Genomic DNA, 113,434 nt, shown 5'->3' with positions numbered 1-113,434 from the left:
TCATGCGCACCAACAACACAGCCATCGCGGCGATCATGGTGCATCGCGGAGAAGCTGACAGCATGATCTGCGGCACATTCGGCGAGTATCGTTGGCATCTGAATTATGTCCAACAGGTCCTGGATGAAGGGGACCTGCGCCCACACGGGGCGCTGTCGCTGATGATCCTCGAAGACGGTCCTCTGTTCATCGCGGATACGCATGTTCGGCAACTACCAACTCCTGAAGAATTGGCCGAAACAACATTGGGCGCAGCGCGTCACGTCCGACGTTTTGGATTGGAACCAAAGATCGCGTTCTGTTCGCAATCGCAATTCGGCAATCAGGCCGAAGGCTCGGGCAAGCGACTGCGGGCGGCACTGGAAATCCTCGATTCCGAACCGCGTGATTTCACCTATGAAGGCGAAATGAACCTGGATGTGGCGTTGGACCCCGAATTGCGTTCGCGGATATTCCCCAGTTCGCGATTGGAAGGACCTGCAAACGTTTTGATCTTTGCCCACGCGGATGCGGCGAGCGGCGTGCGCAATATCCTGAAGATGAAAGCGGACGGGCTTGAGGTTGGGCCGATCCTGATGGGGATGGGGAATAAAGCGCATATCGTGACCCCATCAATCACCGCTCGCGGATTGCTGAACATGGCTGCGATTGCGGGAACGCCAGTGGCCCATTATGGGTAGAGCAGCATCGGCATAACTCTAAGATAACCCCGGGCGCCCATACAGGCGCTCGGCGCGATTCTGTAGGCGCGATGGTTTTTTGCACTCAAAGATTTGCAGCTTTGCAAAATCCCGCATCAGATGCTGCAAACAACCCTTCCGCCAGTGTATTTGCAAAAGTTTGCAGCCAAAACAGAAAGATTCTGCAAATATTTTGCGATAAACTGACGCGCCGTTGTTTGCATCGCTTGTCGCCTTTGCATCGAACCCCTTACACAAAGCGCAAGGAGATTTGGAGGAGGCCATCATGGCGTACAAAGACGTTTACGAGAGTTGGAAATCCGACCCCGACGCTTTCTGGATGGAAGCCGCAAAAGGGATCGACTGGGTTCAGGCCCCCAGCAAGGCCCTGTTTGACGACAATGCGCCTTTGTACGAATGGTTCAGCGACGCCAAGGTGAACACCTGTTGGAACGCGGTAGACCGGCATGTCGAGAATGGCCGGGGCGAACAGACAGCCATCATCTATGACAGTCCGATCACCCACACCAAACGCGAAATCTCATATGTCGAGCTGCGTAACCGTGTCGCCAACCTCGCCGGTGCATTGCGGGCCAAGGGTGTTGAGAAAGGTGACCGGGTCATCATCTATATGCCGATGATCCCCGAAGCGCTGGAGGCGATGTTGGCCTGCGCCCGTCTGGGTGCGGTGCATTCGGTTGTGTTTGGCGGTTTTGCCAGCAACGAACTGGCGGTGCGCATCGACGACGCGAAACCCAAAGCGATCATCGCAGCCTCCTGCGGGATGGAGCCGGGTCGCGTTGTGCACTATAAACCCCTGCTGGACGGCGCCATCGATCTTGCCAGCCACAAGCCCGACTTCTGCGTGATCTTCCAGCGCGAACAGGAGGTTGCGCAGCTGATCGAGGGGCGCGATGTGAACTGGCACGGGTTCCAATACGGAACCGAGCCTGCAGAATGTGTACCCGTCAGCGGCAACGATCCGGCCTATATCCTCTATACCTCTGGCACGACCGGAGCCCCCAAAGGCGTGGTGCGTCCAACAGCGGGCCACCTGGTTGCGCTGAACTGGACGATGAAGAACATCTATAATGTCGACCCCGGTGATGTTTTCTGGGCGGCCTCGGATGTGGGTTGGGTCGTTGGGCATTCCTATATCTGCTACGCCCCGCTGATCCACGGAAACACCACCATCGTGTTCGAAGGCAAACCCGTCGGCACACCCGACGCCGGCACGTTCTGGCGCGTGATTTCCGAACATAAGGTCAAAAGCTTCTTCACCGCACCCACCGCGATCCGCGCCGTCAAGCGCGAGGATCCCAAGGCCGAGATGATGGCGCAATACGATCTGTCGTGTCTGAAAGCCCTATATCTTGCGGGCGAACGTGCCGATCCCGACACGATCATCTGGGCACAGGATGCATTGAAGGTTCCGGTTATCGATCACTGGTGGCAGACCGAGACCGGTTGGGCCATTGCCGGAAACCCGCTGGGGATCGAGGAATTGCCGGTCAAGCTCGGCTCGCCCGCGAAACCGATGCCGGGCTATGACGTCCAAATTCTGGACGAAGGCGGCCATCCGATGAAACCCGGTGAGTTGGGCGCAATCGCTGTCAAACTGCCCTTGCCTCCGGGTACGTTGCCGACGCTTTGGAACGCGGAGGCGCGGTTCAAGAAATCCTATCTGGAGCATTTCCCAGGTTATTATGAAACCGGCGATGCAGGGATGATTGATGAGGATGGATACCTCTACATCATGGCCCGGACCGATGACGTGATCAACGTCGCGGGCCATCGTCTGTCGACGGGCGGGATGGAAGAGGTTCTGGCTGCCCATCCCGATGTTGCTGAATGCGCCGTGATCGGGGTTTCAGACCAGTTGAAAGGGCAAATGCCGGTTGGGTTCCTGTGCCTCAACGCAGGTTCGGACCGGAACCACGATGACGTGGTGGCCGATGTGGTCAAGATGGTCCGTGACAAGATTGGCCCCGTCGCAGCGTTCAAGAAAGCGGTGGTGGTGGATCGTCTGCCCAAGACACGTTCCGGCAAGATCTTGCGTGGGACGATGGTGTCGATCGCGGATGGCAAGGACTACAAGATGCCGGCCACGATCGATGATCCGGCTATCCTGGACGAAATCACCTCGGCCCTGCGGACCATTGGCTACGCGCCGTAAATAATCAGCAAACCAAAGGTGCGCCTTACGGCGCGCCCTGTTTGCGCTGACGCGCCAGTGCGAGGCTCCGCCTCGCGCTCCGAGATATTTTGGGCCAGATGAAGGGCGGAGCCATTTTGTGGGAGCGGGTCTTGTCATTGGCTGTTCGTCGCCTCAGGTTGAGGCGAGGAGGACGAGCATGGCAAATGGCAACATCTGGCGTCTTGGTGCAACCGAACTGACTGCGCTAACGCGAACAGGCGATCTAAGCGCGGAAGAGGTTATTCAGGACGCCTTGGCGCGGATGCATCAGGTAAATCCCGCGCTGAATGCGGTAGTGGAGGACCTTGGTACGGAAGCCTTGGAGCGCGCCCGCGCGCTTGATCAGGCGCGAGATGGCGGCGCTCCGGTTGGGCCTTTGCATGGTGTTCCGGTTACCATCAAGGTCAATGTCGATCAGAAGGGACACTCCACCAACAACGGGGTAACTGCCCTGAAGGATGTAGTCGCCCCCGATGACGCGCCTGTGGTTTCGAACCTTCAAAACGCCGGAGCCGTCGTGATTGGGCGGACCAATACACCCGAGTTTTCCTTTCGCGCCGACACGGACAACCCTCTTTATGGGCGGACGCATAATCCCTGGGGAAGCCATATCTCGCCGGGCGGCTCATCAGGCGGCGCCGGGGCTGCTGTTATGGCCGGGATAGGGGCGCTGGGACATGGCAATGACATCGGTGGCAGCCTGCGATTCCCTGCCGCGGCCAATGGTGCCGTCACCGTCAAACCCGGCCTCGGACGTGTGCCTGCGTGGAACCCGAGCCAGAAAGTGGAACGTGGATTGCTTGCTCAGTCCATGTCGGTGCAGGGGGTGATCACGCGATCGGCGGCAGATCTGCATTTGTCGATGCCTTCTCTGATCGCAGCGGATCCTCGCGATCCCTTCCATGTGCCGATGCCCTGGCACGGGGCGCGGCTCGAAGAGCCAATAAAGGTTGCCTATACCAAGAACACATTTGGCTACGACTTGCATCCCGAGGTGGCAAAGGCGCTGGACACCGCACGGGAGGCCCTGAGCGATGCGGGCTATGCAGTGACCGAGATTGATCCGCCCGATGTGTTTGAATGCGGGCGTTTGGGTTATCGCGCCCTGATGGGCGAAGTGCTGACCCTGATGAAGGGTGACATAGAGGCTGCGGGCTCAGAGACCATTCGTGAGATTTTTGAGGTCTATTTTCAGGAATTTCCGCCGATTGTCGGAACCGAGCTGATACATGCGCTGGCGCAACGCACCCACTACGCGCGCGAATGGTCGCTGTTCATGCAGGATTATCCGCTGATACTGTCCCCGTTCCTGCCGCAGCCCTTCTTCAAACCCGACCGGGACACCGAAGGAGCAGAAGGAGTGCATGAGGTGTTGGGCTGCGCGGTTTATTCCTATGCGATGAACTTCCTCGGCCTGCCTGCCGCGAGCGTGCCTGCGCGACTGGCAGAGCTACCAAACGGACCACAGCCGATCAACGTACAAGTCACCGCGCAACGTTGGCGCGAGGATATGGCCGTCGACGCCGCTGCTGCCATCGAAGAGCGTGTTGGGCAAATGGCTCCGATTCTGTGGGACAGGATGGCAGCGCATGTCTGAGGGAGTTCTCGAAGTAAATAGACCCCGGGGTTTTGTGCCCGGGGTCCGCATACTAAAATATGCCCGGAGATCTGATGACGAGCGTAGCACCACCCACCCTCGCCAGCGCATAAAACACGCAATCATTCGAAAACACCGTTAGGTGGCCACTCACTTCCACCTTGGCGTGATCTCCGAGTAAATTAAAATTAACAAAGGATAAGCCCCTCGCATGTGAACTGGTTCACACAACAGAGAGGAAATCGAGAATATCGATCACGATTACGTGAACTGCTCTGAGATCAATCGCTCTTCCAGACCGTGCCCCGGGTCGAACAGGATACGGTGCTGGACGCTGGGTTCGGAGCTGATCTCGACCCAGTCAATATCGGGGAAGGCTATCGAATCAGCCGCGACAATGACCGGGCGCTTGTCAGCCTCGATCACTTCGAATCTGACCCGTGCCATTTTTGGCAGAAGTGCCCCGCGCCAGCGACGAGGACGAAATGCAGCGATCGGCGTCAGCGCCAATACATCCGCGCCAATCGGAACAATTGGTCCATGGGCCGAGTAGTTATAGGCTGTGGACCCGGCAGGTGTGGACAAAAGCGCCCCGTCGCAAACAAGCTCGGCCATGCGCACCCGTCCATCGACACTGATCTTCAGGCGGGCCGCCTGCGGGCCGGCGCGCAGCAGAGAGACCTCGTTAATGGCGAGCGCCTCATGTTGCTTACCGGACTGATCCATCGCGGTCATGCTGAGTGGATTGATCACCTCTTCTTCGGCCTCGGCGAGGCGCGCCATCAGGTCGGTTTCGGCATATTCATTCATCAAGAATCCGATGGTGCCGCGGTTCATTCCGTAAACCGGTGTGTCGAGGTGCTGAATCCCATTCAGTGTATGCAGCATGAACCCGTCGCCGCCCAGCGCCACGACCACATCTGCGTCTCTTGGCGCCGCGTTGCCATACCGAGCCACCAAAGCGTCGCGGGCGGTTTGCGCCACTTTGGCGTCGCTGGCCAGGAAGGCGATTCTTTTGGTCATGGTTTGCGGTTTCCAGTGCTGCACATTTGGTTCCGAAACAAACATACCTTTCCGCGTTACGCCAGAGTTGACGCCATAGCGGGCCAATTCGTCGCTTTACAACCTTTCTCGACCGTTCGGTTTCCGATAGGAAATCCGCCAGATAAACCCCAGCCCTGTGGAGCCATTATGAACGCCAACCTTCGTGATACCGGTTTCTTTACCCAGTCCCTTGCGGATCGTGACCCCGAGCTGTTTGGCTCGATCACATCCGAACTGGGCCGTCAGCGCGACGAGATCGAGCTGATCGCGTCCGAGAACATCGTCTCTGCCGCCGTGATGGAGGCGCAGGGCTCGGTGATGACCAACAAATATGCCGAAGGGTATCCGGGCCGCCGCTACTATGGCGGCTGCCAGTTCGTCGATATCGCCGAGAACCTGGCCATCGACCGCGCCAAGCAGCTGTTTGGTTGTGAGTTCGCCAATGTCCAGCCAAACTCGGGTTCGCAAGCGAACCAGGGCGTGTTTCAGGCGCTGATCAAACCCGGCGACACCATTCTGGGCATGTCGCTGGACGCAGGCGGTCACCTGACCCACGGTGCACGTCCGAACCAGTCGGGCAAGTGGTTCAACGCCGTACAATATGGCGTGCGCCAGCAAGACAACATGCTGGATTACGATCAGGTCGAGGCGCTGGCGAAAGAGCATCAGCCCAAACTGATCATCGCCGGTGGTTCGGCCATCCCGCGCCAGATCGACTTTGCCCGCATGCGTGAGATTGCGGATATGGTCGGCGCGTATCTGCATGTGGACATGGCGCATTTCGCCGGTCTGGTTGCAGCAGGCGAGCACCCCTCGCCCTTCCCGCACGCACATGTGGCAACCACCACAACGCACAAGACCCTGCGCGGCCCGCGCGGCGGCATGATCCTGACCAACGATGAGGATATCGCCAAGAAAGTGAACTCGGCGATCTTCCCCGGCATTCAGGGTGGCCCGCTGATGCACGTGATCGCGGCCAAGGCCGTGGCCTTTGGCGAGGCGCTGCAGCCTGCCTTCAAGGACTACATCAAGCAGGTTGTCGTCAACTCGCAGGCATTGTCGGATCAGTTGATCAAAGGCGGCTTGGATACGGTGACCCACGGCACCGACACTCATGTCGTTCTGGTCGACCTGCGCCCCAAAGGCGTCAAGGGCAACGCAACCGAGAAAGCCCTGGGTCGTGCCCATATCACCTGCAACAAGAACGGCGTGCCGTTTGACCCCGAAAAGCCGACCATCACCAGCGGCATCCGTCTGGGTTCGCCCGCCGGAACCACGCGCGGCTTTGGTGAGACGGAATTCCGCCAGATCGCGGACTGGATCATCGAGGTTGTGGACGGTCTGGCCGCCAACGGTGAAGACGGCAACGCCGCCGTCGAAGCCAAGGTGAAGGCAGAAGTCGCCGAACTGTGCGCGCGCTTCCCGATTTATCCAAACCTCTGATCCCACGCAGGTTCTGAAACAGAAAACGGCGCCTCAATGGGCGCCGTTTTTCTTTGGGTTGGAACCGGTTCAGATGAATCCGCGCCAGCGCAATACGACAATCGTCAGCGCCGCCAGCGCGATCAGGCCCAGTGCCAGCGAGCCCAGAAAACTCAGAAACCAGCCCCAGCGCCGATCCGCCAGATTGATCGCGTTCAGATGGGTCTGCACGTCATCCGACGCTTTCTCGAGCTTTGGCATATCCAAAACCATCCTAAGCTTCGGGTGTTCAGCCATCTGTTCGGCGCGGGCCAGCACCATCGCCTGCTTGTAGACCTTGCGCGGCAAACGACGCTTCGCCCGCCGAACCGAGGCAATCAGGGTCTTGTCCTTCACCCCAAGCTTTCTGCGCAGCAAACGAATGGTCTGCGCGATCTGGGTCTGGATATCGGTTTCCTGCGTCATCTGCGCCTCCTGACGGGGCAATTTAACCTTGTGCCACGCGGGCGACAATGGGGCTGGTTGTTCTGCCCGGCGACGCGTATCACAGGGGCATGCTGAATACGATCATCCATGGCGACCCGACCGATCACCCGCCCCTGCTGATTGCGCATGGCCTATATGGCTCGGCGCGCAACTGGGGGGTAATTGCGCGGCGACTCTCGGACGAACGGCAGGTGATTGCGGTGGACATGCGCAATCATGCCTACAGCTTTTGGGACGCCCAACATGGCTATCCTCAACTGGCACAGGATCTGGCCGAGGTGATCGACAGCGTCGGAGGCACCGCCGACATTGTCGGGCATTCCATGGGCGGGAAGGCCTCGATGATGCTCGCCTTGGAACATGGTGAACTGGTGCGTAAACTGGTCGTTGCGGACATAGCGCCCGTCACATACGGCCACAGTCAGATCCAGTTCATTGAGGCAATGCGAGCGGTCGACATGTCCCGCGTTCAACGCCGCTCGGACGCCGAAGCACAGCTGGCCGATCTCGGCGTGGAAAAGTCCCTGCAGAGCTTCTTTACGCAATCTTTGGATGTCGAAGGCGGACGCTGGCGGCTGAACCTGGACGTTCTCGCCGGCGAAATGCCCAAGATCATGAGCTTTCCTGAGATTTCAAGCAGCTGGAATGGCCCTGCCCTGTTCCTGTCCGGCGCAGCCTCGGATTATGTGTTGCCCGAACACCGTGACCGGATTCGCGCCCTGTTCCCTGCTGCCCGGTTCGCAAAAGTTCCCGGCGCAGGTCACTGGCTGCACGCCGAGAAACCCCGCGAATTCGAAGCCGCCGTCAGAACCTTCCTGAACGCCTGATCAACCGCCCGTGTAAAGACGCTTGGCCACCAGCCACGACACGGGCGCAGCCACAACCGCCCCCGCTACTGCGGCAGAGATAATGGCCATCGCCGTCACCATTCCAGCCGCCAATACGGCGATGACGGCGCTGCCTGCAAGGGCAGTGGCAATCAGAGAATAGAGCATGGTTGCAAGGCGTAGCATGGCCTGTCGTCCTGTTTGTGAATATCTGCGTTTCACATTATAGCGACAGAATGTGTTCTACTTTGACCTGTATCAGATCAGGGTGCTACATCCCCGGATCAATCGGCTCGACAATATCGCCGCCGCCATTCACCCAGTCCGTGAACCCGCCCAGATTATAGACCTGCTCGTACCCCATGTCCTTCAGCAACTTCCCAGCCAGCGACGCTCGACCGCCCGAGGCGCAATGTAGGATAATGGTGCGGTCCTTGCGCAGTTCAGGGTCATAGGATGGCAGTTCTAGGTCAGCGCGAAATTCCAGCATTCCACGCGGAATGTGATGAGAGCCAGCGGCGCGACCCACCTTCTCCAATTCGGGCGCATCGCGGATGTCCAACAACAGCGCACCTTGTGCCAGAAGCTCTTGCGCCCTGCCCGCATCAATGCGTTCGACCACGGCATTCGCGGCCTCTACCATCTCTTTGACTGTCAAAGGCATCGCTACATCTCCTGCGAATTGAGTTCGCAGGAAACTAACATGCGAAATCTGGAAGATGTAGCCGTTATGCAGCGATAGTGATCATGTTAGTGTTCCCGGAAGGCACGTGACATGCTGTCGACCACCGGCTTGGCAATATAGGCGGCAAAGGTACGTTCTTCGGTCTGGATCATGATCTCGGCGGGCATTCCCGGTGTGGGTATGAAACCACGCACGCGGCTCATCTCGTCGGTACTCAACGTGATACGGGCCAGATAAACCTCTTGCGGCATTCCGGCGGAGTCCTCGACCACAGAGTCGGCCGAGACATAATACACCTCGCCCTCAAGAACAGGTGTGGTGCGCTGATTGAGCGCCACCAGACGCACAGTTGCGATTTGGCCGGTTACAACACTGTCGATCTCGGTGCGCGGGATTTGCGCCTCGATGATAAGCGGGGCATCGGCGGGCAGGATTTCCGCGATCTGCTCGCCGGTTTCGATCACACCGCCGGGCGTGTGATGATGCAGACGTACGACAGTCCCAGTCACCGGCGCCCGCACGACGGCGCGATCCAGAACACTGCGGGCCTGCCGCGCCTTTTCACGTACACTTTCAAGATCAGCTTCAATTACGCCAAGCTCGTCCAATGCCGCTTCGCGGTAGGCCGAGCGGGTGCGTAGAATCTGCTCTTCGTATTTTAGCAACATCTGGTTGACCTCAGCCGTTTCGGCCTGCAGGCGGGCCAACTGCCCCTCTGCTTCAGCCTGCACACGGCGAATTGTGTTCAGGTCGCCTTTGCGCACCAATCCCTTTTCGAACAGCGCATATTTCGTGTCGTATTCTTCCTGAAGAATATCAGAGCGCCGTTGCATGCTGGTCAATTGCGCCTCGAACCCGGTGGCGCGAATCCTGAGCGCCTCCATGTTCCGCTGCAGCAACGCGATATCGTTCAGCAACGTCTTGCGCGAGACATTGAAACTGAGTTTTTGGTTGTCGAGGATGGTCATGACCTCGACATCATCCGATGCTTTGACCAGATCGGGGGAGAAAATCAGGTTTTCCTGCTCGCTATGCTCGGCCAGCAGACGTTCTGTCATGGCCTGCAGGCGGATTTTGCGGATGAACAGCTCGCGCTCATTGGCCGCCGCCGAGGTCTGGTCCAGCGTCATCATGATCTGACCGGCCTCGACCGCCTCGCCTTCGGTGACAAGGATGTTATCAATAATCCCGCCCTCAAGATGCTGCACGATCTTGTTGCGTCCCGTGGCGACAAAGCTGCCCTGCGCGATGACCGCCGCCGCAAGTGGGGCCCGGAAGGACCACACGCCAAAGCCGCCAAAGCAGACAACCAACATGATCAGGCCAATCACGATGAACTTGGTGATCGATCGCGGAACCTCAGAATACCAGAGGCTTGGGTCTTCCTTGCGGACTACCAGCTCGTTCATAACTTATCCCCCATTGCCCTGAATTTCAGGCGGCTGCTGTCGCGAGCTGTTCAGCTGCTGCAGAACCTGTTCGCGCTGACCAAACAGCGCCACACGGCCGTCTGTCAGCAGCATGATCTTGTCGACCACACTCAACAACGTCGGCTTTTGCGTAATAACGACAACAGTGATCTTGCTTTCCTTGGCTTGCTCGATTGCACGCGCCAGGGCCTTGTCGCCCGCGACGTCCAGGTTCGAGTTCGGCTCGTCCAGCACCACCAGTCGCGGATTGCCAAAGAACGCGCGCGCCAGCGCGATGCGCTGTTTCTGACCGCCCGACAACGGCGAACCATCGGCGGCAACGACCGTCTCATACCCCTGCGGCAGCGTCGCGATCATGTTGTGTACATCCGCCAGAACCGCGGCGTCATGGATCTGCTCATCCGTGGCATCATCACGCATGCGACCGATATTGTCCTTGATCGTGCCGGGGAACAGTTGAACGTCCTGCGGCAGATACCCGATGCTTTCACCGAACTGGCGTGGGTCCCAGTTGCGGATGTCCATCAGGTCCAGCCTCACACTTCCCGAGGTCGGTAGAATCGACCCCACCAGCGTCTTGCCAAGCGTGGTTTTACCCGCGCCGGAATTGCCGATGATCGCCAGAGTCTCTCCGGGGTTCAGCGCAAAGGTGATCCCATTCAAAACCACCCGCTTGGTGCCGCCGGGTACGTAAAGCAGACGTTCTACATCCAGTCGGCCTTCGGGACGCGGCAGGCGCAGTTTTTCGTATTGCAGGGCAGAACTGGACAGCAACGCCTTGATCCGGCCAAAGGCACCACGGGTCAGCAGGAAAGTGTTCCAGCCTTCAATCGAGCCCTCGATCGGAGCAAAGGCACGGCCTGCAATGATCGAGGCTGCGATGACCATGCCACCGGTGATCTCGCCTTGCAGGGCCAGAAACGCCCCCCACCCCAGGATGCCGATCTGCGTCAGCAGACGCACAGCCCGCGATATGGCAGCGAAGATCACATTGCGATCCTGCGCCTTGACCTGCCAGGTCAGCGATTGCGCCGTGTCACGGCCCCAGATGCGCACCGCCTCGGGGATCATCGCCAATGCATTGATGATCTGGCTGTTGCGCGACATCGAATCCAGATGCTGGTTGGCTAGCGACTGCGCCTGATTTGCCTTGGCAAAAGGTTTCGCCGTCATTTTCTGGTTGATCAGCGCAATAACCATCAGGATCAGAGCAGTGGTCACAACAATCATGCCAAGCTGCGGATGCACCAGAAAGATCATCAGGATGAACAGCGGTGCAAAAGGCACATCGAGGAATGAGATCAGTGTGCCTGAAACCAGAAATCCGCGCACTTGCTGCAGGTCACCCAACGTCTGATACTCGCGCCCGTTGCCATGCAGCGAGGCATGCGCCGCCGCGCTCAGCACCGGGGCGCCGAGCCGTGCCGCCACCTCGACCGCAGTGCGCATAAGCATGAACCGACGCACCGCATCGAAGGCAGCCTGAAAAATCACCGCCCCTGCGACGATCGCGGTCAACATGATCAACGTGTCCAACGAGCGGCTGGTCAGCACCCGGTCGCTGATCTGGAACAGATAGATCGGGATCGCCAGGATCAGGACGTTGGTGGCGCAGGTCAGCACCAGCACAAAGGCCAGATTGCGCCAGATCGCCTTCAATGAGGTGCGCAGGGTTTTCTGGAAATCCTCAGGCGGGGTTCGCTTGTGGAAGGTTTGGGGTGGCCCCTTGCCGTCTCCTCCGCCCTTGCTGGTGCGCATCAACGGTTCGTTCGCCTTCGCCTCGATCGTGGTGCCCATGCGGTCTTTGCCGTCCGATGGCGCAGAGGGGGTCATGCGCGCAGTCGAGTGATCGGCTTTCTCACGATCCGGGGCCTCCGGCTTGGCCACCCCAGTATCGCCGCCCACCGGATCCTGATCTTGCGCGGGCCGCGACGACGCACGCCGAAGGGGAGAGCCGACGCGCGATTGTGACATTGAATCTGACTGCTGCGCATGCCTCTGGCCGGTTTCATCCGGTTTCGAACTATTGTTGGGCGCCTCATCCTGAGGCACCTGATCTGAGGGCGGATCTGGTTCGTCCACATCACCAGTCATGGCTGCAGAACTGGGTCGGAAATCGGACAAACGCATCTCCTTGGTCAGACGCAACTTGGCCTCTGCCGCAGGCGCATCGGCCTTCAAGGGCTTTGTCACCCGCTCACAGTTTTCAGGAGCAAATGGGCGGCCGCCTCCGTGTCGGTCCAGCGGGCTGGCATAACGGGTTCGTCGCGACGAAAAAACGATCGACATATATAATAAACCTTTGGGTCACTCGTAATGTACAGAAAACTCAGGCCAACATGGTTTGCAGGCCATCCGAAGCATTCGCCATCTCGCTTGGCGTCAGATCATTGCCATTTGGCCCGATCTCAGCACCATGGCCCGGCATCCCCATCTCATCCATCAGGGCGGCAATCGCCTCATTGGTCATTTCAGAGATTTCCTCGTTTGTGGGCATGTCCATCAGGCTGGCCTGATGCAAGAGCAGATCCGAATATGATCCGTCCTGAGCCATCACCACCGAGTCGACCCCGGCCTTGGTTATGTTCGCCGCGTTCAGCAGAGCATTGCTGCCCGCGATCACCTCAGTCTCATCGGCGTTCGGGCCGCTCAGATGTACGTCATCCTGATCCGCGAGCATGGTCGACTGTTCCACAACGTTCAGCTGAACCAGTGAACCGTCCACCTTCAGGACACGCATCTGTTCCATCCCCGCAAACATCGGATCGTTCATCAGCGCATCTTCCAACGCTTCCATGTCCGATTCCTTCAGCGCCATGGCCTCAGCCATCGGCGCCTGCATCAGTTCATGGGTGTCTTCCCCTTCCGTGAGCAGTGAGACTTCGTTCATCACGAGGTTTTCATCCGAACCGCCCAGCGGTTCAGGCAGGCCGCCGGTCACAATGTCATCGTCCATCAGCACCAGCGTTTGAACGAATGCATCGACCGAGATCATGTCTCCGTCGATCATGACCAGATCATAGTAGCTGCCCAATTGCAGGATGTTGGTCACGTCGACCAATTCATTGTCGCCCATCGCGTATAGCGTGGTCGAGGCAGAGATCTCAGTTTCAATATGGTCGATATCTGTGGCATCGATCGTCTGTTTGACGAAATTCGCCACGATCAGATCACCGTGAATCCAATCGACGTGCACAAGACCCGGTGCACCCTCGCCGCCTTCCGAAACCCAATAGGCGGCGTTTCCTTCGACCTCAATCGATGAGGATTGCACGACTTTTGTACCGGATTCGCCCTTGGTACCTTCATCCATGTCAGAAACGACGGCGACCTGGCTGACCATGGTCAGTTCAATCGACTTACCGCCAACCGCAATGTAGGGCGCATCGACCCAGGCGACTGTGGCGGAAACTGCATTGATGGCCAGATTGCCACCTACAATCACTTCATGACCGTCGGAAAATTCCGGATTTGCATCCTGATCCCACTCTACCGGGTACGGATCGGGGGATGCGTCTTCTTCCTCGTCCTCTGGCTGATGATGTGCAGGCAGAAGATCCTCCCAAACCGGCGCTTCATTCACGTATTCGCCGTTGACGATCACGCCCATCGCGTCTTCGCCGTGGAATTGATAGACAACTGCGCCTTCGACATCAGCATAGACCGGAGCCAACATCTGTTCGGCCATGTCTTCGACATATTCGACCGAAAGGTAATCCGAGATTGCAAAGGAGAGGCTTGAGAAGGCGTGCAACGACATCGCGATCTCCATTGCCGCTTCGGCCAAAGCCGTCAGCTGCTCGGGATCGCGGAAGTCGCCTTCACCGACGACGTCGTTGTCGCGTAAAAAGATCGACTGGAACGTATAGGTCACAGCCGATCCGATCAGCTCGGTCACAAGCTGGGGTTCAAGAATGATAACGGCCTGAGCAGCCTCGGCCATTGCGGCATCAGGCAACGGTGAGCCGGGCGCAGGCGGTGGTGGCAGAGCGACCACTGTCTGAAGCGCCGGGCCCTCGACGTCAGGTGGCAACTCAGGATTAGGAGGAGGCGTGTTGATCAGATAGGACAGTGGGCCATACTTACCCGGATCCAGATCCAATTCCGCTTTGACTCTGATTTTGATGGGGTCTTCCAGTTCTTCCAGCTCGGCCTTGCGGCGCATCGCGGTGAACTCTTCGTACTGATCCCTCAGGCGGGCTTGCTCAATCGTAAGATCAAAAGTTCCAATAAAGTGTGCAATCTTTTCGGTAACACTATCGAATGACATTTCGATGACCCCTAACTCCGTCACCGGCAGGAAATTTCCGGCTCTGGATTTGCTGGGCCGAGGCCGCATCATGCGGCCCCGGCGTTTTCATTTGTGCGGGGGCCAGTAATGCGGCCCCCGAGACTTGCGCCTTACACGTCGGTGTCGTCGCTCGAGTAGCTCGAGGTCATCGAACCACCAACCATGGTCGTATCGACCGAGTTACCAAGCACGTTGGCACCCTGAACGATCGACTGGTTGAAGGCCGATGTGTCGACGACGGCCGCTGCAGAAGCATAGGACTCACCGTTGACGATACCGTCACCGCCGTTATCCGAACCCCAGCTGCCGGCGTTACCGCCTGCACCGCCAGCGCCGGAATAGGCACCCGAAGCTTCGCCACCGGTGTTTGTCGCACCTGTGGTTGCACCACCGGTCGAGGTACCCATGACGTCACCGCTGGTTCCGCCAGTTGCAGCGGCAGCACCACCTGCGCCACCTGCGCCAGATGTCGCGGTACCTGTTCCGCTACCGGTACCGGTCGATGTCGCGTCATTGTCGGACATGGCATCGCCACCGTATCCGGCAATCGCTTCGGCCAGGCTTTCTGCATAGCCGTCATTGGCTGCATCTGCCCAGGAGTCGGCCGCGCCACCGTTTCCGGCTTCGTTGGTCGCATCCGCAGATCCCGCACCGCTACCGGCCGAGCTTGCGTCCGGGTTGGCCGTTCCGCCGTCACCACCAGTACCTTCAGCGGTTGACGTACCGGTACCATCGGCATCAGCCGAACCGTTGGAATTGTTGGTGCCACCAGCACCACCAGATCCGTCCGGAGCTTGCCAGTTCGAGGTCATACCGTCGATATCGCCAGGTGTCTGCGCGATCACTGGTCCGGCTGCAGTCTGGTCACCAACGCCACTTGCGTCGGCATCCGCGTCGGCCTGACCGCCACCTTGGCCACCGTCACCGGAACCACCGGAACCGTTGCCACCGTCGCCGTCGCCGCCAGGACCGTTACCGCCGTCACCGGCACCACCAGATCCGTCACCGCCGGGTCCGTTTCCACCAGTACCGTTGGCATCACCTGTCGAAACACCAGCTGCGGCAGATTCTTCTTCGCCCTCTTCTTCTTCATCGCCGGGCTCTTCGACCAACGGCGCAACACGCAGGAATGGCAGGGTTTCTTCAATTACACCCGTGTTCCCACCGGTACCCGGACCACCTGATCCGTCACCACCAGGCCCATTTCCACCGTCGCCAGAACCACCGTTTCCGTTACCGCCGTCGCCCTGGCCGCCATCACCCTGGCCACCATTGCCGTTGCCACCGGACCCGTCATTGGCACCCAGCGCGCCTGCGCCTGCCAGTCCAAGACCGATATTGCCGCCAGCCGATGAATCATTGGCTTCGTTGGTACCTTCACTGGTGTTGTCGGCGTTACCGCTGGTTTGCGCGTCGCCATCTCCACCATCAGCATTACCGTTCGAAGCGTCGGTTCCCGCCAGTCCCAGACCAGCTGCAAGCGAACCAGAGGCGTTGTCGCCACCGCCCGCATCGCCTTCGGCATTAGATCCGGCAAGTCCCAGACCCAGACCCAGACCAATCGATCCGGCGTTACCACCTTCACCACCGGTGGATTCTGCATTGGAACCCGCTACTCCAAGATTGACTGCACCGGAATCGTTATCGGCGTTTCCACCGTTTCCGCCCGCGCTGTTGCCATCGGCATGCGCGCCCGACAATCCAAGACCAACGCTGGTATTATTGGCGTTACCAGAAGCGGCACCATTACCGCCGGATGCCGTACCATCGGCATGTCCGGAATGACCACCAAGGGCCAGTGAATGGCTGCCATTGGTGTCGCCATATGCGTCACCGCCATAGCTCATGCCGCCATCACCCGAGTCACCGCCGTCGGTATTTACGTCGATACCGTCTTCGGCATAGGCCTCACCGCCATTTGCGTCGCCGCTCTGGGTGAAGTCACCCGAGTTTTCTACGCTTGCAGTGCCCAGAGTGTCATTGTCGTTCAGACTCGCATACTGGCTGTTGATTGACGCGAAGTCGTTTCCGGGGCCGCTCAGATCGATATCGATGTTGATATCGTCGCCCGGATCATAATTCACATCGTCACCCGCGGTGATCACGTCACCAACATCGCCTTCTACATCTTTGATGTCGACGTCAACTTTGTCGTCATCACGCGGGATCCACTCACCGCCCGAGAAATCAATGTCGACCGATGCGTTGTTGTTGTTGGTGTTACTGTCGTCACCACCATTTGACTGCGAGTTGCTGTCGTTACCACCGTTGGTGTTACTGTCGTTGCCACCGTTGGTGTTGCTGTCGTTACCACCGTTGGTGTTGCTATCGTCGCCACCGTTGGTGTTGCTGTCATCACCTTGTTGCTGCTGCTGCTGTTGCTGCTGAGCGTTAATGTCTTCAACCGACAGTTCTACTTCTTCTTCTGACGATGGTTCATCTACAACAGGGTCCTGATCATCGATAATCTCTTGGACGTCCGCTACAGGAGCTAGTCTGCGTTCCATAATAAATTCCACTTTTACTGAAGCACCGGACCGCCATTCATCTACAAAGCGGCTACAGGCGCGGTTGAAACAGATTTCACGCACAGAGCGTCACAACGGACGCTTATGCGGCAGTTCTGGTCTTCTGTCTGGTCAGTCCCCCTTTCTCGGCCCAGCCGATTCCATGTCCACGGGGATGTCGTTGAAATAAACGGGCCGCAGGCATGCCAGGTTCAATGAAACTTCGCCAATTGAAGCAGGGTCATGTTTGCAGCGATGCGAGGGTGTGCATAGCTGGCCGAAAGCATTAAATGTGGCAACTCTTTGTTAAAAAAGTGGTTTTTTAAGAAACTGCCTTTAGAAAGGGCAAACCTTGTGGGGAATGAAGAACATTTTTGCACTTTGAAGAATTCACTGTTTTATTTCAGAAAGTTACAGACAAATTTCGAAACTCCGACCTGATCAAAAGTTCTATAACAGCGCCTCAATTTCCCGCGTTCCCTTGCTGAAATTCGTACTTTCAGCTATGATCAAATGATAATTTGACTATTTACGTTACCGTTTCGCGCCGGCTGAACCTGCACCCAATTTCAATTCCAGCGGCTGGCGCTTTTATTAGTGGGGGAAGGACAGTGAATATCTCATTGCAAGATGACTCACGTGGTCAGATTGAATACCCTGAAGAACTTTCGATCGCATTTATTGGCAAGGAACTGTTTTATTCCAACCAAACCCTGAGAAGTGTTCAGAACGAATTTGGCGTGCGCGCAGCACGCTACGAGAACCTGGATTCGCTCCTGGCGGAAAACGAAGCGAACTCGCCCGCCGAACGTATCATCGTCGTGGACCAGATGATGATAGAGGATCTCTTATCCCGCCCCGCCGAATATACAAAACTGGCCGAGGCCGGGTGTCTGGCTTTCGCCTATCGCAAGAAAAGCCCGGCCCGCTTTCTGTTCGAGCACTGGGACCGCGCGCGGTTTGGCAATATCGGATATCTACCGATGAATGTCGCCCCAGACGTATGGCGCGCAATTTTACGTCTGCTGATGCATGAAGAGTTACACCTGCCCTGTTTCCTGGCCGACAGCATGGCCGCCTTGCAAGACGCGGCAAATGCGCCGATCGAAAAGCAGCCTGCTACCCGGACCCGATCACCCGAGAAACTGCTGCTCTATGCCAAACTCACCCGCCGGGAAAAACAGGTGCTGAGACAGGTCGCTCAGGGCAAAAGCAACAAGGCCATCGCTGCCAAACTGGGTATAACCGAGCATACTGTGAAGCTGCATATGCATAACGTCTCGGGCAAGATCGACGTCAGCAACCGAACAGCTGCGGCGCATTTTTATTTCGAGGTCGCGCCCAATGAGGCGCGCAATGCCCCTGTTGGATGAAGCCTTCGAAACCCGGTTTGACCGGCTTATCCTTCTGGTGGGCCGGTTGAACTATATGTGGACGAACACGGAAAGCCTGCTGATCCATCTGATCGCGGGGTTGACCGGATCCAACAAGGACGTGGCCGTCATCATCTTTCTGACCCTGAACACGACTCGCGCCCGCATCGATCTTGTCGAGCGCCTAGCGAAGATGGAGGGCCGCCCCGCTGAAATACGCGATCCGATCCTCAAACATACCCAGCGCCTGTCGCGCCTGTCGTCGGTCCGGAACAAATACAATCACTGCATCTATTCGTTCGACCAGGAAAGCGGCAACCCCAAGACCATCCTGATGCGCATCGCCGACCGCAAGACCGATATCAAGCTGGGGCGCGAAGATACGGTGGATGACGAGGCCATGAAAGAGATCGAGGACGTGGTCGCACAACTCTCTACAGCGAACAATGACATCTGGAACCTGATCAAGCGACTCGGGTTCCCTGTCTGAGCATTACCGGCCATCAGATCCCCCATGGGCGTCACGAAAAAGAAGGGCGCGCTTTTGTACAGCGCGCCCAATAAAAAGGGAGGATTATGAAAAACATAACGTCCGAAACAAAAGAGACGTTCACTCGTTAACATCTCGTTTATGAAAGATTTTATTGAACCGATCAGTGATGCAGTTCACATCCACGGCATATTTTCTCACAAAAATGAAAATCGCACTCTAGGATGACGCCAGATGCAAAGCCGCTAGGATAACCTGACGCTTACTCGCACAAGGACATAATCAACTGCCAAAGATAAGGCAGGCTGGGCAATTCCAGAGTCCGATAAGCCAGCATGCTCACGGCCAACCCGATCAGACTAAAAGAGGTAACGAATACGGCCTGCAGGACGACGACCCAGGGATCGTAGGTTCGGAAGCATCGCTCCAGTTTGGAGCCAGCGATGATGTGGTCTGACAGCATTTTATCTGACTGCTCAATCTTGGTGCATGGTTCACTTTTGTTGATTGTATCCATCGAACTTTGACCCGGCTGCGACAGGAATAAGGCGATTTCACCCTAAGTCCGACCTCTGGCGCACCAAAGCCCGCCATGCAGTTCTGGGGCCATGTAAGCAAGAAACTGCACCATACGCGAAGCAGCGGCGGCTATCTGCCAACCTCGACCAGAGACTGCCATAAGGACAACCTCAATTTCAGTATTCAATCGTAGTTGCTAATGGGCCTTAAACGGGCAGCTATCACCATTCCGCTTCCCCAAAGAGAGAGGGGCTGGCCAAGACCCCCTCATCCAGCCCCTCACACCACCTCCACTCTCTACCATTTGTGAGACGGTGGGTTTCTCCCCTTAGGGCACCCATTTCGGGCACGTGGTGATTATATCACATCTTGATCCATTTGTCTGTCCACTGAATCTGGGGATATAAATCCAAGCGGCTTAAACCGCAGATCAGACCCGGGTTGTGATGTAGTGTTCACTATGAGTTATCGATGTGCTTGATCTTAATATGGAGAGCCATTCGCGCCTTACTGATGTGCGTGTCTACGCGTGTCTTGTCCAATACGTAAAGCGCATCAAACCAAGGAATAAGGGCAGAAGGGAGGACTTGGCTAGAAGTGGTGCCCCCACACGCCCCCGAACGCGCACCTACTGTGAAAAACTATCATTAAAAACAACAGGTTACGCGGTAAGTTTGCGTGTATGCTGATAAAATGTGTGTCGTGGCGGCAACGTTTTGTGTGTCGCGACTAGCAACAGAAATCCTACTGTATTGCGCTTCCAATCAATAATTCTCTGTGGATATACCCTTACAATCTTCAATCGACCCCATCAGGCGAAAGGTTTTCGTTTGTTCCGTCTGGGTTCGGCGATTGGTAATGATCTCGCAGATGGACCGCAGTCTGGTCGATGCTCGGATAAACCGTTGTCGCGTTTATGTTTATTTGATCAAGCTGCTTGAGGATGTGTTCCTTCTCCCTAACAGTGATGCGAGTTACTACGAAGTCATCCAAACCCGCATCTGGTAGCACAGCCTCGTGACCAAACAACAAGAAGGCTCCAGATTGCGACTTGATACGTGAGTTAGTGCGCTTCGCTTTTACACAGACAATAGAGCCGAGATCGTCCGGGACTATGCGCCCTTCGAAATAACCCTTCTCCGATTTGATATGATGAAGCAACTTGCCAACAACCTCGGTGTCGTTGAAGGCGATCTGATCAAGACTAAGATCGATTTTGTCTTTTTGCTCGTAGGTCAGGTTTGAGAGGTTCGAAAGGCAACTGACGGTGTCGGAATCATAATATTTTAGGCGTTCTGACGCGACTTGGAACACAATGACTTCGCCATCAATGGCAGGGTTCATTGAGCAGGCAAAATACAGAGCTACCAGCGGATTACTGGAGATGTCGAGAAGCCGTGTAGGCAGTCCGTAATGCTGCATCCGAACTAAGCGGTCAAAGCAATACTGGTCGGATTGGAAGTCTTCGTAATGCGCAATCAGAAGTTCCTTGCAGATACGGTCTTCGCTTCGCATGAACTTCCAGTCACCGTTATTCCATTTGCGCAGCAAAGATGGTGTGAGTTCGTAGTTGGCGTCTTCGTGACCACGAAAGAAGGTTTCGGAAGACCCATTGGCTGGATTGCTGTAGAGCAACTGAAGAAATTCCTCGACGCTTTTTGCTGTGCCAATGACTTTTTTGTCTCGTGGCGGCGGCTGGGCTGCTGAGCTTTCCTCAATCGGTTGTTCTTGTTCGGAGATGAGATGAGCTAGTTCTGGATTAGCGTCGACCAGCCGGTCCAATACGCCACGCGCGGAATCTTCGCGGACCGCCCAGTGCGTGCGATACAACTGAAAGTTCTCAAGATCGAATACTTCTCTAGCGGTCTCAATGTCGCGGAACGAAACCTCCTCGAAATTGATCTCGGTTACGAATTTGAAGAGTATCTGCTTGCGATTGGGGTTGATACCTGTGACGCGCCCATACTTGATCAGCATGGAAACCTCACCTCCTTCGGTTGCACGCACTTCGCTGCATAGGAACGTCGGCAACGTCTCTAGAAATGCCACTGAACGGGCATCTAGGCTTTCAAGTCGCTTAGCTATATCGACCGGAGTGTATTCAAACATACGACCCCGCAGCAGGGTGACATCATCGGCCTCACCCTGGACTTTGTCCCAGTCGCCAAACGATATGTAGTTGAAGTTGTCTGCCAACTGTCACTTTCCCCACTGCGGAAGTCTGATTCAACACTAAGACCCTACAGGCAATATTTGTAAAACTGACCCGCGTCTAGCTGCATGCCCACGACCGCTGTAGACAAAACATTTTCTCGCCAGTGGGTGAACCAAATCGGTCAACCTCTTGCGCAGATGTCGTGTCCATCGGGTTCGGTTTCGCTCGCCTAGTGAGGTTGCATCCGAACCGGCTGGACGGGTGTAATTCTTGTTCATGCTTTTCCTTTCGGGCATGCAGAAAGACCCCGTTGCCCTCGGTAGAAGCGTCGGGGTGCGTCCGATATTGTGTGGGGATGTTTTGGACGGCTGCCTAGCAAGCGGGCACGGTCCTGATGCGCTCGTGTGTTACTATCTCAGTTGTCACTTCGAAGATGTCTTCAGCGTCGATTACGCCGTATTCATCACCAGCGATTGCGATCTGTTCATGGGTCCACGTCCGAATACCACCCTTTCGGCGACACCAGCACTTTCCGAGACCATTCCTCGTGTCCTGACAAAGGCAAAACTCGACTTCATCAGGCTGTAGGCGAGGCTTGTTGACCATGGGCAAGTAAGGACCAACTGGCCTCAGAGGGTCCAACTCAGGATGGTCTTCGGGTTGCTCTTTGATGACCGCGTGAAAGGTTGGGCTGAGAGATGACTTTTCATGCTTCGCAGGAGACCAAGTCTTGGGTGGCTGACCCATTAGAATTTCATCCTGCATCCAGTCACGAAACCGAAGGGCCTTAAAAGGGTTGTAGTTCTTGGTCTTCTTTTCAGCCAAAACTGCGATTGCCCTAGGGCTGAGAAACGAACCACGATTACGACGCCCATCGGGGAACCTGAAAGGTGTGTCTTTGATTTTGATGATGTCAGGGTGATCAATTCGCTTGAGTGTTCGAGCCGTGTTCTTTGCATCGTCTGTGCTCATGCCCATCAACTCGACTGCCGATGATGCGTGAAACCAGATGTTTCCCCCGGTCTTGATGACATCAACTTCTTCGTCACCGCCTAAGTCATTGTAGATGAACACCCTATGCTCATGGTCTTCCACAAACAGCGCGGCTCCATCGTCGTCACGTTCCATGCGTGGTCCTTTCTTAAACTATAAGGGCGATGAGGGGTATTTTCTGAGGGGTATTTGCGGCGCCGCCAGAGGCCAGCGGGTCTTCAATCATCAGAAAGAGAGACGTTGGAGTTTTGATCCAAACTGCGAAAAGTATAGATTGCACCCCCGGTCAGGCACGCGCTCTCACAAGCCCGATGCGGCAACCACAGGGCAACCGAGGCAGGTCCGCGAGAGCGATGCCGGACTGAACGTCAGCAAATGCCCTAGGAGATGCCGACACGTCTCAGCTTGGCCTCAACCTGAACGGCCATCTCAAAATGCACTCTGCTGGACCGCTCCGGGTCAGCCTCTCTTAGGACTAGTATGTGGGTTGTGACATTTCGCGTTAGGCGGCGTCCTCCGGCCGCTCCCACATGTCCCACTTGATGAGCATGGATTTTGCTTTTTCGGGGTCTGTGGCAATGCGAATGACTGCGTTCCGGTTGAGACCGGTTGCCTTTGCAATCGCTGAGTGGCCCTGACCAGCTTCCGCTAAACTTATGACTTCTTCTAACTGGTCTCGGGTGAACGCGGGCTTTCGTCCCCGGAATTTCTCCGGCTCTGTGGCTTTACGATGAGCTATGCCTGCCACCTGCGCCTCTTTCGTTGCCTGTGCCTGCGCCTCTGCCATCGCGGCCATGAATCCAATTAGCGCGTCCCGTATAGCTTTCTGAGTGGGGTCCGTTGCCGTTCCGTCGAAGACCATACGGTTTATCACCGTCTTAATCGTCACGCCCCGATTGATGAGTGTGCGTATAGTGTCGGTCACGTCCTGATAGTTGCGCCCTAAACGGTCCACCCAACGGACCACCAAGGTATCCCCTGAACGCAGTGTGTGACGGTCGAGAAGCCTCTTTCCGCCTTCCCGGTCCGCCATCTTGACGGTAACACCAGAGGTGCCATGATCTGTAATGACATCTTCATCTGCTATATCGAAGCCAGCGGCGCGGGCTTGCTCTAGCTGGTGGTCACTGGTTTGCCCGTTCGTGGAAACGCGGACATAGAGGATTGTTTTGGTCATGGGATACCTGTTCACTGCCTTCTGTTCACACAGATGAGATGTTCACAAATGAAAGTCAACCCTTATGAACATCCCTAGAGGCAGCTTGTGACCTGTTCGTTAGGGCATACCCTTATGCACAATTGGGCTATGAACCTCAGAAATCAAAATCCACCTGTGCTAGCATTCTGAATCTATCAAGAAGGGCGGCATTTGCGTTAGGCACTCTCAAGGATAACACACACATCCTGAACGCAACGCGCTATGCCTTGGGTTCAAACGCAGCCCGTAGCTTTGATGAACGAGGCTGTTAAGAATAGCCCTGTTTGGACCAGAGCTGCTCTTAATTCCTGACGATAGAAACCAGAACATCGCAGATATGGAGACTCGGAAAAGTAAGTTGACAAAACTATGTTTTAGTCCCGCAGCATACCCCATGGGGGGATACATCCAATCGCTAACTTATATCTTTCCCAGCCGAATTTTTGCGCTGAAACGGTTTTACTCTTTTGAAGCGTCACAAGTTGCTAGCTATTGCGATCAGGCGACCAGCTAACCAGAAAAATCTAACCCGACTCGTGTAAAGTTTGAACTAAGCTTGTCTATGAGGTTCAGTGAATATTCGTATCTAAGGTGGGCAGATATTTTGCATTCATAACTCTTTGTCATCAGCTCACCGGCTTCCGTTTGTTCGACACGTGAAACAATAAGGTCCTTTTCCTCACCAAGTTTTCCGCGCTTTTCTGCGTAAAGGCTTGTCCAAATAGGCGCAGAGTTGTCGTGTTCTGTGAAAGAAAAAGTCTCGATCTGTCCCTTTAGGTTCAGGAACAGATATCTGCCACTAGAAATATCTTTCGGGACACTATTGCCTTTACGGTGGAGTTGCACAGCATTGAACCTCAGGCGCTCACCGATGATTGCTACTTGATTATCCGAAATTTGGCTCGGAACTGTGTCACAGGCAGGTGACAAGCAAACCCAGTATTCGTTACCCAGCTCGAAAATGTGCCCTGTTTGCAGGTGCCATCCTCTGACAGGTTGACTATTCACGGTCGCATTGTGCTCAAAGATAGCAAGGTTATGGCTTTCTTCTTTGGCAAGGTCGACGCTCGGGTAGCGACTTTGCACTGCCTCGCAGAACTTCTTATCGTTCTCTGCTTGTCTCTTCTCTCGTTCTTCTTTGGTCTCGTTCGCTGCTTCTGCGGTAAGCTCAAGTTTATCGCGATCGGCTTGAACTAATTGTTTTGCAAAATCAGTGATTTCAGAAGAAACGATTTGGATCAGTTCTTCACTGTGCAGACGAACCGTCTCGCCAATTATGGTCTTTAGCTCCTCGTCGTTGGCTTCGAGCTGCTTCTTATACCAAAGAGCCAGAGCGTTCTTGTGCTTAAGAGCAGTATCTTGAACTCGAACTCCATTTTCGTCCAACGTGGACAAGAGCTTGGATAGAAAAATCCTCGACGGGCTTGGATACCAATCTAAAAGAGCTTCCTCTAAGGTTTCCAATAGTTTTACGTCTGGGCTTTTTTTTACAAATGTAACAAATGCGCGATCGGTTCGTATCCATTTCGTTTTCCCCGACGACAGGACAAGTGTCCCACAGCTAATATCGCTCATTAAATCCGAGGCTTTTGCCTGTGATTCAAATTTGGCGAGACAATCCTTGACGATCACTCGCCAATATTTCTTATTAATTTTGAACTTTTCCAATACGATAGCTGCGTCCGTAAACGGTTGTTCCGAAGTGGCAACCTTATTTATTGCTTTCGCGCTCCTAACGAAATCTATGTATTGAGAAAGCCCAACTACTGCAGCGAGCTCGGCTTCAAGGTCTAGCTCTGCGACCTCGTCTGAGTCGCGGTCCGCTGACTCCAAACCTTCGTCCAAAAAGTTCTTTTCTTGCTCAGAAAGGCTAGGAATGCTGGGTTGGCATAGGCCGAGGACGAACTTAGGAAACAAATCCTCGGGTCTCTCGTTTGAGTGAACCACTACAAGATTGTAGTGGGGATTTGTCATTAGCCTTCTCGCTATCGATAGTGACAATGAACCGTCACCGGATTTTGATTTGTCTAACTCATGATCCAATATCAGTAGATCGGAATGATGCAGCCGCTTCGCACCTTCCAGCTCATCGGGGCGAGACAGATTTTGAGCATCGTGAATATCGAGTAAATAGGGTTTGTCGTGCCCGCGAAACTGCCTGACCACTGCTTCAACTGCATCTGGTGTATCAAACCAAGTCTTACCTTGCGGAGCGCTCTCCCCGGAAATCTCCAATTTTCGACCTGCTAAGATTTCGTCCACCGTTGGATAGTCGTCATCGACAATTAGCACGCTTCGAATTGGTTCAATAAAAGCTTCGCGAACAAATTGAGAATAATTTTCAGCGGTCACTGAATTCTGCTCCCCTAAAACTTATAGCGAAGTTCGCGCCGCCCAAAGGAAGATCGTTCCCTTTTGCATATTCAATGTCATGGCCCCCAGACTTGAGGTTTGCGCGGCTCAGATAAAGGCCCACTCCCCGTCCTCCTTGAACACGTTTCGTAAAAAATAACTTGAAGAGGGAGCCGATGTCTTCGTCACTTATCCCAGGACCATTGTCGGATACAAAGACCTTACCCTCACGTGCATCCAGCAGAATTCGTCTTTCGTCTTCGAGTTTTTTACTGGTTGAAACCCAATAGATGCTGTTGTTAATCAAATTGATAAATACTGGATAAAGCCTTGAAGGCTGATCGAACACACGAAAACGTTCAAACTCCTCGGTGGCTTCTAGTGAAATACTCTCTCTCGCCAAAACTGGCGCAAAGAAGCTTCGCACGTAATCCGCAATCTCGGTTCCATCTATCCACCTTTCAACTTTTGTTCCCGCCATTCGTAAGGGGGACAAGAACCGCAACTGATCTGTCAGTCCTTCATATCCAAGCCTGATATCGCGAACAGCTTTGGAATCAGCCACATCATTTGGAAGCCGCTTTAGTCCAGACGAAATTATGTCGTCAAAGTCTTGCAGATCGTGGCCTGTTATCTCGACAGCTATCCCAAGTTGCGCAAGACCATTGAGACGATCAAGTTCGGACCTGAGGTCAGCTGCGTCATCCATGCCGGCAGTTGCAAGTGTTTCAAGATCAATGCTTTCTTTTAGTGCTTCCAAGCTTCTAACGTAGGGTTCAAAGATCTCGTCGTTCTCAGCAAGAAGTCTGTCTCGAGCGTCGCCAACAAGTTTTGACGCATCGGCAAAGGTCTTACGGCCGATTTCGAATAGCTGGATTGCAGACTGAACTTCGTCGTCAAATGCACCTCTCCTAGAATCGGCCAACTCTCTCACTCGGCTAAATTCTTGCTTTTGTAGGTCTTCAATCTGTGCGGTCCTTTTTCGTAAGTCAGCTTGAAATCGCCTCTTGGCCTTGTCAGCCTGATCGTTGAGCAAGCTCAAAGGGTCTGAAGGGCTGTAAGCCTCTATCTTGTCGTCAATCTCTGCACTCAGCTCATCAAACAGCGCACGGGCCTCGGAAGCTTCTCGCTGGTAAGTAACGTAGTTGTTTTTCTGCCTTTCTGGCATGCTTCGAGGCGCACCCGGAATCTTCCGCGTCGGCAACCTCATCCGGAAATCTGCAAGTAGCTCTTGGGCGTCTACAACATCTTGATCTGATTGGATATTAATATGATCAACTTTTGATCGGAGGTCGTCAATAAGTGTTGGTAAGAAGCTGAGCTGATCTTTTAGCAGAGTGCCAAAGCTCCTTCGGTTTTTTTCTCGTAGCTTTTTTCTGTTCTCCGCAGCACGAAGTTTGTCCTTGGAATCCTGAACTTCTGGCAAGCGTTCCTTACGAAACTCTGAATCAGTTCCAAAATACTGTCGAGCAGATGACATCAAGATGTGGTCAACTATGTCTCTCAGTGCCTTCGCTGCTCGATTATCGATCAATCCTTCGCGACCGGCTTTGTCAACCAAGTTTGGGTTCTGATCTCTGGATATAGCAACTCTGCCAAACATTTGACGGTGGTTCCAGAATTCCCGACCAGCATGGCGAGTTCGACGTGATTCAATTTCGAAGAAGTCATTGTCGGCTCGACCATAGGGTAAGACACGCAGCCCGTCCCGGAATACCATAAAGCCTGCGTATTGCTTTGCTAGGTCAATGAATCTTTCGTGGTCTGCTTTGTCATGCGTGGAGTTGCGAAAGTTGAATTCCAGCGAAGCAATGAAGATCTTGAATGGGCCGACTCGTGTGTCCTTTCTGGTAGGAATGGGAAGGTCGGTTGGTGGCTTAATAACGCTCTGCTGATTAAGCCACTGTCCAAAGACTTTCACCCTACCATTGAACACACCTGCATCGTCTACTTCTCCGTCGATACAATGCTCCATTCCTTCAAGCTGATTTAAACTGAATGCTTTCTCGCTGCCCAGCAATAGAGTCGGCAGTAAGTCGCGCTGCACCTTAACACCGTAATTAAACTCGTTGTCGACGCTGGAGGTATCAGTTGCGTAGGGGTCTACGAAGCTGTGAAGGGTCTCTCTAAAAGCGTCGATCGTGCGCGAGATCGCCGGGTTATGTGGTGGCGATTGTAGAAGTGCTCTCAGGTCGTAGTTGATATCGGAGACCATCAACACTGTTCCGTGACCGCCATTGGATTGACCAGCGGACCAATTCGCAAGTTGATCAACGTCGAAACTAGCGTCTTCAATGGATTTCTTTATGTTGGCGGATCGAATTTTCGACAACAAATCTAGTTCATCATCATGTTTTGCCCAAGCTTTACGCAGTCGCTGCCTACCATCCTTCGAACCCACTTCATCGCCAGTTATGCAAGCAATTAGGCGTGCCTTTAGCCTAGGCAACTCGCCAAAAAGCTCATTCAAATCCTCAGTTTCTACGACTGGAATTTCAATGTCCGAAAGGTTTAAGTATGGGTTCTGGAACATTCTCCAGTCCACCAAACAACCAACGAACGAGCTTTCGCGCCGTTTTGAGATAACCAGCACCAACGGACCTAAATTTGCACAGGAAAGTCGGCCTATGCCCTTCCGTCCTTGTTTGACGCGGGGTGGCAAACCACACCTATCATGCTTAGGCACGATGTTCGCGGATGCTTTCGACTCTGTGCCAATTACCAGCCAGCGATCCAAAACATCGTCGATATCCATACCGTGACCGTCGTCGGACATCACAGCGGTCGCTGGCTCTGTGTTGAACACTTCTAAAGAGACATTACGAGCGTATGCGTCGTAGGCGTTTTTCCAAAGCTCGGAAACTGCCGTAGGACAGTCCGCTATTTGTTCGCGACCAAGGTGGTCAACTGTTCTTGCCCTCGTCTTGAACGACGCGCTCTTCATGCGGAAACTTTCCACTCATAGATATTGCTATCGTTATTTTTCAATTGGGACATGATTGAATTGATTAACGCCGCACCAAGTGACTTCGGAACGGCATTACCAATTTGCTTTCCCGCCGCCATGAGACCTCCGCAAAATCGAAAACTATCTGGAAAGTCTTGAATTCTGGCTGCCTGCCTTACGGTTATCCCATGATTTTCTGTGGGATGAACAAACCTCCCTTTTGACGGGTTAATGCAAGCCGTTGTCATCGTGGGAGCTGGTAAGGAAGGATCTATACGCCCATAAACATCTTTGTGACCGTTGTGGTGTTCATGACACGGCAGCACCCTGCCGGAGTCTCTTCTGGAGCCACCATTGACCGGAGTGTTTTCAAACACTTTCACCAATTCGTCTCCATGCCTCATGTGGACGTTGTTTGGGTCACCTAAAGGAGCTGGCTCAAATACTTGAGCGCAGTCTTCCCAAGTGGGCAAGTTATCGTCGTTCCCAGCAGGTCCACGAGTTGGAGCCGGGGGCCAACCAGCTTGAGGCACGTCGATGTCCCTGAAGCCAACTATGAAGACTCGCTTCCTTCTTTGCGGCACTCCAAAATTCCGAGCGTCGACGACTGTCGGTGCCGCGACAGAATAACCTAGACTAGTTGCCATTCGATAGAACTCATCTAGAAACCCCTTGTGTCTTGGCCACAGTATTCCCGGAACGTTCTCCATCAGAAATGACTTCGGTCTCAGCGCGGAAATGAAGTCGAAATAGCGATAAATTAAATGGTTTCTTGGGTCACCTACACCGGCATCTTTGATACGATGCGTTGAGAAGCCTTGGCACGGAGGTCCACCCAGTAAAATGTCACACTCACTATCTTTTCCGAAATGCTCAAGTGCAAGACTCTTCGCATCAAGGTCGAGGATGCTCTGGTCGTAGAGCCTCGGAGCTCTTTGGTCTGCTGGGTCGCAAAAGTTCAAGCGGTATGTGGCCGCCGCATGCTTGTCGTTTTCGACCGCAAACTCCACGTCTAGGTCACAGGCTTGTGCTGCGAGGGTAAGCCCTCCCGCTCCTGCGAACAAATCTACCGCTTTGTAGCGCCTTTCTTGCCCCATGAATCCACGAATCTCGCCTGTTATTTCTTCAGCGCTTAATATGCGCTTTGGTGGCTACACTGCTTGAATCTCACAAAAAACTCAATGCCGCAGCTTAACTCCGAGACAAATTGAATCGAGCTATCACCCAAAAAATTGCAGTTAAACCAGAAATTTCTCTACGACGATAAGCTCGATATGATGTGCAGCACCCCGTCAGACGCAGTCTACAACGAATTCTCTGAGGTGTTCTGTCAGGGGGCAGCTAGGATATTCCAACAAGACAGCGAAGTGCGCAGGGGTGTAGTAACCGACCAAGACGCTCGAGAACATGCAACCCAGCACTCTTTCAAGCTCGCGCAAAGTCAAGCTCAAGGGAACCGAATAGCCAACCTAACTTTCTGTCTCATGCGTCCATTTTTTTCGCCAAGCCTCATACATTCTGACGCCCTCAGAGATTTCTTCGTCGCCCTTACTTCTGAATGTATTTTGGCCCAGTATTTCGGAAGCAGCGAGCTGTAGTGCACCCTGAACAATCGTGGCTTGTGCTCTGTGCCTTTCGGCTGCATCTGCGTCATCAGACCGGGCTTCCGGGTCAAGCAACAGTGCTTTTTGATAGATATGCGGCGAAACTCCGTGTGAGGTAAGCTCGCGATGCTTAGCTAGCTCATTTGCCAGTTCCATTACCTGCGCTTCGACTTCGTATAGCTTCCCCCGCCCCCTAGCAATTCTCATGAGATTGGCGGTCAGATCTCGCATGCGGCTTTCCACCATCTTCTCGTTCCAATCAATGTCTTTCTGGCGATCCGTGTCGCTGCTATTCATAGACAACTCTTGCCTCAAATTGGTCTGTTTCACTCTGGGCCATCTCATGCAACGGCCCAGTCCATTTTGTATACCGCCAACATAACTACCCTTGTAGCCCGATTGAATGGTTCCTTGACGTTATTCTAAGAAACTCGAGAGTTCTGTATGAAACGGTAGCTCGCGCAAGATGGTGCATACAGATGCGAGCTTCATCAAACGTCCTTCCTAGAAATAACACGGCTCAACGACCAACTCCCACGACACACGAATTGCGGCCCTCACGACAACATTTTCACTACGCAGAAAGTCGAGGCGCATCCCATTAAGATATTGTATTTGCTATATTAAAATTAAGAATCCACCCTTGCGGCTTCCTGCTATCGGAAACAAGCTACTATGACGAAATGGCCTATAGTCCCGCCCTCTCAGCCCACTTTGCGAACTCAATCAATCGGGCCTGAGGAGACCCGTAGGTGCTCTCAGCGATAGCCGTAGATGAGTGCCCTAGGAAACCATGACGAACCTCAACAGGTGCCCCTGCATCTCTCAGTTTGTCGGATACTCGGTGTCTCAGCCCGTGCACAGTTAGTCGCTTGTCTTTGGTTTCCGCCCTAACGGCCTTCATCAAAGCAGCAGAAGCAGCATCAGCGCCCCTTTCACGCGTATATCGAGTGAAAATAGGTTCACCTGACCCGACACCCTCAAGGGCTTCCTCAGCAGCTGTCAGCGCATCTCCTGAGAGCGGAACAGAGCGGTTGCTTGACGCGGTTTTGAGGTCACGTATTGCATTTGGGCGAACTAGGATGTGAGGAGTTTCTGCTTTGAGGGCGATGTCTTCTTGTGAAAGACCCGCGACTTCACCGAGACGCATGCCTGTGCCTTTCAGCAGCCGCCATATCGTTGTTAGCTCCTTGGTTCGCCCGTCCTTGAGTCGCTCTTCGATCCTCTCGATCAAGTCATCCGGCAGGGGCAGCTTCTTGTTCACCTTAGGGCCAGTGTCTTTGGGCCAAGGGAGACCGATGAACGGGTTTTTGGCGTCGATATCACCTTCGCGAACTGCATGGTTGACCATAGCAGCGATGATCTTGCACTCCTTGGCGCATGTAGCGACAGATAAGGGCTGACCGTTTAACTTGGTCGTATTGAGCATCAGGTCCATGTAACGCCTGCCATGATCTCTACGAAGACCTTCGAGGTTCACCTTATCGAGGGGTCCTATGGCTTCCTCAAGGCGGCGTGTAATCCGGTCCAGACGGACAACCTCATTTTCGCGCATGCGCTTGTCCCGTGCATACATGCTCTTGGCATCTTGCAATGACAGTTTAGGTGCGTCGGCATCGGGGTTCACCAACGCTTTCAATAAAAGGGGGTCTATATTGCTCTTTTCGGAGAGACCTTTAGCAATCTCCCTAGCGGCAAACTCTGGGTCTTCTTCGAGGCCTATGGTCTCAGAAACCAACTCTTCACGCTTGAGGAGCGCCTCATGCCATCTTTCTATTGGTGATCTCGTGTCATTGCCGGTGATACGGCTGCGAACCTCGGACACCATCCGGTCGAATTCCTGCATAATGGCCTGATACTCTCGGTGAAAGGCGAGACCTTCGCGATTTTTGATGTGACCCTGCAAGGCTGGCTCGCCAAGCACTTCAGCAACATCTTTCGGGAACCGTCTTCTAAATCTCAGAACCCCGTTTGGCCGCTTGTCCACATGTTTGATTTTGGTGCTTAGGGCCATCTTTGTGTCCTCGATGTGTGTCGCAGTGTGTGTCGTGATAGACATCCGAACGCGCTATTATCAAGGAAATAAAGGGTTTCTTGAAGAGAAGTGGTGCCCCCACACGGACTCGAACCGCGGACCTACTGATTACAAATCAGTTGCTCTACCAGCTGAGCTATAGGGGCACTGGGAGCCGATTAATGCCTTGGGCCAGCGACTGCAAGTGCGAATTTTTGCGTGATCTTAATACGCGACTGCTTTTCTGCCGGTTCATCAGAAAATCAACCTTCAGAATAGCAATTTGACTGCGTCGAAGGCAGGCTGTAACCCAACTGGCACGACCGGACGGATGGAGGGAACAAATCGATGCAAGTGGCCATCCACGCCGGAGCGCACTTTACTGACCAGGGCACTCTGCTCAAGCTGCTCCAGACAAATGCAAAGGCCATAGGACAGCATGGCGCGGCGTATTGGGGTGGCCGAGCTTACAAAAACACGTTCAAACCGGCTTTGGGACCGGTTGGCGACAGGCCGCCTGCCGAAATAACGCTCGGAAGATTTCGGAAAATCGTCCCGAAAGCGCGTGAGATTAACCGCGCCGTGCTGTCCAGTACAGAATATATCGGCGAACGAACAACCGCCTTAATGGACGGGCAGTTCTATTCGCAGGCCGGGAAACGGTTGGCGCTGCTCGATCAGCTTTTTGCGGAAGATACGGTCGAGCTATTTGTCGGATTGCGCAATCCCGGCAGCTATATTCCGAAGGTTTTGATGTCACTCTCCCCAGCTGAACGGGAAGGCATCCTACGATCAACCGACCTGAGCTGCCTGAGCTGGCTCACTATGATCGAAGATGTGCGCGACTTGGCGCCTGATGTGAAGATAACGCTTTGGAGCAATGAAGATTCCCCGTTGATCTGGGGTGATCTCGCTCGGATGCTGGCGGGATTGCCCGAAGATACGCCACTGGAATCGGAGTATGAGTTTTTGTCGTCTCTCTTGTCCGCTGCTGGAAAACAGGAACTTCAGCAATTGACAGGACAGGGCCTACTGCCCAACGACGCCGGTCTGAAAGCCGAACTGGCGAAGATCTTTCAGGAACACGCACAAATCGAAGCGATCGAGGAAGAAGTTGAGCTGACCGGCTGGGATCAGGGTATCGTCAGCGCCTTTACAGAGCTCTATGAACAGGATCTGGCACGATTGCAAAGCATGCCAGATATCCGGTTCATTAAACCCTGAAGGCGCGCGCTACATGCCAAGCGCTTCTTTATACATTTCAAGCACCGCTTCCTCTTCAGCGATGTCGTCCTTGTCACGCTTGCGTAGTGCGATGACCTTGCGCATCACTTTAGTGTCGTAGCCGCGCGCCTTGGCTTCGGCCATGACCTCTTTCTGCTGATCCGCTATGTCTTTCTTTTCAGCCTCCAGACGTTCGAACCGTTCGACGAACTGGCGCAGCTCACCTGCTGTCACGCGGTAGTTGGCTGCGGCCTGATCTTCGGTGATATCTTCCATCTGTGTGTCTCCCAAGGGCTGAAAATGATACCGGATCACCGGGCAGTTTGCCGGATACATCGCCGTCCGCCCGACCGCAAGCTTGCTTTCTATATGGCAGGCTTGTCTGGCGTTCTTTGATCCGCTAAGCGCGGTCTCAGTTCAGAAGGGTGGTTAAGATACCATGTTCGACATGATCGTCTGGGGCGGAGCCGCCCTATCGCTGGCCGGGTTGCTCGGCCTTGTCTGGTGTATCCTGCGTGTGATGAAGGCGCGCAAATCCGGCCTTACGGATGACGAGTTGCGCGCAGCGGTTCAGGCAGTTCTGCCCTGGAACCTTGCGTCATTATTCCTGTCCGTTATCGGTTTGATGCTGGTCATCCTCGGGATTTCCTTTGGGTGACCACTCCGGTCAGACCGGCATATTGTCAAACCGCGCTTCCAGCGCATCCTCGACCAGCGCCGCGTCAAGCCGCCGCAGCCGCGACGGTATCTGAACGCCCCGCGCGCGCATCTTGTCCAACACTTCGCTGACACAAGGTTGCAGTTCCAGCCGCGTGTCCAGACATGCACCGTGAAGCTTTTGTTCAAGACGTTCCGCTTCGGTGTAGAGATCCTGAGCAGTCATTTGCGTCCTCCCACTAAATGCCAGTCTGCCTCATTTACGTAACAGAAATAAGATCAGCATGAGACTCGATCAACGTATCGCAAATTCTTGCCAAGACCCTGCAAAAAATTGGCGATACGCCGCAGGTCGCTTAAAGGATATACAAACAACAGACGGTTTGCCTTGACAGACATCAAATCGTGATTTGGAACTTGCATCATATTCCACTATTACTATATGTACTGAAACCCTCGGAGGAACTCATGACGCCTATTGTGAAAGCCTTTTTCGATCCTCAGACCTTCACCGTGTCATACGTCGTGCAAGAACCCGAAGGTCAAGCCTGCGCCATTATCGACAGCGTGTTGGATTTTGATCATGCTTCCGGGCGCACCGATACAGCCTCGGCGGATCAAATCGTGGAGTATGTCCGAGAGAACGGGCTGAAGGTCGAGTGGATCTTGGAGAGCCATGTTCACGCCGACCATCTCTCGGCCGCACCTTATCTTCAGGAGAGATTGGGCGGGAAAATCGGGATTGGCGAGAATATCGTCGTCGTGCAAGACACGTTCGGCAAAGTGTTCAACGAAGGGACCGAATTCCAGCGGGATGGCAGCCAGTTCGACGCGCTGTTTTCCGAAGGCGACAGCTTTCACATCGGGCAGATGCGAGGGGACGTTCTGCACACGCCCGGGCATACGCCCGCTTGCATGACCTACGTCATCGGCGATGCCGCCTTCGTGGGGGACACGCTGTTCATGCCTGATTTCGGAACCGCACGCTGCGATTTTCCGGGCGGATCGTCAGCAGACCTTTATGCCTCGATCCAGAAGATCCTGTCTTTACCTGATGAGACACGCATCTATGTCGGGCATGACTACAAGGCTCCAGGCCGGGATGAATATGCGTGGGAGACCACGGTGGGCGAGCAGAAGGCACTGAACATCCATATTGGTCAGGGCCGCAGCGTCGAGGAATTCGTCGAGATGCGCGACGCCCGTGACGCAACACTTGCGATGCCACGCCTTATCCTGCCGTCATTGCAGGTGAATATGCGGGCCGGGCAGATGCCGCCAGCGGATGAAAAGGGCGACGTCTTCATGAAGATCCCGGTCAACAAACTTTGACGCATGAAAGTAAGAGGAACCGACCATGATGATTGAATGGGTCTGGGGTCTGGTCGGAGGGCTTCTGATCGGATTGGGCGCTGCCGTTTATCTTCTTTGCAACGGTCGCATCATGGGCGCGAGCGGCATCCTTGGCGGGTTGCTCGAACGCAATGACCGCAGCGTGATCACCGAGCGGCTGGCGTTCTTGGCCGGACTGATCCTGATGCCGTTTCTGCTGCGCCCGCTGATCGCGCCGCAGTCGCAGACCCATCTGACGGGAGACATGGCCATCGTAATTATGGCTGGCTTGTTGGTAGGTATTGGCACCCGCATCGCCAATGGCTGCACGTCGGGACACGGGGTTTGCGGCATTTCTCGGTTTTCGCTTCGGGGTATCGTGGCAACCGTTTTCTACATTCTGGCGGGCGGGCTGACCGTTGTTCTGTTTCGCCATACTTTGGGGGTTATCTGATGCGCGGACTGTTTGCTTTCCTCGCAGGGTCACTGTTTGGTACAGGGCTTTTGATTTCAGGCATGACCGACACCACCAAGGTGCAGGGCTGGCTGGATGTGTTCGGCAATTGGGACCCGACGCTTGCCTTTGTCATGGGCGGAGCGATCCTGCCAATGCTGGTCGCGTGGCGGCTGACACGAAGCGGGGGCCCGGTGGTCGGCGGCACCTTCCCTGCCCCGCTGCGGGTGGAGCTTGATCGTCGTCTCGTTGTCGGTTCGGTACTGTTCGGTGTTGGCTGGGGGCTGGCGGGTTTGTGCCCGGGTCCAGCCATGGCGTCGCTGAGTTATGGCGGTGCTGGCGGAATTGTGTTCCTGATAGCGATGATCGCAGGCATGTTTGCGGCCCCGAAGGTGGGGGCACAACTGGACAGGATCGCAAACGCGGCCTAAGCAATTACCATGGAGATTCGACCGATTACCCCCCGCTACGCCGTCTCGCCTCAGATCACGGTCGAGGACGTGCCAGCCATCGCCGCTGCAGGATTTGCCAAGGTGATCTGCAACCGACCCAATTCCGAAGTTCCACCGGATCAGCAATCCGATGCAATCGGTCAGGCCGTGCGCGACGCCGGGCTGGAGTACGAGGTGTTGGAATTGACACACCAAACAATGACGCCCGAAAATGTCGCCCGTCAGCGCGATATGGCTGAGAATTGCAGCGGGCCTGTCCTGGCGTATTGCGCCTCGGGAACGCGGTGTTCGGTGGTCTGGGCGTTTGGGCAATGCGATCGATTGAGCACGGATGACATTCTCGATGCCACCAGCAAGGCAGGCTACGCACTGGATAACCTGCGTCCCGCGCTGAACCAGATGAGAAACCAGAGCTGACGCTTCAGCCTGTTTCATCAGACCTCGGAAGACCTGCGAGCTGCGAAATCTCTGAGATCATCTGCTTGGAATCGGTGGGCAGCAAATCACTGGCATCGTCATCAACACCGATCGACGTGAGATCACTCAAACCCTCGGTCAGTCCGATTTCAGATGCCGTCGAGATATCTTGCCCACCCGCGTTGTCAGTTCGAGGCCGGCTGGGTAGAAACGGTTGCGGCTCTGAATAGGTCAAAGCCGTAGAGGCGTGGTGTTCGTTGATCCGAACTGCCCGCATTCCGCCGCACTGCCCCAACCGTCCTATCGCCATCCGCCCCCGCTCGATCGTCGTAATCTGAACTTTATCCAGCTTTGCCACGCTCAGCGGAAGAACATCCCCCACGTCCAGTTCGGACAGGCTGGTCAGCGGCAGGGACATGCGACAGAGCACGGCATTCAACTCGGCCCGCATCACGCCTGAGGCCTGCTGTAGCCTCAGGCCCGGAGTGTTTTCCTGCTCAGCCTGTTCCTTTTCTGACAGCGGAGGGTCAGGCAGTAAGATGCAAATCTCACCCTGCCGTGCACCACCGGCAAGCTCGACCGTCAGTTCTACAACACGGTAACTGTCATACGTCATCGCAAGCAGCAGCGCCTGCACATTCTCGGACCGCGATGCATATTCATACCCCGAAAGACTTATAAGATCCACTGGCCCGTCAACAAGACCGCGCGCACGGCCCAACATATCCTCGACCAATGGCGCGGTCATTGCCGCATCCGTATCGGTAAAGACGCGTTCAGACGGTGGGTCGGATGTGACCATCCCGATTGTTTGCTGCTGGACAATGGCCGAAACACATCCCGGATTCAGGCACACCGCTGCCGCACCTGCCTGCTCGGATAGAAATAGCAACAACAGCCAGCTGTCTTGCAGCCTTTCGGCCAACTCGGGCAGCGCGCGCTTGGCATACTTTGCCCCGATCACCGACAAGCCCAGCCCCAGCCCATCGCCTGCAGCGCGCGCCAACCCGAGCCGCAAGGCGCGCAGGATCGAACGAGGCGGTTCAGCCACGCTGTCCTGTCCTGCCGAAAGCTTGCGCGCCAATGCTGGCTTGGCCTGAACTGTCATCGCCCGAATCCACCGTTTGTCGATATTGCGACTCTTGGTGTAGCCCGGCGGGCGTTACGAATGTCTTTATATCATCGTCATTGTGCCGCCTGCCGATAAGCCAGCGGTAGGCTGACCCGGAATGCTGCACCGCCCTGCCCGGGCAGATAAGCCACTTCGCCTCCAAGGCGCTGCATGATCTCGCGACAAATCGCGAGGCCCAGCCCGGCCCCGCCTGCCTTGTCGGAACCGACGCGGGCGAATTTCTCGAACACCATCGATTGCGCCTCGAACGGGATACCACTCCCATTGTCGATGAAATCGATCACCACTTGGCCGCCCACATCATGAGCGGAAATGGTCAGCACCGGCTCGGCCGCGTTGCAATACTTCTGCGCGTTCGAGATCAGGTTGATAAACACTTGCCCCAGACGGTCCAGATCCGTGTGGAGCTGAATCCGCTCGGACGGGCGCACACGTTTCACCGCCAGTTTCCGCTCGCCACCCGTAAGCGCGCTCGAAACAGCGCGGTCCAGCACCTGGCTCAGCGTCGCCTCACCTATGTTCAGACTGACTTGACCACTTTCCAATACGCTCAAGTCCAGCAGATCATCCAAAAGGCGCGTCAGACGCAGCGCTTCATCATGAATGATCGCCGCGTAACGGGTCTGCTCGGCATCACTCAATCCATCAGTGTCGCGCATGATCTCAGAGAACGCCCGGATCGAGGTCATCGGGGTCCGCAATTCGTGACTGACCTGGCTGAGAAACGCATCTTTCTGCATCGATACCTGAGTCAGCTTTGCGTTCGCCTCGCGCAGCTGCCGCGCAGTACGGCTCAGCTCGGCCGACTTCACTTCGAGCTGGCCGGAATACTCAAGCAGCTGCGCAGATTCGTCGGCCACGGCCAGCAGGTCCTCGACCGAGACCGACGCGCCGCCGACAATCTGCCCGATCATGGCATGCGCGGTTGCGGCACCGACCGAGCCGCTCAATTCGCGCTCAAGACGCTCCAGAAATTGCGGCGTAGGTTCGGGCAAACGACCGGGGCGGCCCTTTTGCCGCGCAACCTCGGCCTGAAAAAACTCCTGCGCAGGCAACGTTCCCAGAATACGCTGGGTCATGATCATCAAATCTTCGCTCTGCGCCACTGATCCGGTCCATCCGCGCGGTGCGGCGGAATGATCGAAGACGTTGACGAACTGTGCCCCCTGAAGGCGTTCGAGCGGACTGGGAAAACTCAGCATCGAGGCAACGCAGAAGGCGATCGTATTCAGCGACAGGGACCACATCACAGTATGCACCATCGGATCGATCCCCTCGATCCCGAACAAGGCTTGCGGGCGCAGCCAACCCCAGCCGAAGGGGCCGTTCTCAATTACCGAAGGTGCGATGATTCCTCCGCCCATGCCCGGCAACAGCAACGTGTAAATCCAAAGGAAGAAGCCGACGCTCAGTCCGACCAGAGCCCCTGTTCGCGTCGCCCCGCGCCAAAACAATCCCCCCACAAGGGCCGGCAAAATCTGCGAAATCCCGGCAAAAGCCACCAACCCGATGGAGGCCAGCGCCGCACCGCCTCCGGACAGGCGATAGTAAAAATAACCCAGCGCCATAATCGCTGCGATTGATACCCGCCGGGCCATCAGCACGATCGTGCGCACATCGCCTGAAACCGAACCCGCCCCCTCATGCGTATTCAGCCAGATCGGCATGACCACATGGTTCGAAACCATCGTCGACAACGCCATGGCGGTCACGATCACCATCGAAGTGGCAGATGAGAAGCCGCCGATAAAGGAGAGCATCGCCAGCCAGTCATTGCCTTGTGACAGGGGCACCGTCAGTACGAACAGGTCCGGGTTCGACCCCTCCGGCAGCAAGTCCAGACCGACCACGGCAATCGGCACCACAAAGAGGCTCATCAACAGCAGATACAGCGGAAAGGCCCAGGCCGCGGTGCGCAGATGGCTTTCGTCATCGTTTTCGACAACCATCACCTGGAACATCCGCGGCAGACAGACAAAGGCCGCAGCCGACAGGAAGATGAAGGTGGTCCACCGCCCGGCATCCACTCTCCACTGACCGATTTCCGATGCATCAATTCGATCCATCATCGGGCCGATTCCACCGGCGATACCCCACACGACGAAGATACCAACCGCCAGCAAGGCAAACAGTTTGACCACCGACTCCAATGCGATGGCCGTGACAACGCCGTGGTGCCGCTCGTTGGCGTCCAGGTTTCGCGTGCCGAACAGGATCGCAAACACTGCAAGCCCAGTGGCCACCCAGAACACGCTGGAGCCTTCGCGATAGAGGCCGGTCGGATCTGCCTCGGCAAAGATCGAAAACGACAGCGTGATCGACTGCAGCTGCAACGCGATATACGGAGTGCCCCCCAGAACCGCCAGAATGGTCACGCAAACCGCCAGCGTGTTCGACTTGCCATAGCGCGACGAGATCAAGTCAGCGATCGAGGTCACCCGCTGGCTGCGTCCGATCCGCACCAGCTTGCGCAGACCCCACCACCAACTCACCATCACCAGCGTCGGACCCAGATAGATGGTGACGAACTCAAGCCCCGACCGCGCGGCATTGCCGACGGCTCCATAGAACGTCCAGGCCGTGCAGTAGATCGACAGCGATAACGTGTAGATCAGTGGTGAACGCAACCACTTCCCGCCTCCGCGCGCAGCAAGCCGGTCGGCGGCAAAGGCCACGCCGAACAACAACACGACATAGCCCAGACAGACCAGTATCAGGACGTTCAGCGTTGCCATAGCTCGGCCCCGGATTCGGCTTTCTCACGCGCGGCCATACGCCGGGCTGCAAAACCGAAAATCAGGCTGATCAGGATCAGAACACCCCAGCACGCAAAGATGTAGAACATCGCTGACGACAGCGACAGCGCATCGGTTTCACCATTGCTGTCAGGCCAGAGCAACGGAAGGGCCAGCAATGCCGCCCCCAGAAACGGCAACAGGCGCGCCGCGTCAGCCAGTCTGCGGCGGCGATAGCTTTGACGCTCCAGAAAAAGCGACGGTCGAACCGGACCGCCAGAGTCCTCACCCTCGTCCGAGGGGCTCATGATCGCGAGGCCTGCGCGTGCAGATCACGCACAGCTGTCAGAACCTCGGTATTCGAGAACGGCTTGGTCATGAAACGGCTGACCCCGGCCTGCTCTGCCATCTCGCGGTCGCGGGATTGCCCGCGCGCGGTCAGCATCAGAACCGGCAGGCCCTGCATCTCATCGTGCTCGCGCAGATCACGCAATATCTCCATGCCGTTTTTGCCCGGCAGCATCACATCCAGAATGACCAGATCGGGCCGGGCCGCCAGCACGACCTGCACTGCATTCGTGCCCTCGGCATGGGTCTCGACCTGCCAACCCTCGCGCGTCAGCAGAAACCGGATCGCTTCGGTGATGTTGGGCTCATCCTCGATCAGCAGAACCTTACGGCTCATATTTGCAATTCCTCCCCATGACCGGTCGCACGTCCGGCCACCTGTCTAAAACAGCTTAAGCGTTCTGCCCGGAAACTGTCAAAACCCTTCGCGCAGGATCGAAGGCTCACGCCGTGCATGGCAATCACGTTTCGGGCAAATTCGGCAACTTGCCCCCACTTGCGCCGCACCTTCAGCGGGTTGCGCAGAACCTTCTACCGGCAGAACCAGCATGATTGACCGATATACGGGCTCATCCCCGAACGCTGCGACAGGTTGGGGCCAGGCGATTGCGATGCACTCAAACTCAGCTGCCGTTCGACCCAGTTGCACTACACGTCTGCGAATCGGGACCAGAGGGCGATTCAACGCGCTAAACAAGGGCCAGAGCGGGCACGCTTCGCCGTGACGCGGCAGCCCGAACCCCTGGGTGGGCTTGTAAAACAAAACACTGCCCGAAGTATCGCAGATGACCAGCCCGGCAGGGCGTGCCAGCACGCCTTCGGGCAAGGACGCCAGCCGTCGTAGCGCCGTAGGCAAATCAACAGAAAAGGCCGCCGCAAGGGCCAGCGGATCAGGGTTTGTCGGATCCAACGCGGCCTCAACCTGATCAAGCGGCATGGCACGCGCGTCTGCGGCATAAAGGTCCAGAAGCTCGGTCGCCACCGTTCTGGCGGCGGACGACTCCAGCTTGTCCAACGCCACATCAACGCCTTTCCCTCCTGTCTCAATCTCAGGAAAGTTAAAGCCCCGCTCAGCAAAGAAAGCCTCGACCGCGTCTAGCGGAATACCCCTTAAGTCGCCCTGCTCCTGACTGTCATCCAGATAGGCCACCAGTGCCTTGGAGCTTTCGGCCAATCGTTCCGCATCCTGATGGAGATTGCTGTGAAAGCGGTCCTGCCACTCGGCCTCGATGTCGCCGGGTTCGGCCAGAATGGCGGCGGTGGATCGGATCGCGGCAGCGGTCGACAGCACCTCATGCATCGAAGCGGCCAGATGCGGGTCATGGGTCAGCCGGTCCGAGAGTGTTTCCACCGTCCGCTCCAGCGAAACCACGCGGCGGTGCATCTGCGCCAAAACCCCGGACCAGCCGGGAAAACGTCCGGCAAATTCCTCAAGCGCATCCAATTCCGCCTGCTGGCCCAGCGCGTCCGCCGCAGCCTCGCGCAGCGCCGCGATCAGCGTAGCCTCAATCCCCTGTGTCAGCAGCGACGGTTCAACCGACAGAGCCGAGGCAATATCGACCAGCAGCTTGCCCCCGATCCGGCGGCGATTGTGTTCAATCAGGTTCAGATAAGAGGCCGAAATTCCAACCTGCCGCGCCAGTTCGGCCTGCCGCAATCCCGAAATCTGCCGCCTTTCGCGTATCCGGCTGCCTGTCAGAGTGTCTCGCATCGCTGCTGGACCTTTGGGATCGTCGCTATGGTTTTCAGAATTAGTCTATAATTTTTAACAGTTGCCCAAGTGTTTTCAAAGCAAATTTACAAGCTTAACAAATCCAGATGTCTGGAATCGGGGAAACCTGTTGCCTCCCCTTCTCTTTCAGCACAATACGCGTCACCATAGGTATATGAGCGATCCCGCCTTCGAATACGCCCCCATCGGCCTTGTCGAGCTTGAAAACCGGATCATCCGACGTTGCAATCTACAGTTCGCGCGGACCTTCGGCGGGGATGAGGCCGAGTATCGCAATATGCCTCTGCTGCACCTTTACCCATCGGTTGCTGATTGGGAACGTATCGGCGCACGCAGCCTTCAGGTAATGCGCGACACCGGATATTACACCGATGAACGGGTTATGCGCCGCCGTGATGGCGACCTGTTCTGGTGCCGCGCACGGGGGCGATCCCTCACGCCAGATGATCCTTTCCGGCATGGCATCTGGAGCTTTTCCGACATCTCTGAGGAACGTCCGCTGGTTGAACTGACCACGCGCGAGCGTGAAGTGGCGATCCTGTCGTGCCGGGGTCTCTCGGCCAAGGAAATCGGCGTCGAACTTGGGTTGAGCTATCGCACCATCGAAGCCTATCGCGCCCGGCTGCTGGAAAAATTCGGAGCCCGAAAGCTGCCAGAGCTGGTGGCCAAACTGTCAGGGATGCCCTTATGAGCGGCGCCACGTCCGAAATACGACGCAAAACCCCATAATCGAAGGCCCAAACGGCGCTTTTCATGACCGCCCGCATAGCATATAACCCAGCGTAATCAGACCAAGCCCGCAGGAAACAGACGGGCCATAGGGGAACCTTCGAGGACACTCATGACAGATACCAAACACGAAGCGGATGTGGCGTTCATCAAGGCACTGGCCGAATTGCTGCGCGAAAATGATCTGACCGAACTGCAGGTCAAACGTGAATATGGCGAAGAAGACAGCCTGAATGTCCGTGTGAGCCGTATGTCGCAGACTGTTGCCGCTCCGGTTCAGGTCGCCGTTCCAGCAGCCGCCCCCGCAGCGCCCGCTCCGGTCGCCGCCCCTGCCGCTGCCGAAGCTCCTGCCGCTGTGGATGATCCTGCCAGCCACCCCGGCGCCGTGACCTCGCCCATGGTCGGCACGGTCTATATGCAGCCCGAACCGGGCGCGCCTTCGTTTATCTCGGTTGGCGCTTCAGTGTCCGAAGGCGACACGCTGCTGATCGTCGAAGCAATGAAGACCATGAACCACATCCACGCGCCCAAATCCGGCACCATCAAACGTATCCTGGTGGGCGATGGCGACGCTGTGGAATTCGGCACGCCTCTGGTCATCGTTGAGTAAGGCGGGCCCATGTTCGACAAAATCCTGATTGCCAACCGAGGCGAGATCGCCCTGCGCGTGATCCGCGCCGCGCGCGAGATGGGGATCAAGACGGTTGCCGTGCATTCGACCGCCGACAGCGACGCGATGCATGTGCGCATGGCGGACGAATCGGTCTGCATTGGCCCTCCGCCCAGCCCGCAAAGCTATCTGTCCGTGCCCGCGATCATCTCGGCCTGTGAAATCACCGGCGCGCAGGCGATCCACCCGGGCTATGGCTTCCTGTCCGAAAATGCCGAGTTCGTGCAGATCGTCGAAGATCACGGCATCACCTTCATTGGCCCCACCGCAGAACATATTCGCGTCATGGGTGACAAGATCACCGCCAAGGACACCATGAAGGAACTGGGTGTGCCCTGCGTTCCCGGCTCCGATGGCGGCGTTCCGACTCTGGAAGACGCCAAGCGCATCGGTGAGGAATTCGGCTATCCCGTTATCATCAAAGCCACCGCCGGTGGCGGCGGCCGTGGCATGAAAGTCGCGATGAGCGCCGACGAGATGGAAAGCGCTTTCATGACCGCGCGCGCCGAGGGCAAGGCTGCCTTTGGCAATGACGAGGTCTATATCGAGAAATACCTCACCACGCCGCGCCATATCGAGATTCAGGTCTTTGGCGATGGCAAAGGCAAGGCGGTTCACTTGGGTGAACGCGACTGTTCGCTGCAGCGCCGCCACCAGAAGGTGTTCGAAGAGGCCCCTGGCCCCTGCATCACCCCGGAAGAACGCGCCAAGATCGGTAAGGTCTGTGCGGATGCGGTTGCCAAAATCAACTATATCGGCGCGGGCACCATCGAGTTCCTGTACGAAAATGGCGAGTTCTATTTCATCGAAATGAACACCCGCCTACAGGTGGAACACCCCGTGACCGAAGGCATCTTTGGCGTCGATCTGGTGCGCGAACAAATCCTTGTCGCCGCTGGTGAGGATATGTCGTTTGGTCAGGACGATCTTGAGATCAATGGCCACGCCATCGAAGTACGGATCAACGCTGAGAAGCTGCCAAATTTCTCGCCCTGCCCCGGCAAGATCACTGCGTATCACGCTCCGGGCGGTCTGGGGGTTCGGATGGATTCAGCACTCTATGACGGCTATTCGATCCCGCCCTACTACGACTCGCTGATTGCCAAGCTGATCGTGCAGGGCCGTGACCGGGCCGAGGCGCTGGCACGTTTGGAACGCGCATTGGGCGAACTGATCGTCGACGGCATCGACACCACTGTTCCCCTGTTCCACGCGCTGCTGCAGGAACCCGATCTACACAGCGGTGACTACAACATCCACTGGCTGGAGCACTGGCTTGCGGAGAATATGGCCCAATAAGAACACGGGATCGGAAGGTTACGGCCTTCCGGTCCCAGGGCATCCAGCATGAGCCTTTCCCCCGAACTTCTGCTGCACGGCTATTCCATCGGTATCTTTCCGATGGCCGAACACCGTGATGACCCCGAACTTTTCTGGGTCGACCCGAAGTTCCGAGGCGTTTTTCCTTTGGACGGTTTCCACATCTCGCGCAGTCTGGCCCGCCGTCTGCGAACCTGCGGATTCACCATCAGCATCAATCGCGACTTTGCTGGCGTGGTAGAGGGTTGCGCTGACCGGGCGGACACTTGGATCAACCCGGAACTGCGTCGGCTTTACGACGAATTGCATAAGACCGGCCACGCCCACTCTCTCGAAGTCTGGGACGCAGATCGCCTGGTTGGCGGTGTCTATGGCGTGGTTTTAGGCGCGGCCTTCTTTGGTGAAAGCATGTTTTCGCGTCGCACCGATGCGTCCAAGATCGCATTGGCCTATCTGGTGGACCGCTTGCGGCAAACTGGATTTGTCCTGTTCGACACGCAGTTTCTGACCGCACATCTCGCCTCGCTGGGCGCCATCGAAATACCGCGCGCAGCCTATCATAGCGAATTAAAGCAAGCGCTTGAGGTCAGCGCGGATTTCACTGCTGATCTAAAGCAGCGACCTCAGGGGGTCATACAGCGGATCACCCAGACATCGTAACGCGCATGATCCAGCGCATTCAGCGCCGGTGAAGTTGCGATCATCCAGCCATCAAACAATTGCTGCGCCTTGCCCTGCTCCCAAATCGTGAGATAGGCAAACGCGTCCCCGGTCGGGTTCTCGGCCGGATAACGGCAATCGCCCAAAGCGACGTCCAACCCGAACACACTCTCTGTCTGCCCGTTCCGCACCTCGACATCCACGGTCTGACCGCTGACCTTATCAAGCCCGCGCAACATCGCGCCCGGTCCGGACTCAACCTTTTGCTGGGCCGAGGCGACACTGGTCGACAGCAGAACAGCCATCAGAGCCATACGCATCATTCGCTACCGTCCCCGGCCACGAATTTCACCAGCAACGAGATCAGGCTGACCGCACCCTGCGTATCCGTAATCTCATCACCCGCCTCGAAATAAAACGGGGACCCACCGGGCATCACTTCAACAAAGTTCCCGCCCAGCAAACCCTCGGAGGAAATCACAATCGCGCTGTCATCGGGGATGAGAATTCCATCCGCCACAGAGAAACGTGTATCGGCCCGGTAGGTATCAGAGTTCAGGGTCACGTCGGTTACTGTCCCGATCTTCACGCCCGCAAGCCGCACGTCTGTACCGACACCCACGCCCTCGAGCGAGCGGAACGACGCGCCCAACTCATAACCAACGCGGGTTTGAGACAGGCCTGTGGACTGGCTTGCGTAGACGCCAAACGCGATGGCACAGGCGAGCACGACCCCGCCGACAATAACTTCGGTCTTGGTATGAGTAGACATCTGGCCTCGCCTATTCCGGGCTCCACGCCTCGTAATCGCTGCGTTCAACCGGGTCAGGACGACGCAAAGACCCCGCAGGGGTGTAAGCCAGCGCGGTTCCGGTCAGATTCTCCTGATGCGGTTTTTCCCAGGACTTATGCGCCAGCGGCTTGTCCGTTGGTGGCTCATCCCAGGTACGGTGCAGCCAGCCATGCCAGTCGGGATCAATCCGGCTTGCCTCAGCCTCGCCATTGAAAATCACCCAGCGCTTGCTGTCATCAGCGGTGCGATAGAACACGTTGCCTTCGTTGTCTTCACCGACTTTGACACCTTTCCGCGAGGTATAGATCTGCGTGTTCAGAGTGGCCCCGTTCCACCAGGTCACGGCCCGCAAAAGACTGTTCAGGATTCCCATCGGCTGCCTCCGGCATTTCTGTCTCCGCAGATATGGACCAAAGGCTCGCCAAGGTCCAGTGCAACGGAGCTTGTCTGCGTCAATCCGGCAAAATCGCGGTCACTTCGATTTCGATCCGGTACTTCGGGTCGATCAAACCGCATTCAATCATCGTCGCTGCAGGCGGATTTGCACCGAACGTCTCGGCCAACACAGGCCAACAAGGCGCAAATTCGGTGCGATCTGGCAGCATATAGGTCACACGCACCACGTTCGAGAATGAAGTGCCCGCCTCCTCTAAGGCGTTCCCGATGATATCAAGGGCGGACCGGCATTGTTCGACAACAGTGTCACCCTGCCCGACTGTGCCTGCGACATGTACCCAACCACCGGCGACAACTGCCCGGCAATAGCCTGCCTTAACCTCGAACTCACCACCTGAAGATATGCGCCTGATTGTCATTCGAGCCCTCTCAGAAACCAATTGCCGTTTGGCATAATCGTCGAAAATGCGAGGCTCTGCCTCGCGCTCCGGGATATATTCGGCCAGATGAAGGACGGATCCCCTGCTTCATCTGGCATCAAATACTTCGGGGGTGTCGCGGCTTGCCGCGGCGGGGGCAGTGCCCCTTACTCACGTCTCCGAATATGATCCAAGTGAATTGAGGAACGTGCTTAGCCAGCGGACGCCGACTCTGCCGTGTCTGCATAGATGATCAAAGGCTGAGACTCGGATGTAACCGCCTCTTCATTGACCACTACTTCGGTCACATTCTTCATACCCGGCAATTCGAACATCGTATCCAGCAGGATGTCTTCGAGGATCGACCGCAGACCTCGCGCACCGGTTTTGCGCTCAATAGCTTTTTTCGCAATGGCTTTCAGCGCATCATCCGTGAAAGCCAGCTCTGCGTCTTCCAACTCGAACAACCGTTGGTATTGCTTGACCAGAGCGTTTTTCGGGCTTGTCAGAATGGTGACCAGCGCATCTTCGTCCAGATCTTCCAGCGTCGCCAGAACCGGCAGGCGGCCAACAAATTCCGGGATCAGGCCGAATTTCAGCAAATCTTCGGGCTCGAGATCCTTAAAGATCTCGCCAACGCCACGCTCATCATTGTCGCGGACATCCGCGCCGAAGCCCATAGCAGAGCCTTTGCCGCGCTGTGCGATGATCTTATCCAGACCAGCAAACGCGCCGCCACAGATGAACAGGATGTTCGTGGTATCCACTTGCAGGAATTCCTGCTGCGGATGCTTGCGCCCGCCTTGCGGCGGTACCGAGGCCACTGTACCTTCCATCAGTTTCAGCAGAGCCTGCTGCACGCCCTCACCCGATACGTCGCGCGTGATCGAGGGGTTTTCGGACTTGCGCGTGATCTTGTCGACCTCGTCGATATAGACAATGCCGCGCTGCGCGCGTTCGACATTGTATTCGCTCGCCTGCAACAGCTTGAGAATGATGTTCTCAACATCCTCGCCCACGTATCCGGCTTCGGTCAGCGTGGTTGCATCCGCCATGGTGAACGGCACATCCAGAATCCGCGCCAGTGTCTGCGCCAGCAGCGTCTTACCGCAGCCGGTCGGGCCGATCAGCAGGATGTTGGACTTGGCCAGCTCAATATCGTTGCCCGCCTTCTGGGCGTGATTCAGGCGCTTGTAGTGGTTGTGCACCGCAACCGACAGAACACGCTTGGCGGTGGCCTGTCCGATCACATAATCGTCCAGCACCTCACAGATATCCTTGGGAGTCGGCACGCCGTCCGAGGATTTCAGGCCGCTGGCCTTGGTCTCTTCACGGATGATATCCATGCAGAGCTCGACACACTCATCACAGATGAACACGGTCGGGCCCGCGATCAGCTTGCGCACCTCATGCTGGCTTTTGCCGCAGAAGCTGCAGTAGAGCGTGTTTTTGCCGTCACCACCAGAATTGGTCGCCATGATTTACCCCTCGGGCTCCGTCTCGGCGACCCCACCCAAGGGGCCGCGTTTGCCGTCAATGCCTGCAGCTTAGGCCAGCGTTCTGGCGGCTACAATCTCAAAATCATCCCTCACGCCGGAAGCGCGCGGTTTTGAACTTAGTCCTCGTCACCGTCCATCTTGGCGCGGTTTTCGACGATCTCGTCGATGTGACCCCAGTCCTTGGCCTCTTCCGGGCTCATGAAATTGTCACGATCCAGCGCCTTTTCAACCGCCTTCTTGGTCTGTCCGGTATGACGCACATAGATATCATACAAGCGATCTTTCAGCTTTTGCGTCTCAGCCGCGTGGATCATGATATCACTGGCCTGCCCTTGATAGCCGCCGCTGGGCTGGTGCACCATGATGCGGCTGTTAGGCAGCGAAAACCGCATCCCCTTCTCGCCACCGGCCAGCAGAACTGAACCCATCGAGGCCGCCTGACCGATCACCAAAGTGGAACATTTCGGCTTGATATACTGCATTGTGTCGTAAATCGACAAACCACTGGTCACCACGCCACCGGGCGAGTTGATGTAGATTGAGATCTCTTTGCTCGGGTTTTCCGCTTCAAGATGCAGCAGTTGCGCGACCACAAGATGGCTCATCCCATCATGGATCGGGCCATTGATGAAAATGATCCGCTCTTTAAGGAGGCGCGAGAAGATGTCGTATGCGCGCTCACCCCGGCTGGTCTGTTCGACGACCATGGGGACGAGTGTGTTCATGTATGTGTCAACTGGATCGAACATGGGAACCTGCCTGCTTTGATGTTGATCGGGACATTACCCGGAGAAGAGTTACCTGAGTCTTAGTGCCGCCACAGAGGGGCTGCAAGGGGGGCCGCGCGTTCATCGGCGCGTGTGGCTTTGCGAGCAAGCATTCAGAATGACCCCGCGCATTCGTGTTCGACACATCACGCCATTTTGATCCGTGCATATAGAAAAACACGCCTGATATCTGTACCAAGATACACCACCGCGTCGGCTGCTGCGCGCTGCCTCAATTACACTGCGGGACTTGTAAGGAACACAAAAATGGCTCTTTCTCAGCTGACCAAGGATATGTCGCCCAACGATCTGGACCAGATGGTTGAAAACGCGACGCGAGCGTCAAATTTCCTAAAGGCAATCAGCCATGAAGGGCGCTTGATGATCCTGTGCCATCTCGTCTCTGGCGAGAAATCGGTGACCGAGTTGGAGCGGCTTTTGTCCGCCCGGCAGGCAGCCGTTTCGCAACAGCTATCGCGGCTCAGGCTCGAAGGTCTGGTTGTGCCCCGGCGCGAGGGTAAAGCCATCTACTACCGGCTCGCAGACGATCGACCCGTCCGCATGCTGGAAGTGGTCTATGAGCTTTTTTGCAGTTCCAAAGCGTCCTGATCACTCCTGTCATTTCATCATTGTGGTTTGCTTTGACATTCGGATGAGTCTGCTAATCGAGCGCTTTTTCCGAAGGCTGGCATCGTGGTTCGCTCCTCGCTAAAACCGGTAGCTGTTTGTTCTCAAAGCTGCTAACCAAAAGCAAACAAACACTGATGGAGTTCCCGATGATCCGTGCATTCATGATTGGCCTGGCCTTGTTCACATTGACCGCATGTGAAACTGCAAAAGGCGCGGGCAAAGACATCGAAAAGGCGGGTGACGCCATTCAGAACGCTGCCGAGGATGTTCAGGAGAACATCTAAACCTCTCCAGCATATTGCGGCAACGATGCAACAGGCCGCAATATGTTGTTGCCTTGGTTCCTGCAGGCGGCTAATCTGATGGGACAGGTGCATAGACGCGGCATTGCATTTCTGACGAACCAACGGGGTTCTTTCGTTCATGCGAAAGAACCCCGTTTTCATCTGAAGGGTGGTGGTGCGTGGTAGCCTGTATGAACCGATGGTTCTGAAAAAGGAAAAGGCGTCAGGTGCTCAGACGCGGTCTTTGCATGCATCCTTGCGGACACTCCTGACGCCTTGCTGGTCCGATCCGCCCGAGGGGCATCTCGATCCAGTTGCCGCCGCCCCCGGAGGGACCTTGGCGACTGCCGCACGCGCTATGTCGCGCCGCAGCCCGCATCGACCTTCTGAGAGGCTAACCACCTGACCCGAACACGAAGCCCTGATCACCTGATCCACCACCGGTAAGTCATTGCAACCAAGAACAAATCCTAGAACTTGCCTTCGCCGCCGCGACCCCCTTGGCCTTTGCGTCCCGCCCCTGTTGCGAAGAACTGAAGCAGTGATCAGACTGTTGCATCAGCACCCTGAACCGGCAAGAAAATAGCACTGCAGCATGAAAATTAGACGGGGATAAACTGTTGATATCCAGCGGGAGAGGCATGTGGACAACTCTGAAATCGACACAACTCGGCGGGGTTGTGTGGGGATAAGTCCAGACTTAAGAAACCACCCCGATTTTCACCAGTTTCTGCACCTGCAAAGCCTCCGTGCGCTGCGTTAGGGGCGAATTGTCCGAGTTGTACAACACTCAGACCCCCAATCTTTCGAATCGTACAACCGGAGATTCGCCCATGCGCCTGACCATCTCAGAAGCCCGTGCCCGGCTGGGAGAGCTGACCACCCTCTCACAAGACCCCCGACAGGTGATCGTGCTGACCCGCTATGGCAAACCGCTCGCTGCTCTGGTCTCGATGGCCGAGGCCGAGCGGATCTGGCAGTTGCAGGATGATGGCCGGATCGGACGCAAACACCCGCTCAGCGGGCTGCGCGGGTGGTGGTCGAAAGGGCGTGGTATTCCGGGGATGGAACCTGGGCCGGACGGTTCTTACCTCACCGCGCGCGACGCCGCGCTGAAGGTCCGCGAGATCCAGATGACCCGAGCCGAGGAACGCCGCATCCTCAAACGCGGGGGGCTGGATCCTGTCGCGGGCGGCGAGATCGCCGCCCGGCCCTGCTCCTCCCTGTGGAGGCGCATGTTCCTGAGAAGCGCTCCAACCTGACCGGGGTACCTACTACTCCTGCCGCACTCACAATACGCAGCGGCATATACCCCCTTTAACATCCGGTCAGGCCGAAGACGCTTCAGTTCACCTGACGTTCCAGAACGGTGCTGTAGGTCGTTCCTCGACGCAGGCTACGGAAATCCGCATAAATCTTGCCATCCTGATACCGGGCATCGATCAGGGCGTTGACGCCGATCTCGGGATTGGCCGAACTTTCGACGATGCTGACCCGGGTCGGATCATCCAGCGAGATGGTCCCGGTGGCATCCATGACGCGCCAGTCTTGCGCGGCGTTCGGACGCCACTTGCTGGGCCCCCAGAACACGTTGTCCTGTTGTTTCTGGATGTCCAGCACCCATTCGGCGTTGTTGAACCGCGGCGCATCGCCGGTTGTGGTCCGGTTCGGACCGACGGTGGTATAGCTGCCCACCCATGTGCCGCGCAGATCCGGCGTATCGGCCATGGCAGAGGTGGCAAGGGTGAGGCTCGTGGCCAGAGCGGCTGCTCCGGCAGTCATATATCTGGTCATGGGGATCTCCTCCTGAAAGCGACCCTTTGGAGTTCAAAAACGAACGTCCTTGCTGTGGGATACAGATTGGGCGGAGGTGTGCCGGTTACAACTTACCTAAGGGAAACTTCATAATCGGTTAATGTTTGCGTCAGGCCCAGGCCAGCGCGGTGCCGACGATGACAAGGCCGATGCCCGCGACTTCGCGATACGAGAAGTTCTCGCCAAACAGGAAGAATGAGGCGATGGCGATCAGAACAACCTCGGCCCCCAGAATGCCGGTATAGATGATGCCCAGCCGTTCCTCGCGCAGCGCGGCGAGTTCGAGCGTTGCCCCGGCCAGCAGGGTCGCAACGATCAGCAGGCCAAGACCCACACCGGGGAGTTTCCACCAGAACTTCATCGCGATCATGGCCACGGAATAGAGACCCGCCGACCCGAGGGCGATGATGGGGATCATGGATGTAGACATTTGGACCTCCTGCAGAGGGTTCCGTTGGGTCAAGTGTAGCAGGAGGATGGGGTTGGGGCTGTGAGGTGGGTCACAGTGGGGGTGATCAACTGGGCCGAGGTCCGCGACCGGTCTGAGGGTGCGACACCCGACTCGGGAACGGTCCAGCGGATCGTTTCAGTGTCAACCCGTAGCGCGGGAAGCGATTTGATGTCACAAGCAAGAAAGCGAGAACACACTGAAAAATGTGTATCTGTTCTTATTAAGCTGTCAAACAGCTCAATCATCCAAACGAAACAAGGTACTCGTAAAGCGCTGCAGCAACAATACCTCCAACTATGGATAAAGCAAAACTCATCAGTGCTTTTCGCTTTCTACGCTCTCTAATTTCAGCAATCCGTTGATGGTACTTCAAATCACTCTCGTACAGCTCAAAAATCAATGAACTAGGAGTATCGGGGCGCCAACTTATCTCCGCTGCCATTGCAGAAAAGATTGCGACAATAATCCCAAGTGCAATAAACATGAGCCCCCTCAAAACGGTCAAGTGTGGCTGATACTTTGCAGATAATGATTCCAGATGAGAAATTACTTGATCTAACTTTGGTGTACCGTCATCAAATTTTGTTATGATTGCTGCATCGTCAATAATCCAATAGCTAACTCCCAGAAACACCAGAACTGAAAGAAATGGAACTGAAACTACAGCAAATTCTCGACTAAACATCCTATTTTTCTGAAGCTTAGCACCTGCTTGCGATATTTCTGGATCAACATCAAAAATTCGTTGTATAACGTTCAAAATATCTTCAGCCCACGATCTATTAATATATTCAATCTCAACACGAGCGGGCTCTGAACCATCAAATCTACTGCGGCGATAAGAAACACTATCCGCAATAGGTCCAATGGAGATTGTCACCTTTTCTCGACACGGGTGTTCAATATCGGGATAAGTAACTAAGAAAATATACTGAATTGACACAAATCTAGTAATAGATTTCTGCATTGGTGAGATCGACAAAATCTTTTCAAGATCGTTTGATCTAAATCCCTTCCCATCCGAAAATGAAATTGAGTATCGGGTTGATAATAGTTTCCCGTGGTTTTGTTTTTCGACGCGCTCTTTCAAGGTCAACTCTAGACCTCTCAAGGTATCAGCATTTACACAAATATTTCCGCTAAAGGCATAATTAAGCTTGTCAGCCCCACCGATGATACTGCCTAGAAAGTCCGCGAACTTATCCTGTGTTACCGGAAGAGTTACGCTATACTCAGGTTCATCCTCGTCGCTTAGGTCCAGAATCTCACCATCAATCATTTAAGAGTCCTTGGGTTATCCTAAATTAGTACATGATAAAAAAGTGCCTAGTAATACTCTTACTGTCGTAACATTGCTAGAAAAAATTGCACTTCAAGGCATTTTCAACTGGAAAGCTCTGTTTCGGGATGACCTTCAGCTGTCCATTTTTAAGGCGCTAATAAACGCCTCCTGAGGAATATCCACCTTCCCGAACTGACGCATTTTCTTCTTACCCGCCTTCTGCTTGTCCAGCAGTTTGCGTTTCCGCGTGGCGTCGCCTCCGTAGCATTTCGCGGTCACGTCCTTGCGCAGCGCCGAGAGGGTCTCGCGGGCGATGACCTTGCCTCCGATGGCGGCCTGGATCGGGATTTTGAACATGTGGCGCGGGATCAGGTCCTTGAGCTTTTCGCACATCGCCCGGCCCCGCATCTCGGCCCGGTCGCGGTGAACCATGGTTGACAGCGCGTCGACCGGTTCGTCATTCACCAGCACCGACATCTTGACCAGATTATCCTGCGTGTAGCCGGTCATCTGGTAGTCGAACGAGGCATAGCCCTTGGTCACCGATTTCAGGCGGTCGTAGAAGTCAAAGACGACCTCGTTCAGCGGCAGGTCATAGACGACCATGGCGCGGCTGCCCGCATAGGTCAGGTCCAACTGGATGCCGCGGCGGTCCTGACACAGTTTCAGCACGTCGCCGAGGTATTCATCCGGCACCAGAATGGTCGCCTTGATGCGCGGTTCCTCGATATGGTCGACCTTGGACGGGTCGGGCATGTCGGCGGGGTTGTGCAGCTCGATCATCTCGCCGTCTTTCATGTAGACGTGATAGATCACCGACGGCGCGGTGGTGATGAGCTCGATATCATATTCGCGTTCGATGCGGTCGCGGATGACCTCAAGGTGCAGCAGGCCAAGGAAGCCGCAGCGGAAGCCAAAGCCCAGCGCGGCCGAGGTTTCCATTTCAAAACTGAAGCTGGCGTCGTTCAGGGCCAGTTTGTCGATCGCATCGCGCAGGTCTTCGAATTCGGAACTATCGACGGGGAAGAGGCCACAGAATACGACGGGTTGCGCGGGTTTGAAGCCCGTCAGAGCCTCTTCGGTGCCGTTGCGGTCATTGGTGATGGTGTCACCGACGCGGGTGTCGCGGACCTGTTTGATGGATGCGGTGAGAAAGCCGATCTCACCAGGGCCAAGCGAGTCCACCATCTCCATCTCGGGGCGGAAGACGCCGACGCGGTCGACATGGTGCAGGGTGTTGTTCGACATGAACTTGACCCGCATCCCCTTTTTCAGCGTGCCGTCCATGATGCGGACCAGAACGATGACGCCGAGATAGGCGTCGTACCAGGAATCCACCAGCATCGCTTTGAGCGGCGCGTCCAGATTGCCCTGCGGCGCGGGCAGTTGCTGCACGATGGCCTCGAGCGTTTCGTGGATGCCCTGCCCCGTCTTGGCACTGACCTGAATGGCGTCGGTCGCGTCGATGCCGATCACATCCTCGATCTGTTCGGCCACGCGGTCACAATCGGACGCCGGCAGGTCGATCTTGTTCAGCACCGGCACGATCTCATGATCGGCGTCGATGGCTTGGTACACGTTGGCCAGCGTCTGCGCCTCGACCCCTTGGGTCGAGTCCACAACCAGCAGCGAGCCTTCGACCGCGCGCATGGACCGGCTGACCTCATAGGCAAAGTCCACGTGGCCGGGGGTGTCGATCAGGTTCAGCACGTATTGCTCGCCATTGTCGGCGGTATAGTCGATGCGGACGGTGTTGGCCTTGATGGTGATGCCACGTTCACGCTCGATATCCATGCTGTCGAGCAGCTGTTCCTTCATGTCGCGATCCTTGACTGTTCCGGTCTCTTGAATGAGCCGGTCAGCAAGGGTGGATTTGCCATGGTCGATATGCGCGACGATGGAGAAATTGCGGATATGAGCGAGGTCTGTCATGGGTTGGGGATATGTAGAGGAATCGTGGGTTGGTCAAGGTGGCACGTTTAGTGTCTGGGAACACTAATCCTCTGCGATGAGGTGGCGATGGTCGAAGTGGAAAATTTGGAGCAGCTCAAATTGGCACTTGAGCACCACTCAATAGACAAGTGCATCGAAGTTGCGCTTCGAGCTGCCATTAGGAATTTCACCCCGCCAAACCAGAGCGGCAACATCGACGCAAGTGAGAAAAATGTATTTCCGTACGGGCGGCTGTTGCTGCAGGCAGTTGTCCACTCTCGGTTTCATTGTATTGAGTCAAAGAACGCGCTGAATCGAACGATAGCACACCTAATCGCACGTGAACGTTTCATAGGGCAGTCATCTGCGTACCTCGCAGCCATAGCCACAATTAACCGTGACAGTACAATTGCAATTGAGACTATCGAAAGTGTAGCAATATCATTTGCGTCAGAGGCTAATCAGGAGCAATTCCTGTTTGGTCAAACTCCTAGAGATTTCTCGACGCGGCATGCTTATGATGCTGCATTTGCACTATTGTTAAACACAAGCCTTGCCGACTCACGTATCCCAAAGGGAGATGCATTCGATCGACCACTTTGGAATGACACTGTCGATTTCAAAGTGCCTTTGGATCAGCGCATCAACTACAGCGAGTATTTTCATGAGCAGAGGTTCGCATTCTGGCGTGAGTGGCACCACGGGTTTTTAGTTGGAAAGCCGCTAGACTGGCAGCTTCAAAGAAGGATCGCATTAATTAGCGAAGATATCTGGAGCTCCGGGCTAGATGCCGTCGCCCTTGAAATCGAACAAATTCGGGCTCGCTGGGATGTTGAAACAGCCCTCAAGGGCTTAGACGACGACCCTTATTCCAGAACCTCTGCGCGCCACGGTATCGGAGGGAACAACCCTCCTGAAAGCATTCAAGATGAGCTTTTGGTTGGTTCAATAACTTTGATCTGGGAAGCCACCGAAGAACTCTCAACAGCTCTGGAAGAGGAAAGTCCGCCTTCAGAGTGGATTGAAACTATCCTGAGCAAGCTCAAATCAGGTTTGGGCGACGTGCTCAAATGGAGTGCACTGACGGTTAAATTGGCAGTTGGAACCGTTGTCGTCATAGGCTCCAAGAAAGTCACGACCGCAGTGGTGGATACCTATATTGCTAAACATCCTGAGAAAATCGAAGCGTTGGTCGAAGCCTTGGGGCGCTGGTTGCCATTCCTGCGCTGACCAGTGCCGGGCTGAAACCCAGCCTACGGGGTGGGGCATTTCTGACTCGTGTATTCACTTTTTCGAACCACCCGATTGATCCCGAATCCACTTTGATTCATACTCCGCCGCAGACCGAGAGGGGCAGAAGACCCGTCCGGGCAGGCAAAAAACGAGGCTCGAGTATGAAACAGTTACTCCTAATCGCATTTTGTGCGGCATCGCTGACATCGGTGGCTCCGGTCGCGGACGCGGCACAGATCAAGCGGGCGTGTTTGGCGTCGGACCGTGAGGCGGCGACGCGGGATCGGTGTTCTTGCATTCAGCGCGTGGCTGATCAGGCGCTGACGCGTGGCGATCAGAAGACCGTGGCCAAGTGGTTCGAAGACCCCCATCAGGCGCAGGAGTTGAAGATGTCGCAGACCGCGCGCGATGATGCGCTGTGGGATCGGTATAAGAACTTTGGCCAGATGGCGCAGGCGATCTGCAGCTAAGCCAGACGCAATCCTTGACCTGATGCACGCTGCGCCCCAGAAATGGCGCAGCGAAAGGTATGTGCGATGGTGATGAAAGGGCTGACCCTGCGGGGCCTTGAGGTGTTCGAGGCGCTGGCACGGACGGGATCGGTGGCGCAGGCGGCCGAGATCACGGGGCTCAGCCAGCCCTCGGTCAGCCAGCAGTTGCGCAATCTGGAAAAGGCTCTGGGCACCGATCTGGTCGATCACGGGCGGCGGCCGATGCGGCTGACACAGGCCGGGCGCAGCTTTCTGACACGCACGCAGGCGGTGTTGGGTGAGCTGCAGGTGGCGCAGAGCGAGCTTGCGGTGATGGATCTGGGGCATCTGACCACACTGTCCATCGGGTTGATCGATGATTTCGACAATGATCTGACACCGCGGCTGGCCACACTGTTGGCCGACAGTTTGACCCGTTCGAAATTCAAGCTGATCACGCTGCCCAGTTTGGACCTGTTTGAGGAGCTGGAAGCCCAGCGCCTGCATCTGGCCGTTTCGGCCCATTCAGGCGAGGTGCTGGAGGGCGTGGTCGAATACCCGCTGGTGCAGGATCCGTTCATTCTGGTGGCACCCAAGGGGGTCGAACAGCCGATGCTGGAGCTGCCCTTCTTGCGCTATGCCCGCGAGCAGTTGATCAGCCGTCAGATCGAAAGCCATCTGGCCCGGCAACAGCTGGAGTTCGAGGAACGGTTCGAGATCGGTTCTCACCTCGCGTTGATGGCGATGGTTGCGCGGGGTCTGGGCTGGGCGATCACCACGCCGCTGGGTTATATGCGCGCGGCCCGGTTCCATGACGGGATGGAGGCCCACCCTGCCCCGTTTGGCGAATTCGCGCGCACAATCTCGCTGTTCACCCGTACCGACTGGTCAGATCAGGTGCCGCAGGAGGTGGCGGACATGATCCGGCGGCTGATGCAGAGCCAGATCGTCGATCCTGCCGTGGCGCAGCTGCCGTGGTTGAGCGGGCAGCTGAAGGTGATGAGTTAGAGCAGAGGACAGACGAGTTCGAATTTGTACCCGGCGGAGATAAGGGGCGGCTAAGCCCGAGAGATCTGCTATTCGAGTTGGACTAAATATCCATCGAAAGAGAATGCCCTAAACTCAGGGGCGGGTTACCACAAAGTTCGGTACTATCCCTGCCTGCCTGATCGCTGCTTCGACATCATGCCCTGCAAAGAACCCAAATCCTGAGATGAGTGCCGAAGCTATGCCCGCACTGCGTGCGCCCAGAACGTCGGTGTGCAGGCTGTCACCAACCATCAGAACGCGGGACTTGTCGATGTGCCCGAGGCGTTGGAACGCAAGGTCATAGATGTTGGCGAAAGGCTTGCCAAAGAACTGAGGGACGACACCTGTCCGATCTGCCAGCCGGTGCGCAAAAAGGCCGGGCTCTTGGGAAAAACCGTATTCACGAGGAGCGACAATGTCGGGGTTGCCGACCATTACCGGGCGGGGGCGCTCCAGCAAGGCGGCCTCCAACATGGCCTGACGCGTTTCGGTCCATACTGCCGACCCGATCATCAGAAACCCGTCGACGGTTTCGTAGGGCGTCGGGTCATCCTCCAGATAGGAGAGTGTCAGCCCCTCCAAATCTCGAAGACCGGCGCTGGGGGTTGCCATCAATCCCCAGTGCAATTCACTTTGGCCGTTTAGCTCAGACAACAACGTAGCCCGGCTAGTGATCACGTCCTGCGGCGCGAAGTCATAGCCAAGCCTGGTATATTTCTCCAAAAGAGTTGCGTGGGGAAATCCCGCGGCATTCGACACGACCAGAACACGCTTGCCGGCGGCTTGCAGTGACCTGACCCGATCCGGCGTCTCCGGGATCGCCGTTTCGCCAATATTAAGAACTCCGAAGGCGTCGAGGAGAAACACGTCGAACTCATGAGCTATGTCCTCTAGCGTCTCGACCTGACGATAGCTCACTTCAGCTGTGCTGGTTTTTGGAAGGCGGTGTCGTACCGCCTCGTAGGCTTCAAAAGCCTCTTGCGCAGAGAAACCGGTCAAATGATGGCCCCTCGTACTTTCGCCGAAACCCATTCGCTGATCATGACCGCGACAAGAATTACAATCAGGATCAGGCTGACCTGTGGCCAAGCCAGAACGTTGAGTGAAGCTGACAATTGCAACCCGATGCCGCCGGCTCCGACCAGCCCAAGCACTGTGGATTCGCGGATGTTGATATCCCAACGGAAGACAGCAATGCCTGCAAAAGCGGGTAGAATTTGCGGAACGATTCCGTAAGCCATGACCTGCCAGCGTGAAGCACCGGTGGCCGTGATGGCTTCGACCTGAGTGTGATCAATTTCCTCGATTGCTTCATAAAGAAGCTTTGCACAGAACCCGATTGAACGGATGGCGATTGCTATGACACCGGCAAACACACCAGGACCAATAATCGCGATCAGCAGAAGCGCCCAGATCAACGAGTTGATTGAGCGGGTCGAAACAATGATCAGCAGGGCGATGGGTCGGATGAACAGGGCCGATGGCGTGGTGTTGCGGGCCGCCAAGAAGGCAACCGGCACCGCCATGCACAGGGCGATGATTGTACCCAGGGTGGCGATGTTCAGAGTATCCCAAATCGGACGGCCCAGTTGGGTGATGTAGTCCCATTTGGGAGGCGTTGCACGGGTCCAGATATCGTTGGCGATGCGGGGCGCGTCCCAGACGAAAAACCAGGTCGTTGATTCCGAGATGAACTGCCAGCAGTAGACAAAGACTGCCACCCCCAACAGCCAGCCGAACCATCGAACCAGACTTTGACCCGTCGTTCGCCGGCGCCAGATTTGTGTGTCGTCGCGTTCAAGTACCGGCATTACTGAACCCTCGCGCGGATAATTCCGGAAAGGTATTCAAGTGCCATGACGATCCCGATGATGAGGATAAGAATGGCTGCTGCCGTGTCGTATTCATAGCGATCAAATGCAGTGTTCAACGTTGCACCGATACCGCCAGCGCCCACGAGCCCAAGAATTGCGCTTTCTCGGAAATTGATGTCGATCCGATACATGGAAAGCCCCACAAGCCGCGGCATCACCTGTGGCTGAACGCCATAGTTGATCCATTGTGGCCAGCGCGCGCCCGAGGCTTTGATCGCCTCGGCCTGAACCTTGTCCATTGCTTCGATATCTTCGGCCAGAAGTTTGGAGAGAAACCCAATGGTGGCGAAGGAAAGCGTAAGAAACCCTGCCAGCGGACCAAAGCCGAAGATAGCCACCAGCAAAATGGCGACGATGATCTCTTGCAAAGCCCGGCTTATCGCGACGATGCCCCGGCAAATCATGTAGATCGGCAATGGCGCGATATTGCGGGCCGCTCCCAATCCAATCGGGATCGAAATCAGGATGCCCACGACCGACGCGGCCACGGTCATTATGATACTTTCCAGAAGGCCGCTCCAAATGTCTGACCACCGTGAAATGAAGTCCGGGCTGGTAAACGCAAGTACAAATGCCCACCCCCGGTCCAGTCCTTCATAGACCCGGCCCCAATCAACTTCGATGGTCATAAAGGCCGCGATCAGATAGGCGAAAAAACCCAGCAACAATGCCCAGCGGAGCAAGGGGTTTTTGACAAAGGCAGGCTTACGCCAACCCTTTCCCAACATGTCGTCTAGTTCTCGATGGCTCATTCCGCAGCCTCGACATCCTCATCTTCGTCGACTTTTTCGATGGTCGCTTCCCAGTCCTCTTCCCCATAGATTTCGGTCAGCTTCTCGGGGGTAAGGCCTGTTGGAAGACCGTCATACACGATTTCGCCAAAGCGGAGGCCCACGACGCGCGGAACGAACATTTGGGCAAGCGCCACATCATGGATATTGATAATGGCCGCCAGTCCGCGTTCCTGACACAGTTCGGTGATCAGGCGCATAATCTGGCGACTGGTCTTTGGGTCCAGCGACGCTGTCGGCTCATCAACCAACAGAAGTTTCGGGTTTTGAATCAAGGCGCGGCAGATGCCGACCCTTTGGCGTTGACCACCAGACAGTTCATCCGCCCGTTTGTCGGCCATATGTAAAAGCCCCACCCGATCAAGCAGGCGGAAGGCCTCGTCGACATCCGATTGCGGATATCGCCGCAGAAAGCTGCGCCAGAACCCCACATATCCCAGCCGTCCCGACAACACGTTTTCCATCACCGTGAGGCGTTCGACCAAGGCATATTCCTGAAAGATCATGCCCATTTCGCGGCGCGCTTTCCGCAGGGCGCCCGATCCGAGTTTGGTCAGGTCCACGTCATCCAGAAGGACGCCACCGCTTGTGGGTTCAACCAACCGGTTAATGCAGCGGATCATGGTCGATTTGCCTGCCCCCGAGGGCCCAATCAACGCAAGAACCTGTCCTTTTGGAACCTCAAGATCAATGGCCTTCAGAGCCTGATCTCCGGTTTTGTATGTTTTCGTCAGCTTTTGAAGACGCAGCATAAAATGCCCCAGATTAGGGTGAATAGCGGGCCCTTTCAGGCCCGCCGAATTAGCCAAAGATCACTGGCAGGCGTAGGAGACGCCATTTGCTGCGTCAATCTTACGGATGACATCCCAGAATTCCTGATAGGTCATCTCAAGGAACTGGCCTTCGTTCGATTTCGAGAACTCAGCTTCCAGGGTCGTGCCGTCCCAGTCAAAGTTGAAGAAGGCATTGCGGATCTTCTCTTGTAACTCGGGCGTCAGGTTGTAGACGGTACCAAACCCGGTGGTTGGAAAGGTCTGCGACTTGTAGATCGTTACAACATCATCTTCCTTGATCACATCGCGCAAGATCATCCGCGATTTTACCGAGTTCGCGATCGACGCCGCCAGGTAATCCTTGTTGGCAACACCCAGGATCGAGTTGTCGTGCTTGCCCGAGTAGACAGGTTCGAAATCCCGTTCGGGCAAAAGATCAAAGTCGCTTTTCAGGATTGCCGAGGGCGCTTTGAAGCCTGAGTTGGATGTGGGTGAGGTAAAGGCCAGTTGCTTGCCCTTGATGTCCTCGACCTTTTCGATGCCCGAACCCGGATAAGTGATGATTTCCATCTCATAACCGAAATTACCGTCTTTCGAAGCCATGATCGTGAATGGCCGGAACCCGGCGCAGTTTACCGCCAACGGGTTAGAGCCGGTGTTGAAGCCCGCGATATGCAGACGCCCAGAACGCATCGCTTCGATCTGGGCCGCATTGTTCTGAACTGGAAAGAAGACAACGTCCTTGCCGGTTTCCGCTTTCAAGTGGTCAAGAAAATCAGACCAGGCGGTTTTGTATACGGCGGGATCTTCAACCGGCGTATATGCAAAAATCAGGGTGTCAGGATCAATTTGTTCAGAGGGATCGGTGGGGATATCCGCAATCAAATCCCCATCTGCGTCACAAAAACGCTCGTCCAGGTCACCGCGCGGACAATCCTGCGCCGACGCCGTCCCGCTCAGCGACATGAGCGCGATTGCGGATGCCCCAATCAACAGTTTGATATCGATCTTCATATTTTCCTCCCAGTCATTCGCGGTCCTCTATCGATCCGCTGTTAATGAATCATGTCTTGCCTACCCGGCGACGAGAACATCGACCTCGGCGCCCTCAATAGCGTTACGCAATTCTCCTGTTGGTTTTTTGTCGGTAACTATAGAATCCAGGCCGTTGATATCTCCCACTTGGGACAGACCCTTGCGGCCGAACTTCCCGGAATCAATAAGAAGATGTCGCTTTTCGGCACGCGTCAGCATCATCCTCTTTACTGCAGCAAAACCCTGCACTGTCTCTGACGGACCTTCGGTAGAGAAGCCCGAAGATCCGATCATGCACCTGTCGACGTTGAAACGGGACAGAAATTCCAGCGTTTCGGTTCCGATCGTTGCAGATTCAGTTGCCAGATATTCCCCCGGACACAACAGCACCTGCGCAGCCCCATGGCCGAGGGTCATCGCAACGGGAATTGAATTGGTAATCACCGTGCAATGGGTGCCGAGATAAGCCAGCGCACGCGCCATCTCGATGGTGGTCGAGCCGGAATCGATCATGACCGTTTCACCGGCCCGGATCAGTTCTGCCGCCGTAACACCTATCCGCTCGCGTTCCTCAACCTGCGCATTTGTCCGTTCATCCAAACCTGGATAGTGCCCTTGCGCAGGGGCTGATGCCCCCCCATGCGCGCGCGCGATCAAGCCGTCATTCGACAGGGCATCGAAATCCCTGCGTACCGTCTCGTTGGAGACGTTGAACCGTTGTGCGAGTTCGTTGATGCGAACGTGCGGGCGCAGCTTCAACTCCAACAATATCTGTTGGCGCCGGTCGGACTTCTTGACCCTGCTCTGGTTCTTCTCAGACACTTTACCGCGCGTTTTGGTTTTGGACATCCGACGACCCGACTAGGTTTCGAAATCTACTTTTGTGGGCTTTCGGACATTTTGCAATAATTTTTGTTGCATAACCCTCGAAAGGTTGTGAGAATTCGAGAAGTTCCAAATATTTCAAAGCACAGAGTAAAGATGCACAGACTGATCAAATTCAGAATGAAAATCGAAGGGACGTCTTAACCAGCCAATTTGCTAGTAAGGCAGTTTCCTTTTGGGATTTGATCATATGGCATTGAGAGACAGTATGAGCGACGGCGAAACGGCAGATCAGATTGCGGCGCTTCCGATGCGCTGGGACAAGGCTGGCAAGTTGCGTGTTCTGATGGTCACTTCACGAGATACTGGTCGGTGGGTTATCCCAAAGGGATGGCTGATGGACGGCAAAAAGCCATGGCATGCCGCTGAAATAGAAGCTCAGGAAGAAGCGGGCGCAGTCGGTACGATCTCGAAACGGTCAATCGGCCATTTTTTCTACGACAAGCGGTACGAAGGTCGAAGCAGCGTTCGTTGCCGCGTCACCCTTTATCCAATGGTCGTTGAAAAGCTGAAGCGACGCTGGAAGGAAGAAGGTGAGCGGACGCGTCACTGGTTTTCACCGGCAAAAGCCGCAAAGCTGGTCGAAGAAAGAGACCTGTCACAATTGCTGAAAAATCTAACAGACGATCAAGAAGTTAAATCTGTCGTGAAGAAGCTTCGAAAAGCTGCTTGAGGAAAGACATAAAAGACCGGGAAGCCGGGATGCATTAAGCACAAAAGGGAGGAAAAGATGAGAAAATTGACATCCACTGCAGTCGGATCACTGATTGCCCTTGCCGCGTCACTGTCGGCAGCACAGGCCGAGAAGCTGACCCTCTATTGTTCGGCGCAAGAAGATTGGTGCCAACTGATGGCGCGCAGCTTTGAAGATGCGACCGGCATCGACGTCAATATGACGCGAAAATCGTCAGGCGAGACCTTTGCGCAAATCCGCGCCGAAAGTTCGAACCCCAAAGGAGACGTCTGGTGGGGTGGCACGGGTGATCCGCATTTGCAAGCCGCTGAAGAAGGTCTGACAATGGAATATGTATCGCCAATGCGCGACCAGCTTCATGATTGGGCGATTTCTCAGGCCGAGAGTGCTGGCAATAGGACGATCGGCATCTATTCGGGCGCGCTTGGATATGGCTACAACGCCGATCTTGTGGCGGCAAACAACCTGCCCGAACCTGCCTGCTGGAAAGACCTGCTGAAGCCCGAATACAAAGGGCACGTTCAGATGGCCAACCCGAACTCGTCGGGCACGGCCTATACGACGCTGGCCTCAATGGTGCAGATCTTCGGTGAGGATGAAGGCTTTGAGTTCATGAAGGGCCTGCATTCGAACATCAACCAATATACCAAGTCAGGCTCGGCGCCGATCAAGGCCGCCGGTCGTGGCGAGAACACAATTGGTATCGTCTTCATGCATGACGCCGTGAAACAGGCCGTTTCCGGGTTCCCGATCAAGGTCGTCGCACCCTGCGAAGGCACCGGGTACGAAATTGGCTCCATGTCGATTATTGACGGAGCCCGCAACGAAGAAGAGGCGAAGAAGTTCTATGACTGGGCCCTGTCGCCCGAAGCTCAGAACCTTGCCCTTCAAGTCAACGCGTTTCAGGTGCCATCGAACAAGGGCGCGGAAACTTCGGAAAGCGCGCCTGACATGAGCCAGATCAAGCTGATTGACTACGACTTTAAAAAGTATGGCTCCTCAGACGAACGGAAGCGTCTATTGCAAAAATGGGACGAAGAGGTTTCGACTCTGCCGCAATAAATGACTGACCAGAACTCAAAAACGACCCATCCGGTCCTGATCTTTTGGATCATCGCCGGGTGGGTCGGATTCTGCCTGCTGCCCTGGTACATGGTTGACGGCGGCCTGTGGTCGTTCGAGTGGCTTTTGGATGGCTACCCGTTCGATGAGGATTATGCCCCCGCTGCGTTTCTGATTGGACAAGGCGAAAAACTTTGGCTCGCTCCGCTTCTAATCGCCCTCGCCCTCCCGCTTCTGGTGTTGAAGCGCACCAAATCTGACCCGCTTTACGCCCGCATGCTGATCCTGTCCGGAGCGCTCGGCTTTGGCTGGCTGATCGCTCAGGGATTCAGCATCGGTATCAGGGGCTTCAACTTCGATTGGTTGGAGGCGATGTTTGGCGAACTTGGCGATCGTCAGTTCGGCATGGGCTATGGCGCGATGATATGTGCCTCGAGCTTTCTGTTCCTGCTTACTCAGGGGATCGCGGCAAGGGGTGCCATTAACGGTGATGTATTTGTCGTCAGCGCTATCGGCGGCGTAATTACAATTGTCACCGCGTTTGTCTTTTTCCCTATCGCCAAGATGCTTTTCGCAGCCTTCATCACCGAAGACGGTGCGTATTCCATCGCGGTATTCTTCTCGAAGTTTTTTGATGATCGACTGTGGGGTCTGGGGTGTTTTCAGGGCGCGCGCTGCGGTGCCGCCTGGAATTCACTGTTCCTCGCCATCCTTGTCGGCGTCATCACCACGGTCCTGGGTCTGTGCTTCGCGTTGGTCGTGACGCGCTCGGGCTTTCGCTACAAGCGCGCACTGCGGGCCCTGACGGTTTTGCCAATAATCACCCCGCCATTCGTGATCGGCCTAGCGCTCATCCTGCTTTTTGGCCTGTCCGGCTCTGTCACCCGTTTTTTTGCCGAACTTCTCGGCACACAACCGACGCGCTGGCTTTACGGAATGCCAGGCATTCTGATCGCGCAGACACTCGCGTTTACGCCAATTGCGTTTCTCGTACTCATAGGCGTGGTTGAAGGCGTCTCTCCGTCGATGGAGGAAGCAGCCCAAACGCTCCGCGCCAGCAGATGGCAGACGTTCAAGACGGTTTCCTTGCCCCTGATGCGACCGGGTCTTGCGAACGCATTTCTTCTGGGCTTCATCGAAAGCATGGCTGATTTCGGAAACCCGCTTGTATTGGGCGGGAATTTCGACGTGCTGTCGACCGAGATATTCTTCGCAATCGTCGGTGCTCAATACGATCAGGGCCGAGCCGCGGTTCTAGCCATGGTTCTGCTATTCTTTACTCTTTCGGCCTTTTATGCGCAGCGCGTCTGGCTGGGAAAGAAGAGCTACACAACCGTCACAGGCAAAGGCGATGCGGGAGTGCATCCGTTGATGCCAACCGGCCTTTCGGTTCCTGTACTGCTCATCGCTTTGGGTTGGGCACTGTTCACAATTATTGTCTATGCGATGATCATCTACGGCAGTGTGGTCGAGCTGTGGGGAGTCGATAATTCACTGACAATCAAGCACTACATCACCGCATTCTCAGTTCGCTTCGAAGAAGAGGGCATACGCTGGACCGGCGCCGCGTGGGACAGTTTCTGGACCACCATCACAATCGCAGCCATTGCAGCGCCATTGACTGCCGCCGTTGGGCTGGTAACGGCCTATCTGCTGACCAGACAGAGTTTTGCGGGCAAGAACGCCTTTGAGTTCGGCACCATGCTGTCCTTCGCCATCCCCGGCACGGTAATTGGCGTTAGCTACATTCTGGCCTTCAATGTTCCGCCAATCGAAATCACTGGCACAGGCGTCATCCTCGTGGTCAGCTTCATCTTCCGAAACATGCCGGTCGGCGTTCGTGCGGGAATCGCGAGCATGTCACAGCTGGACCGCAGTCTTGATGAATCCTCGCTGACTCTTGGCGCGAACTCATGGCAGACGTTCCGAAATGTCATCCTTCCGCTGCTGCGCCCTGCGATACTTGCTGCGCTTGTCTACAGTTTTGTTCGGGCCATGACGGCAATCTCAGCCGTCATCTTTCTGGTCAGCGCGGAGTATGACATGGCAACCAGCTACATCATCGGTCGGGTCGAGAATAACGACTATGGCCTTGCGATCGCCTATTCGACGACGCTGATCTTCGTGATGCTCGCGGCAGTCGGCTTATTGCAACTTCTCGTCGGCCGGGTCCAGATTGGCCGGCGCACGCAGCACGGAACGGAGACATCGCCATGACCGACACCAAAATCGGTTCCAAGGCCGCCCCGGTACGCTTTGAGGATGTGTCGAAAGTGTTCGGCAAGGACGTCGTCGCCGTCGATAACATCAATCTGCACGTAGAGGCGGGAAAACTCGTCACACTACTTGGTCCGTCGGGCTGCGGAAAAACAACAACGCTGCGCATGATTGCAGGGTTGGAGATGGCAAGCTCTGGCAAGATCCTGATTGGTGACCGGGACGTGACCAAACTGCCAGCCACCGACCGCGACGTATCCATGGTATTTCAGTCATACGCTCTGTTCCCTCATATGAGCGTGCTGGAGAACGTGATGTATGGCCTCACATTCTCGGGCTTTGCAAAAGATGAGGCTCGCAGCCGCGCATTGTATGGTTTGGAGTTGGTTGGTCTTCAGGGGTTCGACAATCGCCTTCCTTCGGAACTATCCGGCGGCCAGCAACAGCGTGTTGCCGTCGCGCGCGCGCTGGTTCTTGAACCACAAGTGTTGCTGTTCGACGAGCCGCTGTCCAATCTCGACGCCAAACTTCGCCGTCAGGTGCGTGAGGACATTCGGGCAATCCAGCAAGACCTTGGCCTGACAGTGGTTTACGTGACCCACGATCAGGAAGAGGCACTGGCGGTCTCGGATGAGATTGTTGTTATGCGTAACGCAGCGATCGCTCAAATAGGCACTCCACGCCAGCTTTACGATGCCCCCAATGACCGGTTTGTTGCCGATTTCATAGGCGAGGCAAACCTTTTGAATTGCCAGATTGTTGATATCGATGGCGACGTGGCAACCATCGAGATCGAAGGCTATCGCCATACGCTGCCACACCGCGGATTGTCCGAAGGGACAGCGACCATCGCGGTGCGACCCTCACGTCTGGTGATCGGTTCCAATCAGGGCATACCGGCCACGGTGGCCAAGGCGACTTATGTGGGCGTTCGGATGGAATACACGCTGACAGGTGAATTTGGACAGGTGTTTGCCGTCCACGACGATGTTGATGCGCCGCTTGAACCCGGCACCGAAATCAGGATGGGTTTTACCGAAAAAGGGCCAGTGCTTTTGCCAGACTAAATGCCGAAACTTATTGTCATCACACACCCCGAGGTCTCAATCGATCCGGACGTCCCGATCACAGATTGGGGTCTGAGCGCGACGGGCCGCAGACGCGCCACTGAATTTGCAACCAGTGAAATCTTGTCGAATATCACGCAAATCTGGGCAAGCAACGAGCAAAAGGCCCGTGAAACAGGCACAATTCTTGCTGCACTACGAACGCTTCCCGTGAATTACCATTTGGGTCTTGGCGAGAACGACCGCAGCGCTACCGGTTATTTGCCCCGGGACGAATTCGAGGCAGCGGCTGATGCTTTCTTTGCTCAGCCGGAAGTCAGCTATCGCGGTTGGGAAACAGCTATCGAGGCGCAGATACGCATTCATCGAACAGTCACCGAGATTATCCAGACGCATGACACCGGTGATCTTGTAATTGTTACGCACGGAGCGGTCGGCACGTTGCTATGGTGCGCACTGTCGGAGTGTTCGATAGACCGTAAACACGACCAGCCCTCACAAGGCCATTTCTGGCAGGCAGATTTAAAGACGCTTAGGCCTAACTCATGTTGGGTCGCCTTGGCATAGACGTTAGGCGTTCCAAGCGCTCTCTGCGATTTCGCGCAGCGTCTCGAACACTTCCGGAGTCCCCACGATTACGCGCCCGCCTTCTCGGATCATCGCATCGGCATTCTGTTCCTCAACAACGCCCCCGGCTTCCGAGATCAGCAATTGCCCAGCCAGACAATCCCAGGCGTTCATGTGTTCTTCTACGTATCCCAAAAGTCGCCCAGCAGCGACATAGGCCAACGAAAGCGCTCCGCTGGCGTTTCTGTGAAACATAGCTCCGCGCTCGATCAGCTTCTCGACAACTGGTAAAACATGGCGGGTCTCGACCCGGTTCGAATACCCCACGGCGACTGTTCCGTCCCGCAGCGCTACCCCTGATGCGACGCGCATTGGTGATCCGTTAAGTGTCGAAGCTTCTCCGCGCGTTGCCACAAAAGTTTCATCCATATTTGGATCGCGGATCACACCTACCGCGGTGTGTCCTCGGGTGACACCGGCAAGAACAATAGTCCATGCTGGTATGCCGTTGACGAAGTTCGTTGTCCCATCAATTGGGTCAATCACCCAGTCAAAACCGCTCTCTCCCGCGGCCGCACCGTGCTCTTCACCAATAACCCCATCTTTGGGCCACGCCTCTGCTATCTTTTGGCGGATGAAAGTTTCGACATTCCTGTCCGCCTCGCTGACCCAGTCCTGAGCGCCTTTTTGATCAACAACAAGACTACCTCGATCCGCGAAGTACTTTTGGGCAATTACCCCAGCCTCCTCGCAGACCGCGATGGCAAAATCTCTGCGTTCTGAAAGTTGAGACATGCGCGGACCTTTTCCGGTTGGAGAATTTCCTTGAGCATTGCAGGTCAAGCGAATGCCTGGCAATCACAGAGTTGTTTCGCTTGTTTTTTGGGACTATTTCGATGCCGCCAGCCTGGAAGGTTTGTATTGAGGATCTCTTCCTCAATCATCCTCACATTTGATAGTCTGCTGATTATTGCCCAGATTGGCCTCTGAAGTCGCCATTAACCCGTTTTGACGCGTCTGAAAAACTGCCAGAGCGATCAGTTTTGGCTCCGCAGGTGAAGCGCGAGCCCGTCCACCGCTGCCTCAATCAAATCCAATGCTCCGTCAAAATCTCGGGTGTAGTACGGATCGGGCACATGGATTGCATCGGTGTGAGGCGCGAATTCGGTCAGAAGGCGGACCGGGGTTCCGTTGCCGTCGGGGCGCAGGGCTTCGATATTGGTGATGTTGTCGGCATCCATGCCAATGATCAGGTCGAAGCGGTAGAAATCCTCGGCCACGAACTGACGGGCGCGCAGATCGCTGAGGTCAATGTCGCGGGCACGGGCGGCCTGTTGCATCGGGCCGTAGGGCGGGTCTCCGATATGCCAGCCCGAGGTTCCGGCACTGTCGGTCTGATGGTGCGGGGCGCGCGCGCGAAAAACACCCTCGGCGGCGGGAGAGCGGCAGATATTGCCCAGGCAGACGAAAAGGATACGCTGTGTCATAGGACTGGTGTAGCGCGAGAGGCGGGCATGGAAAAGATCGTCATTCTGACCGGGGCCGGGATATCGGCCGAAAGTGGGCTGGGCACCTTCCGCGACGAAGGCGGGCTATGGGCGCAGCACAGGATCGAGGATGTGGCGACGCCCGAGGGTTTTGCCCGAAACCCGGCGCTTGTGCATCAGTTCTACAATGCCCGCCGCGTTCAGGCCGCCAAGGCTCAGCCCAACGCCGCCCATCAGGCGCTGGCGCGGCTGCAGAAGGACTGGCCCGGAGAGGTGGTCATCGTTACCCAGAATGTCGACAGCCTGCACGAGGCCGGAGGGGCAGAGCGGGTGATCCATATGCATGGCACCTTGGCGGGGGCTCTGTGCGGAGTTTGCGGGCACCGTTGGACCTCACCGCCCGAGATGGAGGTGGGCGAACCCTGCCCCGTCTGTCAGCAGCCCTCGGCCCGGCCGGACGTGGTGTGGTTCGGCGAGATGCCTTATTTCATCGATGAAATTTACGATCACCTGACCGAAGCCACCCTGTTTGCCTCAATCGGGACCTCGGGTCAGGTCTATCCTGCGGCGGGTTTCGTGCAAGAGGCGCGGGCTGTGGGCGCGCGAACGGTCGAGTTGAACCTTGAGCCGTCTGCCGGAGGCTCGATCTTCGACGAAACCCATCTGGGGCCCGCGTCGGAGGTGATCCCGCGCTGGGTCGACGGGCTGCTGGCCCGCGGCAGCACGTGATAAGGGCAGACAATGGCGCATCCTCCCGTCTATGGTGCAGGAAACAGGAAGCCGAGTGAGTGACATGACTAATCTACCGCCCAAAGATGGAGAGATCCTTGACGAGAGCAGCATCGACGCCCGTGATACGCTGAGCACCAATCTGGCCAGCCTGTGGTGGACTTTTCTGCTGCGCGGGATTCTGGCTGGTCTGATCGGCATCGCAGCTCTGTTCTGGCCCACCAGCAGCATATCGCTGCTGCTGCGGCTGGTCGGGGCGCTGCTGATTTTGGATGGCGCGCTGACCTGGCTGGGGTTCGGGCGGCGCGGGCTGGTCGGCGGCGTCGGGATCGGCACTGCGCTGATCGGACTGGTGCTGCTGATCTGGCCACAGGGTGTGGCTTGGCTGGCATTCACGCTGATGGGGGCAATGGCGCTGTTCGTGGCCATCGGCTCGCTCATGGCGCTGCCGCAGATGCACCCCCAAGACCCGGAACGCGCGACGGTGCGCAACTCAGGCATCTTCGCGCTGATCATTGGTTTGGTGCTGATCTTCTGGCCCGGCAGCGGGATGGTTGCACTGGGCTGGGCGATTGCATTCTTCGCGCTGACCTCTGCCGTAGTGATGTTCTTTCTGGCCGCACGGTTCAAAAAGGCTGGCGATCGGCTGGAAATGCGAGTCGTCAACCGGTAGCGAAACAGGCCGGGCAATGCCCGGCCTGACGCATGGATGACGGCCGCTGCGCGGCCCGAAGACAGGCGTTGATACCAGCCCCTGCCTTTGGCTTATCGCTCTAGATCGACGGGGATTTCGATCTCGACCTCTCCGGCCTGTTCGAAAATCAGCGTAACAGGAACGGTCGCCCCCTGTTCGAACGGAGCCTTGATGCCCATGAACATGACGTGATCACCCCCGCGCTGCAGCATGTGGGTTCCACCGGCCGGAATGGCAAAGCCCTCCTCGACATGCATCATCTTGGCGACGCCGTTGTCATCGACCACGTGCGTGTGAAGCTCGACCCGCGCCGCCACGTCCGAGCTTGCGCCGATCAGGCGGTCGTCGGTGTCGCTCTGGTTCTGGATCATCATGAAGGCCGCACCGGCCTTGGCAGTCTTGCTCGAAGACCGCGCATAGGGGTCGTCGACCGTGATCCCATCAGCGGCCATGGCTCCAGTCGCAAGGGCCACTGTGGTCAGGGTTGCAAGCAGGGTGGATTTGAGAGTCATTTTGATCTCTCCTCAAGTAAATGTCTGAATTTGGTTTGGGAATCGGGATCAGACAAAGAACGGAGGCGCACGTGCCGGGTGCAGCGGCAGCGGTGCGGAAATCAGGTCATGCGACCGCAACAGAGGCGCGGCCTGCATCCGGGACGGGGCCTGATGTACAACAATGGGCGCTTCGTGGATCGCGCCAAGCAGCGCCAGCGCATAATCCGGACAATAGTGCGGAGCTTGGGTCGGCTGGCCCTCGGCATCCATATAGACGACAACAGGCCCCGAGCCGGTGCACAGCACCATCTGCCCGACCGCGCGATCCATACCGCGCGACCCAGCCAGCCCTTGCCCGGTGAGGATCACCAGCAGGGACAGCGCATAAGGCAGCAATGTGCGAAAAAAGCTCGTCATCTCGGGCCAAGATATAGGCTTCCCTCCCGAACCGCATCAAGCGGAAAGGGAGGGTTGAGACAGTATGGCTCGGTTCAGTTTTTGGGCGGCTTGACCGACTCGGTGTTCAGACCCGTATGCAGACGGTTCACCCGGCGTTGCATCCGGGTGCAGCGCGTCACTGCGGTTATGATCGTGGTTGGCAACAACAACAGGAAATTCGTTACTTTAAAAGACATGAGGCCCCCTCACCATGAATAGGCGTAAACATATGCAATATTCATTGGGCGTTCTGTGAACAACATCACCAAACGGGGCATTTTATCATTAATTCGAGGACAATCCCGTGCGCGCACGCAGAGACAAAAAAGAAAAAGCCCCACACCGCGAGGTGCAGGGCTGAATTCTCGTGTGAGAAAGCGATCAGGCCGAAGCTTGTGCCTTGGCGATTTCTTTCTTAACTTTCAGAGCGTTCGCGGACAGCTCGTCATCCTTGGCTTTCGCCAGGAACGCGTCCAGACCACCACGGTGGTCGACCGAGCGCAGGGCAGCCGCCGAGATGCGCAGCTTGACGCCGCGGCCCAGGGTTTCCGACTGCAGGGTGACGTCGTTCAGGTTCGGCAGAAAACGACGACGAGTTCTGTTTTTGGCGTGGCTGACATTGTTGCCAGTCATCGGGCCTTTTCCGGTCAGTTCGCAACGGCGCGACATGGTTTCTTCCTTTGTTTCTGGAGGCCGGGTACAAGACCCGCGGCCAAATCACAAGGGGCGCAACCCGAAGTCGCGCCCGAAAACTGGTTGGATGCGTGTAGTGGGAATCGCGCGGAGGGTCAAGACGGCTGCGGCGAAATCTTTGCGCAGGCGCTGAATTCCTTTTCCGCTACATCACCGGGGTCTGCAACAGGGGTTTGTTGTTCCTCAGATGCCGGGCGATCAGCTGCGCCTGCAAACGCCCGCGCGGGATCAGACGGGCCGGGTCCGTGACGTAGTTCATCTCGGCCAGTTCGGGGAAGATCCCGAAGATTTCATGCCGTGATGCAAGGCTGAGCGATTTCAGCGCCTCGGGTCCGGTATAGAGGCTTTCGGTCGGGGCATCCTCGGCGAAAATCACTTGGTGGCGGTCAAACAGCAGGTGAAAATACTCGACGCTATCAACGCTATCATCGACATAGATGCCCGGCAGCGTTGTAAGTTTGATGGCCGGGATCAGCACCTCGGTTTCACCGAACATGCGCTGCGCGATTCTGGACTGCACCAGCATACGGTGCTGGCGCGAAACCAGAAGATCGCGCGCAGGCAACCCACCGCCCAGCGCGCCGGCAAGGATGCGCACGGGCCAGAGTTTGGGATTGGCTTGCAGGTGCGCCCTTTCAAAGCGACGGCGACCGATCCAGCGGATGGGCTGAGGCCCCGGCCCCAATGCGGGGATCAGATCACCGGTGCGCAGGGACTGGATCGGAGCAGACCCACTCGGTGTCGTGATCCGTGTGTCGCGGGTAAAACAGGGAATCCCGCTGCCATTTTCAAAGGCGGAATAGGTGACGGTAATGCCCGACGGCAGGGTGAAGGTGCCGCTGGATATCGAATAGCCGACCCCGTCTTCAACGGTGATGGTACCGAATACATCATCATTGATCACGGTTCCGACCGGCAGGTTCAGCGTATCTGTGCCGCCCCCGCCGCGAATGTCGCCGGTGACCGTGGTGGCGGTGAAGTTCAGCGTGTCGTTGCCGCCGCCCAACCGGATATTGCCAACCGTCGATCCGTTGATATCGATGGTGTCAGCATCGGCCCCGCCCGCGAGGCGCCCGCCGATCGTACTGCCCGAGACGGTGATCGTGTCACTGCCAGCATTACCCACGACATTGCCGGTAATCGTGCTGTTGATGATGTCGATATCGTCATCGCCACCACGCCCCCGCACACCTGTCACTGGCGGCGTGGCCGGATTCCCGTTCAGGGTACCGTTGTCATTGGTGACATCGATATCATCATTGCCATTGGTGCCGTTGATATCGGGCATAGGCGGCGGTTCCTGAACAGTCAGCCTGAGGGTCTAAAGTCTGATGATATCACCATTTTCACCACAGGTCAGCCCAGAGCACAACCTATAGCTGAACTCCGCCGCGTGAACCGGCCCGGATAAAGGGTCAGGCCCGTTCCGGCATCAGCGTGCTCAGCATCTGTTCCGCGGCCGCCGAGGGGCTGAGATGCCCGCTGCTGACCTCAGCCCCAAGACGCTCCATCTCCGAGCGCGACTGCGCGGTCGACAGGCGGGCCAACAGCGCGGCGCGGACCTCCTGCTCGAACCAGTATTGCGCCTGAGCGGCGCGGTTGCTGTCCCAGTGACCGGCCTCTCGCCGCCATTTGGTCAGATCCTGCATCTCGGCCCAGGCCTGGTCGAGCCCGTGTTCCTCGACCGCCGAGACGGTCATGGCCTTGGGAAAGCCCTCGGGGTCTTGCGGGCGTTTCCGCAACAGGCGCAGCGCGCCCGCATAGTCGGCGCAGGTGCGGGTGGCGGTGGCTTTCAGATCGCCATCGGCCTTGTTGATCAGGATGACGTCGGCCATCTCCATGATGCCGCGCTTGACGCCCTGCAGCTCATCCCCGCCCGCAGGCGCAAGCAGCAGCAGGAACAGGTCAGACATCTCGGCCACCACGGTTTCCGATTGGCCGACACCGACGGTTTCAATCAACACCACGTCGAACCCGGCCGCTTCGCACAGCGCGATGGCTTCGCGCGTGCGCCGGGCCACACCGCCGAGGTGGCTTTGGCTGGGCGACGGGCGGATAAAGGCGTTTTTCTCGCGGCTCAGCCGCTCCATCCGGGTCTTGTCGCCCAGAATGGACCCGCCCGACCGGGCCGAGCTGGGGTCGACGGCCAGTACGGCAACGCGCAGCCCCTGATCCGTCAGCATCATGCCGAAGCTTTCGATGAAGGTGGACTTGCCCACACCGGGCGTGCCCGACAGCCCGATGCGCAGCGCCTGACGTTCGGCTTTGGCCAGTTGATCGAGCAACGCGGTGGCCTGCGCGCGATGGTCGGCGCGCCCGCTTTCGACAAGCGTGATCGCGCGGGCCAGTGCCCTGCGGTCTCCGTTCAAGATCCTGTCGCCAAGCTCGGCAGTGTTCATTGGTAAGCCCCCGGCTGGAATTTGCCTTAGATGAGGGGGGATGCACCGGTTTGTCCAGCCCCTACTCTGACGCGGCCATGGGATGCTGGACCTTGGCCGGGGCTTTGGCGATAAGGCGATATGACCCGGTTGCCCATCGATGACGCCATTCCCGATCTTCTGAACGCCTTGCATGCGCACGGGCGCGCGGTGCTCCAGGCGCCTCCGGGCGCGGGTAAGACGACACGTGTGCCGCTTGAGATGTTGCAGGCAGACCTGTGCGAGGGTCGGATCGTGATGTTGGAGCCCCGGCGACTGGCTGCACGCGCCGCCGCCGAGCGCATGGCCGAGACGCTGGGCGAACCGGTGGGGCAGACGGTGGGTTATCGCGTCCGCGGCGAGGTGAAGGTGTCGAAGGCCACGCGGATCGAGGTGGTGACCGAAGGCATTCTGACCCGGATGCTGCAATCCGAGCCCGACCTGCCGGGCGTGGGCGCGGTGATTTTCGATGAATTTCACGAACGCTCTCTGAATGCCGATCTGGGGCTTGCGCTGTGTCTTGAGGTGACCGGGGCGCTGCGCGATGACCTGATATTGTTGGCCATGTCGGCCACCCTGGATGAGGAACCGGTGGGCCGGCTGATGGATGCGCCTTTGGTGACGTCCGAGGGGCGCAGCTATCCGGTTGAAACGCGCTGGCTTGAGAAACCTCTGGGCGCGCAGGCCCGGCGGCTGGATGCGCTGATCGATCTGGTGGTACGGGCCGAGCGGGAAACGAGCGGGGGGATGCTGGTCTTCCTGCCTGGCGAGGGAGAGATACGCCGCGCCGAAACCGCGCTGAACAGCCGGTTGCCCGATGCCTGCACCGTGCGACCATTGTTCGGTGCCCTGCCCTTCGCAGCGCAGCGCGCGGCGATTGCGCCGGTCAAAGAGGGGCGCAAGGTGGTGCTGGCAACGTCGATTGCCGAGACCTCGCTGACCATTCCCGATATCCGCGTGGTAGTGGATATGGGGCAAGCGCGGCGGGCGCGGTTCGATCCGGGGTCCGGCATGTCGCGACTGGTGACCGAACGCGTGACGCGCGCCGAGGCCACGCAGCGCGCGGGGCGTGCAGGCCGCGTGGCAGAGGGTGTGTGCTATCGCCTGTGGGCCAAAGGCGAAGAAGGCGCGCTGGCCGCCTACCCGCCAGCCGAGATCGAGGCGGCCGACCTGACCGGGCTGGCCTTGGAACTGGCGCTGTGGGGCGCAGAACCCGATGATCTGGCGTTTCTGACCGCGCCGCCCGACGGGACGATGGCCGAGGCGCGGGCCTTGTTGCGGATGCTGGGCGCATTGGATGGCAATGGGCGGATCACCGATCATGGACGCGCGCTTGCCGCGCTGCCGCTACATCCCCGTCTGGGGCATATGCTGGTGCGCGCAGGGGCAGCGGCTGCGCCTTTGGCGGCGCTGATGGCGGACCGGGACCCGCTGCGGGGTGCCCCGGTTGATCTGTCGCTGCGGCTGGAGGCGCTGCGTGACGTGCGGGCGTTTCAGCGCAATCGGGTCTGGCAGGTCAATCTTGGGGCTTTGGATCGGATAAAGGGCGAAACCAAGCGCTTGAAGGCGCAGGCCAAGGGCGCAGGCGATCTGAGCCCTGCAGCGATGGCCGCATTGGCTTACCCCGACCGGATCGGACAGCGGCGCAAGGGCGATATCCCGCGCTATGTGCTCTCGGGTGGCAAAGGCGTGGTGCTGGAGAGCGGTGATACGCTGGCAAGTGCGCCTTATCTGGTGGTGACGGATACCGATGGAAACCCGCGCGAGGCTCGGGTCCGCATGGCGGCGCAGATTACCGAAGGGGAAATCCGCGATCTGTTTGGCGACCAGATTGCATGGGTCGACAGCTGCGCGTGGTCCAAACGGGAACGCCGCGTGGTGGCCCGGCGACAGGAGCGGTTCGGGGCGATCACTCTGGACGACCGCATCTGGAAGGATGTGCCCGAGGACGCGGTGGCGCGGGCGATGCTGGACGGGGTGCGCGATCTGGGTATTCGGCTGCAAGGGGCCTCGGCCCGGCTGGCGGCACGGGTGGAACTGGTACGGGCGGGCGGGATCGACCTGCCCGATTTCTCGGATCAGGGGTTGCTGGATGGGTTGGAGGATTGGCTGCTTCCGATGCTTTCGGGTGTGCGCAGCGCCGAGGATTGGAAGCGTTTTGATCTGTTGCCCGCACTGCGCGCCCGACTGGATTGGGCGCAGACGCAGGAACTGGACCGGCGCGCGCCGGGGTCGTTCGTGACGCCCTTGGGGCGCAAGGTGCCGATTGATTATGGCGGCGCGGTGCCGGAAATCTCGGTTCGGCTGCAAGAGCTGTTCGGTGTGACCCAGCACCCGGTAGTTGGGCGTGAGCCGTTGAAGATCACTCTGCTGTCACCCGCCCAGCGCCCTATTCAGATCACCCGCGACCTGCCCGGATTCTGGGCCGGGTCATATGCGGATGTGCGCAAGGACATGCGGGCGGAATATCCCAAACATCCCTGGCCCGAAGATCCCACCCAGGCTGACCCGACCCTGAGGGCGAAACGGCGAAAACCGTGAGCCGGGCGGCGTGGGTTTTGCGAAAAAACGGCCACAAATTTTGACTCAAAGGTCACATATATGACTCACGCCCTTTAAATTCGGTCAAAATCACCCATTTTCCAACAGCAATATTGTTTCATGTGCTATACATCATTAATTAAGGTCTCAAAGTAAGAATGAACCTGTTCAGGCAAGCGATATATGACGAAATGGCTGCGTAATATCTGGGAAGAAGTTGCCCGACCGATGATCCTGCGCCCCAACCGGGTACAGGTCGCGGCGCTTTGCACCCGTGGTGCGGGGGCGCGCGAAGAGGTTCTTCTGATCACAAGCCGCGACACCGGGCGCTGGATCATCCCGAAGGGCTGGCCGATTGACGGGCTGGATGGCGCTGAAACTGCGTTGCAGGAAGCGTGGGAAGAGGCCGGTGTGCGCGCTGCAGGTGTTCGCAAAGACCCGGTTGGGCAGTTTTCGTACAATAAGACCCTGAAAGATGGCTCGGCTCAGCCTGTCCGAACCAGTGTCTACCATGTCGAGGTGACCGAGCTGGCCGAGGACTATCCCGAGGTCGATCAACGCACGCGCTGCTGGGTCTCGCCTCAGGTTGCGGCAGAACGGGTGCAGGAGCCCGAATTGCAGGATTTGCTACGGCAAATGTAACAATTTTGTAAAATTTTGACGACACCGGTTGCTGCCCCTTGAGGAAAGGAGTAGCGGCGTGGGCCAATTCAAACAGGCCCTGAAAATCTGATGTCTGACATGACCCCCAAATCCCGCTGGCACGCGCTGGACAGCGATCTTCACCGCATTTCACGTGTGGAATACGCCAATGCGCATGTGGCCCGTCCCATGCTGGCCCCCGGCATCGCGCTGGCGTTCATCGCCCTGGCCGGGCTGATCGCTGCGGTGCTGTTTGGCCAGGCGGAAGGCGGGCTGCTTGTGGCGGCGGCGGCGGCGTTCGGGGCTTATATGGCGATCAATATCGGTGCCAATGACGTGGCCAACAACATGGGTCCGGCGGTGGGCGCCAATGCGCTGACCATGGGCGGCGCCATCCTGATCGCAGCCATTGCCGAAAGCGCCGGTGCGCTGCTGGCGGGGGGCGACGTGGTCTCGACCATTTCCAAGGGGATCATCGACCCGATGTCGGTGCAAAACAGCAACGTGTTCATCTGGGCGATGATGGCGGCGCTGATCTCATCTGCGCTGTGGGTCAATCTGGCGACCTGGGTGGGTGCGCCGGTCTCGACGACACATTCGGTTGTGGGTGGAGTCATGGGGGCAGGCATCGCGGCGGCAGGGCTGAGCGCGGTGAGCTGGGGCACCATGAGCGCGATTGCGGCCAGCTGGGTGATCTCTCCGGTTTTGGGCGGGGTGATTGCCGCCGGGTTTCTGGCGCTGATCAAGTCGAAAATCCAGTATCAGGACGACAAGATCGCGGCGGCCCGGCACTGGGTTCCCATATTGGTCGCGGTGATGGCCGGGGCTTTTGCCACCTATCTTGCGGTCAAGGGGCTGAAGCGGATCGTCAAGATCGACCTGCAGATGGCGCTGCTGATCGGGCTGGCGTTTGGCGCACTGGCCTGGGCCGTGACCGTGCCCTGGGTGCGGCGTAAATCTGAGGGGATGGAAAACCGTACCCGGTCGCTGAAGACCCTGTTTGGCCTGCCGCTGGTGATCTCGGCCACATTTCTGAGCTTTGCCCATGGTGCGAATGACGTAGCCAATGCGGTGGGTCCATTGGCGGCGATTGTACATGCCGCAGAGTTCGGGGATTTTGCCGCAAAGGTTTCGATCCCGAGCTGGGTCATGGTAATCGGGGCCTTTGGGATTTCCTTTGGTCTGTTCCTGTTCGGCCCCAAGCTGATCCGAATGGTGGGCAGTCAGATCACCAAGCTGAACCCGATGCGCGCCTTCTGTGTGGCGTTGTCGGCGGCTATTACCGTAATCGTGGCAAGCTGGCTGGGGCTGCCTGTCAGCTCGACCCATATCGCTGTTGGGGCGGTATTTGGCGTGGGGTTCTATCGCGAATGGCAGGCGGATCGACGGTGGAAACTGTCAAACCGACAGCGCCCGGCCGAGTTGCGGCTGGCACGAGAAGAACATCGTCGGCGCAAGCTGGTGCGGCGGTCGCATTTCATGACCATCGTTGCGGCCTGGGTCGTGACTGTACCGGCTGCCGCCGTGATATCCGCGGTGATTTTCTGGGTGCTTACGGCATTTGGCTGAGTTTGGAGATTTTGCGAGGCTCTGCCTCGCGCTCCGGGATGTTTTTGGCCAGATGAATCAGCGGATCAGAGCCTGATCTGCTGGGGTTTGAGAGGTGGGTTCGGAGCCTCTTTGATCAATCGGGCAACTTGGCTGTTGAGTGGCGTGGGGACGTTGCAGCTGCGCCCCAGCTGAATGATCTCGCCTTGCAGGCTGTCGATTTCCGTGGGACGGCCAGCCATCAGGTCATATGCCATCGAGGTGCGTGCGTTGGGATCGATGGTCAGCATCTTTGCGGCGATCCGGGTAAAAAGCGGTGTGGGCAGGCGCAGGATATACGGGGTCGTCCAAGCGGGCAGCGGCGTGGTGGAGGCGACGGGAATACCGGAGGTTTTGAGGACCATAAGCGCCTCGGCCATCTGATCGGCCATCAGGCGGCGCCAGTTGCGGTCACGCAGTTGCGCCTGCAGAGTCAGGCCCGAGAGCGCGTTTAACGCGTTGTTGAGGTTGATCACCAGTTTGCCCCATTGCACCGCTTCGATTTGATCGCTTTCCTGAACCGGCAGATCGGCGGAGTTGAGGTGATCGGCCAAAGCGCCGGGGCCGGTTTCGATGATGATCTCGCCTGAGGTGGCGCGGTGGTAAGTGGCCTCCTCTGTCGGGACGACATTGAAGGGGATCATGCCCGCGCGGACATCATGTTCAGGCAATGTGGCGCGCAAGGCTTGGATGTTATCCATGCCGTTTTGCCAGGACAGGATCGCAGTATTCGCCGGGGCATAAGCCGCGATCAGATCTGCCATCTGCGCGGTTGCGCCGGATTTTACCGTGACAATGATCAGATCGGCATCGGCGAGGCAGGCGGGTTCCTGGGTGAGAGTCAGCTGATCGGCGGGAATGGTCCGGGTCAGGCCGGCGAAATCCGTCACCGTAAGTCCCTGGGCACGGATGGGGTCAAGCACGCGGGCGCGGCCCAGAAGCGTCACGCCATGACCTGCAGCGGCCAGCAATGCGCCGCAATAGCAACCGATGCTGCCCGCCCCCGCGATGACGATCTTCATGATGCACCCTCCGTTATCGGGAAGGATCGCCGGGACGGGCGAAGGAGACCAGTGTGACGTGAGGTCAGACCCGTGCCAGTCTTGGTCGCGTGCGTTCCAGTTCTTCCGAGATCGGGATGAACTCCTGATCATCTCCGGGCGGCAGGTGGAAGGCCCCGTTTGCCCGATCTGCGGTTTTCCATTCGCGGGTGGCGGTATCGATTTTTTCCTTCGAAGAAGATACGAAATTCCACCAGATATAGCGATCCTCGTTCAGGGTTGCGCCGCCCAGCAGCATCAGGCGCGCGCCCAAAGGTCCGGCCTTGACCGAGAGGTGGTCGCCGGGGCGGAACACCATCATGCGGCCTGCGTCAAAGCTGTCGCCCGCGATTTCGACCGAACCTTCGGTGACGTAGACACCCCGGTCCTCGTGGTTGTCGGGCAACGGGAAGGACGCGCCCGGGTCGAGCTGGACGTCGAGATAGAAGGTCTCGGACAGCATGGTAACCGGGCTGGTCTCGCCATAGGCTGAGCCGAGGATCAGGCGGGCGCTGACGCCGGTATCCTGAATATGCGGCAGCGCGCCCTGTTTGTGATGTTCGAAATCGGGGGCCATGTCCTCATGCGCTTCGGGCAAGGCGATCCAGGTCTGGATACCGAACAGGCTGTGTTTCTTGCCGCGCGTCTCATCGCTGGTGCGTTCGGAATGGGTCACGCCACGCCCGGCGACCATCCAGTTGACCTCGCCCGGATAGATCATCTGATGGGTGCCGAGGCTGTCGCGATGTTCGAACTCTCCCTGATACAGATAAGTCACGGTGCCCAGGCCGATATGGGGGTGCGGGCGGACATCGATGCCGCCTTCGGTGATGAATTCGGCCGGGCCCATCTGGTCGAAGAAGATGAACGGGCCAACCAGTTGCCGTTTGACGGAAGGCAGCGCGCGGCGCACCTCGAACCCGCCCAGATCGCGGGCGCGCGGGATGATCAATGTCTCAAGCGCGGGGTTCTCGGACAGGCATTCGGGATTGTGGGTGGGGTTCCAGCTCATTCCTGCGTCTCCCATTGGCAAGGGGTTTTAGTTCACTCATGCAGGATATAGGGCAAGTATTTAGAAAGTAATTCGCATAATCGCACACAAATCGTGCGGTTTCCCGTTATGGAGCACCCCCAGTGTCCTCATGCATCGCGTGGCCAAAGCTGCGGAAAGAAGGCGCCGTCGATCCGGTCGCCTTCGCTGTAGCCTTCCGCCGCGAACTGCGCGCGCTCACCCTTGGCCCAATCCCCGCGATAGCGGATGACGCCATCGGGCGCGGTCATCCTTAGCGTGAAACGCCGCACCGTTTCGGTCGGCGTGACCGAGGACAGCCCGCCATGCAGGGTGCGCATGTCGAAAAAGATGCAATCGCCGGGCTCCATATCCCATTGCAGCAGGTCATACGCTGCGGGATCGGCGTTTACGTCCGGGGGCGGATGATAGGTGAGGCCCGCGACCTCGGTCGGGTCATAGCTGGGATGCCCGTCGGCAAAGCGCACTCGCATGAAGAGCTTATCCCACAGGTGCGAACCGCGGACGAAGGCGATGCCGTTTTCTTTGGTTACGGGTTCAAGCGGCAGCCACAGCACGCACATCGTTCCGTCGAAATCGAAATAGGACAGGTCCTGATGGAAGGGTGGGCGCGAGGTTGATCCGGCCTCACGCAGGAACCAATTGTCCATCACCAGATTGATCGAGGGCGCGTCGAGAAGTTGAGCAGCCAACGGTGCGCAGGGGGATTTGTGGACGAAATCCCTGAATTCGGGGATCTTGTTCCAGGCCCAATAATCCTCGAAATATGCGGGCGCATCGGGGTCTTTGGTGTGCCGCGTCAGGTTTTCGGTTGGGTTGGCAAGGTCCGCGTCGATGCCGTTGCGCAGCTGGGTCAGCCAATGATCCGAGAATTTGGACCGCAGAACCACGGCTCCGTCGCGCTGGAATGCAGCGATCTCGTCTGGTGTGATGCGATCCGTCAAGCTCATGACACCGGCCTTTCTGATGGAAACCAAGCTGTGGTCAGGATTACAGCGGTCACTCAACACGTCAAAGTAAATCACAATTCGCAACGCAACCTCGGAATGCGCGAGAAGCGTGCTATATTTCAGGGGCAGATGAGGTCGCAAAAAGAGGGTTCCATGACCGGTTCATTACTCACGCGTCGTTCTCTGATCGCCTCGGGCGGGGCGGTTTTGGCATCGGGGCTGATGGTTCCCGCGCGGGCCAATGGTTTGGCGCCGACCCCGTCGATGCGAGGCGGGTCGAACAACTATCGTCCGGGCGCACTGATCGTGGAGCGTATCGGCGGTGGCGGGTTCTGGATGACTGGCACCGTGCGGCGGGCGGGCGACGGAGCCCCCCTGCCCGGCCAGCGTATCCAGATCTGGGCGCATACGACCGAAGGCCATGAGCGCGATCAACGCAGCCATGGCGCGACGCTGACGGATGCCAACGGAGAATTCCGGCTTGAGATGCCGCAGATTGTGCCAGCCTTTGGTCAACCGCACGGGCATCTGGCTTATGACAGCGGCGAATTCGAGACGGTGTTCCTGCGCCCGGTGATGTCGAGCGCGAAGGACAAAACGCTTGCCGCGCATTTCGTCTTGCAGCCCGCCTGATACGTGTTGAGGCGTGTATTGATCTGGGCGGCGTTGTCCGCCGCCCTTCTGGTGCCGGTCATCGCGGCGACGTTCAGCCCGTATCTGGCGTGGCGTGAGCCGATCTATATCCTCGCTGGGTTTGCGGGCATCTTCGGGATGTGCCTTCTGCTGATGCAACCTTTGCTCGCCGGACGCTGGTTGCCTGGGCTTTCACCAGTGTTCAGCCGCGTGTGGCACAGGCGGTGCGGTCTGGCCCTTGTCGCCGCGATTTTGATCCATGTGGGTGGTTTGTGGATCACGAGCCCGCCGGATGTTGTGGACGCGCTGCTGTTCGTGTCGGCCACGCCCTTTTCCGTCTGGGGTGTGATCGCGATGTGGACGGGTTTTGCTGCAGCAACGATGGGCGTTCTGCGCTTACGCCTGAACCTGCGATTTCGACTCTGGCGTCTGGGTCACGCCGGACTGGCAGTGGTGACCATACTGGGCAGCGTCGTGCATGCCCTGCTGATTGAAGGCACGATGGAGATCATGACCAAGATCGCATTGTGTGTGCTAGTAGTTCTAGCGTGCGTAGCTACGCTCGCCAGATTGCGGATCTGGGATGTGACCCGGCGCGCTTAGACGTCCCATACGCGAGCCAAGGCCGCGTCAGACTGACAGGCGTTTGGCATAGGTCGCGCGATCAATTTCAACATCTCGCACGGTGATGCTGCCGACCGTGGGCGCAGACGCAGCCAGGACATTCAGAATGATCGCGTTCAACTCGGCGCGCGTTGCCTCATCCCGGCCCTGCATCAACAAGAGCGTGGCATGGATGAAGGTCTGCGGTTCGGTCCCGATGCGGAAATACGGGAACGAGGTGGCACGGATTTTAAGCGTTGGGGCATCGAATTCTTCATGTGCGGCGAGCACGGAATAGAGCTGTTCGCAGATGGCTTGAAAATCATAAGAGTTTTCGAGCCCGGCAGAGAATTCCAGGGTGACGTGTGGCATTGAATGCTCCGAGATTTATGAGAGCCCTTTATGGCTCTCCCAGATTGCTGCAGGCCTCAGACGCCCAGACACCAGCGCATGATGGCTTTTTGCGCGTGTAGCCGGTTCTCGGCCTCATCGAAGATCACCGAGTTCGGGCCGTCCATGACCTCGGATGTGGCCTCTTCTTCGCGATGCGCGGGCAGGCAGTGCATGAACAACGCGTCTGGCTTGGCATGCGACATCAGCTCGGCGTTGACCTGATAGGGGCGCAGCATGTTGTGGCGGCGTTCCTTCGCGGACTGGGAATCATGCATCGAGACCCAGGTATCGGCGACCACCAGATCCGCCCCCTCAACCGCTTTGTGCGGGTCCCGTTCGATCACGATTTTCGAGCCCTTCTGGCGCGCAAGCCCCATGAATTCTTCTTCCGGGTCCAGCTGCGCCGGGCCTGTAAATGTCAGGTCGAAACCGAATTGACCGGCGGCATGCAGAAATGAAGCGCAGACATTATTGCCGTCGCCGGTCCAGACGACCTTTTTGCCTGCGATGGGGCCGCGATGCTCTTCATAGGTCAGCACATCGGCCATGATCTGACAGGGATGCGTGCGATCGGTCAGGCCGTTAATGACGGGCACGTCCGAGTATTCTGCCATCTCCGTCAGGATCGTTTCGTCAAAGGTCCGGATCATGATCATATCGACATAGCGCGACAGGACGCGAGCGGTGTCGGCGATGGTCTCGCCATGGCCCAGCTGCATGTCCTTGCCGGACAGCACCATGGTCTGCCCACCCATTTGGCGCACGCCAACGTCGAAGGACACGCGGGTCCGTGTTGACGGCTTTTCAAAGATCAGCGCAACCATGCGGCCTGCCAGAGGCTGTTCGTCGTCCGGGGCGGCTTTGGGACGACCGAGGCGCGCCCGCTTCATCGCGCCGGCCTGATCGATCATGTTCCGCAGATCACCTGCGTCCGTTTTGTGGATATCAAGGAAGTGGTTCATTTTATTTCACTTTTCAATCAGGCGAGTTCAGGCCGAAGCCATTGCGTTTTCGACTTGCGTCGCGGCTTTTTCCAAACGGATCAGGGCTTGCGCGATGTCGTCTTCGGTCAAGGTGAGCGGTGGCAGCAGGCGGATCACGTTATCGGCGGCGGGGACAGTGATAACCTCGTTGTCATAACCTGCATTGACCACGTCGATATTGGCGGGCTTGCATTTCAGGCCCAGCATCAGACCTGAGCCGCGAACCTCTTCGAACACATCGGGGTGGTCCGCGATCAGGCCTTCGAGCTTCTGACGCAGCAGGCCCGCCTTGCGGTTGACGCCTTCAAGGAAAGCGGGTGTCGCGACCTGATCGATCACCGCACAGCCCACAGCGCAGCCCAGCGGGTTGCCGCCATAGGTGGAGCCATGGGTGCCTGCGGTCATACCGCTGGCCGCCTCTTCTGTGGCCAGCACAGCGCCCAGGGGGAAGCCGCCGCCGATGCCTTTGGCGACCATCATAATATCTGGAGTGATGCCCGCCCATTCATGCGCGAAGAGCTTGCCGGTGCGGCCCATGCCGCACTGGACCTCATCCAGGATCAGCAGAAGGCCAATTTCGTCGCAGATTTGGCGCAGGGCTTTGAGTTCTGCATCCGGAACGGGGCGAATGCCGCCTTCACCCTGAACCGGTTCAATCAGGATGGCTGCGGTTTTGTCAGTGATGGCGTTGGTGATGCCGTCGAGGTCTCCGAACGTCAGATGCACAAAGCCGGGCAGCAGCGGGCCGAAGCCTTTGGTCATTTTCTCGGACCCGGCGGCGGCGATACCCGCCGATGACCGCCCATGGAATGAGCCATCGAAGGTGATGATCTCGACCTTCTCAGGTTGACCTTTGTCATAGAAATACTTGCGGGCCATTTTTACGGCCAGTTCGCAGGACTCGGTGCCGGAATTGGTGAAGAAGACCGTATCGGCAAAGGTGTGCTCGACTAGCCTGTCGGCCAGCGCTTGCTGTTGCGGGATGTTGTAGAGGTTCGAGACATGCCACAACGCATGCGTCTGTTCAGTCAGCGCAGCCACCAAAGCCGGATGCGCATGGCCCAGCGCGTTCACCGCAATCCCCGCGCCGAGGTCCAGAAAACGTCGGCCATCCGCCTCGGTCAGCCAGGCGCCTTCGCCCTTTACGAATGTCAGGGGCGCACGGTTATAGGTCGGCAGAACGGACGGGATCATCGGATCATCCTTTTCGAATAGGTTGAGCCCTGTGAGTGATACACTGGGGCCATGGTCGTCAACTGATTTGGTGGAGATTGCGCGCATTTGAGCAGCGCAAATGGATCAAACGGGCCGGTTACGCGGTCAGGCGTCGGCGTCGGAGGCGCAGGATATGTGCGGGTTTGATCATAGCGGGTCGTATAACGGGGTGCAATCGATCTGAAAACCCCGTTTTTATGATCGGGGCAAAAATCACTCTGAGACCGGGATTTACCGCTTGTCATTTACCCGACGCTGGCGCACGGGTGAGCCATGACCCCGATACGCCAGAACCCTGCCCTTGCGGCCCTGCTGATCCTTGCGGCGAGCGCCCTTCTCGCGGGGACTACGTTGCTGGCCAAAGCGCTGGGGACAGATACGTTGGGCCCGGCGCTGCATCCTTTGCAGATCAGTCACGGGCGGTTTCTGTTTGCCTTTCTAGTGATCGTCACAGCCGTGGGTATCCTGCGCCCGCGCTTGAGCCGCCCGCATTGGGGCCTGCATATCGGGCGAACAAGCTTTGGCTGGCTCGGGGTCACGTTGATGTTTGCTGCGGTCGCGTTCATCCCGATTGCAGATGCGACGGCGATCTCGTTCCTGAACCCGGTCTTTGCGATGATGCTGGCGATCCCGCTGCTGAAAGAAGGGGTCGGCCCCTGGCGCTGGCTGGCCGCCATCGTGGCGCTGATCGGCGCATTGGTACTGCTGCGCCCCACGCCCGCCAGCTTTCAGCCCGCTGCGTTGCTGGCGCTGACGGCGGCGGCGATCATCGGGATGGAGTTGATTTTCATCAAGAAACTTTCTGGCCGTGAAATTCCGATCCAGATTTTGCTGATCAACAATGCGATGGGGCTGACCATCGCCTCGGTCGCGGTCAGCTTCGTGTTTCAGATTCCGACGCCCCAGCAATGGGCAGCGCTGGCGGGGATTGGCGTGCTGATGGCTTGTGCGCAGGCCTGTTTCGTCAACGGAATGGCGCGGGCGGATGCTTCCTTTGTGGCCCCCATCAGCTATGCCACACTGATCTTTGCCGCCTTCTACGATTTCGTGGTGTTCAAAGTGATCCCGGATGGGGTCAGCTTGATCGGGTCAGCCATTATCCTGACCGGAGGTCTGATCCTGGTCTGGCGCGAGGCGCGGCTGCGTCGGTCATAGGCGGAAAGTTTTTTCAAGGCGATGTCTGCGCGCGACACCCATGTCGCAAACCCCCATGAAATCATCTTAGCCGGGCGCAATCTGATCATAGTTGATTAGAAAGATTGTCAGATGCATGAACGCCGTATCCCTGAATGGGTCCGCCATGCCCCTGCACCATCGGTCCGCGATTTCGGCATCCTGGCAGGGTTCGAGGCCATTGTCCGAGGCATCCTGATCTCGGTCTTTCCGCTTGTGATGTACCGCGCGCTGGGCGACGCGTCCTCTGTGTCGTTTGTGTACTTTCTGGTGGGGATCGTCTCGCTTGTTGCCGGGCTGATGATACCGTTTGTTATCCGCTACGTCCCCCGGCGCTGGGCCTATACCGCCGGATGCGTCCTGTTCGTGATCAGCGCCGTTCTGGCGATCGAGGGCAGCCCCGGTTCTATCGTGCTGGCACTGGCGCTGAACACGGTGGCCACGGTCACGACTTTTGTCTGTTTCAACGCTTATGTGCTGGATTACATCAGCAAGATCGAACTTGGCCGATGCGAGACCAGCCGCATGTTCTACAGCGCCCTTGGCTGGACCGGAGGCCCCATGATCGGCGTGTTGTTGATGGAACGCTGGGCCCCTGCCCCATTCGTCATCAGCGCAGTCGCCTCAGTCGCCATGTTGATCCTGTTCTGGAGCATGCGTTTGGGCAACGGCAAGCTGATCACCAAGGCGCGCGGACCGGCAAGCAATCCACTGGCCTATCTGCCGCGCTTTTTTTCGCAGCCGCGGCTGTTGGCGGGGTATCTGTTTGCAATGATTCGGTCCTGCGGGTGGTGGATCTATGTGGTCTACCTGCCGATCTTTGCCATTCAGAACGGGCTGGGTGAACAGCTCGGGGGCATCCTGTTGTCGAGCACGAATGCCATGTTGTTCGGCGCACCTTTGATCCTGCGCTGGGTGCAGGGGCGGTCGCTGCGGGTGGCGGTGCGCACGGGTTTTGCCGCCTGCGGGGTCTGTTTCGTGATCGCCGCAGCGATCTCCGGCTGGCCGGTCGCTTCAGTCGTAGCGCTGGTTTTGGGATCGGTATGGCTGATCGTGCTGGATATCTGTGCAGGATTGCCATTTCTCATGGCAGTGAAACCCTCGGAACGGACCGAGATGTCAGCGATCTATTCCAGCTATCGCGACGTGTCAGGCATTCTGACGCCCGGCGTGGCCTCGCTGGTGCTGCTGATCACACCGGTCGCTGGCGTGTTCGCGGCTGGCGGCCTGGCCTTGTTCGGAGCCTGGGCCGTAGCGGCGCGGCTGCATCCACGGCTCGGGCGCCCACGCGTCGCCCTGCAGCCCGGATCACTGGCCGATGCAACCTAAGCCTTGAGACGATAACCCGTTCGCAGCATCTGCCATGTCGCAGCTCCGACCAATAGCGTTGCTGCGCCACAGACTGCCATGCCCAACCAAGGAGAGCTGTCAGATACCCCGATCATGCCATAGCGCAGCCCGTCGATCAGATAGAACACCGGGTTCATATGGCTCAGGCGGTTCAGGACCGGCGGAAGTGCTTCAACCGAATAAAAGGTACCAGACAGGAAGGCCAGCGGCGTGACAATGAAGTTGGTGATCGCCGCCATCTGGTCGAACTTGTTGGCAAATATCCCGGCAAACAGGCCCAGCGCGCCCATGAAGGCCCCGCCGAGGATGACGAAGATCAGCGTGATCAGCAGGTTCTGGGGCACGATCGACAGAAAGATCAGAAACGCAGCGGCCACGACAAATGCAATCAGGACACCTCGGGCAATACCGCCGGCCAGATACCCCAGTAGGATTTCCAGCGGCGACAGGGGCGGCATCAGCGTGTCCACGATATTGCCCTGCACCTTGGCAATCACCATCGACGACGAGGTGTTGGCGAATGCATTCTGGATCACCGTCATCATCATGATGCCCGGCGCCAGAAAGATCAGGAACGGAACGCCCATCACGTCGGGCCGGCTTGGACCAATGGCAATGGTGAAGATCAGCAGGAACAATCCCGCCGTCACCAGAGGGGCCAACAGAGTCTGCGTCCACACGGCCAGAAAGCGCAGTGTTTCGCGCCGCGCCAGCGTATAGAGGCCCATCCAGTTTACCGTACCAAAGCGGCGTGTGTCCTGATCCATGAGATTCTGCATGATCTGCCCCATACCTGATTCGAAGACCGCTTGTAACTCGGCCCGCAGTGTTTAGAATAGGGCGCTGAGACGAATTCCCAAGGCGGCCCGAATCCGGGGCCGCTTTCCGCTTTTGAAAGGCAAATGATGTCCTGGACTGACGAGCGTGTAGAGCTGCTGAAAAAGATGTGGGGCGAGGGCCAGTCGGCCAGCCAGATCGCCAAGGAACTGGGCGGCGTGACCCGCAACGCGGTGATCGGCAAGGTCCACCGTCTGGGCCTGTCAAACCGCGCCACCGGTGCCAGCCCGGCCAAGGCCGAAGCTAAGGAGAAACCGGCACCCGCACCCAAGGCCGAGGCCAAGCCCAAACCAGCACCCAAGACCGAACCGGCCCGTCCGGCCCCTGCCCCGGAAGCAAAACCGGCCACTCCGGCCCGTCGTCAGATCATCCCCGCCGGTCAGCCGCTGCCACCGCAGCCCTCGGCCAACGAAATCAGCCCCGAGGCGCTGGCCAAGGTCAACGAGGTCGAGAAGAAGGCCAAGAAGCTGACGCTGATGGAGTTGACCGAGAAGACCTGCAAATGGCCCGTCGGCGACCCCGCGACCGAGGATTTCTGGTTCTGCGGCCTGCCGGTTGAGGCAGGCAAGCCCTATTGCGAGGCGCATGTGGGCGTGGCGTTCCAGCCCATGAGCTCTCGCCGCGACCGGCGGCGGTAAATCTGCAACTTTGCAAGCTGTGCGAAGCGCAGGCTGCGTTATGTCAGTCTGCGTGATATCTGCTGTCGGAGTATTCCGAAAGCAGATGCAACCCGTTCTGGGCATGCCGCGCCGCCAGTCTTTTCTGGCGCGCATTGTCCGGCACCAGATACTTGGTTGTTGCCATCGCGTTGATCGACAACTCGGGAAACAGCGCGTGTAGTTCTTCAACCGTCTCGGGGGGCATTGATTTCAGTGCCTCCTCAGCAATCAGCAAGCTCTCGGTCGGGGCACCTTCGGCGAATATCACTTCGTGTGTCGCAAGAACCAGATGAACGTATGTGATGCCGTCAACCGTATCATCAACATAGATGCCCGGCAGCCCGGCAAGCCGTATGGCGGCAACTAGAGCTTCGGGGCGGCCAAACATACGCTTCACAATGGCAGAGGACACCAGCATGCGGTGTTGGCGCGAGACAAGCAAATCCCGGCGGGGCAGGCCCTGTCCCAATGCACCTGCACATATTCGTACTGGATAGAGCTTCGGGTTACGGCGTAGCTCGCGTGAGTTAACCGAGCGGCACATGACCTTCAGAAGCGGTTGCGCGCCGCCGCATGCCAAACGGATCGGTTGGTCGGGTTCAAGATCCTCAACCGGAACCGGCCCTGCATCAGTGGCAACCAATGTACCTGCGGTCAGGCAAGGGATGCTTCCCGGAGTGGGATCGGTATTAACCGTGTAGGTGCCACCATCGTCCGTGGAGATCAGAGAATCGCCTGCACCAGCCTGACCGATGACAGTCGATTGCATGCCGCTGGCGGGTCCGGCCGTTGCAGTAATCGGCCCCGGGCTTGGCGGATCGCTGAACGAGTTGAATTGGTAAACCGTCGACCCCTCGGAAAGCGAGATGCCATTGGTTTTCCCAAGTCCGGTAAATGTACCGGAACTGGTCGTATCGATGACGTAAATATCGCGCCCCGCCACCGTTGTCGGTGTAATACCAGCCAGTGTGTTGGTGGATCGAATCTCACCACTGCTCTGGTAGATGGTCACGACCAGGCCGGACACATCGGTGCCTGCGTCGACTGCGATCTCGATGAAATCGAGAGTCGGTCCGCCCAGGTATTTCAATTCTGAAAAATATGGATCCGGCATAGGGTCGTATGTCTTTCAATGGTACTAAAATGTCTACCGAGCACCACGTAAACAGTACATATATACAGCACATAAATCGATAAGATACAGCGTTACCTACTGCGCCGGATGCGACGGTAAATCCGGCATCGGCACCCAACCGGGCAACTCATCCGGTGAGACTGAAACATGCAGTTTCTCTGACCGGTCCTTGCCCACCTTGCGATGCTTGCGCAGCAGGAAAATCTTGCCCCAGCCGCGCCATGTGCCGACCGAGGGCGCATGGGTATCGGTCGGATATCGGTCGCGCCAGCCTTCGGGCAGGGGCAACCCGTGCAGCTCGGCCTTGTCCAGCATCCAGATCAGGGAAATGTTGCTGAGCGGTCGTGCCTCTTCGAACCCGTTCAACTGACCGCCGACATCGCCGTGGGTACCACGGAACCAGACCTGCTCGATATGTCCTTTGAAATCAGGGGTGCATTTCCACAAGACCGGCTCGAACACCTCGCGGGTCTCGTCCAGCGCCATGGCGTGATAGCCGTGGCGGGTGGCCGGGCCAAGCTGATGGTTGTGGAAAGCGTGGCGTTCCTCGGCCCAGCGCCAGAGCAGCGGCAGGCGCAGACCCAGCGCCTTGACCGTATCCCAGACACCGACCATCTCGATGGCGACATCCTCGTGACAGAAGGCTTGCCGGAATTCAGCCGCCGCCTTGCCGTTGGCGGTGCATTCGTAATGTCGGTAGGCCTGCTTGATATTGCGAACCGTGGCGTGTTCGGCCTTGAGCAGCCCGATCGCGTCAATCACGCCCGCAAGGCTGCGCACCCCGTAAGCGCCGCGTGAGTAGCCGATGAAAAAGATCTTGTCGCCGGGTTTGTAGCGCGAGGCGAGATAGCCATAGGCGCGGCGGATCTGGCGGTTGATGCCGCGCCCCATCATCACGTCCAGCGAGGATTTCCAGCTTTCCCATTGCACGCCGGATTCGTAGAACACCGAGACCTTGCTGCCCATCTCGCAACACAGGCGCAGGGTCTGGCCTGCATGGGTTTCGCGGCCCGGCTCCAGCGTCGACATGGTGCCGTCCAGAATGATGACATGGCTGATCGGTTCGCGGTGGCGCGTCTCGGCCGAGTGCTCGGACCGCAGAGGCCGTCCGAGCCATCCCAGTACCTTTCTACTCAGCCGCGACAGAACCATGCGTCAGCAATTCCCATACTCTGTGAGGTGTGAAAGGCATATCTGCCTGCCGCACCCCGTGATCCCAGAGCGCATCCTGAACCGCGTTTGCCACTGCGGCCAGCGCGCCCACCGTGCCGGCCTCGCCACATCCTTTCATCCCCATCGGGTTGGACGTTGACGGAACCGGCGCCGAGGTAAACTTAATCATGGGTATCTCAGCCGCGCGCGGCAAGGCGTAATCCATCAACGAAGCCGTGAGCAGTTGCCCATGTGCATCGTGAACGACATGCTCGGTCAGCGCCTGGCCGATGCCCTGACCCACCCCGCCATGCACCTGCCCTTCGGCAAGCATCGGATTGATAAGATTGCCGAAATCATCGACGACGGTATACCGATCAACCCATGTCTCGCCCGTGTAAGAATCGATAACGATTTCGGCAACATGTGCGCCATTGGGATAGCTGCGGGCATCCAGATTGGCGCGGGCCTCGTGCTTCAGCAGATCCATGCGCCCGTCTGCACGCGCCATCTCGGCCGCTTCGGTCAGGGTTGGGGTCAGGTTCGAGCCGGGTGCCCGGAATGTTTCATGATCAAAATGCACGTCGTCTTCCTCGACCCCCATCTTATCCGCGAGATAAGGCGTGAATGCGGCGATCATTATGTCGATGGTGGCCAGCGTCGCCGTGCTTTGCACCGTGACCGAGCGCGACCCGCCCGTGCCGCCACCATGGGCGAGCCTGTCCGTGTCGCCCTGAACGACGGTGATCCGGTCCATCGGAATCCCGGTCTGATCTGACAGGAAATGGGCATAGACAGTCTCGTGCCCCTGCCCGTTCGATTGGGTGCCGACGTATAGGTTCACCGCGCCATCCTCGCAAAACTCGACCTTCGAGTTCTCGGAAGGGTCACCCAAAATACTTTCGATATAGTAACAGAGGCCCTGTCCGCGGATCAGGCCCCGTTCGGCATCCGCCGCCTTGCGGGTTGCAAACCCGCTGGTCTGGCTGGCCGCGCGGCTGAGGACCATGTCGAAATCGCCGACGTCATAGGTTTCACCGGTGGCCGAGGTATAAGGGAAATCGGCGGGACGAATGAAGTTCTTGCGCCGCAGCTCCCACGGATCGACGCCCAGCTCGCGCGCTGCGCGGTCCATGACCCGTTCCAGCACATAGATCGCCTCGGGCCGTCCGGCGCCGCGATAAGCGTCGACCTGCGTGGTGTTGGTATAGAACCCTTCGACCCGCAGATAGGTGGTTTGCACGTCATAAACGCCCATCAGCACCTTGCTGAAAAGGCTGGTCTGGATCGCCTGCCCGAAATGGCTGTTATAGGCACCCAGATTGACCTTGCTGTGCACGCGATAGGCGGTAATTCGGTGATCGGCATCAAAGGCCAGTTCACCCAGCGAGGTCAGGTCGCGGCCATGGTGATCGGATAGCATCGCCTCGGACCGGTCCGACATCCAGTGCACCGGCTGGCCCAGTTTCTTGGCGGCAACGGCGGTGCAGAAATATTCAGGGTAAGGCATCACCTTCATACCGAAGCCGCCGCCCACATCCGGGGTGGTGACGCGGACGTCTTCCGCATCCAGCTTCAGCTTTTGCGCCAATTGCGTCCGCATCGCCCAGACACCCTGCCCGCCATAGGAAAAATGCAGGCGCCCATCTTCCCAGTTGGCCTGACACCCGCGCGGCTCAAGTGAGGTGATGATGACACGGTTATCTTCGACGTTCAGCGAGACGATGTGGGCGGCGGTGGCAAAGGCTGCCTCGGTCGCGGCCTCATCGCCCAGGCCCCAGTCAAAGGCGTGGTTGTCGGGGGCCTCGGGGTGCAGTGTTTCGCCGCCCGCGCCAACGTCCATCTTTACGGGCAGGTCTTCAGTCTCCATCCAGATCAACTCAGCCGCGTCGCGTGCCTGCAGCAGCGTATCAGCCACCACGACTGCCACCGGCTCACCCACGAAGCGGACGCGTTTGTTGGCCAGCATGTGCCTCTCGGGGGATGCAGCCTGAGTGCCGTCGCGGTTGGGCACAGTGGCCCCGTTCATCACGGTGTCGATGCCTGTCGCCTGCAGATCGTCGAGCGCCATCGCCAGCCGCACGCCCTCTGCCGCGCGCGCGGCTTCCAGATCCAGCGCCGTGATCTGGCCATGCGCCACCGGGCTGCGGAAAAACGCCACGTGCAGCGCGTTTTCCGGTACCGCGTCATCCATGTATTGGCCGTTCCCGGTCAAAAACCGCAGGTCCTCGGTCCGTTTGACGGGCTGGCTTTTGCCGAACTTTTCCATGGGGCGATCCTTTGGGCTGCGTCAGGGGCGACATTAGGCTGAACGGGTTCGTTGTCCAGAGCGCGCAGACCCTTCCCCTTCCCGCACGCATTCGTTATTGCAGGCGCTGACCCGAGATTGATGACGCAGGACGCACCCCATGGCGATGGAAAAGACATTCAACGCGGCCGAGGCCGAGGCCCGCATTTATCAGGCCTGGGAACAGGCCGGAGCCTTCAAGGCAGGCGCGAACAAATCGCGCGATGAAAGCTTTACCATCATGATCCCACCGCCCAACGTGACGGGCGCGCTGCATGTGGGCCACGCGTTCAACAACACGCTGCAGGACATCCTGATCCGCTGGCACCGGATGCGCGGTTTCGACACGCTTTGGCAACCCGGTCAGGACCATGCTGGTATCGCCACGCAGATGCAGGTGGAAAAGATGTTGGCCGCCACGCAGCAGCCCGGCCGCCGTGAGTTGGGGCGTGAGAAATTCCTTGAGAAGGTCTGGGAATGGAAAGGTGAATACGGCGGTACGATCATTGAGCAGTTGAAGCGTCTTGGCTCCTCCTGCGACTGGTCGCGCAACGCGTTTACCATGGCCGGCGCGGCGGGTGATCCGCGCACGGGGCACGAAAATTCTGCGAATTTTCACGATGCGGTGATCAAGGTCTTCGTCGACATGTACGAAAAGAGCCTGATCTATCGCGGCAAGCGTCTGGTCAACTGGGACCCGCATTTCGAGACCGCAATCTCGGACCTTGAGGTCGAGAATATCGAAGTTGCGGGCCATATGTGGCACTTCAAGTATCCGCTGGCGGGCGGTGAGACCTATACCTACGTCGAGAAAGATGAGGACGGGAATATCGTGCTGGAGGAAGAGCGCGACTATATCTCGATCGCCACAACCCGCCCCGAAACCATGCTGGGCGACGGCGCGGTTGCGGTTCATCCGTCGGATGAACGATACGCGCCAATCGTCGGCAAACTCTGCGAAATCCCGGTTGGCCCGAAAGAGCATCGCCGTCAGATCCCGATCATCACCGATGACTACCCCGATCCCGATTTCGGCTCGGGCGCGGTTAAGATCACCGGCGCGCATGACTTCAACGACAACATGGTCGCCAAGCGCGGCGGCATTCCGATGTACCGGCTGATGGACACCAAAGGCGCGATGCGGGCTGATGGCGCGCCCTATGCCGAAGAGGCAGGCAAGGCGCAGGAATACGCGCGTGGCAAAGCGTTCACCGAGAACGAGATCGACGCGATCAACCTGATCCCTGATCATCTGCGCGGGCTCGACCGGTTCGAGGCGCGCGCCAAGGTGGTTGAAGAGATCACTGCTGACGGTCTGGCCGTGATGACCCGCGCGGATGATCCGCGTCTGGGCTCAACTGCGTTGAAGCCGGAACACGAAGGCGCGGACAAGCTGGTGCCGCTGGTCGAGAGCAAACCGATCATGCAGCCCTTCGGCGACCGTTCGAAAGTCGTCATCGAGCCGATGTTCACCGACCAATGGTTCGTCGACGCCGCAAAGGTCGTCGGCCCTGCGCTGGACGCGGTCAAGGACGGCACTGTCAAGATCATCCCCGAGTCGGGCGAGAAAACCTATTACCACTGGCTGGAAAACATCGAGCCCTGGTGCATCTCGCGCCAGCTGTGGTGGGGACATCAGATACCGGTTTGGTATGGTCTCGATCTATCGGCTGAGAACTTTAAGGACGATGAAAACGACGGCGACCTTGATTTGGTCGAATTGGGCCGTTTGCTGAACGAAGGCGGCATGCTGCACCGTGGCAATGTCATGGAATGCGCTGCGAGCCTTAAAGCCGTTACCGAGAAATTCCTCGACGACAATGCAAACATTCCCAGCCCGCTGAGCCATGCGACGGTTGTCGAAGTTGCCGACAAGCAGGAAGCGATCCATCAGTTCGCTGAAAGCCTTGCTCAATACGCGGTCGAACAAGACCCGACCAGGCTGGTCTACCCGGTTTGGCGCGATCCCGATGTCCTCGACACATGGTTCTCCTCCGGCCTCTGGCCCATCGGCACGCTGGGCTGGCCGGAACAGACAGAAGAACTGGAGCGCTACTTCCCCACGGACGTTCTGGTCACCGGTTTCGACATCCTGTTCTTCTGGGTCGCCCGGATGATGATGATGCAGCTGGCCGTGGTCGACCAGATCCCGTTCCACACTGTTTACCTGCACCAGCTCGTCCGCGACGAGAAGGGCAAGAAGATGTCCAAGACCACCGGCAACGTCATCGACCCGTTGGAGATCGTGGACGAATTCGGCGCCGATGCGCTGCGGTTCACCAACGCCTCGATGGCGGCCATCGGCGGGGTGCTGAAACTATCCCGCGAGCGCATCACCGGTTACCGCAACTTTGGCACCAAGCTATGGAACGCCGTCCGCTTTGCCGAGATGAACGAGGTCTTCACCGACGCCGTGCCGTTACTGGACGTGGCCGACCTGAAGCCCAAAGCGGCTGTAAACCGCTGGATCATCGGCGAAACCGCCCGCGTGCGCGAAGAAGTCGATGCGGCGCTGGAGAGCTATCGCTTCAACGACGCGGCCAACGGGCTTTACGCCTTTGTCTGGGGTAAGGTCTGCGACTGGTATGTGGAACTTTCAAAACCGCTGCTGCAAGGCGACGACGCCGAGGCACAGGCCGAGACCCGCGCCACCATGCGCTGGGTTCTGGACCAGTGTATGGTCCTGCTGCACCCGATCATGCCCTTCATCACCGAGGAGCTTTGGGGCCTGACCGGCGCGCGGCCCAAGATGGTCGTCCACGCCGACTGGCCGAGCTATTCCGCCGCCGATCTGATCGACGCAGAGGCGGATCGCGAGATGAACTGGGTGATCTCGGTGATCGAAAACACCCGCTCGGCCCGTGCGCAGATGCGGGTTCCGGCGGGCCTCTATGTGCCTATGCTGGTGACCGAGATCGACGCCAATGGACAGGCTGCATGGGACCGCAACGAAGCGCTGATCAAGCGCTTGGCGCGGATCGACAGCCTGACCAAAGCGGATGAACTGCCCAAAGGCACGATCTCGATCGCCGCCCCCGGCGCGAGCTTCGGCCTGCCGCTGGCGGATATCATCGATATCGGCGCCGAGAAGGAACGGTTGGAGAAAGCTAAGGGCAAACTGGCCAAGGAACTGGGCGGCTTGCGCGGGCGTCTGAACAACCCCAAATTCGTGGCCTCGGCCCCGGAAGAGGTGGTTGAGGAAGCCAAGGCCAACCTCGCCGCCCGTGAAGAAGAAGAGGCCAAGCTGAACGAGGCCCTCGCCCGTCTGGCCGAAATCGCCTGATCTTCATCTTTTCACAAATATTCAGATCCAAACCCCTCCGCCAAACCTGACGGAGGGGTTTTTCTTTAACCTCAAGGCTTTCCCTCTTGTTCGCGCCCACCCGCGCTTGGTAGCACTTCGGCGACACAATCCTCCGAGGCCCCGATGGCGCGACCTTTCCCTCCGATGCAGACCGTCTCAACCGGGTTGGTTGTGGCCATTGTCGGGTTCTTCAGTTCGTTCCCCATCGTCCTGCAAGGGCTGGGCGCCATGGGGGCTTCGCCTACGCAAGCAGCGTCGGGCCTGATGAGCGCAGCAATTGCCATGGGGCTTGCGGCCATCGTCCTCAGCCTGCGGTATAAAATGCCAATCAGCGTCGCGTGGTCTACGCCAGGGGCCGCATTGCTGGCGGTGTCTGCCGCCCCGGTCGAGGGGTTTTCAGGCGCGACCGGAGCGTTCCTATGCGCCGGAGCTCTGACCGTGCTGGCGGGGCTGTGGAAGCCCCTTGGGCGGCTGGCTGCTGCAATCCCAACATCGCTGGCGCAGGCGATGCTGGCTGGGGTGTTGTTGCCGCTCTGCCTTGTGCCCTTCAAAGCTGCGGTTGAAATTCCATGGCAGGCGCTGCCGGTGATCCTGACATGGTTCATCGCGGGTCGCTTCAACCGGTTGTTCGCGGTCCCGGCAGCCGTGGTCGCCGCGGCCGTCGTGGTGTCTCTGAACGCAGGAGATACGCAACTGATGCCGGACCGACTGATCGCGGCTCCGATCTGGACCACGCCGTCCTTCTCAGCCGCGTCCGCCATCGGCATCGGCGTTCCGCTGTTCATCGTCACCATGGCAACGCAGAATATCCCCGGCGTCGCAGTGATGCGCAGCTTTGGCTTTGCCCCCGTTCCCGGCAAGCTGTTTTCATCCGTCGGTGGCGCGAGCCTGCTTTCGGCCCCGTTCGGCGCCCCCGCGACCTGTCTGGCCGCCATCACGGCCGCGATGTGTTCCAACGAGGACAGCCATCCCGACCCTGCGCAGCGATACTGGTCTGCGATCATGGGCGGTGTGTTCTACTGCCTGTTTGGCGTCTTTGCCGTGGCGATCACCAGCTTTGCCGCCCATGCTGATCCGATGTTGATGGGCACTCTGGCCGGGGTTGCACTGATCGGCGTAATGGCCAATTCGATGCATGCCGCGCTGGATGTGCCTGCTGAGCGTGAAGCGGCCATTCTGACGCTGGCCATCACCGCGTCCGGCATCACGGTCTTTGGGCTGGGTGCTGCGGTCTGGGGGCTTCTGGCCGGTGGCATCGCGCATCTTGTGACAAGCAGAATGCGTTGATCCCTTTCGCCTTGTCGCCGTAATCGGTATGATGCGCACATGTTCGGGTCGCTTGGAAAACTGGTGGAACGCCAGATCAAAAAGGCGCAGGCCGAGGGCCAGTTACAGGGTCTTGAAGGCGAAGGTGAGCCCCTGCCCGACCGCTCATCCGAAGCTCAGGGCGATCCCGCTATTGCAGCGGGTCATCGGATCATGGCGCAGGCTGGGGTGTTGCCCGAGGAGTTCAACATCAAGAAAGAGCTGGACGCGGCACGGCAGGACTATGCAGCGCTGACCGATCCCGCGGACAGAAAAGCCGCCATGGCCCGCATCGCCGAGCTGGAGATGCGGTACAATATGGCCCGCGACGCGCGGCGCAGTTTTATGCGCTGATTATTTGAACTCGGGCTTGCGGCCCTGCATCTGGGCCGTGATGACCTCGATCTGATCCGGCTTTCCGATAAGCTCCACCTGTTCGGCGGATTCCTCGATCAGAACCTCAGCGCGGGATTTGCTTTCGGCCACTTCGATCAGGCGCTTGGCCGCGCGGATGGCCGAGGGGCTTTTACCAGCAATATCCTCGGCCAGAGCAAGCGCTTCGGTCAGAGGGTCGTCGGAAAGTTTTGTCACCAGCCCCCAATCCGCCGCCTGTGGCGCGCCGATGGGACGGGCCGTGTAAGTCAGCAGACGCAGCACGTCTGAACGCACAAGCTGGGGCAGCAGAACCATGCCACCCATGTCGGGGATGATGCCCCATTTCATCTCCATCACCGCCAGCTTGGCTTCGGGATGCGCAATGCGGATATCTGCGCCCAGCGCGATCTGAAGACCTCCGCCATAGGCGACGCCCTGAATGGCACAGATCACCGGAACCGGAACGCGCCGCCAGGTCAGGGCGAGCTCCTGCATCTCGTTGGCGTCCTCGTGGCTGCGGGTCATCAGCCATTCGGTTGGATCGGTATGTGCCATGCTGGCAAAGCTGGCCATGTCGAGTCCGGCGCAGAAGCTTTTACCTTCGCCCGACAGCACCACGGCGCGGATATCGGCGGCGGCGACCTCTTGTCCTGCCGAAAGGATCGCCTTGATCATCGCATCATCCAGCGCGTTCATCTTGTCGCCGCGGGTCAGCGTGACATGGGCGATGTGGTCTTTGTATTCGACGGATACGCGGGACATGGGACCTCCGGGGTGTTCTTTGTTGCGGCAACCATGCCAGCTCGGGACGGTCGGCGCCACTGCGACGTCAGGGCATATCGGAGAGTGGCATCCGGCCAAACCACGGAGAATCCAGCGTCATCACATAGAACTGGTCGTCGACAACTTGCCCGCTGGTGGTAATGCCCAACCGTCCGTCCGGGTCCTGCAGCGTCCGCAGGATGGTTCCGTCGCCGTCGAACTGCACCAACATACCGCGGTGAATCGGCGCAGGGCGCACCATCGGGCCCAGCCGCCAGATCACCTTGCGCAGGAAGGGATAAGGCATCAGCGCCTCGGATGGCACGCGCGGGCTGGCGAAGGCCATCCAATAGGTGCCATCGCCCTGCGCTTTGATGTTGTCGGGATAGCCCGGCAGGTTATCGAGTAAAACCTCCTGCGTTCCGACCTTCGGGCCGGAGAGCCAGAGTTTGTGTACCCGCGCCCGTCCCGTTTCGGCGATCAGCAGGAAATCTTCGTCCGGCGAAAGGGCGATACCGTTGGTATAAACAAATCCCTCGGCGATCTTCTCGACGCTGCCGTCGGGAGAATATCGCGCGACGTAGCCGGTCGGAGATTGCTCCCAAATGGTCATGACCGAGGTGGGTTTGGTGCCGCCCATCGTTTCAGGATCGAAGCGGTCCGAAGAGTTCGAAAAATAAACCATGCCATCCTGCGCCACATCGAGGTTGTTGGCATAAATCATGGGCGCTCCGTCGATCTCGGAGGCCAGCGTCTCCAGCGTTCCTGGTCCGGACCAGCGCATCAGACCGCGAAAGCTGTCAGCAATGTAGAGCGCACCATCCGGTCCTGCACGCAGACCCAGAGGGCGACCGTCGAGTTGATCGACCTGGGTCGGCTGATCCCCGTCGATGCGATAAAGAGCGCCAGACAGGCTGGTGGTGTAGACCGCACCACCGGGCAGGATCGCAATATCTTCGGGGCCGATCTCTCCGTCCGGGAGGGAGATCAGCTGCGCTTTATCGAGATGGGTGTTCTCAGCAAAATCACCAGTGAAACCGGGCGGCTTGGGCATCTCATGCGCGACGGGATCAACAGGGACCGGCCAGAACGACAGATAAGCAAGACCGATCAGGACAAGCCCCAGTAGAAAACGCATGCCACCTCCGAACCATGGTTGCGGACACCCTGACGGTGATTGCGACAGGGTGCAAGGCTTGCCCCTCTGCAGAGGTTGCGCTTATCTGCGGCCATGACTGGTCCTCGTTTTACCCCGCTTGCGCAATCCCTGCCCGCTACCGTGCCTTTTGTCGGCCCCGAAACGCAGGAGCGCCAGCGTGGCGCGCCTTTCGTTGCCCGGATCGGCGCGAATGAGAGCGTGTTTGGCCCCTCACCTCGTGCCATTGAGGCGATGCAACGGGCGGCGGGAGAGGTCTGGATGTATGGCGATCCCGAGAACTTTGACCTACGCCATGCACTGGCGGCGCATCATGGCGTCACGCCCGAGAATATCGTGGTTGGGGAAGGTATTGATGGGTTGCTGGGCTATCTGGTGCGGCTGCTGGTCGGGTCGGGCGATACAGTCGTGACCTCGGACGGGGCTTATCCCACATTCAACTATCACGTGGCGGGGTTCGGAGGGATTTTGCACACGGTTCCCTATCGCGACGATCACGAGGACCCGGCGGCCTTGTTCGCCAAAGCGGCAGAGATGGGCGCAAAGCTGGTTTATCTGGCCAACCCGGATAACCCGATGGGAACCTGGCATTCAGGGGCGGCTATCGTTGCCGCGATGGAGGCGCTGCCCGACGGCTGCTTGCTGGTCCTTGACGAGGCTTATGTGGAATGCGCGCCCGAAGGCACCGCCGCGCCCGTTGCTGCAGACGATCCGCGTGTGATCCGGATGCGGACCTTTTCCAAAGTCTATGGCATGGCCGGGGCGCGGGTGGGTTACGCCATCGGTGCGCCGGAGTTGATTGCGGGCTTTAACAAAGTGCGCAATCACTTTGGCATGAATCGCGCCGCGCAGGCCGGAGCATTGGCGGCGTTGGAAGATGGCGATTGGCTAGTGCAAGTTCAGACGCAGATTGCCGAAGCGCGCGACCGGATCGGACAAATTGCGCGAGAGAACGGGCTGGAGCCTATAAGTTCTGCCACGAATTTCGTGGCGATCGATTGCGGGCGCGATGGGGTGTTTGCCAAGGCTGTTCTGGACTCGCTGGTCGAACAGCGTGTGTTCGTGCGGATGCCGTTCGCGGCACCTCAGAACCGGTGTATTCGGGTGAGTTGCGGGGGGGAGACTGAGATGTCGGCCTTTGAAGCTGCTTTGCCTGTGGCTTTGGCGAAGGCCCGGGCCGTGTAGGGGGGCTGTCTGCCCCCCATCGCGCCATGGCGCGATCCCCCCGAAGATATTTATGGCCAGATGAAGATGCGGATCAGCTCTGGTCGGCGAGTGCTGCTGCAGCGGCTTCGAGGGCGCCTTTGCCGCGGGGAATATCGAGCGCGGCCATGGCGGTTTCGATACCACCAAGCATGGCCATGATCATTTGCGCGTTTACATGGCCCATATGGCCGAGCCGGAAACAGCCGTCCCAATCCTCCATCCCCAGACCGATGCCCAGAGTCAGGCCGAGCTGGTTTTCAGTGTAGTTCCGCAGCAGCGTACCACGTCCTTCGGTCAGGCGCAGGGCGGTGACCGCGTGGCTGCGATGCGCTGGGTCGGTGACATTGAATTGAAGCGCTCCGCCTTGCGTCCAGATCTCGCAAGCGGCCCAGATGGCTTTGGCAAGGTGTTCGTGGCGGGCCCAGACATGTTCCAAGCCTTCGCCATGGATCAGATCGAGTGCTGCGCGCAAACCATAGAGGTGGTGAGTTGGCGCGGTGCCGTTGAAATACTGGTAGAACAGATCGGGGTTGGCGCGGGGCTGCCAGTCCCAGTATTGCGAGACGCGGGGCATGGAGGCCCGTTTGGCCTGTGCTTTGTCGTTGAAAAAGACAAAGCCGGTACCTGCCGGGGTCATCAGCCCCTTTTGGCAGGCGGTGACCGTGACATCGACGCCCCAGGCATCCATCTCGAACCGGTCGCAACCCATCGAGGCGATGCAATCCACCATCAGCAAAGCGGGGTGATCAAGATCGTCGAGCAAGGCGCGCAGAGCCGGGATATTGTTCCGGATCGACGTGGACGTGTCGACATGAACCGCGAGCACCGCTTTGATTTTGTGGCTGGTATCAGCACGCAGAGCTTCGGCGATACGGTCGAGATCCCAGGGTGAGGACATGCCGAAATCGATCAACTCGATCTTTGCGCCGATCCCCTCGGCCATCTCTGCCCAGCCATGGGTGAAGCGGCCCGAGGCTGGAGCGAGCACAGTTTCGCCCGGGGCGATGACGTTGGAAAGCGCGGCCTCCCACGTGCCGTGGCCGTTGGCGATGTAGATGGCGACGTTATGTTGGGTCCCGGCCACACGCTTCAGATCACGTGTCAGCGCGGGCATCATCTCGATCAGTTCGCCGTCATAGATATTGGGCGACGGGCGGTGCATGGCTTGCAGCACCGCGTCGGGCATGACCGAAGGGCCGGGAATGGCCAGATACTCGCGCCCATGCGCGAGGGAGAGCTGGTTTGTCATGAGGGCAACCTGTTTGAATTGAGGCCTACCCTAGCGTTTCGCCCTGTGGCGTCAATCCGTCAGGCTTGCCGCCTCGCGCGCAAGTGTTTCGATCCCGGCCCAATCGCCGTTTTGAACCATCTGTTTGGGCGCAACCCAGCTGCCGCCTGCGCAGACAACATTCGATAGCGACAAGTAATCGAGGGCGTTTGAGGGCGACACGCCACCTGTGGGACAGAAGGCGATCTGCGGCAGGGGTGCGCCGATGGCTTTCAGGGCGGGTGCCCCGCCGGAGGCTTCGGCGGGGAAGAATTTCAGCATGTCATAGCCCTTTTCCAGTAGAGCCATGGCTTCACTTGCGGTGGCCGCACCGGGGAGAAGAGGCAAGCCTTCGGCTTCGCAGGCGGCGATCAGGGCATCAGTTGCACCGGGGGAAACGCCGAATTGTGCACCGGCCTCTTTGGCGGCGCGGACGTCCTCGGGGGTGATCAGCGTGCCTGCACCAACAACGCCGCCAGGGACGTCGGCCATAGCACGGATCGCGTCGAGCGCGGCGGGGGTGCGCAAAGTGACTTCAAGCGCGGGAAGGCCTCCGGCGACCAGAGCTTCGGCCAGCGGGCGGGCGTGGGCGGCGTCATCCACGACCAGAACCGGGACGATCGGGGCCAGCGCGCAGATCTCGCGGGTGCGTTGAGTTTTGGACATGGGTTCAAACTCCGAAAATGCTGGCGCCGGTGTCGGCTGAGCCGACATTCTGACGGAAGGCGCTGAAGAGGTCACGGCCAACGCCGTGTTGGTTTGCGGTGAGATCTGCAGTGGCCGGGGTGCGGTCGAGAACGCCGGGGGTGAGGATTTCAAGCTCGCCTTTGACGGCATCGACGCGCAGGAGATCTCCATCCTGCAGATAGGCGATGGCCCCGCCGTCCAGCGCCTCGGGGCAGACATGGATGGCGGCGGGCACCTTGCCAGATGCGCCGGACATACGACCATCGGTGACCAGCGCGACCTTTTGGCCCCGGCCCTGCAGGATCGACAGGATTGGTGTCAGGGAATGTAATTCGGGCATGCCATTGGCCTTGGGGCCTTGGAAGCGAACGACGACGATGACGTCATCGGTGAACTCTCCGGCTTTGAAGGCAGCCTTCACGGCGTTCTGATCATGGAACACACGCACGGGTGCTTCGACCACTTGGTGTTCTGGCGCCACGGCCGAGACCTTCATGACGCCGGTGCCCAGATTACCGGTCAAGCGCGAGAGGCCGCCCGTGGGTTGGAACGGATCGTTGGCGGGACGGACGATCTTTTCGTTCAGGCTGTGGCCTGCGCCGTCTTCCCAGACCAGTTCGCCGTTCTTAAGCTTGGGTTCCTTGGTGTAGTTGTGCAGGCCCTGCCCCGCAACGGTGAGCGTATCGGGGTGCAGCAATCCTTCCTCAAGCAGCGTGCCGATGGCAAAGCCCAAGCCCCCGGCAGCGTGGAAGTGGTTTACGTCGGCCAGACCGTTCGGATAAACCCGCGCGACCAGAGGGACCACAGCGGAGATGTCGGAAAAATCCTCCCAATCCAGCACGATACCCCCGGCCCGCGCCATGGCGATCAGGTGGATCAGCAGGTTGGTGGACCCTCCGGTAGCCATCAGGCCGACGATGCCGTTGACAAAAGCGCGCTCGTCGAGGATCTGGCAGACGGGCGTGTAGTGATTGCCCAGCGCGCTGAGCGACAGGGCGCGACGGGCGCCTTCCTCGGTCAGGGCGTCGCGCAGAGGCGTATTCGGGTTAATAAAGCTGGACCCTGGCAGGTGCAGGCCCATGAATTCCATCAGCATCTGGTTGGTGTTGGCAGTGCCGTAGAAGGTGCAGGTGCCGGGGCCATGATAGGCGGCCATTTCGGCCTTCATCAGCTCTTCGCGGCCCACTTCACCGGCAGCGAATTTCTGGCGGACCTTTGCCTTTTCGTCGTTCGGCAAGCCGCTGGTCATCGGGCCGGCTGGCAGGAAGACGGCGGGCAGATGGCCAAAGGCCTGAGCGCCAATAATCAAGCCGGGGACGATCTTGTCGCAGACGCCCAGAAACACCGCTGCGTCATAGGTGTTGTGGCTGAGCGCAACACCCGTCGCCAAGGCAATCACGTCGCGTGAGAACAGAGACAGCTCCATTCCTGCCTCGCCTTGGGTCACGCCGTCGCACATGGCCGGAACGCCGCCCGCGACCTGCGCGGTGCCGCCCGCCACGCGGATCGCATCGCGGATCAAGGCGGGATAGCGTTCGAAAGGCTGGTGGGCAGAGAGCATGTCGTTATAGGCGGTGACGATTCCGAGGTTTCCCGCAGTGCCGGTTGCCATGGAATCCTGGTCCTCACCAGCACCCGCATAGGCATGGGCCTGGCCACTGCAGGACAGATGCGCGCGGGCTGGGCCTTTGGATTTGGCCTGCTCCATCCGTTCCAAATGCGGGCCGCGCAGATCGGCGCTGCGGTCGATGATGCGTTTGGTGACGTCGGATATGACTGTGTTGACCATGATTACCCTCCGATCTGACGCCAGCGGCGCCCATCGCGATGCATCAGCATCAATGCCTCTTCGGGGCCGGAACTGCCCTGATCATATTTCGCAGGCTTGTCGCCACGCTCTTCCCAGCCGTGAATGATGGGATCGACCCAGGCCCAGGCGGCCTCGGCCTCATCACCGCGCATGAACAGGGTCTGATCACCGCGGATCACGTCCATTATCAGGCGTTCATAGGCGTCAGGCGATTGTGAGTGGTCGCCCAGCGCATCAGCAAAGCTCATGTCGAGCGCCACGTCGGACAGGCGGAAGCCGCCCTGCCCCGGTTCCTTGATGGTCGTGCGGAGGGTGATGCCTTCGTCTGGTTGCAGGCGGATCACCAGCACATTGCCATGCAGAGGCCCGACATTCGGAAAAATCGTATGCGGCGGATCGCGGAAGAACACGGCGATCTCGGATTCCCGAGCCCGCAGGCGCTTACCGGTGCGCAGGTAAAACGGCACCCCGGCCCAGCGCCAGTTGCCGATATGCGCCTTCAGCGCGATGAAGCTTTCGGTGCGGCTGGCGGGGTTGCCGACGTGATCCAGATAGCCATCGCCCCCTTTTTCGGTGCGGTACTGGCCACGAGCGATATCCTTGGGTTCCACCGGCTCCAGCGCTTCGATGACCTTCACCTTCTCATCGCGTACCGCGTTGGGCGAGAATTTCGAGGGCGGCTCCATCGCCGTCAGGCACAGCAGTTGCACCAGATGGTTCTGGATCATGTCACGCATCGCACCGGATTGATCGTAGTACGCGCCGCGCCCTTCGACACCCACGGTCTCGGCCACGGTGATCTGAACGTGATCGACATGGGTCGCGTTCCAGAGCGGTTCGAACAGCGAATTGGCAAAGCGCAGGGCCATCAGGTTCTGCACGGTTTCCTTGCCCAGATAATGGTCGATCCGATAGATTTGATGCTCTTCGAAACAGGCGCGCAGGCCCCCATTCAGCGCCTTGGCCGAGGCCAGATCATGGCCGAAGGGTTTTTCAACCACGATCCGGCTGTCAGGCGTGGCCAGCCCGTGATCGTTCAGCCGTTGCGCGATGCCAGAAAAAAGGCTTGGCCCCACGGACAGGTAAAAGGCGCGCACGACATCCGGGCGCAGTGCCTTGGCCAGATCAGGCCAGCCCGCATCCCCCAACGCATCCACCGGAACATAGTCAACACGCGACAGGAAACGATCCAGAGTGTCTTTGTCGTATTTCGGGGCGAATTCATCCATCGACACGCGCAGTTGGGCGCGAAACCCGTCGCTGTCGACCTCGGACCGCGCGGTACCGATGATGCGCGCATCTTCGGGCATCTGCCCGACCGCGAACCGATGATAGAGCCCCGGCAGGATCTTGCGTTGCGCCAGATCACCCGTCGCGCCGAACAGCACGAGGTCAAACGGATCTACCGGAATTACGCGTGAAACCATGGTCCGCTTCCTTTCGAATTCCCCACCCTGCTATCTAGGGCTTCAGCCGGGATGTGAGGCGTGGATACGCTCCAATCTATGTTATCGCTAACATTTACCGGCTGGATACGGAAACCGGACACGAAAATCAAGCCCGGAATTGTCCTTGTGCTGTCAGGGCCATCACGATTGCGACCGCAACCAGTCCATCACCGACGGGCGCACGGATTGCTCGCCACGGTGCCGAGCATCGGCGATGATCTTGCGAACATCCTGCAGGTTCGACCGCAAAAGCAGGCTTTTGACCGGCCCGATTGAGGCCGGGCGCATCGACAGGGTTCGGATACCCATCGCCGCCAGACACAGTGCTTCGACCGGACGCCCGGCGTCTTCGCCGCAGAAGCTGAGCGGCGTGTCCGAGATGTTGCAACGCTCAACAATGCGTTCGATGAAGCTGAGGAAGCTGACATTCAGCGTATCATAGCGGCGGCGCACCAGTTCGTTTTCGCGGTCGGCGGCGAAGAAAAACTGCTTCAGATCGTTGCCGCCGATCGAGATGAAATCGACCTCGTCAAAGAACTTTTGCGGCGCAAATGCCAGCGATGGGGTTTCCAGCATCGCACCGACCTCAAGCGATTCCGGCAAGGCATGGCCCAGCCGCTTTTCACGCTCGATGGTCTTGTTGACCTCCCACCGGGCTTCGCGGAACTCATCGGCCTGCGCCACAAATGGGAACATGACCGTCAACGGACGCCCGTTGGCCGCGCGCAACAGCGCCTGCAATTGCATCCGCATCACGCCGCGCTTGTCGAGGCCAACCCGGATCGCACGCCAGCCCAATGCCGGGTTCGGCTCGGCCACGTGCTTCATATAGGGCAGCACCTTGTCCGAACCGATGTCCAGCGTACGGAACACTACGCGTTTCTCACCCGCGGCATCCAGAACGCGCTGATACTGGGTCACAAGTTCGGACCGTTTCGGCATCTGGTTGCGGATCAGGAATTGCAGTTCGGTCCGGAACAGACCAACACCCTCGGCGCCGGAATTACCAAGCGATGGCAGATCGGCCATTAGACCCGCATTCATCACCATGTTGATACGCGCGCCATCCTGCGTGACCGTGGGCGTTTCGCGGATCGAGGCATATCGCTCCTGCGCCTTGGCCTGCATCGCGATCTTGTCGCGGAAGGCGCTGACGACCGTATCTTCGGGGCGCAGATGAACAACGCCATTGTCGCCATCCACAAGAATATGGTCACCGTTCAACGCCTCGGTCGTGATCCGGCCCACATGCACCACCAGCGGGATCGCCAATGCGCGGGCAACGATGGTGGCATGGCTGCCGACCGAGCCTTCCTCAAGCACGATACCCTTGAGCGAGCGGCCATATTCCAGCAGGTCACCGGGACCGATATTGCGGGCGATCAGAATCGGATCGGGCGGCAGGTCTGCGCCATTGGTGGCCCCCTGCCCGGTCAGGATCCGCAGCAAACGGTTGCTGAGATCATCCAGATCCGCCAGCCGTTCGCGCAAATAGGGATCGGTCACCTGCCCCATGCGGGCGCGGGCCTGGGATTGCTCTTTCTCAACCGCAGCCTCAGCGCTGAGGCCCAGGGCAATATCCTCTTCCATCCGGCGCATCCAGCCTTTGGAATTGGCGAACATCCGATAGGCTTCGAGCACCTGCAGCTGCTCGGTATCGCCGCCCTGAGATATTTCGAGCATCTTGTCGACACCGACGCGCAGTTCTTCGACCGCCTCGGATAGGCGCTCGCGTTCGCGGTGCGGATCGTCCGCAATCGGGTTGGTAATGACAACGCGGGGTTCATGCAGCCAGACATGGCCTTCGGCAGACCCTTCCTGCGCCGGGCCACCTTCCAGCTGTACAGATTGCTGGTGTAGCGGCGACAGGGCCGCGCCTTCGCCCACGAAAGCGCCCAGTTCGGCCATCTCGGCCAGAACCATGGCGACTACTTCCAGAGCGTAAACCTCATCCGCCGAAAACTCACGCGCCTCGCGGGACTGGACCACCAGAACGCCCAGTTTCTGACCCAGCCGCTGCACCGGCACGCCAAGGAACGACGAGAACCGTTCTTCTCCGGTTTCTGGCATGTAGCGGAAACCTTTGGCCGAGGGCGCATCGGCGGCATTCACCACCTTGCCGGACTTGGCGACGCGACCCACCAGCCCCTCGCCCATCCGCATCCGGGTCTTGTGCACCGCTTCGGGCGACAGACCTTCGGTGGCGCAAAGTTCAAGCGTCTCCTCATCCCGGAACAGATAGATCGAGCAGACCTCTGCCCGGATACTGTCGGCAATCAACTGCGTGATCCGGTCAAGGCGTTCCTGACCGGCG

At 57.8% G+C, this 113,434-nt stretch carries 107 protein-coding genes and 1 tRNA gene (2 of these 108 only partly in view); 42 read left to right on the top strand and 66 right to left on the bottom strand.

Features of this window, described 5'->3' with window-relative positions; genetic code table 11:
- The 3 genes from ACR3EM_RS02750 to ACR3EM_RS02740 form a co-directional block, all read left to right on the top strand.
- Positions 1-680, top strand: partial view of an NADP-dependent malic enzyme gene (locus ACR3EM_RS02750; RefSeq protein ID WP_480469289.1) — the 3' portion only. It extends 1,594 nt beyond the left edge of the window; the window shows 680 of its 2,274 coding nt (coding positions 1,595-2,274); its start codon lies off the left edge, out of view; its stop codon occupies positions 678-680.
- 286 nt (positions 681-966) lie between these two features.
- Positions 967-2,856, top strand: coding sequence for a propionate-CoA ligase PrpE (prpE, locus tag ACR3EM_RS02745; RefSeq protein WP_480469288.1), 1,890 nt, complete (start codon positions 967-969; stop codon positions 2,854-2,856).
- 178 nt (positions 2,857-3,034) lie between these two features.
- Complete coding sequence (locus ACR3EM_RS02740) at positions 3,035-4,474, top strand: amidase family protein (RefSeq protein WP_480469287.1); 1,440 nt, start codon at positions 3,035-3,037, stop codon at positions 4,472-4,474.
- A gap of 261 nt (positions 4,475-4,735) precedes the next feature.
- Here the strand turns inward: ACR3EM_RS02740 and ACR3EM_RS02735 are convergent, their stop codons facing one another.
- Entirely contained in the window at positions 4,736-5,497 is a 762-nt protein-coding gene (locus ACR3EM_RS02735; protein WP_480469286.1) for an NAD kinase, read from the bottom strand.
- 168 nt (positions 5,498-5,665) lie between these two features.
- Here ACR3EM_RS02735 and glyA point away from each other — a divergent pair, with 168 nt between their 5' ends.
- Complete coding sequence (glyA, locus tag ACR3EM_RS02730) at positions 5,666-6,961, top strand: serine hydroxymethyltransferase (protein ID WP_480469285.1); 1,296 nt, start codon at positions 5,666-5,668, stop codon at positions 6,959-6,961.
- A 69-nt stretch (positions 6,962-7,030) separates the two neighbouring features.
- Here the strand turns inward: glyA and ACR3EM_RS02725 are convergent, their stop codons facing one another.
- The gene (locus ACR3EM_RS02725) at positions 7,031-7,405 is read right to left on the bottom strand and encodes a hypothetical protein (RefSeq protein ID WP_480469284.1); all 375 of its coding nucleotides are present in this window, start codon (positions 7,403-7,405) and stop codon (positions 7,031-7,033) included.
- 47 nt (positions 7,406-7,452) lie between these two features.
- On the opposite strand from ACR3EM_RS02725, the gene ACR3EM_RS02720 reads away from it, so the two are divergent.
- On the top strand, positions 7,453-8,253 hold the full coding sequence (locus ACR3EM_RS02720; RefSeq protein WP_480469283.1) for an alpha/beta fold hydrolase: 801 nt from the start codon (positions 7,453-7,455) through the stop codon (positions 8,251-8,253).
- Here ACR3EM_RS02720 and ACR3EM_RS02715 read toward each other — a convergent pair whose 3' ends face one another.
- The 6 genes from ACR3EM_RS02715 to ACR3EM_RS02690 all read right to left on the bottom strand — a co-directional run bounded on the left by ACR3EM_RS02715 (position 8,254) and on the right by ACR3EM_RS02690 (position 17,166).
- Positions 8,254-8,439 (bottom strand): hypothetical protein, encoded by a 186-nt coding sequence (locus tag ACR3EM_RS02715; RefSeq protein ID WP_480469282.1) that lies wholly within the window; start codon positions 8,437-8,439, stop codon positions 8,254-8,256.
- Between the two features lie 85 nt (positions 8,440-8,524).
- Positions 8,525-8,917 carry a rhodanese-like domain-containing protein gene (locus ACR3EM_RS02710; RefSeq protein WP_480469281.1) on the bottom strand — a complete coding sequence of 131 codons (393 nt, stop codon included), beginning with the start codon at positions 8,915-8,917 and terminating at the stop codon, positions 8,525-8,527.
- Positions 8,918-9,003: 86 nt separating this feature from the next.
- A complete protein-coding gene (locus ACR3EM_RS02705) occupies positions 9,004-10,347 on the bottom strand; it encodes an HlyD family type I secretion periplasmic adaptor subunit (protein WP_480469280.1) in 1,344 nt (447 codons plus the stop codon).
- 3 nt (positions 10,348-10,350) lie between these two features.
- Positions 10,351-12,657 carry a type I secretion system permease/ATPase gene (locus ACR3EM_RS02700; protein WP_480469279.1) on the bottom strand — a complete coding sequence of 769 codons (2,307 nt, stop codon included), beginning with the start codon at positions 12,655-12,657 and terminating at the stop codon, positions 10,351-10,353.
- A 40-nt stretch (positions 12,658-12,697) separates the two neighbouring features.
- Positions 12,698-14,638, bottom strand: a complete 1,941-nt coding sequence (locus ACR3EM_RS02695) for a type I secretion protein (protein ID WP_480469278.1) — start codon at positions 14,636-14,638, stop codon at positions 12,698-12,700.
- 131 nt (positions 14,639-14,769) lie between these two features.
- On the bottom strand, positions 14,770-17,166 hold the full coding sequence (locus ACR3EM_RS02690; RefSeq protein ID WP_480469277.1) for a beta strand repeat-containing protein: 2,397 nt from the start codon (positions 17,164-17,166) through the stop codon (positions 14,770-14,772).
- Between the two features lie 611 nt (positions 17,167-17,777).
- On the opposite strand from ACR3EM_RS02690, the gene ACR3EM_RS02685 reads away from it, so the two are divergent.
- The gene (locus ACR3EM_RS02685) at positions 17,778-18,539 is read left to right on the top strand and encodes a helix-turn-helix transcriptional regulator (RefSeq protein ID WP_480469276.1); all 762 of its coding nucleotides are present in this window, start codon (positions 17,778-17,780) and stop codon (positions 18,537-18,539) included.
- Positions 18,523-19,029, top strand: a complete 507-nt coding sequence (locus ACR3EM_RS02680) for a hypothetical protein (RefSeq protein WP_480469275.1) — start codon at positions 18,523-18,525, stop codon at positions 19,027-19,029. Before ACR3EM_RS02685 ends, ACR3EM_RS02680 begins: the two co-directional genes overlap by 17 nt.
- A 262-nt stretch (positions 19,030-19,291) precedes the next feature.
- On the opposite strand, the gene ACR3EM_RS02675 is transcribed toward ACR3EM_RS02680, so the two are convergent.
- From ACR3EM_RS02675 to ACR3EM_RS02630, 10 genes are all read right to left on the bottom strand, one after another.
- A complete protein-coding gene (locus tag ACR3EM_RS02675) occupies positions 19,292-19,492 on the bottom strand; it encodes a hypothetical protein (RefSeq protein WP_480469274.1) in 201 nt (66 codons plus the stop codon).
- 854 nt (positions 19,493-20,346) lie between these two features.
- Positions 20,347-21,744 carry an FRG domain-containing protein gene (locus ACR3EM_RS02670; RefSeq protein WP_480469273.1) on the bottom strand — a complete coding sequence of 466 codons (1,398 nt, stop codon included), beginning with the start codon at positions 21,742-21,744 and terminating at the stop codon, positions 20,347-20,349.
- A gap of 331 nt (positions 21,745-22,075) precedes the next feature.
- Entirely contained in the window at positions 22,076-22,831 is a 756-nt protein-coding gene (locus ACR3EM_RS02665) for a hypothetical protein (RefSeq protein WP_480469272.1), read from the bottom strand.
- 367 nt (positions 22,832-23,198) lie between these two features.
- A complete protein-coding gene (locus ACR3EM_RS02660) occupies positions 23,199-23,873 on the bottom strand; it encodes a recombinase family protein (RefSeq protein ID WP_480469271.1) in 675 nt (224 codons plus the stop codon).
- Positions 23,874-24,404: 531 nt separating this feature from the next.
- Entirely contained in the window at positions 24,405-26,246 is a 1,842-nt protein-coding gene (locus tag ACR3EM_RS02655; RefSeq protein WP_480469270.1) for a response regulator receiver domain, read from the bottom strand.
- A complete protein-coding gene (locus tag ACR3EM_RS02650; protein ID WP_480469269.1) occupies positions 26,236-29,205 on the bottom strand; it encodes a sensor histidine kinase in 2,970 nt (989 codons plus the stop codon). Before ACR3EM_RS02650 ends, ACR3EM_RS02655 begins: the two co-directional genes overlap by 11 nt.
- Positions 29,187-30,290 (bottom strand): DNA cytosine methyltransferase, encoded by a 1,104-nt coding sequence (locus ACR3EM_RS02645; RefSeq protein ID WP_170753069.1) that lies wholly within the window; start codon positions 30,288-30,290, stop codon positions 29,187-29,189. The genes ACR3EM_RS02650 and ACR3EM_RS02645 overlap by 19 nt, the downstream gene beginning before the upstream one ends.
- Before the next feature lie 372 nt (positions 30,291-30,662).
- Complete coding sequence (locus ACR3EM_RS02640; RefSeq protein ID WP_480469268.1) at positions 30,663-31,127, bottom strand: hypothetical protein; 465 nt, start codon at positions 31,125-31,127, stop codon at positions 30,663-30,665.
- A gap of 358 nt (positions 31,128-31,485) precedes the next feature.
- Positions 31,486-32,811, bottom strand: a complete 1,326-nt coding sequence (locus ACR3EM_RS02635) for a tyrosine-type recombinase/integrase (protein ID WP_480469267.1) — start codon at positions 32,809-32,811, stop codon at positions 31,486-31,488.
- 91 nt (positions 32,812-32,902) lie between these two features.
- Positions 32,903-32,978: transfer RNA gene (locus ACR3EM_RS02630), tRNA-Thr, on the bottom strand.
- A gap of 181 nt (positions 32,979-33,159) precedes the next feature.
- Between ACR3EM_RS02630 and ACR3EM_RS02625 the strand changes: the two genes are divergently transcribed.
- Positions 33,160-34,035 carry a hypothetical protein gene (locus tag ACR3EM_RS02625; protein WP_480469266.1) on the top strand — a complete coding sequence of 292 codons (876 nt, stop codon included), beginning with the start codon at positions 33,160-33,162 and terminating at the stop codon, positions 34,033-34,035.
- A 9-nt stretch (positions 34,036-34,044) separates the two neighbouring features.
- On the opposite strand, the gene ACR3EM_RS02620 is transcribed toward ACR3EM_RS02625, so the two are convergent.
- Positions 34,045-34,311 carry a DUF2312 domain-containing protein gene (locus ACR3EM_RS02620; protein WP_480469265.1) on the bottom strand — a complete coding sequence of 89 codons (267 nt, stop codon included), beginning with the start codon at positions 34,309-34,311 and terminating at the stop codon, positions 34,045-34,047.
- Positions 34,312-34,474: 163 nt separating this feature from the next.
- On the opposite strand from ACR3EM_RS02620, the gene ACR3EM_RS02615 reads away from it, so the two are divergent.
- Complete coding sequence (locus ACR3EM_RS02615) at positions 34,475-34,693, top strand: hypothetical protein (protein ID WP_480469264.1); 219 nt, start codon at positions 34,475-34,477, stop codon at positions 34,691-34,693.
- 9 nt (positions 34,694-34,702) lie between these two features.
- Here the strand turns inward: ACR3EM_RS02615 and ACR3EM_RS02610 are convergent, their stop codons facing one another.
- A complete protein-coding gene (locus ACR3EM_RS02610) occupies positions 34,703-34,918 on the bottom strand; it encodes a hypothetical protein (RefSeq protein ID WP_480469263.1) in 216 nt (71 codons plus the stop codon).
- Between the two features lie 242 nt (positions 34,919-35,160).
- Here ACR3EM_RS02610 and ACR3EM_RS02605 point away from each other — a divergent pair, with 242 nt between their 5' ends.
- Genes ACR3EM_RS02605 through ACR3EM_RS02590 form a run of 4 tightly spaced genes read left to right on the top strand, consistent with a single transcriptional unit; the run spans position 35,161 to position 37,347 of the window.
- Complete coding sequence (locus tag ACR3EM_RS02605) at positions 35,161-36,024, top strand: MBL fold metallo-hydrolase (protein ID WP_480469262.1); 864 nt, start codon at positions 35,161-35,163, stop codon at positions 36,022-36,024.
- A 25-nt stretch (positions 36,025-36,049) separates the two neighbouring features.
- Positions 36,050-36,478, top strand: coding sequence for a YeeE/YedE family protein (locus ACR3EM_RS02600; RefSeq protein WP_480469261.1), 429 nt, complete (start codon positions 36,050-36,052; stop codon positions 36,476-36,478).
- The gene (locus tag ACR3EM_RS02595) at positions 36,478-36,909 is read left to right on the top strand and encodes a DUF6691 family protein (protein ID WP_480469260.1); all 432 of its coding nucleotides are present in this window, start codon (positions 36,478-36,480) and stop codon (positions 36,907-36,909) included. The genes ACR3EM_RS02600 and ACR3EM_RS02595 overlap by 1 nt, the downstream gene beginning before the upstream one ends.
- A gap of 9 nt (positions 36,910-36,918) precedes the next feature.
- Positions 36,919-37,347, top strand: coding sequence for a protein tyrosine phosphatase family protein (locus ACR3EM_RS02590; protein ID WP_480469259.1), 429 nt, complete (start codon positions 36,919-36,921; stop codon positions 37,345-37,347).
- 4 nt (positions 37,348-37,351) lie between these two features.
- Here ACR3EM_RS02590 and ACR3EM_RS02585 read toward each other — a convergent pair whose 3' ends face one another.
- The 5 genes from ACR3EM_RS02585 to ACR3EM_RS02565 form a co-directional block, all read right to left on the bottom strand.
- Positions 37,352-38,455, bottom strand: a complete 1,104-nt coding sequence (locus ACR3EM_RS02585; protein WP_480469258.1) for a FliM/FliN family flagellar motor switch protein — start codon at positions 38,453-38,455, stop codon at positions 37,352-37,354.
- 77 nt (positions 38,456-38,532) lie between these two features.
- Positions 38,533-41,214 (bottom strand): ATP-binding protein, encoded by a 2,682-nt coding sequence (locus ACR3EM_RS02580; protein WP_480469257.1) that lies wholly within the window; start codon positions 41,212-41,214, stop codon positions 38,533-38,535.
- Positions 41,202-41,522, bottom strand: a complete 321-nt coding sequence (locus ACR3EM_RS02575) for a hypothetical protein (RefSeq protein ID WP_480469256.1) — start codon at positions 41,520-41,522, stop codon at positions 41,202-41,204. The genes ACR3EM_RS02580 and ACR3EM_RS02575 overlap by 13 nt, the downstream gene beginning before the upstream one ends.
- Positions 41,519-41,899, bottom strand: a complete 381-nt coding sequence (locus tag ACR3EM_RS02570) for a response regulator transcription factor (protein ID WP_480469255.1) — start codon at positions 41,897-41,899, stop codon at positions 41,519-41,521. The genes ACR3EM_RS02575 and ACR3EM_RS02570 overlap by 4 nt, the downstream gene beginning before the upstream one ends.
- A 78-nt stretch (positions 41,900-41,977) precedes the next feature.
- Complete coding sequence (locus ACR3EM_RS02565) at positions 41,978-43,273, bottom strand: short-chain fatty acyl-CoA regulator family protein (RefSeq protein ID WP_480469254.1); 1,296 nt, start codon at positions 43,271-43,273, stop codon at positions 41,978-41,980.
- 175 nt (positions 43,274-43,448) lie between these two features.
- Here ACR3EM_RS02565 and ACR3EM_RS02560 point away from each other — a divergent pair, with 175 nt between their 5' ends.
- The 4 genes from ACR3EM_RS02560 (at position 43,449) to aat (ending at position 46,673) form a co-directional block, all read left to right on the top strand.
- The gene (locus tag ACR3EM_RS02560; protein WP_480469253.1) at positions 43,449-43,985 is read left to right on the top strand and encodes a helix-turn-helix transcriptional regulator; all 537 of its coding nucleotides are present in this window, start codon (positions 43,449-43,451) and stop codon (positions 43,983-43,985) included.
- A 150-nt stretch (positions 43,986-44,135) separates the two neighbouring features.
- Complete coding sequence (gene accB, locus ACR3EM_RS02555; RefSeq protein ID WP_480469252.1) at positions 44,136-44,633, top strand: acetyl-CoA carboxylase biotin carboxyl carrier protein; 498 nt, start codon at positions 44,136-44,138, stop codon at positions 44,631-44,633.
- Between the two features lie 9 nt (positions 44,634-44,642).
- The gene (accC, locus tag ACR3EM_RS02550; RefSeq protein ID WP_480469251.1) at positions 44,643-45,992 is read left to right on the top strand and encodes an acetyl-CoA carboxylase biotin carboxylase subunit; all 1,350 of its coding nucleotides are present in this window, start codon (positions 44,643-44,645) and stop codon (positions 45,990-45,992) included.
- Between the two features lie 48 nt (positions 45,993-46,040).
- Positions 46,041-46,673 (top strand): leucyl/phenylalanyl-tRNA--protein transferase, encoded by a 633-nt coding sequence (aat, locus tag ACR3EM_RS02545; RefSeq protein WP_480469250.1) that lies wholly within the window; start codon positions 46,041-46,043, stop codon positions 46,671-46,673.
- On the opposite strand, the gene ACR3EM_RS02540 is transcribed toward aat, so the two are convergent.
- From ACR3EM_RS02540 to ACR3EM_RS02515, 6 genes are all read right to left on the bottom strand, one after another.
- Entirely contained in the window at positions 46,637-46,996 is a 360-nt protein-coding gene (locus ACR3EM_RS02540) for a DUF2155 domain-containing protein (RefSeq protein WP_480469249.1), read from the bottom strand. The genes aat and ACR3EM_RS02540 overlap by 37 nt on opposite strands.
- The gene (mlaD, locus tag ACR3EM_RS02535; RefSeq protein WP_480469248.1) at positions 46,993-47,445 is read right to left on the bottom strand and encodes an outer membrane lipid asymmetry maintenance protein MlaD; all 453 of its coding nucleotides are present in this window, start codon (positions 47,443-47,445) and stop codon (positions 46,993-46,995) included. The genes ACR3EM_RS02540 and mlaD overlap by 4 nt, the downstream gene beginning before the upstream one ends.
- Before the next feature lie 10 nt (positions 47,446-47,455).
- Positions 47,456-47,839 (bottom strand): NADH:ubiquinone oxidoreductase subunit NDUFA12, encoded by a 384-nt coding sequence (locus ACR3EM_RS02530; RefSeq protein WP_480469247.1) that lies wholly within the window; start codon positions 47,837-47,839, stop codon positions 47,456-47,458.
- Positions 47,840-47,918: 79 nt separating this feature from the next.
- Positions 47,919-48,281, bottom strand: coding sequence for a RidA family protein (locus ACR3EM_RS02525; RefSeq protein WP_480469246.1), 363 nt, complete (start codon positions 48,279-48,281; stop codon positions 47,919-47,921).
- Positions 48,282-48,493: 212 nt separating this feature from the next.
- Entirely contained in the window at positions 48,494-49,759 is a 1,266-nt protein-coding gene (clpX, locus tag ACR3EM_RS02520) for an ATP-dependent Clp protease ATP-binding subunit ClpX (protein WP_480469245.1), read from the bottom strand.
- A gap of 137 nt (positions 49,760-49,896) precedes the next feature.
- Positions 49,897-50,529 carry an ATP-dependent Clp protease proteolytic subunit gene (locus ACR3EM_RS02515; RefSeq protein ID WP_480469244.1) on the bottom strand — a complete coding sequence of 211 codons (633 nt, stop codon included), beginning with the start codon at positions 50,527-50,529 and terminating at the stop codon, positions 49,897-49,899.
- A gap of 285 nt (positions 50,530-50,814) precedes the next feature.
- On the opposite strand from ACR3EM_RS02515, the gene ACR3EM_RS02510 reads away from it, so the two are divergent.
- The 3 genes from ACR3EM_RS02510 to ACR3EM_RS02500 all read left to right on the top strand — a co-directional run bounded on the left by ACR3EM_RS02510 (position 50,815) and on the right by ACR3EM_RS02500 (position 52,723).
- Positions 50,815-51,156 carry an ArsR/SmtB family transcription factor gene (locus ACR3EM_RS02510; RefSeq protein WP_480469243.1) on the top strand — a complete coding sequence of 114 codons (342 nt, stop codon included), beginning with the start codon at positions 50,815-50,817 and terminating at the stop codon, positions 51,154-51,156.
- A gap of 167 nt (positions 51,157-51,323) precedes the next feature.
- Positions 51,324-51,461, top strand: coding sequence for an entericidin A/B family lipoprotein (locus ACR3EM_RS02505; protein ID WP_480469242.1), 138 nt, complete (start codon positions 51,324-51,326; stop codon positions 51,459-51,461).
- An 833-nt stretch (positions 51,462-52,294) separates the two neighbouring features.
- Positions 52,295-52,723: a type II toxin-antitoxin system prevent-host-death family antitoxin gene (locus tag ACR3EM_RS02500; RefSeq protein WP_480469241.1), complete on the top strand. Its 429-nt coding sequence runs from the start codon at positions 52,295-52,297 to the stop codon at positions 52,721-52,723.
- Between the two features lie 82 nt (positions 52,724-52,805).
- Here ACR3EM_RS02500 and ACR3EM_RS02495 read toward each other — a convergent pair whose 3' ends face one another.
- From ACR3EM_RS02495 to lepA, 4 genes are all read right to left on the bottom strand, one after another.
- Entirely contained in the window at positions 52,806-53,255 is a 450-nt protein-coding gene (locus tag ACR3EM_RS02495) for a hypothetical protein (RefSeq protein WP_480469240.1), read from the bottom strand.
- Between the two features lie 130 nt (positions 53,256-53,385).
- Positions 53,386-53,706, bottom strand: a complete 321-nt coding sequence (locus ACR3EM_RS02490; RefSeq protein ID WP_480469239.1) for a hypothetical protein — start codon at positions 53,704-53,706, stop codon at positions 53,386-53,388.
- A gap of 262 nt (positions 53,707-53,968) precedes the next feature.
- Entirely contained in the window at positions 53,969-55,006 is a 1,038-nt protein-coding gene (locus ACR3EM_RS02485) for a hypothetical protein (protein WP_480469238.1), read from the bottom strand.
- Between the two features lie 135 nt (positions 55,007-55,141).
- Positions 55,142-56,941, bottom strand: a complete 1,800-nt coding sequence (gene lepA / locus ACR3EM_RS02480) for a translation elongation factor 4 (protein ID WP_480469237.1) — start codon at positions 56,939-56,941, stop codon at positions 55,142-55,144.
- 87 nt (positions 56,942-57,028) lie between these two features.
- Between lepA and ACR3EM_RS02475 the strand changes: the two genes are divergently transcribed.
- From ACR3EM_RS02475 to ACR3EM_RS02465, 3 genes are all read left to right on the top strand, one after another.
- Positions 57,029-58,171, top strand: a complete 1,143-nt coding sequence (locus tag ACR3EM_RS02475) for a hypothetical protein (RefSeq protein ID WP_480469236.1) — start codon at positions 57,029-57,031, stop codon at positions 58,169-58,171.
- Between the two features lie 164 nt (positions 58,172-58,335).
- Positions 58,336-58,644: a hypothetical protein gene (locus ACR3EM_RS02470; RefSeq protein ID WP_480469235.1), complete on the top strand. Its 309-nt coding sequence runs from the start codon at positions 58,336-58,338 to the stop codon at positions 58,642-58,644.
- Positions 58,645-58,710: 66 nt separating this feature from the next.
- Complete coding sequence (locus ACR3EM_RS02465) at positions 58,711-59,652, top strand: LysR family transcriptional regulator (protein WP_480471884.1); 942 nt, start codon at positions 58,711-58,713, stop codon at positions 59,650-59,652.
- A gap of 114 nt (positions 59,653-59,766) precedes the next feature.
- Here the strand turns inward: ACR3EM_RS02465 and ACR3EM_RS02460 are convergent, their stop codons facing one another.
- From ACR3EM_RS02460 to ACR3EM_RS02435, 6 genes are read right to left on the bottom strand one after another with little or no spacing between them, the layout of a single operon-like run.
- Positions 59,767-60,705, bottom strand: a complete 939-nt coding sequence (locus tag ACR3EM_RS02460; RefSeq protein WP_480469234.1) for an HAD-IIA family hydrolase — start codon at positions 60,703-60,705, stop codon at positions 59,767-59,769.
- Entirely contained in the window at positions 60,669-61,484 is an 816-nt protein-coding gene (phnE, locus tag ACR3EM_RS02455; RefSeq protein ID WP_480469233.1) for a phosphonate ABC transporter, permease protein PhnE, read from the bottom strand. Before phnE (ACR3EM_RS02455) ends, ACR3EM_RS02460 begins: the two co-directional genes overlap by 37 nt.
- Complete coding sequence (gene phnE, locus ACR3EM_RS02450) at positions 61,484-62,299, bottom strand: phosphonate ABC transporter, permease protein PhnE (protein ID WP_480469232.1); 816 nt, start codon at positions 62,297-62,299, stop codon at positions 61,484-61,486. Before phnE (ACR3EM_RS02450) ends, phnE (ACR3EM_RS02455) begins: the two co-directional genes overlap by 1 nt.
- Entirely contained in the window at positions 62,296-63,090 is a 795-nt protein-coding gene (gene phnC / locus ACR3EM_RS02445; protein ID WP_170352080.1) for a phosphonate ABC transporter ATP-binding protein, read from the bottom strand. Before phnC ends, phnE (ACR3EM_RS02450) begins: the two co-directional genes overlap by 4 nt.
- A 60-nt stretch (positions 63,091-63,150) precedes the next feature.
- On the bottom strand, positions 63,151-64,125 hold the full coding sequence (phnD, locus tag ACR3EM_RS02440) for a phosphate/phosphite/phosphonate ABC transporter substrate-binding protein (protein WP_480469231.1): 975 nt from the start codon (positions 64,123-64,125) through the stop codon (positions 63,151-63,153).
- 60 nt (positions 64,126-64,185) lie between these two features.
- Positions 64,186-64,968: a DeoR/GlpR family DNA-binding transcription regulator gene (locus tag ACR3EM_RS02435; protein WP_480469230.1), complete on the bottom strand. Its 783-nt coding sequence runs from the start codon at positions 64,966-64,968 to the stop codon at positions 64,186-64,188.
- A 271-nt stretch (positions 64,969-65,239) separates the two neighbouring features.
- Between ACR3EM_RS02435 and ACR3EM_RS02430 the strand changes: the two genes are divergently transcribed.
- From ACR3EM_RS02430 to ACR3EM_RS02410, 5 genes are read left to right on the top strand one after another with little or no spacing between them, the layout of a single operon-like run.
- Positions 65,240-65,704 carry an NUDIX hydrolase gene (locus ACR3EM_RS02430; protein WP_480469229.1) on the top strand — a complete coding sequence of 155 codons (465 nt, stop codon included), beginning with the start codon at positions 65,240-65,242 and terminating at the stop codon, positions 65,702-65,704.
- Positions 65,705-65,761: 57 nt separating this feature from the next.
- Positions 65,762-66,787 (top strand): ABC transporter substrate-binding protein, encoded by a 1,026-nt coding sequence (locus tag ACR3EM_RS02425; protein WP_480469228.1) that lies wholly within the window; start codon positions 65,762-65,764, stop codon positions 66,785-66,787.
- Positions 66,788-69,004, top strand: coding sequence for an ABC transporter permease (locus tag ACR3EM_RS02420; protein WP_480469227.1), 2,217 nt, complete (start codon positions 66,788-66,790; stop codon positions 69,002-69,004). It begins immediately after the preceding gene.
- Positions 69,001-70,071, top strand: a complete 1,071-nt coding sequence (locus ACR3EM_RS02415; RefSeq protein ID WP_480469226.1) for an ABC transporter ATP-binding protein — start codon at positions 69,001-69,003, stop codon at positions 70,069-70,071. The genes ACR3EM_RS02420 and ACR3EM_RS02415 overlap by 4 nt, the downstream gene beginning before the upstream one ends.
- The gene (locus ACR3EM_RS02410; protein WP_480469225.1) at positions 70,072-70,638 is read left to right on the top strand and encodes a histidine phosphatase family protein; all 567 of its coding nucleotides are present in this window, start codon (positions 70,072-70,074) and stop codon (positions 70,636-70,638) included.
- Positions 70,639-70,641: 3 nt separating this feature from the next.
- On the opposite strand, the gene ACR3EM_RS02405 is transcribed toward ACR3EM_RS02410, so the two are convergent.
- A complete protein-coding gene (locus ACR3EM_RS02405; RefSeq protein WP_480469224.1) occupies positions 70,642-71,433 on the bottom strand; it encodes an inositol monophosphatase family protein in 792 nt (263 codons plus the stop codon).
- Between the two features lie 242 nt (positions 71,434-71,675).
- On the bottom strand, positions 71,676-72,125 hold the full coding sequence (locus ACR3EM_RS02400; protein ID WP_480469223.1) for a low molecular weight protein-tyrosine-phosphatase: 450 nt from the start codon (positions 72,123-72,125) through the stop codon (positions 71,676-71,678).
- 27 nt (positions 72,126-72,152) lie between these two features.
- Between ACR3EM_RS02400 and ACR3EM_RS02395 the strand changes: the two genes are divergently transcribed.
- Both ACR3EM_RS02395 and ACR3EM_RS02390 read left to right on the top strand, forming a co-directional pair.
- On the top strand, positions 72,153-72,854 hold the full coding sequence (locus ACR3EM_RS02395) for an NAD-dependent deacylase (protein WP_480469222.1): 702 nt from the start codon (positions 72,153-72,155) through the stop codon (positions 72,852-72,854).
- Positions 72,855-72,918: 64 nt separating this feature from the next.
- Positions 72,919-73,527 carry an HdeD family acid-resistance protein gene (locus ACR3EM_RS02390; RefSeq protein WP_480469221.1) on the top strand — a complete coding sequence of 203 codons (609 nt, stop codon included), beginning with the start codon at positions 72,919-72,921 and terminating at the stop codon, positions 73,525-73,527.
- Positions 73,528-73,619: 92 nt separating this feature from the next.
- Here the strand turns inward: ACR3EM_RS02390 and ACR3EM_RS02385 are convergent, their stop codons facing one another.
- The 6 genes from ACR3EM_RS02385 to meaB form a co-directional block, all read right to left on the bottom strand.
- The gene (locus tag ACR3EM_RS02385; protein WP_480469220.1) at positions 73,620-74,060 is read right to left on the bottom strand and encodes a copper chaperone PCu(A)C; all 441 of its coding nucleotides are present in this window, start codon (positions 74,058-74,060) and stop codon (positions 73,620-73,622) included.
- Positions 74,061-74,108: 48 nt separating this feature from the next.
- Positions 74,109-74,459 (bottom strand): hypothetical protein, encoded by a 351-nt coding sequence (locus ACR3EM_RS02380; RefSeq protein WP_480469219.1) that lies wholly within the window; start codon positions 74,457-74,459, stop codon positions 74,109-74,111.
- 74 nt (positions 74,460-74,533) lie between these two features.
- Positions 74,534-74,677, bottom strand: coding sequence for a hypothetical protein (locus ACR3EM_RS02375; protein WP_480469218.1), 144 nt, complete (start codon positions 74,675-74,677; stop codon positions 74,534-74,536).
- Positions 74,678-74,861: 184 nt separating this feature from the next.
- Positions 74,862-75,149 (bottom strand): 50S ribosomal protein L28, encoded by a 288-nt coding sequence (gene rpmB / locus ACR3EM_RS02370; protein ID WP_008756960.1) that lies wholly within the window; start codon positions 75,147-75,149, stop codon positions 74,862-74,864.
- A 169-nt stretch (positions 75,150-75,318) separates the two neighbouring features.
- Positions 75,319-76,461, bottom strand: coding sequence for a Hint domain-containing protein (locus tag ACR3EM_RS02365; protein ID WP_480469217.1), 1,143 nt, complete (start codon positions 76,459-76,461; stop codon positions 75,319-75,321).
- A gap of 127 nt (positions 76,462-76,588) precedes the next feature.
- Complete coding sequence (gene meaB, locus ACR3EM_RS02360) at positions 76,589-77,572, bottom strand: methylmalonyl Co-A mutase-associated GTPase MeaB (protein ID WP_480469216.1); 984 nt, start codon at positions 77,570-77,572, stop codon at positions 76,589-76,591.
- A gap of 120 nt (positions 77,573-77,692) precedes the next feature.
- Between meaB and hrpB the strand changes: the two genes are divergently transcribed.
- The 3 genes from hrpB (at position 77,693) to ACR3EM_RS02345 (ending at position 82,342) form a co-directional block, all read left to right on the top strand.
- On the top strand, positions 77,693-80,131 hold the full coding sequence (hrpB, locus tag ACR3EM_RS02355; RefSeq protein WP_480469215.1) for an ATP-dependent helicase HrpB: 2,439 nt from the start codon (positions 77,693-77,695) through the stop codon (positions 80,129-80,131).
- A gap of 183 nt (positions 80,132-80,314) precedes the next feature.
- Entirely contained in the window at positions 80,315-80,773 is a 459-nt protein-coding gene (locus ACR3EM_RS02350; protein ID WP_480469214.1) for an NUDIX hydrolase, read from the top strand.
- Positions 80,774-80,863: 90 nt separating this feature from the next.
- Entirely contained in the window at positions 80,864-82,342 is a 1,479-nt protein-coding gene (locus ACR3EM_RS02345) for an inorganic phosphate transporter (protein ID WP_480469213.1), read from the top strand.
- Between the two features lie 65 nt (positions 82,343-82,407).
- Here ACR3EM_RS02345 and ACR3EM_RS02340 read toward each other — a convergent pair whose 3' ends face one another.
- From ACR3EM_RS02340 to ACR3EM_RS02330, 3 genes are all read right to left on the bottom strand, one after another.
- On the bottom strand, positions 82,408-83,382 hold the full coding sequence (locus ACR3EM_RS02340; protein ID WP_480469212.1) for a 2-dehydropantoate 2-reductase: 975 nt from the start codon (positions 83,380-83,382) through the stop codon (positions 82,408-82,410).
- A 64-nt stretch (positions 83,383-83,446) separates the two neighbouring features.
- On the bottom strand, positions 83,447-84,412 hold the full coding sequence (locus ACR3EM_RS02335) for a pirin family protein (protein ID WP_480469211.1): 966 nt from the start codon (positions 84,410-84,412) through the stop codon (positions 83,447-83,449).
- 128 nt (positions 84,413-84,540) lie between these two features.
- Positions 84,541-85,380 carry a phytanoyl-CoA dioxygenase family protein gene (locus tag ACR3EM_RS02330; protein WP_480469210.1) on the bottom strand — a complete coding sequence of 280 codons (840 nt, stop codon included), beginning with the start codon at positions 85,378-85,380 and terminating at the stop codon, positions 84,541-84,543.
- 153 nt (positions 85,381-85,533) lie between these two features.
- Here ACR3EM_RS02330 and ACR3EM_RS02325 point away from each other — a divergent pair, with 153 nt between their 5' ends.
- On the top strand, positions 85,534-86,013 hold the full coding sequence (locus ACR3EM_RS02325) for a twin-arginine translocation pathway signal (RefSeq protein WP_480469209.1): 480 nt from the start codon (positions 85,534-85,536) through the stop codon (positions 86,011-86,013).
- A 6-nt stretch (positions 86,014-86,019) separates the two neighbouring features.
- Entirely contained in the window at positions 86,020-86,616 is a 597-nt protein-coding gene (locus ACR3EM_RS02320; protein WP_480471883.1) for a ferric reductase-like transmembrane domain-containing protein, read from the top strand.
- Between the two features lie 27 nt (positions 86,617-86,643).
- On the opposite strand, the gene ACR3EM_RS02315 is transcribed toward ACR3EM_RS02320, so the two are convergent.
- From ACR3EM_RS02315 to ACR3EM_RS02305, 3 genes are read right to left on the bottom strand one after another with little or no spacing between them, the layout of a single operon-like run.
- Positions 86,644-86,988, bottom strand: coding sequence for a 5-carboxymethyl-2-hydroxymuconate Delta-isomerase (locus ACR3EM_RS02315; RefSeq protein WP_480469208.1), 345 nt, complete (start codon positions 86,986-86,988; stop codon positions 86,644-86,646).
- A 56-nt stretch (positions 86,989-87,044) separates the two neighbouring features.
- On the bottom strand, positions 87,045-87,971 hold the full coding sequence (gene argF, locus ACR3EM_RS02310) for an ornithine carbamoyltransferase (protein ID WP_480469207.1): 927 nt from the start codon (positions 87,969-87,971) through the stop codon (positions 87,045-87,047).
- Positions 87,972-87,998: 27 nt separating this feature from the next.
- Positions 87,999-89,186, bottom strand: a complete 1,188-nt coding sequence (locus ACR3EM_RS02305) for an acetylornithine transaminase (protein WP_480471882.1) — start codon at positions 89,184-89,186, stop codon at positions 87,999-88,001.
- A gap of 294 nt (positions 89,187-89,480) precedes the next feature.
- On the opposite strand from ACR3EM_RS02305, the gene ACR3EM_RS02300 reads away from it, so the two are divergent.
- Positions 89,481-90,362, top strand: coding sequence for a DMT family transporter (locus ACR3EM_RS02300; protein WP_480469206.1), 882 nt, complete (start codon positions 89,481-89,483; stop codon positions 90,360-90,362).
- Positions 90,363-90,473: 111 nt separating this feature from the next.
- Complete coding sequence (locus ACR3EM_RS02295) at positions 90,474-91,709, top strand: MFS transporter (protein WP_480469205.1); 1,236 nt, start codon at positions 90,474-90,476, stop codon at positions 91,707-91,709.
- Here ACR3EM_RS02295 and ACR3EM_RS02290 read toward each other — a convergent pair.
- Complete coding sequence (locus tag ACR3EM_RS02290; RefSeq protein WP_480469204.1) at positions 91,706-92,509, bottom strand: ABC transporter permease; 804 nt, start codon at positions 92,507-92,509, stop codon at positions 91,706-91,708. The two genes, ACR3EM_RS02295 and ACR3EM_RS02290, sit on opposite strands and share 4 nt — an antisense overlap.
- 126 nt (positions 92,510-92,635) lie before the next feature.
- Here ACR3EM_RS02290 and ACR3EM_RS02285 point away from each other — a divergent pair, with 126 nt between their 5' ends.
- On the top strand, positions 92,636-93,205 hold the full coding sequence (locus tag ACR3EM_RS02285) for a GcrA family cell cycle regulator (RefSeq protein WP_480469203.1): 570 nt from the start codon (positions 92,636-92,638) through the stop codon (positions 93,203-93,205).
- A gap of 43 nt (positions 93,206-93,248) precedes the next feature.
- Here the strand turns inward: ACR3EM_RS02285 and ACR3EM_RS02280 are convergent, their stop codons facing one another.
- The 3 genes from ACR3EM_RS02280 to ACR3EM_RS02270 all read right to left on the bottom strand — a co-directional run bounded on the left by ACR3EM_RS02280 (position 93,249) and on the right by ACR3EM_RS02270 (position 97,782).
- Positions 93,249-94,340: a Hint domain-containing protein gene (locus tag ACR3EM_RS02280; RefSeq protein ID WP_480469202.1), complete on the bottom strand. Its 1,092-nt coding sequence runs from the start codon at positions 94,338-94,340 to the stop codon at positions 93,249-93,251.
- Between the two features lie 96 nt (positions 94,341-94,436).
- Positions 94,437-95,513, bottom strand: coding sequence for a DUF2235 domain-containing protein (locus ACR3EM_RS02275; protein WP_480469201.1), 1,077 nt, complete (start codon positions 95,511-95,513; stop codon positions 94,437-94,439).
- Positions 95,491-97,782 (bottom strand): xanthine dehydrogenase family protein molybdopterin-binding subunit, encoded by a 2,292-nt coding sequence (locus ACR3EM_RS02270; RefSeq protein WP_480469200.1) that lies wholly within the window; start codon positions 97,780-97,782, stop codon positions 95,491-95,493. The genes ACR3EM_RS02275 and ACR3EM_RS02270 overlap by 23 nt, the downstream gene beginning before the upstream one ends.
- 139 nt (positions 97,783-97,921) lie before the next feature.
- Between ACR3EM_RS02270 and ACR3EM_RS02265 the strand changes: the two genes are divergently transcribed.
- The 3 genes from ACR3EM_RS02265 (at position 97,922) to ACR3EM_RS02255 (ending at position 102,763) form a co-directional block, all read left to right on the top strand.
- Positions 97,922-101,083, top strand: a complete 3,162-nt coding sequence (locus ACR3EM_RS02265) for a valine--tRNA ligase (RefSeq protein ID WP_480469199.1) — start codon at positions 97,922-97,924, stop codon at positions 101,081-101,083.
- A gap of 144 nt (positions 101,084-101,227) precedes the next feature.
- Positions 101,228-102,391 (top strand): benzoate/H(+) symporter BenE family transporter, encoded by a 1,164-nt coding sequence (locus tag ACR3EM_RS02260; RefSeq protein ID WP_480469198.1) that lies wholly within the window; start codon positions 101,228-101,230, stop codon positions 102,389-102,391.
- 39 nt (positions 102,392-102,430) lie between these two features.
- A complete protein-coding gene (locus ACR3EM_RS02255) occupies positions 102,431-102,763 on the top strand; it encodes a DnaJ family domain-containing protein (RefSeq protein WP_480469197.1) in 333 nt (110 codons plus the stop codon).
- Here ACR3EM_RS02255 and ACR3EM_RS02250 read toward each other — a convergent pair whose 3' ends face one another.
- Both ACR3EM_RS02250 and ACR3EM_RS02245 read right to left on the bottom strand, forming a co-directional pair.
- On the bottom strand, positions 102,764-103,546 hold the full coding sequence (locus tag ACR3EM_RS02250; protein WP_480469196.1) for a crotonase/enoyl-CoA hydratase family protein: 783 nt from the start codon (positions 103,544-103,546) through the stop codon (positions 102,764-102,766).
- A gap of 67 nt (positions 103,547-103,613) precedes the next feature.
- The gene (locus ACR3EM_RS02245; protein ID WP_480469195.1) at positions 103,614-104,684 is read right to left on the bottom strand and encodes an SMP-30/gluconolactonase/LRE family protein; all 1,071 of its coding nucleotides are present in this window, start codon (positions 104,682-104,684) and stop codon (positions 103,614-103,616) included.
- Positions 104,685-104,777: 93 nt separating this feature from the next.
- On the opposite strand from ACR3EM_RS02245, the gene ACR3EM_RS02240 reads away from it, so the two are divergent.
- On the top strand, positions 104,778-105,887 hold the full coding sequence (locus ACR3EM_RS02240; RefSeq protein ID WP_480469194.1) for a pyridoxal phosphate-dependent aminotransferase: 1,110 nt from the start codon (positions 104,778-104,780) through the stop codon (positions 105,885-105,887).
- 73 nt (positions 105,888-105,960) lie between these two features.
- Here ACR3EM_RS02240 and ACR3EM_RS02235 read toward each other — a convergent pair whose 3' ends face one another.
- The 5 genes from ACR3EM_RS02235 to ptsP all read right to left on the bottom strand — a co-directional run.
- Positions 105,961-107,157, bottom strand: coding sequence for a pyridoxal-phosphate-dependent aminotransferase family protein (locus ACR3EM_RS02235; protein ID WP_480469193.1), 1,197 nt, complete (start codon positions 107,155-107,157; stop codon positions 105,961-105,963).
- 51 nt (positions 107,158-107,208) lie between these two features.
- On the bottom strand, positions 107,209-107,841 hold the full coding sequence (locus ACR3EM_RS02230) for a bifunctional 4-hydroxy-2-oxoglutarate aldolase/2-dehydro-3-deoxy-phosphogluconate aldolase (protein WP_480469192.1): 633 nt from the start codon (positions 107,839-107,841) through the stop codon (positions 107,209-107,211).
- Between the two features lie 4 nt (positions 107,842-107,845).
- Positions 107,846-109,651: a phosphogluconate dehydratase gene (edd, locus tag ACR3EM_RS02225; RefSeq protein WP_480469191.1), complete on the bottom strand. Its 1,806-nt coding sequence runs from the start codon at positions 109,649-109,651 to the stop codon at positions 107,846-107,848.
- Between the two features lie 2 nt (positions 109,652-109,653).
- On the bottom strand, positions 109,654-111,099 hold the full coding sequence (gene zwf, locus ACR3EM_RS02220) for a glucose-6-phosphate dehydrogenase (RefSeq protein WP_480469190.1): 1,446 nt from the start codon (positions 111,097-111,099) through the stop codon (positions 109,654-109,656).
- A gap of 162 nt (positions 111,100-111,261) precedes the next feature.
- Positions 111,262-113,434 carry the 3' portion of a phosphoenolpyruvate--protein phosphotransferase gene (ptsP, locus tag ACR3EM_RS02215; RefSeq protein WP_480469189.1) on the bottom strand. 71 nt of this gene lie beyond the right edge of the window, so only the last 2,173 of its 2,244 coding nucleotides appear in the window; the start codon falls outside the window, past its right edge — the gene reads right to left on this strand; the stop codon is at positions 111,262-111,264.

This window comes from Ruegeria sp. AH3 (assembly GCF_056536265.1).
The sequence above is the reverse complement of the archived record's forward strand: the minus strand, read 5'-3'. Positions and strand labels throughout refer to the sequence as shown.

What these genes read in the sequence shown, in the direction of transcription:
- ACR3EM_RS02695 (WP_480469278.1), bottom strand. Translation starts at nt 14,638, where the DNA reads ATGTCATTCGATAGTGTTACCGAAAAGATTGCACACTTTATTGGAACT.
- ACR3EM_RS02230 (WP_480469192.1), bottom strand. Translation starts at nt 107,841, where the DNA reads ATGTCCAAAACTCAACGCACCCGCGAGATCTGCGCGCTGGCCCCGATC.
- ACR3EM_RS02275 (WP_480469201.1), bottom strand. Translation starts at nt 95,513, where the DNA reads ATGGTTCTGTCGCGGCTGAGTAGAAAGGTACTGGGATGGCTCGGACGG.
- ACR3EM_RS02330 (WP_480469210.1), bottom strand. Translation starts at nt 85,380, where the DNA reads ATGAGCTTGACGGATCGCATCACACCAGACGAGATCGCTGCATTCCAG.
- ACR3EM_RS02495 (WP_480469240.1), bottom strand. Translation starts at nt 53,255, where the DNA reads ATGACCAGATATATGACTGCCGGAGCAGCCGCTCTGGCCACGAGCCTC.
- phnC (WP_170352080.1), bottom strand. Translation starts at nt 63,090, where the DNA reads ATGCTGCGTCTTCAAAAGCTGACGAAAACATACAAAACCGGAGATCAG.
- ACR3EM_RS02575 (WP_480469256.1), bottom strand. Translation starts at nt 41,522, where the DNA reads ATGAGCCCCTCGGACGAGGGTGAGGACTCTGGCGGTCCGGTTCGACCG.
- phnD (WP_480469231.1), bottom strand. Translation starts at nt 64,125, where the DNA reads ATGAAGATCGATATCAAACTGTTGATTGGGGCATCCGCAATCGCGCTC.
- ACR3EM_RS02570 (WP_480469255.1), bottom strand. Translation starts at nt 41,899, where the DNA reads ATGAGCCGTAAGGTTCTGCTGATCGAGGATGAGCCCAACATCACCGAA.
- ACR3EM_RS02590 (WP_480469259.1), top strand. Translation starts at nt 36,919, where the DNA reads ATGGAGATTCGACCGATTACCCCCCGCTACGCCGTCTCGCCTCAGATC.
- ACR3EM_RS02725 (WP_480469284.1), bottom strand. Translation starts at nt 7,405, where the DNA reads ATGACGCAGGAAACCGATATCCAGACCCAGATCGCGCAGACCATTCGT.
- ACR3EM_RS02235 (WP_480469193.1), bottom strand. Translation starts at nt 107,157, where the DNA reads ATGACAAACCAGCTCTCCCTCGCGCATGGGCGCGAGTATCTGGCCATT.
- ACR3EM_RS02290 (WP_480469204.1), bottom strand. Translation starts at nt 92,509, where the DNA reads ATGCAGAATCTCATGGATCAGGACACACGCCGCTTTGGTACGGTAAAC.
- rpmB (WP_008756960.1), bottom strand. Translation starts at nt 75,149, where the DNA reads ATGTCGCGCCGTTGCGAACTGACCGGAAAAGGCCCGATGACTGGCAAC.
- ACR3EM_RS02335 (WP_480469211.1), bottom strand. Translation starts at nt 84,412, where the DNA reads ATGAGCTGGAACCCCACCCACAATCCCGAATGCCTGTCCGAGAACCCC.
- lepA (WP_480469237.1), bottom strand. Translation starts at nt 56,941, where the DNA reads ATGACAGACCTCGCTCATATCCGCAATTTCTCCATCGTCGCGCATATC.
- ACR3EM_RS02475 (WP_480469236.1), top strand. Translation starts at nt 57,029, where the DNA reads ATGGTCGAAGTGGAAAATTTGGAGCAGCTCAAATTGGCACTTGAGCAC.
- ACR3EM_RS02325 (WP_480469209.1), top strand. Translation starts at nt 85,534, where the DNA reads ATGACCGGTTCATTACTCACGCGTCGTTCTCTGATCGCCTCGGGCGGG.
- ACR3EM_RS02600 (WP_480469261.1), top strand. Translation starts at nt 36,050, where the DNA reads ATGATGATTGAATGGGTCTGGGGTCTGGTCGGAGGGCTTCTGATCGGA.
- ACR3EM_RS02270 (WP_480469200.1), bottom strand. Translation starts at nt 97,782, where the DNA reads ATGGAAAAGTTCGGCAAAAGCCAGCCCGTCAAACGGACCGAGGACCTG.
- ACR3EM_RS02560 (WP_480469253.1), top strand. Translation starts at nt 43,449, where the DNA reads ATGAGCGATCCCGCCTTCGAATACGCCCCCATCGGCCTTGTCGAGCTT.
- ACR3EM_RS02315 (WP_480469208.1), bottom strand. Translation starts at nt 86,988, where the DNA reads ATGCCACACGTCACCCTGGAATTCTCTGCCGGGCTCGAAAACTCTTAT.
- phnE (WP_480469232.1), bottom strand. Translation starts at nt 62,299, where the DNA reads ATGAGCCATCGAGAACTAGACGACATGTTGGGAAAGGGTTGGCGTAAG.
- ACR3EM_RS02735 (WP_480469286.1), bottom strand. Translation starts at nt 5,497, where the DNA reads ATGACCAAAAGAATCGCCTTCCTGGCCAGCGACGCCAAAGTGGCGCAA.
- ACR3EM_RS02505 (WP_480469242.1), top strand. Translation starts at nt 51,324, where the DNA reads ATGATCCGTGCATTCATGATTGGCCTGGCCTTGTTCACATTGACCGCA.
- phnE (WP_480469233.1), bottom strand. Translation starts at nt 61,484, where the DNA reads ATGCCGGTACTTGAACGCGACGACACACAAATCTGGCGCCGGCGAACG.
- ACR3EM_RS02390 (WP_480469221.1), top strand. Translation starts at nt 72,919, where the DNA reads ATGACTAATCTACCGCCCAAAGATGGAGAGATCCTTGACGAGAGCAGC.
- ACR3EM_RS02240 (WP_480469194.1), top strand. Translation starts at nt 104,778, where the DNA reads ATGACTGGTCCTCGTTTTACCCCGCTTGCGCAATCCCTGCCCGCTACC.
- ACR3EM_RS02700 (WP_480469279.1), bottom strand. Translation starts at nt 12,657, where the DNA reads ATGTCGATCGTTTTTTCGTCGCGACGAACCCGTTATGCCAGCCCGCTG.
- argF (WP_480469207.1), bottom strand. Translation starts at nt 87,971, where the DNA reads ATGAACCACTTCCTTGATATCCACAAAACGGACGCAGGTGATCTGCGG.
- ACR3EM_RS02620 (WP_480469265.1), bottom strand. Translation starts at nt 34,311, where the DNA reads ATGGAAGATATCACCGAAGATCAGGCCGCAGCCAACTACCGCGTGACA.
- ACR3EM_RS02605 (WP_480469262.1), top strand. Translation starts at nt 35,161, where the DNA reads ATGACGCCTATTGTGAAAGCCTTTTTCGATCCTCAGACCTTCACCGTG.
- ACR3EM_RS02250 (WP_480469196.1), bottom strand. Translation starts at nt 103,546, where the DNA reads ATGTCCCGCGTATCCGTCGAATACAAAGACCACATCGCCCATGTCACG.
- ACR3EM_RS02740 (WP_480469287.1), top strand. Translation starts at nt 3,035, where the DNA reads ATGGCAAATGGCAACATCTGGCGTCTTGGTGCAACCGAACTGACTGCG.
- ACR3EM_RS02255 (WP_480469197.1), top strand. Translation starts at nt 102,431, where the DNA reads ATGTTCGGGTCGCTTGGAAAACTGGTGGAACGCCAGATCAAAAAGGCG.
- ACR3EM_RS02610 (WP_480469263.1), bottom strand. Translation starts at nt 34,918, where the DNA reads ATGACTGCTCAGGATCTCTACACCGAAGCGGAACGTCTTGAACAAAAG.
- mlaD (WP_480469248.1), bottom strand. Translation starts at nt 47,445, where the DNA reads ATGTCTACTCATACCAAGACCGAAGTTATTGTCGGCGGGGTCGTGCTC.
- ACR3EM_RS02305 (WP_480471882.1), bottom strand. Translation starts at nt 89,186, where the DNA reads ATGATCCCGTCCGTTCTGCCGACCTATAACCGTGCGCCCCTGACATTC.
- meaB (WP_480469216.1), bottom strand. Translation starts at nt 77,572, where the DNA reads ATGAACACTGCCGAGCTTGGCGACAGGATCTTGAACGGAGACCGCAGG.
- ACR3EM_RS02530 (WP_480469247.1), bottom strand. Translation starts at nt 47,839, where the DNA reads ATGGGAATCCTGAACAGTCTTTTGCGGGCCGTGACCTGGTGGAACGGG.
- ACR3EM_RS02580 (WP_480469257.1), bottom strand. Translation starts at nt 41,214, where the DNA reads ATGGCAACGCTGAACGTCCTGATACTGGTCTGTCTGGGCTATGTCGTG.
- ACR3EM_RS02525 (WP_480469246.1), bottom strand. Translation starts at nt 48,281, where the DNA reads ATGACAATCAGGCGCATATCTTCAGGTGGTGAGTTCGAGGTTAAGGCA.
- hrpB (WP_480469215.1), top strand. Translation starts at nt 77,693, where the DNA reads ATGACCCGGTTGCCCATCGATGACGCCATTCCCGATCTTCTGAACGCC.
- ACR3EM_RS02490 (WP_480469239.1), bottom strand. Translation starts at nt 53,706, where the DNA reads ATGTCTACATCCATGATCCCCATCATCGCCCTCGGGTCGGCGGGTCTC.
- ACR3EM_RS02430 (WP_480469229.1), top strand. Translation starts at nt 65,240, where the DNA reads ATGAGCGACGGCGAAACGGCAGATCAGATTGCGGCGCTTCCGATGCGC.
- ACR3EM_RS02625 (WP_480469266.1), top strand. Translation starts at nt 33,160, where the DNA reads ATGCAAGTGGCCATCCACGCCGGAGCGCACTTTACTGACCAGGGCACT.
- ACR3EM_RS02515 (WP_480469244.1), bottom strand. Translation starts at nt 50,529, where the DNA reads ATGTTCGATCCAGTTGACACATACATGAACACACTCGTCCCCATGGTC.
- ACR3EM_RS02540 (WP_480469249.1), bottom strand. Translation starts at nt 46,996, where the DNA reads ATGATGCGTATGGCTCTGATGGCTGTTCTGCTGTCGACCAGTGTCGCC.
- ACR3EM_RS02280 (WP_480469202.1), bottom strand. Translation starts at nt 94,340, where the DNA reads ATGCCGGATCCATATTTTTCAGAATTGAAATACCTGGGCGGACCGACT.
- ACR3EM_RS02405 (WP_480469224.1), bottom strand. Translation starts at nt 71,433, where the DNA reads ATGTCTCAACTTTCAGAACGCAGAGATTTTGCCATCGCGGTCTGCGAG.
- ACR3EM_RS02460 (WP_480469234.1), bottom strand. Translation starts at nt 60,705, where the DNA reads ATGGGTTTCGGCGAAAGTACGAGGGGCCATCATTTGACCGGTTTCTCT.
- ACR3EM_RS02285 (WP_480469203.1), top strand. Translation starts at nt 92,636, where the DNA reads ATGTCCTGGACTGACGAGCGTGTAGAGCTGCTGAAAAAGATGTGGGGC.
- ACR3EM_RS02245 (WP_480469195.1), bottom strand. Translation starts at nt 104,684, where the DNA reads ATGCGTTTTCTACTGGGGCTTGTCCTGATCGGTCTTGCTTATCTGTCG.
- ACR3EM_RS02295 (WP_480469205.1), top strand. Translation starts at nt 90,474, where the DNA reads ATGCATGAACGCCGTATCCCTGAATGGGTCCGCCATGCCCCTGCACCA.
- clpX (WP_480469245.1), bottom strand. Translation starts at nt 49,759, where the DNA reads ATGGCGACCAATTCTGGTGGTGACGGCAAAAACACGCTCTACTGCAGC.
- ACR3EM_RS02690 (WP_480469277.1), bottom strand. Translation starts at nt 17,166, where the DNA reads ATGGAACGCAGACTAGCTCCTGTAGCGGACGTCCAAGAGATTATCGAT.
- ACR3EM_RS02680 (WP_480469275.1), top strand. Translation starts at nt 18,523, where the DNA reads ATGCCCCTGTTGGATGAAGCCTTCGAAACCCGGTTTGACCGGCTTATC.
- prpE (WP_480469288.1), top strand. Translation starts at nt 967, where the DNA reads ATGGCGTACAAAGACGTTTACGAGAGTTGGAAATCCGACCCCGACGCT.
- ACR3EM_RS02470 (WP_480469235.1), top strand. Translation starts at nt 58,336, where the DNA reads ATGAAACAGTTACTCCTAATCGCATTTTGTGCGGCATCGCTGACATCG.
- ACR3EM_RS02715 (WP_480469282.1), bottom strand. Translation starts at nt 8,439, where the DNA reads ATGCTACGCCTTGCAACCATGCTCTATTCTCTGATTGCCACTGCCCTT.
- ACR3EM_RS02665 (WP_480469272.1), bottom strand. Translation starts at nt 22,831, where the DNA reads ATGGAACGTGACGACGATGGAGCCGCGCTGTTTGTGGAAGACCATGAG.
- ACR3EM_RS02400 (WP_480469223.1), bottom strand. Translation starts at nt 72,125, where the DNA reads ATGACACAGCGTATCCTTTTCGTCTGCCTGGGCAATATCTGCCGCTCT.
- aat (WP_480469250.1), top strand. Translation starts at nt 46,041, where the DNA reads ATGAGCCTTTCCCCCGAACTTCTGCTGCACGGCTATTCCATCGGTATC.
- ACR3EM_RS02485 (WP_480469238.1), bottom strand. Translation starts at nt 55,006, where the DNA reads ATGATTGATGGTGAGATTCTGGACCTAAGCGACGAGGATGAACCTGAG.
- accC (WP_480469251.1), top strand. Translation starts at nt 44,643, where the DNA reads ATGTTCGACAAAATCCTGATTGCCAACCGAGGCGAGATCGCCCTGCGC.
- ACR3EM_RS02615 (WP_480469264.1), top strand. Translation starts at nt 34,475, where the DNA reads ATGTTCGACATGATCGTCTGGGGCGGAGCCGCCCTATCGCTGGCCGGG.
- ACR3EM_RS02345 (WP_480469213.1), top strand. Translation starts at nt 80,864, where the DNA reads ATGTCTGACATGACCCCCAAATCCCGCTGGCACGCGCTGGACAGCGAT.
- ACR3EM_RS02595 (WP_480469260.1), top strand. Translation starts at nt 36,478, where the DNA reads ATGCGCGGACTGTTTGCTTTCCTCGCAGGGTCACTGTTTGGTACAGGG.
- ACR3EM_RS02300 (WP_480469206.1), top strand. Translation starts at nt 89,481, where the DNA reads ATGACCCCGATACGCCAGAACCCTGCCCTTGCGGCCCTGCTGATCCTT.
- ACR3EM_RS02265 (WP_480469199.1), top strand. Translation starts at nt 97,922, where the DNA reads ATGGCGATGGAAAAGACATTCAACGCGGCCGAGGCCGAGGCCCGCATT.
- ACR3EM_RS02410 (WP_480469225.1), top strand. Translation starts at nt 70,072, where the DNA reads ATGCCGAAACTTATTGTCATCACACACCCCGAGGTCTCAATCGATCCG.
- ACR3EM_RS02395 (WP_480469222.1), top strand. Translation starts at nt 72,153, where the DNA reads ATGGAAAAGATCGTCATTCTGACCGGGGCCGGGATATCGGCCGAAAGT.
- accB (WP_480469252.1), top strand. Translation starts at nt 44,136, where the DNA reads ATGACAGATACCAAACACGAAGCGGATGTGGCGTTCATCAAGGCACTG.
- edd (WP_480469191.1), bottom strand. Translation starts at nt 109,651, where the DNA reads ATGGTCAACACAGTCATATCCGACGTCACCAAACGCATCATCGACCGC.
- ACR3EM_RS02645 (WP_170753069.1), bottom strand. Translation starts at nt 30,290, where the DNA reads ATGGGGCAAGAAAGGCGCTACAAAGCGGTAGATTTGTTCGCAGGAGCG.
- ACR3EM_RS02675 (WP_480469274.1), bottom strand. Translation starts at nt 19,492, where the DNA reads ATGCTGTCAGACCACATCATCGCTGGCTCCAAACTGGAGCGATGCTTC.
- ACR3EM_RS02365 (WP_480469217.1), bottom strand. Translation starts at nt 76,461, where the DNA reads ATGCCCGATATCAACGGCACCAATGGCAATGATGATATCGATGTCACC.
- ACR3EM_RS02385 (WP_480469220.1), bottom strand. Translation starts at nt 74,060, where the DNA reads ATGACTCTCAAATCCACCCTGCTTGCAACCCTGACCACAGTGGCCCTT.
- ACR3EM_RS02585 (WP_480469258.1), bottom strand. Translation starts at nt 38,455, where the DNA reads ATGACAGTTCAGGCCAAGCCAGCATTGGCGCGCAAGCTTTCGGCAGGA.
- ACR3EM_RS02340 (WP_480469212.1), bottom strand. Translation starts at nt 83,382, where the DNA reads ATGAAGATCGTCATCGCGGGGGCGGGCAGCATCGGTTGCTATTGCGGC.
- ACR3EM_RS02635 (WP_480469267.1), bottom strand. Translation starts at nt 32,811, where the DNA reads ATGGCCCTAAGCACCAAAATCAAACATGTGGACAAGCGGCCAAACGGG.
- ACR3EM_RS02375 (WP_480469218.1), bottom strand. Translation starts at nt 74,677, where the DNA reads ATGTCTTTTAAAGTAACGAATTTCCTGTTGTTGTTGCCAACCACGATC.
- glyA (WP_480469285.1), top strand. Translation starts at nt 5,666, where the DNA reads ATGAACGCCAACCTTCGTGATACCGGTTTCTTTACCCAGTCCCTTGCG.
- ACR3EM_RS02720 (WP_480469283.1), top strand. Translation starts at nt 7,453, where the DNA reads ATGGGGCTGGTTGTTCTGCCCGGCGACGCGTATCACAGGGGCATGCTG.
- ACR3EM_RS02420 (WP_480469227.1), top strand. Translation starts at nt 66,788, where the DNA reads ATGACTGACCAGAACTCAAAAACGACCCATCCGGTCCTGATCTTTTGG.
- ACR3EM_RS02500 (WP_480469241.1), top strand. Translation starts at nt 52,295, where the DNA reads ATGCGCCTGACCATCTCAGAAGCCCGTGCCCGGCTGGGAGAGCTGACC.
- ACR3EM_RS02510 (WP_480469243.1), top strand. Translation starts at nt 50,815, where the DNA reads ATGGCTCTTTCTCAGCTGACCAAGGATATGTCGCCCAACGATCTGGAC.
- ACR3EM_RS02415 (WP_480469226.1), top strand. Translation starts at nt 69,001, where the DNA reads ATGACCGACACCAAAATCGGTTCCAAGGCCGCCCCGGTACGCTTTGAG.
- ACR3EM_RS02710 (WP_480469281.1), bottom strand. Translation starts at nt 8,917, where the DNA reads ATGCCTTTGACAGTCAAAGAGATGGTAGAGGCCGCGAATGCCGTGGTC.
- ACR3EM_RS02465 (WP_480471884.1), top strand. Translation starts at nt 58,711, where the DNA reads ATGGTGATGAAAGGGCTGACCCTGCGGGGCCTTGAGGTGTTCGAGGCG.
- ACR3EM_RS02350 (WP_480469214.1), top strand. Translation starts at nt 80,315, where the DNA reads ATGACGAAATGGCTGCGTAATATCTGGGAAGAAGTTGCCCGACCGATG.
- ACR3EM_RS02380 (WP_480469219.1), bottom strand. Translation starts at nt 74,459, where the DNA reads ATGACGAGCTTTTTTCGCACATTGCTGCCTTATGCGCTGTCCCTGCTG.
- ACR3EM_RS02660 (WP_480469271.1), bottom strand. Translation starts at nt 23,873, where the DNA reads ATGACCAAAACAATCCTCTATGTCCGCGTTTCCACGAACGGGCAAACC.
- ACR3EM_RS02260 (WP_480469198.1), top strand. Translation starts at nt 101,228, where the DNA reads ATGGCGCGACCTTTCCCTCCGATGCAGACCGTCTCAACCGGGTTGGTT.
- ACR3EM_RS02425 (WP_480469228.1), top strand. Translation starts at nt 65,762, where the DNA reads ATGAGAAAATTGACATCCACTGCAGTCGGATCACTGATTGCCCTTGCC.
- zwf (WP_480469190.1), bottom strand. Translation starts at nt 111,099, where the DNA reads ATGGTTTCACGCGTAATTCCGGTAGATCCGTTTGACCTCGTGCTGTTC.
- ACR3EM_RS02565 (WP_480469254.1), bottom strand. Translation starts at nt 43,273, where the DNA reads ATGCGAGACACTCTGACAGGCAGCCGGATACGCGAAAGGCGGCAGATT.
- ACR3EM_RS02705 (WP_480469280.1), bottom strand. Translation starts at nt 10,347, where the DNA reads ATGAACGAGCTGGTAGTCCGCAAGGAAGACCCAAGCCTCTGGTATTCT.